At 65.0% G+C, this 99445-nt stretch carries 91 protein-coding genes (1 of these 91 only partly in view); 43 read left to right on the top strand and 48 right to left on the bottom strand.

Annotation, left to right across the window (positions count from 1 at the left end; all coding sequences use genetic code 11):
- Nucleotides 1-717 (top strand): homoserine O-acetyltransferase MetX (gene metX / locus ADADO0_RS07000; protein ID WP_511304401.1); only part of this gene is annotated, 717 nt, incomplete at its 5' end.
- Entirely contained in the window at nucleotides 714-1382 is a 669-nt protein-coding gene (gene metW, locus ADADO0_RS06995) for a methionine biosynthesis protein MetW (RefSeq protein WP_511304400.1), read from the top strand. The genes metX and metW, both read left to right, overlap by 4 nt.
- 22 nt (nucleotides 1383-1404) lie before the next feature.
- On the opposite strand, the gene ADADO0_RS06990 is transcribed toward metW, so the two are convergent.
- Nucleotides 1405-2133 carry a class I SAM-dependent methyltransferase gene (locus tag ADADO0_RS06990; RefSeq protein ID WP_511304399.1) on the bottom strand — a complete coding sequence of 243 codons (729 nt, stop codon included), beginning with the start codon at nucleotides 2131-2133 and terminating at the stop codon, nucleotides 1405-1407.
- 114 nt (nucleotides 2134-2247) lie between these two features.
- On the opposite strand from ADADO0_RS06990, the gene gloB reads away from it, so the two are divergent.
- Nucleotides 2248-3021 (top strand): hydroxyacylglutathione hydrolase, encoded by a 774-nt coding sequence (gloB, locus tag ADADO0_RS06985; protein WP_511304398.1) that lies wholly within the window; start codon nucleotides 2248-2250, stop codon nucleotides 3019-3021.
- A gap of 3 nt (nucleotides 3022-3024) precedes the next feature.
- Complete coding sequence (locus ADADO0_RS06980; RefSeq protein WP_511304397.1) at nucleotides 3025-3453, top strand: cupin domain-containing protein; 429 nt, start codon at nucleotides 3025-3027, stop codon at nucleotides 3451-3453.
- A 4-nt stretch (nucleotides 3454-3457) separates the two neighbouring features.
- Here the strand turns inward: ADADO0_RS06980 and ADADO0_RS06975 are convergent, their stop codons facing one another.
- Nucleotides 3458-3688: a hypothetical protein gene (locus ADADO0_RS06975; protein WP_511304396.1), complete on the bottom strand. Its 231-nt coding sequence runs from the start codon at nucleotides 3686-3688 to the stop codon at nucleotides 3458-3460.
- Between the two features lie 243 nt (nucleotides 3689-3931).
- Here ADADO0_RS06975 and ADADO0_RS06970 point away from each other — a divergent pair, with 243 nt between their 5' ends.
- Together ADADO0_RS06970 and ADADO0_RS06965 are read left to right on the top strand one after the other, a co-directional pair.
- Complete coding sequence (locus ADADO0_RS06970) at nucleotides 3932-4882, top strand: sulfotransferase domain-containing protein (RefSeq protein WP_511304395.1); 951 nt, start codon at nucleotides 3932-3934, stop codon at nucleotides 4880-4882.
- 905 nt (nucleotides 4883-5787) lie between these two features.
- Nucleotides 5788-6555 carry a hypothetical protein gene (locus tag ADADO0_RS06965; RefSeq protein ID WP_511304394.1) on the top strand — a complete coding sequence of 256 codons (768 nt, stop codon included), beginning with the start codon at nucleotides 5788-5790 and terminating at the stop codon, nucleotides 6553-6555.
- 56 nt (nucleotides 6556-6611) lie between these two features.
- On the opposite strand, the gene ADADO0_RS06960 is transcribed toward ADADO0_RS06965, so the two are convergent.
- Nucleotides 6612-7523, bottom strand: coding sequence for a LysR family transcriptional regulator (locus ADADO0_RS06960; protein WP_511304393.1), 912 nt, complete (start codon nucleotides 7521-7523; stop codon nucleotides 6612-6614).
- 127 nt (nucleotides 7524-7650) lie between these two features.
- Here ADADO0_RS06960 and ADADO0_RS06955 point away from each other — a divergent pair, with 127 nt between their 5' ends.
- Together ADADO0_RS06955 and ADADO0_RS06950 are read left to right on the top strand one after the other, a co-directional pair.
- Complete coding sequence (locus ADADO0_RS06955) at nucleotides 7651-8715, top strand: tartrate dehydrogenase (protein WP_511304391.1); 1065 nt, start codon at nucleotides 7651-7653, stop codon at nucleotides 8713-8715.
- A gap of 93 nt (nucleotides 8716-8808) precedes the next feature.
- A complete protein-coding gene (locus ADADO0_RS06950) occupies nucleotides 8809-9657 on the top strand; it encodes an alpha-1,2-fucosyltransferase (protein WP_511304390.1) in 849 nt (282 codons plus the stop codon).
- Here the strand turns inward: ADADO0_RS06950 and ADADO0_RS06945 are convergent.
- Both ADADO0_RS06945 and ADADO0_RS06940 read right to left on the bottom strand, forming a co-directional pair.
- The gene (locus tag ADADO0_RS06945) at nucleotides 9647-10627 is read right to left on the bottom strand and encodes a glycosyltransferase family 2 protein (protein WP_511304389.1); all 981 of its coding nucleotides are present in this window, start codon (nucleotides 10625-10627) and stop codon (nucleotides 9647-9649) included. The genes ADADO0_RS06950 and ADADO0_RS06945 overlap by 11 nt on opposite strands.
- On the bottom strand, nucleotides 10628-10951 hold the full coding sequence (locus tag ADADO0_RS06940) for a hypothetical protein (protein WP_511304387.1): 324 nt from the start codon (nucleotides 10949-10951) through the stop codon (nucleotides 10628-10630).
- Between the two features lie 198 nt (nucleotides 10952-11149).
- Between ADADO0_RS06940 and ADADO0_RS06935 the strand changes: the two genes are divergently transcribed.
- Nucleotides 11150-11575: a hypothetical protein gene (locus ADADO0_RS06935; RefSeq protein ID WP_511304386.1), complete on the top strand. Its 426-nt coding sequence runs from the start codon at nucleotides 11150-11152 to the stop codon at nucleotides 11573-11575.
- A gap of 6 nt (nucleotides 11576-11581) precedes the next feature.
- Here the strand turns inward: ADADO0_RS06935 and ADADO0_RS06930 are convergent, their stop codons facing one another.
- From ADADO0_RS06930 to ADADO0_RS06905, 6 genes are all read right to left on the bottom strand, one after another.
- Complete coding sequence (locus tag ADADO0_RS06930; RefSeq protein WP_511304385.1) at nucleotides 11582-12484, bottom strand: alpha/beta fold hydrolase; 903 nt, start codon at nucleotides 12482-12484, stop codon at nucleotides 11582-11584.
- 315 nt (nucleotides 12485-12799) lie between these two features.
- A complete protein-coding gene (locus tag ADADO0_RS06925) occupies nucleotides 12800-13780 on the bottom strand; it encodes a branched-chain amino acid ABC transporter permease (RefSeq protein ID WP_511304384.1) in 981 nt (326 codons plus the stop codon).
- Nucleotides 13781-13805: 25 nt separating this feature from the next.
- Nucleotides 13806-14687 carry a branched-chain amino acid ABC transporter permease gene (locus ADADO0_RS06920; protein WP_511304383.1) on the bottom strand — a complete coding sequence of 294 codons (882 nt, stop codon included), beginning with the start codon at nucleotides 14685-14687 and terminating at the stop codon, nucleotides 13806-13808.
- A 167-nt stretch (nucleotides 14688-14854) separates the two neighbouring features.
- Nucleotides 14855-16063, bottom strand: a complete 1209-nt coding sequence (locus ADADO0_RS06915; RefSeq protein ID WP_511304382.1) for an ABC transporter substrate-binding protein — start codon at nucleotides 16061-16063, stop codon at nucleotides 14855-14857.
- A gap of 51 nt (nucleotides 16064-16114) precedes the next feature.
- On the bottom strand, nucleotides 16115-16831 hold the full coding sequence (locus tag ADADO0_RS06910) for an ABC transporter ATP-binding protein (protein ID WP_511304381.1): 717 nt from the start codon (nucleotides 16829-16831) through the stop codon (nucleotides 16115-16117).
- A complete protein-coding gene (locus tag ADADO0_RS06905) occupies nucleotides 16824-17597 on the bottom strand; it encodes an ABC transporter ATP-binding protein (RefSeq protein WP_511304380.1) in 774 nt (257 codons plus the stop codon). Before ADADO0_RS06905 ends, ADADO0_RS06910 begins: the two co-directional genes overlap by 8 nt.
- A gap of 348 nt (nucleotides 17598-17945) precedes the next feature.
- Here ADADO0_RS06905 and ADADO0_RS06900 point away from each other — a divergent pair, with 348 nt between their 5' ends.
- Complete coding sequence (locus tag ADADO0_RS06900) at nucleotides 17946-18212, top strand: helix-turn-helix transcriptional regulator (RefSeq protein WP_511304379.1); 267 nt, start codon at nucleotides 17946-17948, stop codon at nucleotides 18210-18212.
- A gap of 11 nt (nucleotides 18213-18223) precedes the next feature.
- On the top strand, nucleotides 18224-19480 hold the full coding sequence (locus ADADO0_RS06895) for a type II toxin-antitoxin system HipA family toxin (protein ID WP_511304378.1): 1257 nt from the start codon (nucleotides 18224-18226) through the stop codon (nucleotides 19478-19480).
- On the opposite strand, the gene ADADO0_RS06890 is transcribed toward ADADO0_RS06895, so the two are convergent.
- Both ADADO0_RS06890 and ADADO0_RS06885 read right to left on the bottom strand, forming a co-directional pair.
- Nucleotides 19450-19584 (bottom strand): hypothetical protein, encoded by a 135-nt coding sequence (locus ADADO0_RS06890; protein WP_511304377.1) that lies wholly within the window; start codon nucleotides 19582-19584, stop codon nucleotides 19450-19452. The genes ADADO0_RS06895 and ADADO0_RS06890 overlap by 31 nt on opposite strands.
- Before the next feature lie 27 nt (nucleotides 19585-19611).
- Nucleotides 19612-20952, bottom strand: a complete 1341-nt coding sequence (locus tag ADADO0_RS06885; RefSeq protein ID WP_511304376.1) for an aminotransferase class I/II-fold pyridoxal phosphate-dependent enzyme — start codon at nucleotides 20950-20952, stop codon at nucleotides 19612-19614.
- 196 nt (nucleotides 20953-21148) lie between these two features.
- Here ADADO0_RS06885 and ADADO0_RS06880 point away from each other — a divergent pair, with 196 nt between their 5' ends.
- Entirely contained in the window at nucleotides 21149-22267 is a 1119-nt protein-coding gene (locus tag ADADO0_RS06880) for a helix-turn-helix transcriptional regulator (RefSeq protein WP_511304374.1), read from the top strand.
- A gap of 15 nt (nucleotides 22268-22282) precedes the next feature.
- Here ADADO0_RS06880 and ADADO0_RS06875 read toward each other — a convergent pair whose 3' ends face one another.
- Complete coding sequence (locus tag ADADO0_RS06875; protein ID WP_511304373.1) at nucleotides 22283-22927, bottom strand: peroxidase-related enzyme; 645 nt, start codon at nucleotides 22925-22927, stop codon at nucleotides 22283-22285.
- 126 nt (nucleotides 22928-23053) lie between these two features.
- On the opposite strand from ADADO0_RS06875, the gene ADADO0_RS06870 reads away from it, so the two are divergent.
- Complete coding sequence (locus ADADO0_RS06870; protein WP_511304372.1) at nucleotides 23054-27871, top strand: NAD-glutamate dehydrogenase; 4818 nt, start codon at nucleotides 23054-23056, stop codon at nucleotides 27869-27871.
- A 146-nt stretch (nucleotides 27872-28017) separates the two neighbouring features.
- Here ADADO0_RS06870 and pap read toward each other — a convergent pair whose 3' ends face one another.
- Nucleotides 28018-29505, bottom strand: a complete 1488-nt coding sequence (pap, locus tag ADADO0_RS06865) for a polyphosphate:AMP phosphotransferase (RefSeq protein WP_511304371.1) — start codon at nucleotides 29503-29505, stop codon at nucleotides 28018-28020.
- 139 nt (nucleotides 29506-29644) lie between these two features.
- Between pap and ADADO0_RS06860 the strand changes: the two genes are divergently transcribed.
- Nucleotides 29645-30706 (top strand): asparaginase, encoded by a 1062-nt coding sequence (locus tag ADADO0_RS06860; protein WP_511304370.1) that lies wholly within the window; start codon nucleotides 29645-29647, stop codon nucleotides 30704-30706.
- Nucleotides 30707-30766: 60 nt separating this feature from the next.
- Here ADADO0_RS06860 and ADADO0_RS06855 read toward each other — a convergent pair whose 3' ends face one another.
- The 6 genes from ADADO0_RS06855 to ADADO0_RS06830 all read right to left on the bottom strand — a co-directional run bounded on the left by ADADO0_RS06855 (nucleotide 30767) and on the right by ADADO0_RS06830 (nucleotide 38239).
- Entirely contained in the window at nucleotides 30767-31585 is an 819-nt protein-coding gene (locus tag ADADO0_RS06855; protein WP_511304369.1) for a hypothetical protein, read from the bottom strand.
- Nucleotides 31585-33861: a polysaccharide biosynthesis tyrosine autokinase gene (locus tag ADADO0_RS06850; RefSeq protein WP_511304368.1), complete on the bottom strand. Its 2277-nt coding sequence runs from the start codon at nucleotides 33859-33861 to the stop codon at nucleotides 31585-31587. Before ADADO0_RS06850 ends, ADADO0_RS06855 begins: the two co-directional genes overlap by 1 nt.
- A 41-nt stretch (nucleotides 33862-33902) precedes the next feature.
- Nucleotides 33903-35306, bottom strand: a complete 1404-nt coding sequence (locus tag ADADO0_RS06845; protein WP_511304367.1) for an O-antigen ligase family protein — start codon at nucleotides 35304-35306, stop codon at nucleotides 33903-33905.
- Nucleotides 35307-35405: 99 nt separating this feature from the next.
- Entirely contained in the window at nucleotides 35406-36839 is a 1434-nt protein-coding gene (locus ADADO0_RS06840) for an undecaprenyl-phosphate glucose phosphotransferase (protein ID WP_511304366.1), read from the bottom strand.
- An 84-nt stretch (nucleotides 36840-36923) separates the two neighbouring features.
- Complete coding sequence (locus tag ADADO0_RS06835; protein WP_511304365.1) at nucleotides 36924-37499, bottom strand: polysaccharide biosynthesis/export family protein; 576 nt, start codon at nucleotides 37497-37499, stop codon at nucleotides 36924-36926.
- A 272-nt stretch (nucleotides 37500-37771) separates the two neighbouring features.
- Nucleotides 37772-38239 carry a hypothetical protein gene (locus tag ADADO0_RS06830; RefSeq protein WP_511304364.1) on the bottom strand — a complete coding sequence of 156 codons (468 nt, stop codon included), beginning with the start codon at nucleotides 38237-38239 and terminating at the stop codon, nucleotides 37772-37774.
- Between the two features lie 376 nt (nucleotides 38240-38615).
- Between ADADO0_RS06830 and ADADO0_RS06825 the strand changes: the two genes are divergently transcribed.
- From ADADO0_RS06825 to ADADO0_RS06770, 12 genes are all read left to right on the top strand, one after another.
- A complete protein-coding gene (locus ADADO0_RS06825; protein ID WP_511304363.1) occupies nucleotides 38616-39620 on the top strand; it encodes an NAD-dependent epimerase/dehydratase family protein in 1005 nt (334 codons plus the stop codon).
- A gap of 32 nt (nucleotides 39621-39652) precedes the next feature.
- A complete protein-coding gene (locus ADADO0_RS06820; protein WP_511304362.1) occupies nucleotides 39653-40552 on the top strand; it encodes a glycosyltransferase in 900 nt (299 codons plus the stop codon).
- Nucleotides 40552-41526: a glycosyltransferase family 2 protein gene (locus tag ADADO0_RS06815; RefSeq protein WP_511304361.1), complete on the top strand. Its 975-nt coding sequence runs from the start codon at nucleotides 40552-40554 to the stop codon at nucleotides 41524-41526. Before ADADO0_RS06820 ends, ADADO0_RS06815 begins: the two co-directional genes overlap by 1 nt.
- Nucleotides 41527-41661: 135 nt before the next feature.
- Nucleotides 41662-42432, top strand: coding sequence for a glucose-1-phosphate cytidylyltransferase (rfbF, locus tag ADADO0_RS06810; protein WP_511304359.1), 771 nt, complete (start codon nucleotides 41662-41664; stop codon nucleotides 42430-42432).
- A complete protein-coding gene (rfbG, locus tag ADADO0_RS06805; RefSeq protein ID WP_511304358.1) occupies nucleotides 42417-43502 on the top strand; it encodes a CDP-glucose 4,6-dehydratase in 1086 nt (361 codons plus the stop codon). Before rfbF ends, rfbG begins: the two co-directional genes overlap by 16 nt.
- A 3-nt stretch (nucleotides 43503-43505) precedes the next feature.
- Complete coding sequence (locus ADADO0_RS06800) at nucleotides 43506-44069, top strand: dTDP-4-dehydrorhamnose 3,5-epimerase family protein (protein ID WP_511304357.1); 564 nt, start codon at nucleotides 43506-43508, stop codon at nucleotides 44067-44069.
- Nucleotides 44066-45301: a methyltransferase domain-containing protein gene (locus tag ADADO0_RS06795; RefSeq protein WP_511304356.1), complete on the top strand. Its 1236-nt coding sequence runs from the start codon at nucleotides 44066-44068 to the stop codon at nucleotides 45299-45301. The genes ADADO0_RS06800 and ADADO0_RS06795 overlap by 4 nt, the downstream gene beginning before the upstream one ends.
- Before the next feature lie 66 nt (nucleotides 45302-45367).
- On the top strand, nucleotides 45368-46195 hold the full coding sequence (locus tag ADADO0_RS06790) for an NAD-dependent epimerase/dehydratase family protein (protein ID WP_511304355.1): 828 nt from the start codon (nucleotides 45368-45370) through the stop codon (nucleotides 46193-46195).
- Nucleotides 46196-47266 (top strand): class I SAM-dependent methyltransferase, encoded by a 1071-nt coding sequence (locus tag ADADO0_RS06785; RefSeq protein ID WP_511304354.1) that lies wholly within the window; start codon nucleotides 46196-46198, stop codon nucleotides 47264-47266.
- Nucleotides 47263-48003 (top strand): cephalosporin hydroxylase family protein, encoded by a 741-nt coding sequence (locus tag ADADO0_RS06780; protein WP_511304353.1) that lies wholly within the window; start codon nucleotides 47263-47265, stop codon nucleotides 48001-48003. The genes ADADO0_RS06785 and ADADO0_RS06780 overlap by 4 nt, the downstream gene beginning before the upstream one ends.
- Before the next feature lie 53 nt (nucleotides 48004-48056).
- The gene (locus ADADO0_RS06775) at nucleotides 48057-49565 is read left to right on the top strand and encodes a lipopolysaccharide biosynthesis protein (RefSeq protein WP_511304352.1); all 1509 of its coding nucleotides are present in this window, start codon (nucleotides 48057-48059) and stop codon (nucleotides 49563-49565) included.
- 49 nt (nucleotides 49566-49614) lie between these two features.
- Nucleotides 49615-50454: a glycosyltransferase gene (locus tag ADADO0_RS06770; RefSeq protein ID WP_511304351.1), complete on the top strand. Its 840-nt coding sequence runs from the start codon at nucleotides 49615-49617 to the stop codon at nucleotides 50452-50454.
- A gap of 66 nt (nucleotides 50455-50520) precedes the next feature.
- Here ADADO0_RS06770 and ADADO0_RS06765 read toward each other — a convergent pair whose 3' ends face one another.
- The 3 genes from ADADO0_RS06765 to ADADO0_RS06755 all read right to left on the bottom strand — a co-directional run bounded on the left by ADADO0_RS06765 (nucleotide 50521) and on the right by ADADO0_RS06755 (nucleotide 53594).
- Nucleotides 50521-51444 carry a sugar kinase gene (locus ADADO0_RS06765; RefSeq protein ID WP_511304350.1) on the bottom strand — a complete coding sequence of 308 codons (924 nt, stop codon included), beginning with the start codon at nucleotides 51442-51444 and terminating at the stop codon, nucleotides 50521-50523.
- A 158-nt stretch (nucleotides 51445-51602) separates the two neighbouring features.
- Complete coding sequence (locus tag ADADO0_RS06760; protein WP_511304349.1) at nucleotides 51603-52787, bottom strand: pyridoxal phosphate-dependent aminotransferase; 1185 nt, start codon at nucleotides 52785-52787, stop codon at nucleotides 51603-51605.
- 96 nt (nucleotides 52788-52883) lie between these two features.
- A complete protein-coding gene (locus ADADO0_RS06755) occupies nucleotides 52884-53594 on the bottom strand; it encodes a GntR family transcriptional regulator (RefSeq protein ID WP_511304348.1) in 711 nt (236 codons plus the stop codon).
- 128 nt (nucleotides 53595-53722) lie between these two features.
- Between ADADO0_RS06755 and ADADO0_RS06750 the strand changes: the two genes are divergently transcribed.
- The 3 genes from ADADO0_RS06750 (at nucleotide 53723) to ADADO0_RS06740 (ending at nucleotide 57296) form a co-directional block, all read left to right on the top strand.
- On the top strand, nucleotides 53723-54691 hold the full coding sequence (locus ADADO0_RS06750; protein WP_511304347.1) for a Bug family tripartite tricarboxylate transporter substrate binding protein: 969 nt from the start codon (nucleotides 53723-53725) through the stop codon (nucleotides 54689-54691).
- Between the two features lie 79 nt (nucleotides 54692-54770).
- Nucleotides 54771-56510, top strand: coding sequence for an L-arabinonate dehydratase (gene araD / locus ADADO0_RS06745; protein WP_511304346.1), 1740 nt, complete (start codon nucleotides 54771-54773; stop codon nucleotides 56508-56510).
- An 18-nt stretch (nucleotides 56511-56528) separates the two neighbouring features.
- Entirely contained in the window at nucleotides 56529-57296 is a 768-nt protein-coding gene (locus ADADO0_RS06740) for an aldolase/citrate lyase family protein (RefSeq protein WP_511304345.1), read from the top strand.
- Between the two features lie 6 nt (nucleotides 57297-57302).
- Here ADADO0_RS06740 and ADADO0_RS06735 read toward each other — a convergent pair whose 3' ends face one another.
- Complete coding sequence (locus ADADO0_RS06735; RefSeq protein WP_511304344.1) at nucleotides 57303-58103, bottom strand: DUF1223 domain-containing protein; 801 nt, start codon at nucleotides 58101-58103, stop codon at nucleotides 57303-57305.
- Nucleotides 58104-58346: 243 nt separating this feature from the next.
- The gene (acnA, locus tag ADADO0_RS06730) at nucleotides 58347-61043 is read right to left on the bottom strand and encodes an aconitate hydratase AcnA (RefSeq protein ID WP_511304343.1); all 2697 of its coding nucleotides are present in this window, start codon (nucleotides 61041-61043) and stop codon (nucleotides 58347-58349) included.
- 143 nt (nucleotides 61044-61186) lie between these two features.
- Between acnA and ccmA the strand changes: the two genes are divergently transcribed.
- Both ccmA and ccmB read left to right on the top strand, forming a co-directional pair.
- Nucleotides 61187-61840 carry a heme ABC exporter ATP-binding protein CcmA gene (gene ccmA / locus ADADO0_RS06725; protein WP_511304342.1) on the top strand — a complete coding sequence of 218 codons (654 nt, stop codon included), beginning with the start codon at nucleotides 61187-61189 and terminating at the stop codon, nucleotides 61838-61840.
- The gene (gene ccmB, locus ADADO0_RS06720; RefSeq protein WP_511304407.1) at nucleotides 61840-62508 is read left to right on the top strand and encodes a heme exporter protein CcmB; all 669 of its coding nucleotides are present in this window, start codon (nucleotides 61840-61842) and stop codon (nucleotides 62506-62508) included. The genes ccmA and ccmB overlap by 1 nt, the downstream gene beginning before the upstream one ends.
- 81 nt (nucleotides 62509-62589) lie before the next feature.
- Here ccmB and rplI read toward each other — a convergent pair whose 3' ends face one another.
- From rplI to ADADO0_RS06695, 5 genes are all read right to left on the bottom strand, one after another.
- A complete protein-coding gene (rplI, locus tag ADADO0_RS06715; protein ID WP_511304341.1) occupies nucleotides 62590-63171 on the bottom strand; it encodes a 50S ribosomal protein L9 in 582 nt (193 codons plus the stop codon).
- A gap of 79 nt (nucleotides 63172-63250) precedes the next feature.
- A complete protein-coding gene (locus ADADO0_RS06710; RefSeq protein ID WP_511304340.1) occupies nucleotides 63251-64216 on the bottom strand; it encodes a DUF2232 domain-containing protein in 966 nt (321 codons plus the stop codon).
- Nucleotides 64217-64340: 124 nt separating this feature from the next.
- Entirely contained in the window at nucleotides 64341-64601 is a 261-nt protein-coding gene (gene rpsR, locus ADADO0_RS06705) for a 30S ribosomal protein S18 (protein ID WP_511304339.1), read from the bottom strand.
- A complete protein-coding gene (rpsF, locus tag ADADO0_RS06700) occupies nucleotides 64601-65074 on the bottom strand; it encodes a 30S ribosomal protein S6 (protein ID WP_511304338.1) in 474 nt (157 codons plus the stop codon). Before rpsF ends, rpsR begins: the two co-directional genes overlap by 1 nt.
- Before the next feature lie 251 nt (nucleotides 65075-65325).
- Nucleotides 65326-65697, bottom strand: a complete 372-nt coding sequence (locus ADADO0_RS06695; RefSeq protein WP_511304337.1) for a hypothetical protein — start codon at nucleotides 65695-65697, stop codon at nucleotides 65326-65328.
- Between the two features lie 236 nt (nucleotides 65698-65933).
- Between ADADO0_RS06695 and fabD the strand changes: the two genes are divergently transcribed.
- From fabD to gmk, 7 genes are all read left to right on the top strand, one after another.
- Nucleotides 65934-66890 (top strand): ACP S-malonyltransferase, encoded by a 957-nt coding sequence (gene fabD, locus ADADO0_RS06690; RefSeq protein ID WP_511304336.1) that lies wholly within the window; start codon nucleotides 65934-65936, stop codon nucleotides 66888-66890.
- Between the two features lie 40 nt (nucleotides 66891-66930).
- Entirely contained in the window at nucleotides 66931-67668 is a 738-nt protein-coding gene (gene fabG / locus ADADO0_RS06685; protein WP_511304335.1) for a 3-oxoacyl-[acyl-carrier-protein] reductase, read from the top strand.
- A 251-nt stretch (nucleotides 67669-67919) separates the two neighbouring features.
- Nucleotides 67920-68156: an acyl carrier protein gene (locus ADADO0_RS06680; protein ID WP_511304334.1), complete on the top strand. Its 237-nt coding sequence runs from the start codon at nucleotides 67920-67922 to the stop codon at nucleotides 68154-68156.
- A 76-nt stretch (nucleotides 68157-68232) separates the two neighbouring features.
- Nucleotides 68233-69495 carry a beta-ketoacyl-ACP synthase II gene (gene fabF, locus ADADO0_RS06675; RefSeq protein WP_511304333.1) on the top strand — a complete coding sequence of 421 codons (1263 nt, stop codon included), beginning with the start codon at nucleotides 68233-68235 and terminating at the stop codon, nucleotides 69493-69495.
- Between the two features lie 137 nt (nucleotides 69496-69632).
- Nucleotides 69633-70751, top strand: coding sequence for an endolytic transglycosylase MltG (gene mltG, locus ADADO0_RS06670; protein WP_511304332.1), 1119 nt, complete (start codon nucleotides 69633-69635; stop codon nucleotides 70749-70751).
- Between the two features lie 10 nt (nucleotides 70752-70761).
- Nucleotides 70762-71649, top strand: a complete 888-nt coding sequence (locus ADADO0_RS06665; RefSeq protein WP_511304331.1) for a YicC/YloC family endoribonuclease — start codon at nucleotides 70762-70764, stop codon at nucleotides 71647-71649.
- 11 nt (nucleotides 71650-71660) lie between these two features.
- Nucleotides 71661-72347 (top strand): guanylate kinase, encoded by a 687-nt coding sequence (gene gmk / locus ADADO0_RS06660; protein ID WP_511304329.1) that lies wholly within the window; start codon nucleotides 71661-71663, stop codon nucleotides 72345-72347.
- Nucleotides 72348-72355: 8 nt separating this feature from the next.
- Here the strand turns inward: gmk and ADADO0_RS06655 are convergent, their stop codons facing one another.
- The 15 genes from ADADO0_RS06655 to ADADO0_RS06585 all read right to left on the bottom strand — a co-directional run bounded on the left by ADADO0_RS06655 (nucleotide 72356) and on the right by ADADO0_RS06585 (nucleotide 88298).
- A complete protein-coding gene (locus ADADO0_RS06655; RefSeq protein ID WP_511304328.1) occupies nucleotides 72356-73618 on the bottom strand; it encodes a histidine-type phosphatase in 1263 nt (420 codons plus the stop codon).
- Complete coding sequence (gene rsmA / locus ADADO0_RS06650; protein ID WP_511304327.1) at nucleotides 73611-74474, bottom strand: 16S rRNA (adenine(1518)-N(6)/adenine(1519)-N(6))-dimethyltransferase RsmA; 864 nt, start codon at nucleotides 74472-74474, stop codon at nucleotides 73611-73613. Before rsmA ends, ADADO0_RS06655 begins: the two co-directional genes overlap by 8 nt.
- Nucleotides 74471-75502: a 4-hydroxythreonine-4-phosphate dehydrogenase PdxA gene (pdxA, locus tag ADADO0_RS06645; protein WP_511304326.1), complete on the bottom strand. Its 1032-nt coding sequence runs from the start codon at nucleotides 75500-75502 to the stop codon at nucleotides 74471-74473. Before pdxA ends, rsmA begins: the two co-directional genes overlap by 4 nt.
- On the bottom strand, nucleotides 75502-76410 hold the full coding sequence (locus ADADO0_RS06640) for a peptidylprolyl isomerase (protein ID WP_511304325.1): 909 nt from the start codon (nucleotides 76408-76410) through the stop codon (nucleotides 75502-75504). The genes pdxA and ADADO0_RS06640 overlap by 1 nt, the downstream gene beginning before the upstream one ends.
- Nucleotides 76411-76570: 160 nt before the next feature.
- The gene (locus ADADO0_RS06635) at nucleotides 76571-79090 is read right to left on the bottom strand and encodes an LPS-assembly protein LptD (protein ID WP_511304324.1); all 2520 of its coding nucleotides are present in this window, start codon (nucleotides 79088-79090) and stop codon (nucleotides 76571-76573) included.
- Nucleotides 79087-80184, bottom strand: a complete 1098-nt coding sequence (gene lptG / locus ADADO0_RS06630; RefSeq protein WP_511304323.1) for an LPS export ABC transporter permease LptG — start codon at nucleotides 80182-80184, stop codon at nucleotides 79087-79089. The genes ADADO0_RS06635 and lptG overlap by 4 nt, the downstream gene beginning before the upstream one ends.
- A 3-nt stretch (nucleotides 80185-80187) precedes the next feature.
- The gene (locus ADADO0_RS06625; RefSeq protein ID WP_511304322.1) at nucleotides 80188-81348 is read right to left on the bottom strand and encodes an LptF/LptG family permease; all 1161 of its coding nucleotides are present in this window, start codon (nucleotides 81346-81348) and stop codon (nucleotides 80188-80190) included.
- A 91-nt stretch (nucleotides 81349-81439) separates the two neighbouring features.
- Nucleotides 81440-82324 carry a penicillin-insensitive murein endopeptidase gene (mepA, locus tag ADADO0_RS06620; RefSeq protein ID WP_511304321.1) on the bottom strand — a complete coding sequence of 295 codons (885 nt, stop codon included), beginning with the start codon at nucleotides 82322-82324 and terminating at the stop codon, nucleotides 81440-81442.
- A 2-nt stretch (nucleotides 82325-82326) separates the two neighbouring features.
- Entirely contained in the window at nucleotides 82327-83697 is a 1371-nt protein-coding gene (gene der, locus ADADO0_RS06615; RefSeq protein ID WP_511304320.1) for a ribosome biogenesis GTPase Der, read from the bottom strand.
- A 31-nt stretch (nucleotides 83698-83728) separates the two neighbouring features.
- A complete protein-coding gene (locus ADADO0_RS06610; protein WP_511304319.1) occupies nucleotides 83729-83995 on the bottom strand; it encodes a hypothetical protein in 267 nt (88 codons plus the stop codon).
- An 8-nt stretch (nucleotides 83996-84003) separates the two neighbouring features.
- The gene (locus ADADO0_RS06605; RefSeq protein WP_511304318.1) at nucleotides 84004-84690 is read right to left on the bottom strand and encodes a tetratricopeptide repeat protein; all 687 of its coding nucleotides are present in this window, start codon (nucleotides 84688-84690) and stop codon (nucleotides 84004-84006) included.
- Nucleotides 84691-84752: 62 nt separating this feature from the next.
- Nucleotides 84753-85925 (bottom strand): benzoate/H(+) symporter BenE family transporter, encoded by a 1173-nt coding sequence (locus ADADO0_RS06600; protein WP_511304317.1) that lies wholly within the window; start codon nucleotides 85923-85925, stop codon nucleotides 84753-84755.
- A 5-nt stretch (nucleotides 85926-85930) separates the two neighbouring features.
- Nucleotides 85931-86839: a class D beta-lactamase gene (gene blaOXA / locus ADADO0_RS06595; protein WP_511304316.1), complete on the bottom strand. Its 909-nt coding sequence runs from the start codon at nucleotides 86837-86839 to the stop codon at nucleotides 85931-85933.
- Complete coding sequence (gene panB, locus ADADO0_RS06590; RefSeq protein WP_511304315.1) at nucleotides 86836-87666, bottom strand: 3-methyl-2-oxobutanoate hydroxymethyltransferase; 831 nt, start codon at nucleotides 87664-87666, stop codon at nucleotides 86836-86838. Before panB ends, blaOXA begins: the two co-directional genes overlap by 4 nt.
- A 65-nt stretch (nucleotides 87667-87731) precedes the next feature.
- Entirely contained in the window at nucleotides 87732-88298 is a 567-nt protein-coding gene (locus ADADO0_RS06585; protein ID WP_511304314.1) for an NnrU family protein, read from the bottom strand.
- A gap of 344 nt (nucleotides 88299-88642) precedes the next feature.
- Here ADADO0_RS06585 and guaB point away from each other — a divergent pair, with 344 nt between their 5' ends.
- The 5 genes from guaB to ADADO0_RS06560 all read left to right on the top strand — a co-directional run bounded on the left by guaB (nucleotide 88643) and on the right by ADADO0_RS06560 (nucleotide 95190).
- A complete protein-coding gene (gene guaB / locus ADADO0_RS06580) occupies nucleotides 88643-90163 on the top strand; it encodes an IMP dehydrogenase (protein WP_511304313.1) in 1521 nt (506 codons plus the stop codon).
- A gap of 189 nt (nucleotides 90164-90352) precedes the next feature.
- A complete protein-coding gene (locus ADADO0_RS06575; protein WP_511304312.1) occupies nucleotides 90353-92020 on the top strand; it encodes a PAS domain-containing hybrid sensor histidine kinase/response regulator family protein in 1668 nt (555 codons plus the stop codon).
- Between the two features lie 151 nt (nucleotides 92021-92171).
- Nucleotides 92172-93161 carry a Bug family tripartite tricarboxylate transporter substrate binding protein gene (locus tag ADADO0_RS06570; protein ID WP_511304311.1) on the top strand — a complete coding sequence of 330 codons (990 nt, stop codon included), beginning with the start codon at nucleotides 92172-92174 and terminating at the stop codon, nucleotides 93159-93161.
- Between the two features lie 52 nt (nucleotides 93162-93213).
- Entirely contained in the window at nucleotides 93214-93681 is a 468-nt protein-coding gene (locus tag ADADO0_RS06565; protein WP_511304310.1) for a tripartite tricarboxylate transporter TctB family protein, read from the top strand.
- Nucleotides 93682-93690: 9 nt separating this feature from the next.
- Nucleotides 93691-95190 (top strand): tripartite tricarboxylate transporter permease, encoded by a 1500-nt coding sequence (locus ADADO0_RS06560; protein ID WP_511304309.1) that lies wholly within the window; start codon nucleotides 93691-93693, stop codon nucleotides 95188-95190.
- A gap of 266 nt (nucleotides 95191-95456) precedes the next feature.
- On the opposite strand, the gene ADADO0_RS06555 is transcribed toward ADADO0_RS06560, so the two are convergent.
- Together ADADO0_RS06555 and metH are read right to left on the bottom strand one after the other, a co-directional pair.
- Complete coding sequence (locus ADADO0_RS06555) at nucleotides 95457-96707, bottom strand: lipase family protein (RefSeq protein ID WP_511304308.1); 1251 nt, start codon at nucleotides 96705-96707, stop codon at nucleotides 95457-95459.
- A gap of 33 nt (nucleotides 96708-96740) precedes the next feature.
- A protein-coding gene (gene metH / locus ADADO0_RS06550) for a methionine synthase (protein ID WP_511304307.1) crosses the window boundary here: on the bottom strand, nucleotides 96741-99445 show its 3' portion. 1027 nt of this gene lie beyond the right edge of the window; only the last 2705 of its 3732 coding nucleotides appear in the window; its start codon lies off the right edge, out of view; its stop codon occupies nucleotides 96741-96743.

The raw sequence follows: 99445 nt of genomic DNA, 5'->3' as shown, positions 1-99445 counted from the left end.
TGCGTCGCCGGCGGCTCGATGGGCGGCATGCAGGTGCTGCAATGGGCGGCCAGCTACCCGGAGCGGGTGATCTCGGCCCTGCCGATCGCCACCGCCGCGCGCCATTCCGCGCAGAACATCGCGTTCCACGAAGTCGGCCGGCAGGCGGTCATGGCCGATCCCGACTGGCACGGCGGGCATTATCTTCAGCATGGGGTGACGCCCCATCGCGGGCTCGCGGTGGCGCGCATGGCCGCGCACATCACCTATATGTCCGACCAGGCCTTGCACCGAAAATTCGGCCGCAAGTTGCAGAACCGCGCCCTGCCCACGTTCGGCTTCGACGCCGATTTCCAGGTGGAAAGCTATCTGCGCTATCAGGGCGAGTCGTTCGTGCAGCGGTTCGACCCCAATTCCTACCTCTATGTCACCCGCGCCATGGATTATTTCGATCTGGCGGCGGACTATGACGGCGTGCTCGCCAATGCCTTCCGAGGCAGCAAGACGCGGTTCTGCCTGGTCTCCTTCACCAGCGACTGGCTGTTCCCGACGCAGGATTCCCGCGCCATCGTCCATGCGCTCAACGCCTCCGGGGCCAGCGTCTCGTTCGCCGAGATCGAGAGCGACAAAGGGCACGACGCCTTCCTGCTGGAGGAGCCGGAACTGTTCGACATCACACGCGGCTTCCTCGACAGCGCCGCCAAGGTTGCCGGTCTGCCGGCGGCGCGGGGCCGATGAGCACGCTCAACGGCAGGCTGATGGCCAAACCCCTTGATGAAACCGCCGTGCGCTCCTCCGGCGGGCGCGTCGATCTCGTGGTGGTCGCCGAGATGGTGGCGCGCGGCGCGCGGGTGCTGGACGTCGGCGCCGGCGATGGCGAACTGCTCGCTTTGCTCAGCGAAACCCGCGAATGCGACGCCCGTGGCATCGAGCTTTCCCGCGAAGGGGTGAATGCCGGCATCGCGCGCGGCCTGGCGGTGGTGCAGGGCGATGCCGACGTGGACCTCGCCCATTATCCCGACAACGCGTTCGATTATGTCATCCTCTCCCAGACGCTCCAGGCGACGCGTCGACCGCGCTGGGTGATGGAGCAGATGCTGCGGATCGGCCGGTACGCGATCGTCTCCTTCCCCAATTTCGGCCATTGGCGCTCGCGGCTGGACCTCATGGTGCACGGGCGCATGCCGGTGACCGAGAACATGCCGATCGCGTGGTATGAGACGCCGAACATCCATTTCTGCACCATCCGCGACTTCGTGGATCTGGTGGAACTGATGGATGCCCGCATGGAGAAGGCGGTGGCCCTGAACTCCTCCGGGCACCGCGTGCGCTTCAACATGCCCTGGTGGGTGTGGAACCTGCTGGGCGAGCAGGCGGTGTTTCAGCTCACCCGCAAGGGCTGAGACCGACTGAGCCGACGACCCTTCAAGCAGCAGGCACCCCTTGCCCGAACACCGGCTCAAGTGTCGGCACCAGTACGGCGCGCCGAATGGGGGCAGGCCGGTAAAGCTGCTTGGTCGCCTCCACCACATGCACCCCGGCGAACGGCAAATGGAGGCCCCCGCCCGCGCGCTCCCATGCCATGGCGGTGCGGAGCATCCAGCGCGAGGACAGCGGCGGGAAATACAGCGCCTCGTCCCATCCCACCGGGGTGAACAGCGCCTCCCGCAACAGGCGCACCACCTGCCCGCGCGAGAACGGCCGCCCGTTGCCGAAGGGCGTGGAATCCAGCCGCGCCCACACGCCGCGCCGGTTGGGCACCACGGCCAGCAGCCGCCCGCCGGGGGCGAGCACCCGCCACACCTCACGCAGGGTACCGGCGGCGTCCGGGGTCATTTCCAGGAGATGGACCGCCACCACACGGTCGATGCTGGACGTGGGGAGCGGCAGAGCCCCCTCGTCCGCCAGCGCGGCCAGTGCCGGCGCGGCGGACGGCCAGCGCACCACGCCCTGGGCGGCGGGCATCATGGCGATGCACCGCTCGGCTTCCTCGCGGAACACGCCGAGATAGGGCGTGGCATAGCCGACGCCGAGCACCGAAAGATTGCGCACGTTCGGCATCCGCGCACGGATCGCGCGCGCCACCACGCGGCGCGTCATGATGCCGAGCGGCTGGGCGTAGAAACTGCGAAGGTCGACGACGTCGAGAAACATGGTCCGCCTTTCCCTCGCGGCCTTATAGCATGCCCTGCCCACGCAATGAGCTTGCTCCATCGGGCCGGCGTGCTACTCAAGGGGCCCTATCGCCACGGCAGGAGAGATGGACCGATGACCGTCGAAATTCGGATCATTCCGTGCCTGAGCGACAATTACGCCGTGCTGATCCACGATCCCGTGTCCCAGGCGACCGCCGTGGTTGACGTGCCCGAGGTTGCCCCCGTGCTGGCGGCGCTGGATCGCGAGGGCTGGACGCTCACGCACATCCTCGTGACCCACCACCACGCGGACCATGTGGACGGCGTTCCCGCGCTCAAGGCCCAGTTCGGGGCCACCGTCGTCGGCCCAAAGGCGGAAGCCGCGACCATACCCGGCATCGACGTGGAAGTGGTGGATGGCGACCCGGTGGCGGTCGGCTCCCTGATTGGCCGCGTGCTGGAGACCCCCGGCCACACCGCCGGTCATGTCGTCTATCTGTTCGAGGATGAGCGCCTGCTGTTCGCCGGCGACACCTTGTTCGTGCTCGGCTGCGGCCGGCCGATCGAGTGCGAGGCGCCGGTGCTGTGGAAGTCGCTGCTGCGCCTGCGCGCGCTGCCGGACGATCTCTCGGTGTTCGTCGGCCATGAATATACCCTCTCCAACGGCCGCTTTGCCGTCAGTGTCGATCCCGACAACGGCGCCCTGCGCGCCCGGCTGGGCGAAGCCGAGGCGGCGCGCCAGGACGACAAGCCGACCATTCCGACGCTGTTGGGCGACGAGAAGCTCACCAACCCCTTCCTGCGCGCCGACGACCCCGGCATGGCGGAGCGCCTTGGCCTCGGCACCTCCGACCCGTCCGTGGTGTTCACCGAACTGCGCGCCCGCAAGAATGTCTTCAAGGGCTGAGCCGTGAGCGTGCTTTCCGCAGGCGAGGTGATCGCGCTCCTCGGCCTTCAGCCGCATCCTGAGGGCGGACATTTCCGCGAAACCTTCCGCGAGGCCGCAGGCGACGGGGCGCGGGGCGCATCCACCGCGATCTATTTCCTGCTGGCCGCCGGGGAACGCTCGCACTGGCACCGGGTGGATGCCAGCGAGGCGTGGCATTGGTACGCCGGCGCGCCGCTGCGCCTGTCCATGGCCCATCCCGACGGCGCCAAAGTCGAACATCTCCTCGGTCCCGACCTGATGGCCGGAGAACGCCCGCAGGCTGTGGTGCCGCCCCAGTCCTGGCAGGCGGCGGAAACGCTCGGCGCCTGGACCTTGGTCGGCTGCACGGTCGCGCCGGCCTTCGATTTTGCCGGCTTCGAGCTAGCGGCGCCGGGTTGGGAGCCGGCTTAGGATCTCAATTGCGCTGGAAATGACCCGGCGTATAGGTCCACACCGTCAGGCCCGAGATCTTCCAATTGCCGACCACCCATTTCGGATTGAGCGGCGCCGGCTGGACGGCGTCCGCCGTCTTGGCCGGCTTTTTGACGGCCTCGGCTTTCACCGCAGAATTGACCGGCTGATCGGCCACCGCGGGCGAAAGCCCCAAGGCAAGGGCGCAGACAAGGCCGGAAATCATCGAACGCATCTCAACGTCTCCGGGCGGATTTTGCTTCGGGCGAGGTGCAGTTTATCCCGAGCGGGACTTGGAGGTTCAAAAAAATGCCCCAAGCGCACGATCGTGATCGATATCCGCGCAAAAATCGCCATTTCCCTTCCCCCGCGTGATCTACCCCGCCCCCACCGACAGGTTTAAGGTTGCGCCTGCAACCCATCGTGGCCCAGGCGCGCGGTGGGCGGGGTTATCGGGGCTGGCGGCCGGGGGGTCGCGATGGTGAGTTTGGCACGAAAGGCGCACCGCGCCTGGGACGTCCTGCGCTGGCGTCACCTCTCGCTGCGGCGTCCGCCGCCGCAGGAAGCGCATTTTGTCGGGCCGATCGCCCGGTGCGACGACAAGGGACTGAGACGGGCGATCCAGGTGCATTCGCATCGCCGCTCCGGCACCCATTTCGTGATGGACACCCTGCGCGCGAACTTCGACGTGGACCGGGACTGGTTTCACCTCGAAGAGGATTTCTATGCCCGCCTCACCCACAAGCCGGTGGTCCTCAAGAGCCACGAGCGCGCCTGGGGCGAGAAGATCCGCTCGCCGGACCACTGGCATTGCTACATGCACTGGGTCGCGGCCAGCGCCTGCTATTCCAGCGCATTCCACATCCACGTCATCCGCAACCCGCGCGACGTTATGCGCTCGCAATATTATTTCGACATGAAGGGTCATGAGGCCGCGTTCCGGATCGAACCGGAGACGCAGTTCCTGGCCTATCTCACCACTCCTTCGGTCCGCGACCCGCAGGGGCGGCTGACCCCGCTCGCCTATTGGTGCGCACACATGGCGGCATGGCTCGCCCAGCCCGACGTGCACATGGTGCGCTACGAGGATCTGCTGGCCGACCCGCAGGCCGAACTGGCCCGGCTGTCGCTGTTCCTCAACATGCCGGTCCAGGCCGCGCGCCGGGTGCAACAGTCCGCCATCGGCCGCCAGACCAGCATCCGTATGTCGAAGCTGTTTCAGGCCGATTGGGGCGCGCGCGAGGAGCAACATCTTCTGGACCAATGCCGGCGCTTCAACCTACCCGACCTCGGCTACGGCCTTGCCGCCGGCGCACCCCAGGAGGCCACCACCCTCCCCCGGCCCAAGCTGCTCGCAGCGTTATGCGCGGCAACTCCCTCTCTCGCTTGCGGTGAAGGGGGCGGGGGCGACAAGCGAAAAAGCGAATGATCCCCCTTCCTTCGCTCTCGCCCCGAGGGGACCGTTGCGTTATTCCCTCTCCCGCTTGTGGGGAGGGGTAGGGAGGGGGAATTGGTGAGATATGGCCGGGTGCAGAGCCTTTTCTTAAGGCTCCTGCCCCCTCCCCAGCCCTCCCCCGCAAGCGGGAGAGGGGGCGAGCGCGCCAAGCGAGACAGCGAATGCCCCCCTTCTTTCTCTCCCTCCCCCCTTGAGGGGGAGGGTTGGGGTGGGGGGTATGGCGCCGCCCAAACCACCCTCGCCGAACCGAGTGGAGAGATACCCCCCACCCTGCCCTCCCCCTCAAGGGGGGAGGGGAACCCCAAATGCCAACACCTTTAGCCCCGCCGTTTCCGGCGAGGGTGGAGGGATGCGGGAGTGGATGGCGCGTCGGCAGACGCGCGTCGGGTAAAGGGTTGATATCAGGGCCTTCGCCCCTCCACTCCCGCGCGGTGATTTATGGCTTCTCGCTGACGCCGAGTGGGTGATCAGTTCTCCCATTAGCACCGGACGAACCAGTCCCGGATCCATGCGTCACGCCCTTGGGCCTCCTCTAGCTAACGTTCCCGGGGACGTTAATCCCGTTCCCGTCGGACAACCGCCCCAAACACCGCACATCAGGCCGCTCCGGACGCGCCCCTCCTTGGTGCAAGGTGAAGGCACGCTAGCACAGGTTGGAAGGAAAAGGAATATATTCCTTAATATTTTTTCCCGTCATGTACGGTGCAGGAGCCGGTTTGTGACGTGGGTCGGACCCGACTGTGGCCACTACAAAATGCCGCCGCATTAGGCCATTCAAGACTCTGATCGGCCCCGTACTTCAATCTCCAATCTGTCAAATATTATACAAGAAGGAGTGCATTCTTCTGCTAGACTTCGAGCAATTTGGGAGGGGGCGCATGTGGTTATTTGGTTGGCCAAGGGATAGGAAATCTGATCCTGCGTTTTTGCAACTCCAAGACAATCTGGAAGAAGCTGAGATCAGGCATCTGGAAGTCCTTCGGCGAGAAGTCGCCAACTTAATCGTTGTGACTGATCCGGACCTAATGGTCCGCTGCTACGAACGGGCGTGGAAATGGGAGGATGAGACCGCCAAATCCCCTGAACGGCTTCGAGCCGACGAGGTGGCCTTAGTCACGAAGATCAAAGCGTTCGAAGACTTCGACCTCATCTGTACTCGGCACTTCATTCCCTATGTCAAATCTATCGAAATGATTTCGGATGAGGACATTGTTGAGCGCTACCTGGATATCGGACGCATGTTGGTCATCATGAAGAATCGATCAAAGATCGATGCGGTGCGCCGACGGCCACTGCACGACGAGCACGAGCACAAGGTCTTGCTCGATAACATGCGAGGGGAGAGAGACCGGCGATTCCGGGCTCGGATAAAGGACGCCTTGGAACGTTTTTATGCCTACCGACAGGGCTTTGGGGCAGGTAAAGACGATTACTTTGCGGGTCTGTATGAGACGTTCTCCGATGCTAATTTAGAGGTATTCAGAATACACCGCGACCTCTCGCCGGAGAACGAAACTGGGGTCGTATTCAAGAAGACAGATGAATACGGAATATATTCATCATTCACTCACGACGACGGTCATGTGACAGAAAGTTATTATCGGACGGATAAGCATTTCGGTAAAAGAGAGCACTTAATAAATTGATTGCGTATCTCGGATGTTCGTCCAGATCTTAATTGCCGAACTCATCTTCTTACCCCTCAATCCGCCCCACCCGCCCGCGCCGCGCGCCAAAAACCTTCCGCTGCCGGGCTCATGCGCGCCTTCGGGCGGAACAGGCGGATGTGCATGGGGATGTCCCATTCCGGGCCGCCGGCGCGCACCAGGCGGCCGCCGGGCTTCAGGTCTTCGGCGGCAAGGCTCAGTGGGGCGAAGGTCATGCCCCGGCCGTCGGCGGCGAGCGCCTTGAGGGCGGTGGAGAGGTGGGAGGTGAACACCGGCTTCAGCACCGCCGCCGGCCCATTCGCGGTGCGCGCCGCCTCGACGATCCGCCCCATGCCGGATTCCGCGCTGAAGGCGAGATAGGCGGCCGGTGCTGCGGCCGTTCCGGGCAGGGGATGCAGCGGCGCGCCGTCCGCCCCGCGCCCGCAGACCGGCACCAGGGTGTCGCTGCCAAGGGTCGTGGAGATGAAGGTGGATGCCTCCACCCGGCTCGGGGCGAGCGGATGATGGTGGCAGAGGAAGAACTGGCCCTTGCCTTCCAGCATCATGCGCTCGCACGCCTGCATATTGTCCGCCGCGAGGCGCACCGCGCTGTCGGCGACAGCCCCTTCCAGCGTGCGCAGCCACGCCGGGAAGAAGGTGAGGGAGAGCGCGTGGGTGGCGAGGAAGACAAGTTCGCTCGATGTGGCGCGCGCCGCGTCCGCCGCCGCAGCGCGGCCGCGCTGGAGCAGGTGCAGCGTCTCCTGCGCCACCGGATGAAAGGTCTCGCCCGCCGCCGTCAGGGCGAGGCGGTGGGTGTCGCGGTCGAACAGCGGCGCGCCGACCCAGGCTTCAAGCGCGCGGATGCGGCGGCTGAAGGCGGGCTGCGTCACGTTTCGCCGCTCCGCCGCGCGGGAGAAGTTCATGCATTCGGCGAGGGCGATGAAGTCCTCCAGCCACGCCGCTTCCATTCATGCCACCGCGCTATGGAACAAGGTGCATTCGGCATAAGGCATTTGCCCCGCCTCGCGATAGTGTCCGCCCGTCCCGCCCTGGGGACCCAAGCATATGCGGGCAACCCCGCGGGAGGAGCGAACAATGGCGCAGTATCGCATCGCCACCATTCCCGGCGACGGCATCGGCAATGAAGTGGTGCCCGAGGGCATCCGCGTGCTGGATGCGGCCGGCGCGCGCTTCGGTCTCTCGTTCCAGTGGGACCATTTCGACTGGAGCTGCGCCCATTATCAAAAGCACGGCGAGATGATGCCGAAGGACGGCCTCGACCGGATTAAGAACCACGATGCCATTTTCCTCGGCGCGGTGGGCTTTCCCGGCGTGCCGGACCACGTTTCGCTCTGGGGCCTGCTGATCCCGATCCGGCGCAATTTCCGCCAATATGTGGCGCTGCGCCCGGTGCGTCTGCTCCAGGGCATGACCTCGCCGCTGGCGGGGCGCACCGCCAAGGACATCGATTTCTACGTGGTGCGTGAGAACAACGAGGGCGAATATTCCGAGATCGGCGGCCGCATGTATCGCGGCACGCCGCAGGAATTCGCCTCGCAGCAGGCGGTGTTCACCCGCACCGGCACCGACGCCATCATGCGCTATGCCTTCGAGCTGGCGCGCACGCGGGCGAAGAAGCATGTGACCTCGGCCACCAAGTCCAACGGCATCGTCCACACCATGCCGTTCTGGGACGAGCGGTTCGCCGCCGTGAAGGCCGACTATCCCGACATCCGCACCGACCAGTATCATATCGACATTCTGGCGGCGCATTTCGTGATGAACCCGGACCGCTTCGACGTGGTGGTCGCCTCCAACCTGTTCGGCGACATCCTGTCCGATCTTGGGCCGGCGGTGGCCGGGTCGCTCGGCATCGCGCCGGGAGCCAACATCAATCCGGAGCGGGACTTCCCCTCCATGTTCGAGCCGGTGCATGGCTCGGCGCCCGACATCGCCGGGCAGGGCATCGCCAATCCCATCGGCCAGATCTGGTCCGGCGCCATGATGCTGGAGCATCTCGGCCACACGGATGCGGCGGACGCCGTGATCGCGGCGATCGAGACGGTTCTGGCCGATCCGGCGCTGCGCACCCGCGACCTTGGCGGCACCGCATCGACGGCGGACTGCGGCGCCGCCATCGCCGCCGCCGTAAAAGGCTGAGGGGGCGCACAGACCCTTTGACGGGACGATGATAAGGCGCGAGAAAGCTCACCCGGACGTCATCGGCGTACCGGTCAGCCATCCAGAGCGGTCATGATCGTCACCCATCTTGTCGGCGGCCTGGGCAACCAGATGTTCCAGTACGCCGCCGGCCGCGCCCTGGCGCTTCGGCGAGGGGCGGACCTGCGGCTGGACCGCAGCGCCTTCGGCACCACCGAGCGGCGCGCCTATGGCCTCGACGCCTTCGCGCTGAAAGCGGTCGAAGCCGGGCCGGGCGATCTGCCCTCCGCCCGCCGCTCGCTGCGCGATCGGCTGCTCGCCAAGCATCGCCCGCGCCGGCATCAGGAGGCGGGGCTGGGCTTCTGCGCCGACGTGCTCGATCTGCCGGATGGCAGCTATCTCGAGGGCTATTGGCAATCCGAGCGCTATTTCCGCGACCAGGACGCTGCGATCCGCGCCGATTTCACCCTGCGCGCGCCGCCACGCCATGAGAGCCTGCCGCTGCTGGCGCGGGCCGAGGCGCAGAACAGCGTCTCGCTGCATGTGCGGCGGGGCGATTATGCCTCCGACCCCACCGTGCAGGCGGTCCATGGCACCTGCCCGCCGGCTTATTATGCCGAGGCGGTTGCCCTGTTGAAGCCGCGCGTCGGGGGCGATCTCGTCGGCTTCATCTTTTCCGATGACCACGACTGGGTGCGGGCGAACCTCTCCCTTCCCATCGAGACCGTGCATGTGGAGCACAACGGGGCGGAACACGCCCACGAGGATCTGCGCCTGATGAGCGCGTGCCGCCACCACGTCATCGCCAACAGCACCTTCTCCTGGTGGGGCGCCTGGCTGGATGCGCGCGACGGCGGTTCGGTGGTCGCGCCCGCCCGCTGGTTCGCGGCCGATCATCTGGACGGCAGCGACATCGTCCCGGAGCGCTGGATCAGGATTTGAACAGGCTCTGGCGGATCGGCCGCCAAGCGTCCCGCAAGACTGTCGGCATCAAGTCGCCGAGCCGGCGGCGCCCGTCGCGGGGCGGGTGGGCGTAGAGCGCGCGGAAATAGGCGGCGATGGCCGGCGGGGTCGCGGCGAACCGCTCCATCTGCTTGGCGCTGCGCACCTTGTTGCGCTTCAGCAGGCGCCACCAGAACAGCGCCACGTCCGGGTCGTCGTGCAGCTGGTTGAACGCCTTCTCGAACATCAGCAGGGTTTCGCGCATCTTCAGCGCCTCGTCGCCCCGCACCGTCTCGGTGATCTGGTGCGCCGCCCCTGATGTGGTGACGATGAGCGGCTCGGGCAGGAACGCCACGCGCGGGTTGAGGCGCAGCGCGCGCATGTAGAAATCCACGTCCACCAGCCATTTCAGGCGCGGATCATAATGCAGCGCCGCCGAGCGACGGTGGATGGTGGCGCTGGGCGCGCCGATGACATTGCCGAGCAGCAGCCGTTCCGGCCGCAGCTTCATATCGGCGAGCTGGGCGGCATCGGCGGCATGCACCCAGCTTTCGCCGGTGGAGACGTCCTCGACCTGGCTAGCGCAGAAGCCGAGCAGGCAATCGGGGTTTTCGTCCATCAGCGCCACGAACCGCCCCAACGCGTCGCCATTCGCGAACCGGTCGTCGTGGTGCAGGATCTTCACCAACGGCGCGTGCGAGAGGCGGATCGCCTCGTCCCAATTGCGCGGCGAGCCGAGCGGATGGAGATTGCGGAAATAGCGCAGCCGGCCGCCGAAATCGTAGGAGCGGATCAGCTCCTCCACCTCCCCGTCGGGCGAATCATCGGTGATCACGACCTCGTAGTCGATGAACCGCTGGATCACCAGCGAATCGAGCGCCTGCTCCAGGTAGGACACCTGCCTGTAGGCGGGAATGCAGACGGAAACGGCGGTCAAAAGGCTTACATCCCGGTCAGCGTGGCGCGCCATTCAACCCGCCGCGCCGCGCGCGATCAAGCCGCTTGGTGAAACCCCCTTGCCCGGGGCGCCCGGGGCGGCATATTTGGGGGCCGGGGCCCGAAGATTTGGAGAGCAAAAAGCGTAATGACAGGCGGCCTCTTCCAGCGCCCCGAAGCCAATTATGTGGTGGATGACCACGTCATCGACGACATCCTGCGCGATCCCGCACAGCCGCTCGCCCGCATCGCCGCGCTCATCCCGGATGGCGCCCGCGTGCTGGATATCGGCGCCGGCAACGGCAATCTCGCCCGCGTTTCTGGCGCGGGCCGGCCGCACGCTCACCATGGACGGCATAGAACCCAACGTGTTCGCGGCGCACCTCGCGCGGCCCCATTACCGCACCATGCACACCGCGTTCGCGCAGGATCTGATCGCGGCGGGGGCGCTGGGCGAGCACGACTTCATCGTCCTCGCCGACGTGATCGAGCACACCTCCGACCCCTTCGCCTTTCCTGAGCGGCCTCGCGCCGCTGGTGACGGGAAAACACCAAGGTGCTGCTGTCGGTGCCGCATATCGGCTTCGGCGCGGCGCGCCTTGGCCTGCTCAACGGCGCGTTCGACTATGTGGATTCCGGGCTGCTGGAGCGCACGCATCTGCGCTTCTTCACCCTGAAGACCGCCCTGACGCTGTTTTCCGATCTGAACTGGGGTGTGGAAAAGGTGCTGCGCCTCCAGCGTAGCTTCACCCGCGTCGAATACGACCGGGCCTCGCTCCAGGCGCCGGCCAGCGTCCTGCGCCGGCTCGCGGCGGACGATGAGGCCCGCACCTACCAGTATCTCTATGTGCTGTCCGGCAATGCCGACGCCACGCCGGTGTTCGAGCGATATGGCGCCAGCGAGACGCAGGTGCTCTCCGACCTCGGGGTGGGCAAGACCATGGCGCGGCTGCGCCGGCTGGTGGCGGGCGGAAAACGCTGAGTCGCGCTACAGGAAGGCCAGCAGGTCCCGCAGCATTTCGTCCGGCCGCTCCTCCTGCACCAGATGGCCGCAATCGATTGGCCGTCCGCTGACGTCGCGGGCTTTTTCGCGCCAGGTGGCAAGCACGTCGTAGAGTTCGCCGACCACGCCGCGCGCGCCCCAGAGCGCCAGCAGCGGCGCTTCGATGCGGGCGTCGGCATCGGCCGCATCATGGATCAGGTCGATGCCGGCGGCGGCGCGATAATCCTCGCAGATGGCGTGGCGGGTGGCCGGGTCCATGTAGCAGCGCAGATATTCCGCGAACGCTTCCGCCTCGGTGGCGCCGGGGGTCTTGGTCTGCCCGGCGAGATGGTGGCGCAGGAAATATTCCGGGTCCGCTCCTATCATGCGCTCGGGCACCGGATAGGGCTGGATCAGGAAGAACCACCAGAAATAGCGGGTCGCGAACGCCTTGTCGGTCATGGCGTACATGGTCGCGGTCGGGGCGATATCGATGACGCACACCTTGGACACCGCGTGCGGATGATCCAGCGCCATGCGATGCGCCACCCGCCCGCCCCGGTCATGGCCCACCAGCGCAAACCGGTCGAACCCGAGCCGAGCCATCAGCCCCACCTGATCCCTCGCCATTTCGCGCTTGGAATAGGCGATGTGGTCCGGCCCGCCCTCCGGCTTGGAACTGTCGCCATAGCCGCGCAGGTCGGGAGCCACCACGGTAAAGCGCCGCGCCAGCGCCGGGGCGATCTTGCGCCAGGTGACGTGGGTCTGGGGATGACCGTGGAGCAGCAGCAGGGGTGGCCCCTCTCCGGCGACGGCAGCGCGGATCGAAATGCCGCCGACGTCCACGTCGAGCAGCCGGAAGCCCTCCATGAGGGGCGCGGGGCCGTGCTCGATCAGATCAGGGGCCATGGTCGTCTCCGCTCTTCTCGGCGCCCACAGTGGCACAGGAGCAGATCGGACGGTTATGCCATGGCGGCATGGTTCTATCGCGGGAGACGCGGGTTATACGCCGGCTTGTCCCGGACAAGCGAAGCCGAAGGCTGAGCGCCGATCCGGGACCCAGCGCACGACTGCGGCGAAGCCGTCACCCCGCGACCAGCGTAAAGAACATCTCCGCCGCGCGGCATCGGAGATGAGTCGAAGCGCCTTCGGCGGCTCTTTGCGCTGGGTCCCGGATCTACACTCCGGCTACGCCGTCGCTTGTCCGGGACAAATGCCTGCGGCTCAGGCGGCCTTGCGCTCCCGCCGTGCCTTCAGGAAGGCCTGCGCCTCCCCGACGATGCCGCGTCGGAACAGGGAGACGGCGAGGACGAAGATGACGCCCTGGATCACCAGAACCCATTCGCCGAGCGAGGCGAGATAGTTCTGCATGGTGACGATGATGGCGGCGCCGACGAACGGGCCGAGGATAGTGCCCATGCCGCCCACCAGGGTCATCAGAATCACCTCGCCCGACATCTGCCAGGCGACGTCGGTGAGCGAGGCGAGTTGGAACACGATCGCCTTGGTGGCGCCGGCAAGGCCGGCGAGGGCGGCGGACAGCACGAAGGCGAGCGTCTTGTAATGGTTCACCCGGTAGCCGAGCGAGATCGCGCGCGGCTCGTTCTCGCGGATCGCCCGCAGCACCTGCCCGAACGGCGAGTTGATGGTGCGGTAGATGATGGCGAAACCGATCAGGAAGATCGCCAGCACCACGTAATAGAGGTTGATGTCCTTGGTGATGTCGATGATGCCGAACACCGCGCGGCGCGGCACCGATTGCAGGCCGTCCTCGCCGCCGGTGAAGCGCGCCTGGAGGCAGAAGAAGAAGAACATCTGCGCCAGGGCGAGCGTGACCATGGCAAAATAAATGCCCTGCCGGCGGATCGCCAGCAGCGAGGCGATGAAGCCGAGCAGAGCGGCGGCGGCGGTGCCGGCGAGAATGCCAAGTTCCGGCGTGAACCCCATCTCCTTCACGCAATAGGCGCTGATGTAGGCCGCGCCGCCGAAGAACATGGCATGGCCGAACGAGAGCAGGCCGACATATCCCAGCAGCAGGTTGAAGGCGCAGGCGAACAGCGCGAAGCACAGCACCTTCATCAGGAACACGGGATAGATCACCAGCGGCGCTGCGATCAGCAATGCGATCGCGGCGATGGTGAAGGCGATGCGGGTCACGGCCTTGCCGTCCTTGCGGGCCGGAGCGGCCATGTGGGACGCAGTCATGGGGCGCTCTTTCTCGTTTCGCCGGTCATTTCGCCGTGCCGAACAGGCCGGAGGGCTTCAGCATCAGAACGATGGCCATGATGACGAAGATCACGGTGGAGGAGGCTTCGGGGTAGAACACCTTGGTCAGGCCTTCCACGAGCCCGAGGCCGAAGCCGGTGATGATGGCGCCAAGGATCGAGCCCATGCCGCCGATCACCACCACGGCAAACACCACGATGATGAGGTTGGAGCCCATGGTGGGGCTCACCTGATAGGCCGGCGCGGCGAGCACGCCGGCGAGCGCGGCGAGCCCGACGCCGAAGCCGTAGGTGAGCGTGATCATGCGCGGCACGTCGATGCCGAAGGCCTGCACCAGTTCCGGGCGCTCGGTGGCCGCGCGCAGATAGGAGCCGAGCTTGGTGCGCTCGATCACGAACCAGGTGGCAAAGCACACCACCAGCGAGGCGATCACCACGAAGCCGCGATAATTGGGCAGGAACATGAAGCCGAGATTGGTGCCGCCCGGCAGCGGATTGTCATAGGGCAGGCCGGATGCGCCGTATTGCCGGCGGAACAGGCCCTCGATGATGAGGGCGAGGCCGAAGGTCAGGAGCAGGCCGTAGAGATGGTCGAGCTGATAGAGCCGGCGCAAGAGCGTACGCTCGATGATCATGCCGATGATCGCGACGACGATGGGCGAGATGATCAGGGCGCCCCAGAACGGGATGCCGAAGTAGTTCAGCGCCATCCAGGCGCCGAACGCGCCCATCATATATTGCGCGCCGTGGGTGAAATTGATGACGTTCAGCAGCCCGAAAATCACCGCGAGCCCAAGGCTCAGCATGGCGTAGAACGAGCCATTGATCAGGCCCAGCAGAAGCTGGCCGAAGAGGGCCTGCGGCGCGATGCCGAGCAGTTCGAACATGGGGCGCGTGTCTCTGTGAGGGACCGTTGCGTCAGTCCCTCTCCCGCTTGCGGGGGAGGGTCAGGGTGGCGGCGCGTGAGCGCGTGAAGCAATCCGAGACCTTCCGAGCGCGCCCCTCCCCTTCCCCGCAAGCGGGAGAGGGGAAAGGTCGCGCCGGCAGTCTGGTATCAGGTCTTCTTGACGAGCGGGCAGTCGCCCTGGTCGAGCGGGCGGAACGCCTCGTTCGCCGGGACGGTGGCCTTGAGGTTGTAATAGTCGTAGGGGCCCTTGGACTCCGACGGCTTCTTCACCTCGAACAGATACATGGGATGGATCTGGCGGCCGTCCGCGCGGACCTCGCCCTTGCCGAACAGCTTGTCGTCGGTGGGCAGCTTCTTCATTTCAGCCACGACGGCGGCGCCGTCCTTGGCGGCCTTCAGGGCGGCGACCGACTTGAGATAGTGGGTCACGCCCGAATACACGCCGGCATGCACCATGGTCGGGTACTTGCCGCCGTTGCCGGCCGAGAACTCCTTGGCGAACGCGCGGTTGGCGTCCGTCATGTCCCAGTACCAGGCTTCGGTCATGGTCAGGCCCTGGGCGGTCTTCAGCCCGAGCGAGTGCACGTCGGAGATGAACACCAGCAGGCCGGCGAGCTTCTGGCCGCCGGACACGATGCCGTATTCCGCCGCCTGCTTGATCGAGTTGATGGTGTCGCCGCCGGCATTGGCGAGGCCGATGACCTTGGCCTTGGAGCCCTGCGCCTGGAGCAGGAAGGACGAGAAGTCGGCGTTGTTGATCGGCACGCGCACGTTGCCGAGCACCTTGCCGCCGTTCGCGGTGACGACCGCCGAGGTGTCGCGCTCCAGCGCCTGGCCGAAGGCATAGTCGGCGGTGATGAAGAACCAGCTGTCGCCGCCGTTCTTGGTGATCGCCTTGCCGGTCACGTTGGCCAGCGACCAGGTGTCGTAGGTCCAGTGCACCGTGTTGGGGGTGCAGGCCTTGCCCGTGAGGTCGGAGGAGCCGGCGCCGGAATTGACGAAGACCTTGTTCTTTTCCTTGGTGATCTGGCTCACCGCCAGAGCGACGCCGGAATTCGGGGTGTCGACGATCACGTCGACGCCGTCCACATCGTACCACTGGCGGGCGACGGACGCGCCGACGTCAGCCTTGTTCTGGTGGTCGGCGGAGACCACTTCCACCTGAAGGTCCTTGTTGGTGGCGTTGAAATCCTCGACAGCCTTCTTCGCCGCCCAAACCGAGCCGGGGCCCGAAAGGTCGGAATAGAGGCTGGACATGTCGGTCAGGACGCCGATCTTGACCTTGGTCTGGGCATCGGCGGCACTTGCCATCGCGAAGACGCTGGCAGCGGCCATCAGCATGGTTGCAAGACGCATGGGTTTCCTCCTGCCGGCTTGTGCCGGCCGCGTTATTACGAAATCCCCGGCTCAGACGCCGAGAAGGGTTTCAAGACGCGCCGCGTTTTCCGCGATCTTATCGTTTGGTACCATGTCCACGACCCGCCCATGCTCGACCACATAGTGCCGGTCGGCCACGGTCGAGGCGAAGTGGAAGTTCTGCTCCACCAGAAGCACGGTGAAGTCCCGCTTCTTCAGGGTGCGGATGATCTCGCCGATATGCTGGACGATCACCGGGGCAAGCCCCTCGGTCGGCTCGTCGAGCAGCAGCAGCTTGGCCCCGGTGCGCAGGATGCGGGCGATCGCCAGCATCTGCTGCTCGCCGCCCGAGAGCTTCGTGCCCTGGCTGTATTTGCGCTCTTCCAAGCGGGGGAAGAGTTCGTGGATTTCATCCACGGACATTCCGCCCGGCTTCACTATCGGCGGCAGCAGCAGGTTCTCGCGCACGTTGAGGCTGGAGAAGATGCCGCGCTCCTCCGGGCAATAGGCGATGCCGAGGCGCGCGATCTTGTTAGGCGCTAGGGCGACGGTCTCCTGGCCCTCATAGCGGATCGAGCCGGCGCGCTTGCGCAGCAGCCCCATGATGGCGCGCATGGTGGTGGTCTTGCCGGCGCCGTTGCGGCCCAGCAGCGTCACCACCTCGCCCTTGTGGATGTCGAAGGTCATGCCGTGCAGCACATGGCTTTCGCCATAGTGGCCGTGCAGATCGTTGACGCTGAGCAGCGGCGTCCCGGTCATCTCAGCCATGCCCGTGTCCCGTTCCCATATAGGCCTCGATCACCTGCGGGTTCTTGGACACCTCGGAATAGGGGCCTTCGGTGAGGATTTCGCCCCGCGCCAGCACGGTGATGGTGTCGGAGAGGTTCGCCACCACCGAGAGGTTATGCTCCACCATCAGCACGGTGCGGTTGGCGGAGACCCGGCGGATCAGGTCGGCGGTGCGGGTGATGTCCTCGCGGCCCATGCCGGAGGTCGGCTCGTCCAGCAGCAGCATCTCGGGGTCGAGCGCCAAAGTGGTGGCGATCTCCAGCGCGCGCTTGCGGCCATAGGGCAGTTCCACCGCCATGTGGTTGGCGTAGGAGGCAAGGCCCACCTCTTCCAGCAGGTCCATGGCACGGTCGTTCAGCGTGTCGAGCGAGCTGTCGGATTCCCAGAAATGGAACGAGGTGCCAAGCTTGCGCTGAAGCGCGACCCGCACATTCTCGCGCACGCTCATATTGCCGAAGGTCGCGGAGATCTGGAACGAGCGGATCATGCCGAGCCGGGCCACGTCCGCCGGCTTGGTGCGCGTGATATCGCGCCCGTTCAGGCTGATGGTGCCACGGGTGGGTTCAAGAAACTTGGTGATGAGGTTGAAGCACGTCGTCTTGCCGGCGCCATTCGGCCCGATGAGGGCGTGAATGGTGTGGCGGCGAATTCTCAGGTCGACGTTCTTAACCGCCGCGAACCCCTTGAATTCCTTGGTGAGACCACGCGCTTCAACGATGTAGGGCACGTCAGTGACAGTGTCCATGATCGCTCTCAGAGCCCTCGCTGTTCCGGCCGGACAAAGCGCATCCACGCTGCCGGCACACTCCCCGGATGCGCCTGACCCGGCGCTTTTGTCATTATGGGAACGGTATCACGGCAAGCGGCGCAGTCGTCAATATATCCGAAAGGCCAAATTTGAACGCTTGATCGATTCCGGGGCGGGAGGGGGCAGGTCGCGGCTCGAGCTTCCCGATCGGGACGATTAACCAGCCTTTCCATCATAACTTCCCGATCGGGAAGTTCTTGGCGGCGTGAGGGCTGGACTTCCCGATCGGGAAGTTTAAGGTGATGTCGGCTGATTTCTTCCCGATCGGGAAGTTGAAAGGATCCCATGATCGCGACCGCAGCGGCCCTTGGCGCCCTCATCCGGCAAAGGCGTGGAGCCCGTGGCTGGACGCAGGCCGAGCTTGCAGCGCGGTGCGGCACCGGCGAGCGGTTCATCGTCGATCTGGAGAACGGAAAGCCGTCCTGCCAACTTGGAAAGGCGCTGACCGTGGCGCGCGAAGTGGGCATTCGCCTCGTGGACGAGGCCGCGCTCCCCCCGGCCCCTGCGGACACGGCGACGGACGACGCGCTCGACCATATTCCGCATTTTTGAGCCCGAGCAGCATGCCCGAGACGATCTATTACGAAACGCTCCCGGTCTGCCGTCTCACGGGGAATGACGCGCGATTCCTGGTCTACGACGACGCCTGGGCCAATCGTTCGCGGGCGTTTCCGGTTTCGCTGTCCATGCCCCTTGCAACCGGCGGCGCGGACATCGCCAAGGCAATGCCGTGGTTTGCAAACCTGCTGCCAGAGGCTCAACTCTCCTACATCAGCCAGCAACTGAAAGTCTCACCCCAGGACGTTCTGGGCATCCTCGCCCATATCGGCCGCGACACAGCCGGCGCGCTCTCCATCGGAGCGCCACGCGGGCCCGGCACCAATCTCGTGGAAATTTCCGGGGAAAAGGCCCTGGAGAAGATCATCGACGAACTGCCTATTAAGCCCTTTCTCCTGGGCGAGGCGGGTGTGTCCATGTCGCTGGCCGGGGTGCAGGAGAAAATCGCCCTCGTGCAGACCGAGGGCAGATTCTACATCCCGGTGGACGGGACGCCCTCCACCCACATCCTCAAGCCGGACACCCGACGACTTGCGGGCAGCGTGCAGAACGAGGCGTTTTGCATGACGCTGTCGCGGCTATCGGGTCTGTCCACGGCCACCGTCACCACCGGGGTTGCGGGCCGGCGTAGCTATCTGCTGATGGAACGGTACGACCGCGTGACGACGCAGGATGGTTGGAGCCGCATCCACCAGGAGGATTTCTGCCAGCTCCTCGGCTACTTCCCCATCAGCAAATACGAGGGGGGCGGAGCGCTACGCCTCCCCGGCCCCGGCCTGCGCGCCATGTTCGAGGGTCTGAACACCTATGTGTCTCCAGGCGCCCGCCTTGATCTCCTTGATGGCGTCATCATGAACGTTCTGCTGTGTAACACCGATTCCCACGCCAAGAATTATTCGGTCCTAGTCGGCGCCGGAGGATCGGCCCGTTTTGCGCCGCTCTACGACCTCATGTGCGCAGCACCTTATCCAAGAGTTGATAAGGTGCTGCCACAGCAGATCAATGGCCGGTGGGACGGCGCCGTTCTCCACGGCTTTGATTGGATCGCCCTCGCCCAGCAGGCGGACCTCAGCCCGGCGCGAACGCTGGAGCGCGTGAAGGAACTGGCGGAATTGGTTGAGGCACATGCCGCCGAGGCCGCGCGTATCGTTGCGGCGATGCCGGCCGGGGGGCACGCTGTCCTGGAAAAGGTCGCTCATGAGGTGGTGAAACGCAGCCGCCGGCTCCGGCGTCAGGCATCCGTCACGCGGGGCGAGGCGTAAGGACTGGCGGCGATCGGCGTGGACGAGCACGCGTTGGCATCAGGCGTCTTGATCAGGGTGGTCGCGTTCACGATGGCACCGAGGTCGAACGCCGAAACCATCAAGCGGCCAGCTTGTCGGGTGGCAGGCTCTCATAGGCCGCCTCGGAAAATATGCTGCGACACCGACCGCGCCTGCGTGGCGATGCGACAGAACAGGTCGATGTCCGCGTCGCTGTGATCGGCCATGACCTGAAGGCGCCATCGCGCGCCGTTGCGGGCGACCGCGGGGTGTTCGACCAGGTTCACGATGGCGCCGAGGTCGAAGGCCGTGCGCGTCATCAGGCGCGAGAGCGGCCCGTCGCCCAGGACGGCGGGGACGATGGCGCTCGGCACGCCCAGCAGGGTGAAGCCCGAGGTCTCGAGGGTGGCCCTCAGCCTGAGAATATTGCTCATGAGCTTTTGGCGTCGCGCCGCGCCCTCCGGCCCGGAAATGATGTCCAGGGCCTTCAGCACCACAGCCGCCTGGAGCGGCGTCATGGCGTTGGTGAATGTCGAGGGGCCGCAGGCGGCACGAAGTCCGAACTTGAAGGCGGTGTTGTTGCAGGCCACGAAACCGCCGGTCGAGGCAAAGGTTTTCGAGAACGAGCCCATCAGCACGTCGACCTTTCCGACCATGCCTTGCGCCTCCAACATTCCGCGCCCGGTGGCGCCGAACGCCCCAAGGTCATGGGCGCAATCCACCAGCAGGGTGGCGCCGAAGCGCCGGCACAGCGCCTGCAAGGCGGCTATGTCGGGGACATCGCTGTCCATCGAGAACAAGGTCTCCGTGACCACGAGAATCCCCGCATCCCCGTCCGCGCGCCTGATGCGCTCCAATCGCCGCTCCACCGCCGCACTGGAAAGATGCGGGACGCGATGCACGTTTGGGGTGGCGTCCGTGGCGGCTTCCTGCAAGCAGGCGTGGGCCAGGGCATCGATGACCACATGGTCGTGCTTGCGCAGCAGGGTCTTCACCGCGCCATAGCCCGCTGCCCAGCCGATGGGAAACACCGTGCAATGCTGATAGCCGGTGAAGGCGGCGAGCCGTCGCTCCAGCTCGACCGACAGCGCCGTGTTGCCCATGAGCGCGGCCGATCCCGCACTGTGAACCCCCATCTCCCGCGCCGCCGCGCAGGCGGCCGCGATCAGCTGCGGGTGGGCGGACAAGGACAGATAGTCCTGGCTGGCGAAGTTCACGCCCGAAAATGGCGCGCCGTTGCGCTGGGTGCCGCTGGCTTTCGTGCCGATGCCCGTGTGGACCACGCGCTGGTAAGGATCGCAGCCGACAGCGCTGCGCGCTTCAAACCACTGCCCGACCTTGTCCCACCGGCTGAGAAGATCGGGGGCTGTATGATCGTAGAAATCGAAAAGATTGCCGGTTGCCCCTGCGCCCTCGCGGTCGAAGGGCGGCCAGCACGCCGCGTCCGGAAACGGCTTCATGTTCGTGCGCATTCGGGCAGCCCCCAGGCGGAGGAAACGAACGCCACACCCGCCATTCCGCCAAAATTGCTAGCGGCTCCCTGTCGCTACGCCATCCTCCAGTTGGAGTAGGGGAAGAATGTCGCAGGCGAACCTTCTGGGTGCGGCTTCGACTCGCCTAAAGGAAAGCGCGCCTTATGCTGTGCAACCTTAGGGAAGGTTGAGGCTGATGGCGGACCCCGACATCCTAGCGGTCATCGATACGCTCTATGCTGCGGCGTTGGAGCCGGAGCGCTGGGAGGAGGCGCTTGCGGCGGTGTCGCAGGCGGTGGGGGCCATCGGGACAACCATCATTCCCATGACCACCAGCGGGGCGATGCGATCCATCGCTTCGGCGAACCTCTCGGAGGCCAACGCCTCCTACCGGGAGACATGGTGGCGCCGCGACACGCCCACGGCCCGCTTGCTGACGCGCGGCATCAAGCCGGGCACGGTGGGCACCGATCGTGTGGTGATGGACGCGGACGAGGTGCGGCGGGATCCGTTCTACCAGGAATTCCTGCGGCAGTACGACATCGGGCAGTCGCTGGCCGCCGTCACCCCGCTCGGCTCGGGACGCCTTCACTCCATCGCGGCGCAGCGCAGCCTGAAGAAAGGGCTATACGAGCGCCAGGACGTGGAGACCATGGCGCTCCTGTCGCCGCACATTGGCCGGGCGGTCACAGTGGGGCTGGAATTGGCGGAAGCGCGCCGCATGGCGCTCGATCTCGCCAGCGCGGTCGAGCGGCTGGCCTGGGGTGTGGTGCTCCTCGACGCGGAGGGGCTGGCGCGTCACGTCAACCCTACCGCCCTGGCGCTGCTTGGTGACGGATTCACCATCGCCCATCAACGCCCCCGCGCGGCGCTGCGCAGCGACGATGCGCGGTTGCAGGCGGCGATCCGGGCGGCGTTGCCCGGCGGTGTGCTGCCGAAGGGGGGCGTCATCATCCGGCGGCCCAGCGGTCGAGGGCCCCTGTACGCCGAACTGGTCCCCATCCGCTCGCGTCCCGATACGCTCGAGGCGCTGGCCTTCGGCGCCGGCGGGGCCATGCTGCTGATCCGCAGCCTCGCGGCGGATGCCAAAAGCGTGGCCCAGCATCTGCTGAACATGGGACTGACGCCATCGGAGACCCGCATCGCCGAATTCATCGGCGTCGGCGGCACCCTGCGCGCCGCCGCCGATGCCAACCGCATCACCTACGAGACCGCCCGAACCCACCTGCGCGCCGTGTTCGCCAAGCTCGGCATCGGCCGGCAGTCGGACCTGGTCGCGCTCGTCACCCGGCTTGTCGCCAGCGCATCGTCCTGAGGTCTGCGGCACCGTTCACGCCGGGCTGCGCGCCTGCCCGTGATACTCCGCGTTGGGCCGCATGTCGGTGGCGGAGGCGATGCGGTTGGACATGTTGAAGAAGCCCGTGACCGCCGCCACGTCCCAGATATCGCGCTCGCTCAGGCCGACACGGCGCAGGGCCGCGCGGTCCGGCTCCTCGACGTCGTGGGGGCACTCGGTCAGCTTCACCGCGAAATCCAGGATCGCGCGCTGGCGTGGGTCGAGGCGGGCGGCGCGGTAGTTCATGACCATCTGCTCGCCCAGCACGGGATCGCCCGAGAGCTGGCGCACGGCCGCGCCATGGGCGGTGAGGCAGTAATAGCAGCGGTTCACGCTGGACACCGCGACCGCGATCATCTCCCGCTCCAGCTTGGAGAGGCCGGAGGGCGCCAGCATCAGGTCGTTGTACATGGCGCCGAACGCGCCGAGCTTGGCGAGATCGAACGCATAGGCCTGGAGCACGTTCGGCACGAAGCCGATCTTCTCCATGCATTTGGCGAAATAGGCCTCGGTGGGCGCATCGAGCGGGGCGGCAGGCAGGGGGAGTGCGATCACCGGGTCGTCGTCGCGGCGCGGCTTCACCGGAGCGGCCTTGACCGCCGCCTTCTTTGGCTTGCCTGTCTTCTTCTGCGAAGTCATGGTGTGGCCCTTCGTTAGGTGTTCGTCATCGTTTCATCGTGGCTCTGTGCGACATCGACAGAAGCAACAAAACGATAAGGGGCCTATATGGCGCTGATGCGCGTCGGGCCAATTGGGGGAAAGGCCATGAACGTTCACGGAGTGCAAGCTTCCGAATCGGATTTCGATGCGCGCGAGCGCATCACGGCGGCGATCGCGCTGCTGGGACAATCCGGCGTGCCCGACGCGTTCGCGTCGGCCCTGCTCCAGGGTGCGGCACCGGAAGATATCGAGACGCTGCTGCCGGAGACGCTGGCGCGGCTGACGCAGGACGCCTTCGCCCATGTCTCGGCTCGCAAGAGCGGGCGGCACGAGGTGCGGGTCTATAATCCCGAATGGCCCGGTGCGCCCGCCATCACGGTGGTCGAGGCCGCCAATGACGACATGGCCTTCCTGTTCGATTCGGTGGCGGGTGAACTCGCCGACCGCAACCTCGAATTGAAGCTGGTTTCCCACCCCATCCTCGCGGTGAAGCGCGATGCGGCGGGCGCGGTGGACGAGGTGGTTACCGACCTCCACAGCCCGGCCGCCCACGGCCTGCACCATGAAAGCCTGATCTACCTGCACCTCCAGGTGATCGAGAGCGCCGACGCGCGCGCCGCCCTGAAGGCGGCGCTCGACCAGACGCTTGAGGACGTGCGCGCCGCCAACACCGACTTCATCGCCATGCGCGATCAGGTCCGCGAGATGGCGACCGCCTGCCGGGTCGATGCCCTGCCGTATTCCCCGGCGGACCGCGAGGAGGCGGCCGATTTCATCGACTGGCTCAGCGCGAACAATTTCATCTTCACTGGCGTGCGCAAATACGCCCTCACGGCGGACGGCGCGCTCGCGGCCGAAAGCGGCCTCGGCATTCTGCGCGATCCCGGCGTCAAGGAATTGCGGCTGGGTGACGAGGTGGGCACGAGCCCGCTGCTGACCGGCTCCATGCCGCTGCTCATCACCAAGTCCAGCCTGTGGTCGCGGGTGCACCGCCGGGCCTATCTCGATTTCGTCGGGATGAAGCTCTACGGGGCGGACGGCAAGCAGGTGGGCGAGCTGCGCGTCGTCGGCCTGTTCACCTCCAACACCTACACCCACTCGCTGCGCCAGATTCCCTATCTGCGCCTCAAGGCCCAGGTGGTGGTCGAGCGCGCCGGGTTCGAGACGGACAGCCATTCCGGCAAGGCGCTGGCGACGGTGCTCGAGACCTATCCGCGCGACGACCTGTTCCAGATCGACACCGACATGCTGGTGCCCTACGCGCTGGACATTCTCTCGCTCTATGACCGCCCGCGCGTGCGCGTGCTGCCGCGCACCGACCTCTATGGCCGGTTTGCCTCGGTGCTGGTCTTCGTGCCGCGCGAACGTTTCGACAGCGGTCTGCGCGAGCGCATCGGCACCCGCCTCGCCACCGCCTTCGGCGGCCGGGTCGCCGCCTTCACGCCGTCGTTCCTGGCCGACGTGCCGCTGACCCGCGTGCATTACATCATCACCCGCCGCGACGGCGCCTTGTCGACGGTGGACCGGGCCGAACTGGAGCGCGCCGTCGCCGACGACGTGCTGTCCTGGAGCGACCGGCTGCGCAACGCGCTGCGCGACGTCAACACGGCCCATGAGGCCGGCGTCCTGTTTGAGCGTTACGGGCAGGCGTTCGACGGCGGCTATACCACCTCCTACGACGTGCAGACCGCGCTGGCCGATATCGAGCGGCTTGAGCGCATGTCGGCGGACCGCCCGATCGCGCTGGATTTCTATCGCCGCCCGGACGATGCCGCGAGCCGCATCTCCCTGCGCCTGCTCTCCTTCGGTCGCCCGCTGCCGCTCTCCGAGCGCGTGCCCATGCTGGAAAACATGGGGCTGAAGGCGATCAACGAGCGCACCTACCGCGTAACCCCGGTATTGCCGGACCGCACCCAGCAGCTCGCCTGGGTCCATGAAATGTCCCTGGAGCGCACCGACGGCGGCACCATCGAGGTGTCCGGCTCGGCCGAGCGCCTGGAAGATCTCCTGACCGCCGTGCTGCGCGGCGAGGCGGAAAACGACGGCTTCAACGCCCTCGTGCTCGACACCGGGCTCGCCTGGCGCGACGTGGCGCTGGCCCGCGCCTTGGCACGCTATCTCCGGCAGGCCGGCATCGCCTACAGCCAGGATTATCTCTGGACCACCCTGGTCGGCCATGCGGATGTCGCCGCGCGCATCGTCCAGCTGTTCCACACCCGCTTCGACCCGCGCCTCGACCCCGAGCCGGAGGCCCGCGCCCTGCGCGAGGAGCCGCTGCGCCGGGACATCGAGGCGGCGCTCGCCGAGGTGTCCTCGCTCGACGAGGACCGCATTCTGCGCCGCTTCGTCAATCTCGTGGATGCCGCGATCCGCACCACCTTCTACCAGTTGGAAGCGGACGGGCGGCCCAAGGGCGCCATCGCCATCAAGTATGTCAGCGCGAAGGTGGAGGGCCTGCCCCTGCCGCGTCCGCTGTTCGAGGTGTTCGTCTATTCGCCGCGTGTGGAGGGTGTGCACCTGCGCTTCGGCCATGTGGCGCGCGGCGGCCTGCGCTGGTCCGACCGGCCGCAGGATTTCCGCACCGAGGTGCTGGGCCTTGTGAAGGCGCAGCAGGTGAAGAACGCGGTGATCGTGCCGGTGGGCGCCAAGGGCGGCTTCGTGCCCAAGCGCCTCCCCGCCGGCGGCAGCCGCGACGCGGTCCAGGCCGAGGGCATAGCGGCCTACAAGATCTTCATTTCCAGCCTGCTCGACATCACCGACAACCTGAAGAACGGCGAGGTGGTCCACCCTCGCAACGTGGTCCGGTTCGACGGAGACGACCCCTATCTCGTGGTCGCCGCCGACAAGGGCACGGCCACCTTCTCCGACACCGCCAACGGCCTTTCCCAGGAGCACGGGTTCTGGCTGGACGACGCCTTCGCCTCGGGCGGGTCGGTCGGCTATGACCACAAGGCCATGGGCATCACCGCGCGCGGCGCGTGGGAAGCGGTGAAGCGCCACTTCCGCGAGATCGACGTGGATATCCAGACCACCTCGATCCAGGTGGTGGGCGTGGGCGATATGTCGGGCGACGTGTTCGGCAACGGCATGCTGCTCTCCACCGCCCTGAAGGTGGTGGCGGCGTTCGACCATCGCCACATCTTCCTCGATCCCAATCCCGATCCGGCGGCCTCTTTTGCGGAGCGCCAGCGCCTGTTCAACCTGCCGCGTTCGAGCTGGGCGGATTATGACGCGAGCCTGATCTCCCAGGGCGGCGGCGTGTTCCCGCGCACCGCCAAGAGCATCCCGCTCTCCCCTGAGGTCCGCGCTCTGCTCGGCCTCGAAAAGCTGGAGGCGGCGCCCAATGAGGTGATGACCGCCATCCTCAAGGCGCAGGTCGACCTGCTGTGGTTCGGCGGCATCGGCACCTATGTGCGCGCCTCCACCGAGACCGACGCCCAGGCCGGCGACCGGGCCAACGACGCCATCCGCATCGCCGCGCACGATCTGCGGGTGAAGGTGGTGGGCGAGGGCGCCAACCTCGGCATGACCCAGCGCAGCCGCATTGAGGCGGCGCGCCGTGGCGTGCGGCTCAACACCGACGCCATCGACAATTCCGCCGGGGTGAACACCTCGGACGTCGAGGTGAACATCAAGATCGCGCTGTCACTGCCGGTGGCCGAGGGCGTGCTCTCCGCTCCCGACCGCGCCGCGCTGCTGGGTGAGATGACGCAGGATGTGGGCGATCTCGTCCTGCGCAACAACTACCTCCAGACGCTTGCGCTCTCGCTGGCGCAACTGAGCGGCACGTCCGACGTGCCGTTCCAGCAGCGCCTCATGCAGATGCTGGAATTGCGCGGCGAACTGGATCGCGGGGTGGAATACCTGCCCAGCGACGGCGAGATCCAGGAGCGCCGCGCCCGCGGCGAGGCCCTGACCCGGCCGGAACTGGCGGTGCTGCTCGCCTATGCCAAGCTCTCGCTCTATGCCGAGCTGCTCACCACCAACGTGCCAGACGATGCCTATCTCGCCGATGAGCTGGTGGCGTATTTCCCGCCGGCGCTTGAGGCGCGTTTCCCCACGGCCATCGCCTCGCATCGGCTGCGGCGCGAGATCATCGCCACCGGCCTGTCGAACGCCATCATCAACCAGGGCGGACCCGCCACCATCGCCCGCATCGCCGACCAGACCGGGGCGGATGCAGCGGGCATCGTGCGGGCCTTCGCCGTGGTGCGCGACTGCTTCAGCCTGCCGGCGCTCAACGGCGCCATCGACGCCCTCGACAACAAGATCTCCGGCGCGGTGCAACTGAAGCTTTATGCCGAAGTGCAGCGCCTGATGCTCGACCGGTCGATCTGGTTCCTGCGCAACACCAACCTCAGCGCCAACATGGGCGCAGTGGTGAACCAGTATCGTGACGGCATCACCGCGCTCGCCGCCGTGATGGACGCGAGCCTGCCGGAGAATTGGGTCGCTTGGCGCGACCGACAGGCGGGTGAGTTGATCACGGCCGGCGTGCCGGAGGCCCTGGCGCGGCAGGTGGCCAGCCTGCGGCCGCTCGCGGCGGGCACGGACATCGCCCTGCTGTCGCAGACCACGGGACGCCCGGTGGCGGAGGCGGCAACCACCTTCTTCGCCGCGGGCCGATACTTCGCGGTGGATCAGGTGATCTCCGCCGCGGGCACGATCGTGGCGCCGGACTATTACGACCGGCTCGCCATGGACCGCGCCCTGGCGCAGATCGAGACCTTCGTGCGCTATGTCAGCGTCGAGATGCTCAACACCGGCGCCACCGGCGTCGATGCGGTGGAGAGCTGGGTGTCGGGCCGCCGCAAGGAAGTGGATCGCACCCGTGCGACCGTGCAGGATATCGTCGCCTCGGGCCTCAGCCTCTCCAAGCTGACGCTGGCGGCGAGCCTGCTGTCCGACCTCGCCCGCGCTTGAACGGCGGGCACCGTCTTCTGTGGCTGTCCCCGGCGAAAATCCGGGGACAGTGCCGGGACATCAAGGGCCACGGCTGCGCGTTATAACCTCTCCCCGCGAGGACCGTTGCGATAGAGCGGAGGGAGAGAGTTGAAAGAAGGAGCGAACTATCCGACCGCCTCCAGGCGATCGGCGATGGTTTTGAGCACTTTCACGCGGCACCAGCGTTTGTCCTGGGCCTCCACCAGCGTCCAGGGGGCGTAATAGGTGCTGGTGCGGTCCACCATGTCGGTCACGGCCGCATCATAGAGCGGCCATTTCTCGCGGTTGCGCCAATCCTCGGGCGTCAGCTTGAAGCGTTTGTAGGCGATGGTCTCGCGCTCCTGGAACCGCCGGGCCTGCTCGTCCTGGCTGATGGCGAGCCAGAACTTCACCACCGTGTAGCCGGCGTCGCACAGGCCGTGCTCGAAATCATTGATCTCGCCATAGGCCCGCTCCCAATCCGCCGTCGCAGCGAATTGCTCCACCCGCTCCACCAGCACGCGCCCATACCAGCTGCGGTCAAACACCGCGACATCGCCCCGCTGAGGGATCGAGCGCCAAAAGCGCCAAAGATAGGGCCGCGCCCGTTCCTCGTCGGTAGGCGCGCTGATCGGGTGGACACGGAAATGCCGGGGGTCCAACGCCTGGCGCAGGCGCATGATGGTGCTGCTCTTTCCCGCCGCATCGCTGCCCTCGAACACGCAGACGAGGCCGCGCTCGCGAAATTCCGGCGCCGAGGTCAGGTGGGTGATGCGGCGCTGTTGCGCCTCCAATTGGTGGTGATACTCCTCCTCGGGCAGCACCTTCGAGAAATCGAGGGTGGAGAGAATGCTCACCTTGGGCAGCGGAAGGGTCTGGGTGGGCGTGACCACCGGCTCTGGCGCTGGAGCAGAGGGTGCGGGCGCCGTGGCGCGGGCCAGGACCTCCATGAGGGCGTTGCCCACCATGGCATCGCGGTAATTCTCGTCCTCGGACTGAACAATCACCCAGGGCGCCTCCACCGTGGAGGTCAGGCGGAACGCCTCGGTGGCGGCTGCTTCCAGTTGGCTGCGCTGCTTCTTGCCCTTCACCGCCTCCCATTCGCGCACCACCGGGCGGTCGACCGGGTGGCCGCGCAGCGCCTTGAGGCGGGCGACGGCTTCCGGCGGGTCGAGATACAGCCAAAGCTTCAGCAGCAGCACGCCCTCGCGCCACAACATCTCCTCGAAGCGATTGATGGCATGGAGGCGCTGGGTGAACTGGGTTCCGTCCTCGCCATCGAGAATATGGCCGGCAAGCACGTCGTGATACCAGGACCCCAGCACGATGCCGATTTCCCCGGCGGCGGGCATATCACGCCAATAGCGCCACATATCGGGGCGGCTGACTTCCTCGCAGTTCGGCGCGTCATAGGTCATCGTGCGCAGCTTGCGGGCATCGAGCCAGCCATAGAGCCGGTTGAGCACAGCGCCCTTGCCGGCGCCGTCCGCGCCATTCAGCAGCACCAGGATGCTGCGCTTGCGCCCGGCGATCATGTCGGCCTGACGATCGAGCAGGTCCTCGCGCAGCTTGGGTTCCAGCGCCTTGAACGCGGCCTTGTCGAGATGTCTGTCGATCTTCATGGAATCAAACATGAAACACGCCTGCCGTTCGAGCGGCGCGCATGGTCCGGTGCCTGGAGGGAGGCGTCAAGGCGCCTCAACGCTGGCCTCACTCTTGCTTGAGCCCAGGGAATGTGCCGGCTAAGGGCCGCCGGTGACGGGGAGCGACTTGATGCGACTGGTTTCTTTGCTACATGCTTTCATCCTCGCCTGTTTCGCTTGCCTTGCCTCACCCGCCGGAGCCGCTCCCTTGCCACATATCGTTATCCTCGCGACCGGCGGCACGATCGCTGGCACGGCCGATGCGCGCTCCAAGCTCGGCTACAACGCCGGGCAGGTGACGGCCGAGCAACTGGTCGCGGCAGCGCCCGGCATCGACGCGATCTCGCGCATCACCACGGAGCAGATCGCCTCCATCGGCAGCCAGGACATGAACGAGGCCGTCTGGTTCAAGCTGGCGAACCGCGTCAACGAACTGGCCGCCCAAAGCGACGTGGACGCCATCGTCGTGACCCATGGCACCGACACCATGGAGGAGACCGCCCTGTTCCTCGATCTGGTGGTCGGCACCAACAAGCCGGTGGTGCTGGTGGGCGCCATGCGGCCCTCCACGGCGGTCAGCGCGGATGGTCCGCTCAACCTGCTGGAAGCGGTGATGGTGGCGGTGACGCCCGACGCCTATGGCCGGGGCGTGCTGGTGGTGCTCAACGACACGATCCACGGCGCGATGGACGTGACCAAGACCCACACGACGGAAGTGCAGACCTTCCAGTCGCTGAATTTCGGCGCGGTCGGGCATGCCAGCCCCAACGGGGTGCATTTCTTCCGCGCGCCGCAGAAGCGCCCGGTGATCTACAAGCTGCCGGCCGCCCCGCCCCTGCCCCGCGTCGCCATCGTCTACGCCTATGCCGGCATGGACGCAGCCGGCGTGAAGTCCGCCGTGGATGGCGGCGCCAAGGGCATCGTGCTGGCCGGCGTCGGTGACGGCAACGCCTCCAAGGACACCATCGCGGCGTTGGCCGACGCGGTGAAGGCGGGCGTCGTCGTGGTGCGCGCCAGCCGAACCGCCTCCGGCCCGGTGATGCGCAACATCGAGGTGACGGACGATGCCTATGACTTCGTCGCCTCCAGCTTCTACACCCCTGCCAAGGCGCGGGTGCTGTTGCAGGTGCTGCTCGCCAACGGCATCACCAAGGCCGATGCGGTCCAGACGGCGTTCAACTCGGCGCCCTGATCGCCTGATGTCACAGACGCGCCCGGCGTCCCGGCCCGTAGGCGCACTGCGCGCCGAAGTTCACCGCCGTTTCGCCGCACCCGCTGCCGGAGACGGTGGAGGGGGGGGCGCAGCGGTGGGAGGCGGAGGCGGCGCGGCGGCGGCAGGAGCCGGCGTAACGGCCGGCGGCGGCGGGGGCGGTATGAGTTGATCGGCTATGGCTTTGCCCAGGCGCGACAGCAGGGCGTCGCGCAACATGATCTGGTCCGCGACGGGGAGAAACTGAGCGGTGGCGCGCAGAAGACTTTGCTGGGTCGCGTCATAGGTGCGTGCGTTCGCCACCAGATCCTGGGTCACGAACTCGCGCAGCGTGGATGCCTGCTTTTCCGAAGCCGCCGCGAGAATGCCGGTCCAATTGCGCAGGACCAGGATGATGCGCACGAAACTCAACGCACTTTCCCGCGGTGCGGTCAGTTGCATCATCCCAAGCGCATCGAGGGCCTCAGTGAGCCGCACCGGCTCCATGAACTCCAGCCGCCCAAGCTCGAACCACAGCGCGCTCGCGGTCGGGCGCAAGGCCAGAACCGCCTTTACCGCTGCGACCTGCGCATCCCGCTGGGCGGCGGTCACAGGCTCGATGAGAATATCGCCGCGCGCCCTTGCTTCCGCCGCACGGCCGGAAAACCCCGCCATGGCCCAGGCGCCGGCGGCCGAATGCCAATGACCCGAAGCATCCGCGAGTTTTTGGCTTCGCTGGCTGGAAAACACCAGATCCGGCGTGATCTCAGCCTCCGCCGCGCTTTCCTGCGCGAAGGCGTAAAGCAGGACGATACCCAGGTAGATCCCCGCGAGCGATGACGCGACGATCAGGACCCGGACAAGAAGAACACCCGCCCGCATCATTTCCGGTAATAGGAATCGGCATAATGGCCGTAATAGCCGGCGCCGTAGCGATAGGAGCCGTACTTCGCCGCAGCGCGCTCATCCACCATCGTCAGCACCGCGCCGGCGATCTTCCGATGGTCACGAATGCCTTGCAGCGCCTCGCGAGAAAGCTGCCGCGGCGTGTGATTCCAGCGCACCACGAAGAACAGCTTGTCCACCAGATTGGCCAGAATGATCGGGTCGGCGAGCGGACCGAGCGGCGGGGAATCGATCAGGACGTAATCATATTCCTTCGCCAAGTCCTTGAGCAGCGTTTGCAACCGGGCAGAGGTGAGAAGATCCTGCGGCGTCTGGGTGTCCGCGCCGCCGGGAAGAATATGAAGCCCGGACGTCTCTTCCGAGAAGATACATTCGTTTAGGGGTGAGCTGCCAAGCAGGAAATCGACCAGCCCAGGGTGCTTGTCCAACCCGAACTGGACCGACGCGCTCTTCTTGCGAAGATCGCAATCCATCAGCAAGGTCTTGGCGCCGGACATGGCACACGACAGGGCAAGGCTTGAGATCGTCGTCGACTTGCCCTCGCCGGGAATGGCTGACGTGACCATGATGAGCTTAGGCGGACGATCCACGTCGCTCATGTGCAGGCCGGTCCGCAACGTCCGCACAGCCTCGCTGTAGTTCGACAGCGGGTTCTCGACGAGAAACTTCGCGATCGCCTGACTGTTTTCGCGCCGCTGCGCGAAGCGCCGGCGTCCCCACCCCTTATCGGCCTCGTCCTTCGACCGGACCGGGCCGTTGAGTTCCTGCACGACCGGAATCCGGGCGAGGATCGAAACGCCCAGCGTCTCTGTCACCTGGCTCGCCATGGTGAAGCCGGTGTTGAGCAGTTCCACGATGATCGCCGCAACCAGCCCGATCACCAGGCCCAGAACGACGGACAGAAGGATGCCCAACAGCTTCGGCGGATAGCTCGAGGAGGCGGGGGGCACGGCCATGCTGATGATGCGGCTTTCCGGCGCCTCGAATGTCACATATTCGCCCGTCAGCTTCGCCCGCGACAGGAAGTTCTCATAGAGCGACCGGTTGGCTTCGGATATTCGCTGCAATTCACGAAGCCGCACCGAGACCGCGCCGTCGACACCGGTCTGGCCGGTCAGCATGGCGATGTTCTGCTCGAGCGATGCCTGCTGAGCTTTCGCGACATCGTAGGAATGGCTGATGGTGTCGAGGATGCGCTGCGTCTCGGCCTTGATCGCCCCCTGGATGTCCGCTGCCTCGGCGCGGACATTGACCACCATGGGGTGGCGTCCCCCGTAGCGCGCGACAAGGTCGGCCTCCTTGCGCGTAACCTCGGCCTCTTGTCGCCGCAGGTCCGAGATCACCGAGGAACGCATCACGTCGGGCAAGGAGGCGGGATTGGCGCCCCGCTGACGCGCCGCCACCACCTGGTCATAGCGCGCAGCCGCAGCCGCCGTCTCTGCCCGTGCTGTCGCGAGCTTGACGTTTAGCTCGGAAAGCTGCTGCTCATTGATCGTACCCGAGTTGAGGGTGACGAGGTTGTGCTCTTTGCGGAACGCGGCAACCGCTGCCTCGGAGTCCCGCAACTGGTCGCTCAGAGTACTCAAGCGGTCGCTGAGCCAGACGGACGCGCGCTGGGCCGTCTCATAACGGGCTTCCAACTGATCCGAGGCATAGGCTTCCGCGACCGCGTTTGCGAGGCGCGCCGACTTGGAGGCACTCTTGGTTGTGACCGCAACCTCGATCACATACGTGGTCTTCACACGGGTCGCCTTGATCGCCCGGACGAGGCGTTGGGTCGCCAGAAGCTCCGCCTTTTGGGCCGCATTGTTGCCGTCAGTGCTGACGTCCGTCTCCGAAGACGAAAACAGCGACATGACCGTGCGCAGGATCGTCCCCATCAAGGAGGGGGAACTGGGCGCGCCGAAGTCCGGATCTTCCGCCAGCTTCTGCTTTATGACGACCCGTCGCAGAAGCGATGTCGAGGTGATCAGATTGATCTGGCTGTCGATGATCGAACTGTTGGGAATGATCTGGCTGAGAACGGAATCCGCGCCACTGCTCTTTGTGTCGGATTGGTTCAGCAATATCTGGGTGGTCGCGGTGTAATAGGGTGTCAGCGAGAACAGCACCACCAACGCAAAGACCACGGTTGCGGCCGTGTAGGCGAGGATCATCTTCCATCGGCGACCCAGGAACGACAGGCCGATATGGAAGGCAGCCGCGCCCGGCTGGACCTCCTCCTGCACTTGCGGTTCGACTTGCATCAGCATGGTTTGTTACGTTCCCGAAATCTCAAGCCACACGCGTTCGTTCAACGCGAACGGCGGGCATCATTGGGCCGCGCGCCACCCGGCTCGGACCGAGACCAAGACTGACTGACCCCTGCCCCCAAAATCGCCGCGAATGTCACTGCCAAACCCTGCATTTGCAAGCTGAAGTCCACAAGCGCATGCGCGCCCACCAAGGCACACACCGCGGCGGCCAACATGGGGACTTCCGCATCCTGCCTTCGGGTGAGCGCGCCGTGAACGCATCGCCACACTAGCATGCCTGCGGCAGCCATCACCACGAGAAACACCGGTAGCCCAAGCCCCAGCGCCGCCTCGATATATGTATTATGTGCCTTATCAATGACGCCTGCACCCCAAAGGCTCGCATCGCGGTAGATGCGAAACGCATCTTGAAAGGTTCCATATCCGAATCCGAGCCAGGGCTGATCGGTGATTGCCTGCAGAGAGAGGCGGAAGAGAGACCATCTGATCTCGTCCACCACGCCTTCGCCTTGCAAGCGAAGGCGCAATATGTCGTCAAAGCTTAGCAATACGCTGAGAATGGCGAGGCTCAATATAAAAAGCGCCACGATCAGGACGATGCGGAAGCCCGACCGAAGCATCTGAAGGAAATACCAACACACCAGACCGAAGAACGTCGACGCAATGCCGGCGCGGGACCCGGACAGCATGAGCGCAATACCATTGGCCGCGAGCGCGGCCAGCAGAGCGACGGGCAGCAAAGCCTGCCGCGTCAGCAGCAGCGTCACCCGCTGCTTCCAGTTGATCCCGATATAAGAGTTCGCCGAGAACAGGCTGAACAAAGCGGAGACGCTGGCGATGAGCCCAATGCCCGCGTAGGTGGCGTAATTGTTGCGATTAACAAACGTGGAGGTGGCCCAGTAGAGGTAATAGAGCCGCTCCATCCAGAGCAGCTTCGTCGGGAAGAAATAATAGGCGACGATGGCGTAGAGCGCATAAAGCCCGGTTATTCCCGCGACCGCCAAAACCAGGAGGTGGGCGCGTCGCCCGTCGCGGCACAGGTGAAGGGCGAGCCAGAAGGCGGCGATCGGAGGCAGCAGGGTCAGCAGCGCGAGCTTGGTGGTGTCGGGATCGATCGACACAGCGCCGGCCACGGGGGTCCGTAACGCCTCTCCGGCTGCTCCCCAGATCGGGTTCTGCATGAACGCGGGAACGCCTGGAATGCTCTGCACGAGCCCCCAGATCACCATCACGCAGAAGGCCGCCACGGGGAACGCCATGCGGGAAAGCGGGATGGGGTAAGATCTCCGCCCGACGCTCAGCATGCCCTCATAGGCAAGAAGCAGAACCGACCAACCGATGGAATTGATCATCCACGCCAGCGGCCGGTTGCCGCCGAGCCAGAACGGCGCCCAGGCGAGCAAGATCACAAATGCCAGGAAAATCGCGTCGCTTCCCGACATCGCCGGCTCGGATCGCCGGGACGACGCTGCGGTGCGCAGGCCGTCAGACGAGCTTTTTCCGCCGGTTCCGGCGGGGCGTGGCTTTGCACTCATGAGCGTTCAGAACGCATTTCGCAGGCGGCACACGACATAGACCGTCCGCAAGAGAATGCCGACGTCGCGCATCAGGCTCCAGGAGGAGACATATTCGATGTCGCGCTGGACCCGCGCCTCCATCTGGGACAGGTGGGGCGTTTCCCCCCGCAACCCGCTCACCTGAGCCAACCCGGTAATGCCAGGCTTCATGTGATGGCGGAACGCGTACTGCGCGACCAGCTTCTCATAATAATCATTGTGCGCGAGCGCATGGGGACGCGGGCCAACGAGGGACATATGCCCGGCTAAGACGTTCAGAAGTTGAGGCAATTCGTCAAAGCTGGAGGCCCGCAGGAGACCGCCGATCCGGGTGACGCGGCTGTCGCCACGGCTGGCCTGGACAACCACATCGCCGTCGTCCAGCACCCGCATGGTGCGGAATTTGTAGATCTGGAAGACCTGACCATCGAAGCCGCTTCGCCGCTGGCGAAACAAGACCGGCCCCCGGCTGTCCAGCTTGATGAGCACGGCCGCGATCAACATGAGCGGTGACAGCAGGACGAGCATGGAGCCGGCGACCACCAGATCCATGGTCCGCTTCAGCAATTGCTCCGTGGCGGTCAACGGTTCGCGCTGGAGTTCGTAAGCCGAGGAAAAACCCAGCTGGACTTCGGGCGCGCGGAGCAGGTCCGCGGTCATCGAATCCGGCAAAAGCTGAACCGGAAGCGGGATCGCGCGCAGCATGCCGCGAATGTCGGCAATCCGCTCCTTCTCGGCCCACGGGACCGCAAGGATAATGGCCTCGGCGCGCATGTAGCGCGCCGCGCTCATCGCGTTCGCGACCGTCGCCTTGTCGTTCTCACGCGAAGCTGAAAGGTGGAATGGGCCGACGAAATTGGCCCCGGCCTGGCCGATCTGCTCCGGCGAGGGCAGACGATCGACCTCCCCCTCCACTCCGATCACCACCAGATTGGTGGGCGCCAAATAGCCGTGGGCAATCAACCAGAGCGTCATGCGGCGACGGAACGTATTCGTCGCGACGAGGCACGGAAATACCAGGATCGAAAACAGAAGCGTCCAGACGCGGGAGATCTCGGCGCCCTGCTTAAACAAAAACAGGATGAGGAAAAGCAGAAACAGAGAGCCGACCCAACGCACAGCGATGAGCTTTATATTGGTTCCCTTCGACAGGAACGTGTGCATCCGATAATAATCGGAGCGCAGCATGATGAAGATGAAGATACCGCCGGAAAGCGTTGCCGTGCGGAGAAAGTTTCCAAGCTCCAGAGAGGAGCTGTCGAGGCCAAAATAAAGGGTGTAGGCGAATGCAGCGCACAGCGCGATCGCCAAGACATCCGATAAAACCGCCACCGTCGGCACGACGATGCGCGGGACCCATTTGGATGCGAAATGCGTCGCCCGTCTCCCCGAAGGCAGATCTGATTCGTTAGGCGCCATTTCCAAGGACATCCTGAACTCCGTGGAGCACTCCTTCAGGAACGCCCGACCAGGGCGTCGACACGCAGCATAAATACGCTGCCCTTAAAAGAACCGCTCGGGAACACGAATCAAGTCACCGGGATATATCATGACCGTCGGATTCAATGGGAATTTCTTGAAATCGCCCTTGCCGCCGCGCTGGATAAGGACTTCGTTCTGGCTGGCCCGATAGGTCGGGCCGCCCGCCACAGCCATGGCGCTCATGACATTCAGATTGCTGGTGTAATTATACTGACCCGGCTTCTCGACTTCGCCGAGAATGAAATACGGGCGGAAGCTCGCAATCTCGACCGTGATCTTGGGATTGGTGAGATAATCGCCGCGCAGCTTGGTGGCGAGAAGCTTCTCAAAATCCGCCCGCGTCATGCCGGCTGCCTTCACCGTGCCGGCGAGCGGCAGCGATACAAAGCCGTCATCGTCGAGTTGATAGGTGCCGGTGAGCGATGACTCGTTGAAGACCGTGATGCGAATGGTGTCGCCGGGTGACAAGGTCAGGGCAGATGACGGGAGGCTCGCCTCGCTCGGCTGCGCCATCGGGGCATTGTCGATGGCGGAGGTCGAGCAGCCCGCCAGCCATACGGCAAGCATAAGGCCCAAGGTCAGGCGAAGGACGCGCATTGCCAAATTCAATTGCTGCCTCACTCGCCGACCAGACCTCGGAAACACGCGACCAGAGGCGCGCGTAAGGCCATTCTCGGCAACCAACATATCACTTAAAGCCGAAGCCTAAGTTAATGCTGCAATCCAAGACGAGCCAAGACACCCCGACTGGTGCCCATTTCGACCCGCTCTCAAGACAATGAGGCAGCTTTGGAAAGCCGCCTCATCAAAACACCGAAAGCTTCGTCGCCGAGTATCACTTCAGCAGGTAGATCGCAACCAAGCGGCGATCACGTCGGGCTGAGCGAACCGCCACCGCCGCTCGGAGATGAACTCGACGCAAGGGCCGAACTCAGGTTGGAAAGGAACGACGCAGCGGTAGAGGAGGCGCCGGCATCACCGGCGGCAGCAGCCGTCAAAGCGCTGGGAATAGCCGCGACCACGGCGGTCTTCAGAGCACTCGTCGGCTGCGCGGCCACCGCGGAAGCGATGTCCGAGGAAAACGCAGGATTGGTCAGGGCGAGCACGGCGATCTGCTGAGCAAGCGCGCTCGCGATCTGTGCCTTCTGAGCTTCCGTCGCGCCCGGAGCGTTGAAAGCGGCGTTCGCGGAAGCGAACATGGAGGCAACCTGGGTCCGCGCCGCCGCTGCGGTCGCAACCCTAACGTTACCGGACTGCGCCGAAGCCGGGACCGAAGCCGCGCTCCAGAGGCCGATCGCAACGAGAGCGATCAAAATCGCACGAATCTTGGTGACCATGACGCGCCCCATTGGAATTAAGCTCTGCGGTGCAGAATGCCCTCACACCTATTAAGCGAAGCATACCGCGCAGGGATACTCAAAAAACCTACCGTCCGGCACAAAAATTTCAAGTGTGGCCCCGACGCACCAGACCTTTGCGCTCACAAGGGCCCCCGTTTCCGACAATAATAGGCAAACTGGCGCCCCATGCACAGCCTCAAGTTGGGCGACCGATGCCCTCTATGGACAGCGATTAAGACGTGACCTTTGCCCCTGGGTGAGCCTGGATATTTGCACTGGGCGGCAACGATTTACCTTTTCCCGCGCTAAGCCGGCTGGTAGCAGTTGGGCTAACTTCGAGATCCGCTTAGGTTGGAAAACGCAGAGTTTGGTTGTGAAATCGTCTGATCAGGTCGTCATCTTCGGTGGAAGCGGCTTTATCGGTCGCCATCTGGCCCGTCAGTTCATCGCCAACGGGCGACGCGTCCTCATCGCCGACATTGCGCCTCCAGGCTGGCAGCACGCGATGGCCGACTATATCTATTGCGATGTCCGCAAACCCATCACCCTGCCCGCAGGGGTTTCGACCTCGCCGGTGGTCAATCTGGCCGCGGTTCACCGCACCCCCGGCCACCCCGACCACGAATATTACGACACCAACCTGAGCGGCGCGGAGAATATCACCGCCTATTGCACCCGCATCGGCGCCGACACGCTCGTCTTCACCAGTTCCATCTCGGTCTACGGACCGACCGAGGATCTGGTGGACGAAGCCAGCGCCACGCACCCTGAATCCGCCTACGGCAAGTCCAAGCTTCAAGCGGAGGCGATCCATCTTGCCTGGCAGGGCGCGGCGCCGGGTCGGCGTCTGATAACGATCCGCCCCGCCGTGGTGTTCGGACCCTATGAGGGCGGCAATTTTACCCGTCTGGCGAAAAAGCTTCGGAGCCGGCTGTTCGTCTATCCCGGCCGCAAGGACACGATCAAGGCGTGCGGGTACGTGGGAGACCTGACCCGCGCCATCGACTTCGCCCTACAACTCCCCGATGAGCGGGTTCTGTTCAATTTCGCCTACCCGGATCGCTTTACCATCGAACAGATTTGCGAGGCGTTCCATCAGGCCGCGCACTTCCCCCGCCCGCCGTTTATGGTGCCCAAGCCGGCGATGATGGGCCTCGCCATGGTGTTCGAGGCCCTCGCGCGGGCCGGTCTGGAGACCGGCATCAACAGGGCGCGTGTGACAAAGCTGGTGAAATCGACGAACGTCTATCCCGGCTTCCTGGTCTCCCGAGGGTTCGGATACGCCTTCAGCCTGACGGAAGCCTTGAGGGACTGGTCGTTGAAGACCGATTTCCGCGAGCAAGTATCCAACACTCCAGCACCGGAACGTGCGACCTGAAACCATGCCGGGAGATCGGATGAGCGGCGCGAGTGAAGCTGGCATGGACCGCCGGCGCGATGGACGGATACGGATCGATGGCTGAGCCCCATGCTTCCGCACGGCCAGCACATGAGCCGCGCTTTGCCGTTCTCATTCCCGCTTATAACTGCCAGGAAAAGCTCGAGGCCACGCTCCGCAGCCTGCAAAGCCAAGAACTGGATGCGACGATCTATGTGGTGGACGACGGGTCCCATCCGCCGCTGGTTCTGCCGGATATCGATACCGCGTCGGTAAAGCTCGTTCGTCTGGAGAAGAACCAGGGGATCGTCGGCGCCCTGAACACCGGTATCGCGGCCATTACGCCCACCGGCGTCTCCTATATCGCCAGGCTGGATTGCGGCGATCTCTATGTCCCGGGCCGCTTTGCGGCGCAGGTGCATTTTCTGGAAGCCAATCCGGACCACGTCGTCGTGGGCACAGCGGCAGATTATATCGACCCGGCGGGCAAGCTGATCTTCAATCACCACCCACCCGAAGATCACGCCAAAATCTCACGTCAGATCCGGTACAATTCTCCCCATATTCATCCTTCCGTGATGCTGCGTGTCGAGGCCCTGAGCCAAGTGGGCGGCTATCGCGACAAGTTCATGCACGCGGAAGATTATGATCTGTTCTTCCGCCTATCTCAGGTTGGAAAATTAGCAAATCTGCCTCAGGCCTTCCTTAAATATGAAGTCTCGCCCGGTCAGCTTTCCCAGCGTTGGCGGGCCCGGCAGCAGATCAGCCGCATTCAAATTCAACTGCATTATTTTGATGCACTTAATCCCCATGCGTATTTCGGGATTGTAATTTCCAGCATTTTGACGCTGCTTCCCAAACGGTATGTCACGGCACTCAAAGCACTGAACTACCGGATGTCGAGCGCACGCAAAGGCGCGGGGGCACGGTGATGGGTACAGACGTTTCAGTTTTGATGACGGTTTATAATGGTGCGCGATTTGTTCAGGACGCGGTGAACAGTGTTCTCGCGGAGACCAGCCTTTCCCTGCAACTCGTCATTGTCGATGACGGCTCGACGGATGCGACGCCCGGAATTCTTCAGGCAGCGGCTCAAAAAGACCCCCGTGTCCAGATGCTTCGGCTGGAGCGGAATCTCGGCCTGCCCGCCGCGCCCAACCTCGGGCTGCCGCTGTGCACGGGAAAATATATCGCACGGCTGGATGCGGACGATCTGTCCTTGCCGGGACGCTTCCAAATTCAGCGCGACGCATTGGAAAACGGCCATCGCATCGGATTTGTCGGATCGAGCGCCCGGCGGATCAACGCCGAAGGCGTGGCTCTCGGAAAATACCACGCCGCGCCGCTCGAACATGACGCCATTGTCCAGCGCCTGCGATCCATGGAGCCGTTCTGCCCCCACTCATCCTTCTTTGCGCCCCGCACCGTGTTCGAGCGGTTGAAGGGATACAGTGCGCATCGAAGCCGCTCTCTCGACTATGATTTCATGCTTCGCCTGTCCGAATGTCCCGACCTGCGGTTCGCGTTTATTCCCGACCCCCTGATCGCGCTGCGCATGCACGCCTCCAGCATCAGCTACGAAAAGAGCAGTGGGAGGGATCAACTGATTCAGGCGGTTTCTGCCCTCGCCGAACATTTCATGCGCCTGAACGGCAGCAAGCCCCCCGCGTCAAGCGTGACACACGCCGAAGTGGAGCGCGTGCTCTCCGAAAAAGGCATACTCGCCGCTGCGGAGGCGCGCAGGCGCCTGATCGTGGCGCGGATGTCGATGCCGCACGCCCCGCTGCGGTCCATCGTCCGGGCGGGCGGTGAATTGGCAAATCGGCCGTTGCTGCTTTTCCAACTGCCGAAGCTGAACGCTTTGAAGACCGGCGTTGCGCGTACTGTCGCGGACACGCTGAAATGACTGCCGGATGACCTCTTTCGCTGTGTACCCGGCGCTCGCGCGTTTAATTGACAACCCAGCCCGGCCCGGTTAGTCCCGCCAATTGTTCCGTAGTGCCCTCAAACTACGCTCGAAGCCTTAAAGGACGTATTTCAAGTGAAAGCGATCATCCTGGCGGGCGGCTACGGCACGCGGATTTCGGAGGAATCAAACCTCCGGCCCAAGCCGATGATCGAGATCGGCGGGCGTCCTATTCTTTGGCATATCATGAAGATCTACTCCGCCCATGGCGTGAACGACTTCATCATCTGCTGCGGATATAAGGGCTATGTCATCAAAGAGTATTTCGCCAACTACTTCCTCCACATGTCGGACGTCACCTTCGACATGACGCACAATTCCATGGAGGTGCACCACCGCAAGGCGGAGCCCTGGCGGGTCACGCTGGTCGATACCGGCGAGGGCACCTTGACCGGCGGCCGCTTGAAGCGCGTGGCCGACTATGTGCGCGATGAAGAGTGCTTCTGCTTCACCTATGGCGACGGCGTGGCGGACGTGGATATCTCACGCGAGATCGCGTTCCATAGGGAGCACGGCAAGCGCGCCACCGTGACGGCGGTGCAGCCTCCGGGGCGCTACGGCGCGTTGAACATGAACGGCGCCAAGATTGAAGGCTTCATGGAGAAGCCGCGTGGCGACGGCGGGCTGATCAACGGCGGCTTCTTCGTTCTCTCACCCGCGTGCCTGGACCTCATCGAGGGGGACAACACCAGTTGGGAGCTTAGCCCCCTCGCCACGCTGGCCGAGCAGGGCGAACTGATGGCCTTCGAACACCACGGTTTCTGGCAGCCGATGGACACGCTGCGGGAAAAGAATCTGCTGGAACAGCTCTGGGAGCAGGGAAACGCGCCGTGGAAGGTCTGGTGAACCCCAGCCCCGCCACCTGGGCCGGGCGCTCCGTCTTTCTCACCGGCCACACCGGCTTCAAGGGCGGCTGGCTCGCCCTATGGCTGAAGCAGCTCGGGGCTCAGGTTCACGGCTACGCTTTTGATCCTGACACCGATCCGCACCTGTTCGGCGCAGCCGGCGTAGGCACGGCCCTGGCCTCCGACACCCGCGCCGATCTCATGGACCTTGAGGCATTGCAGCGGGCGCTGGCTGAGGCGAAGCCGGACGTGGTTCTCCATCTGGCGGCGCAGCCCCTGGTGCGGCGCAGCTACGCCGAGCCCATTCTCACGTTCGCCAGCAATGTGATGGGCACGGCTCATGTGCTGGAGGCGATGCGCTCCGTGCCCTCGGTGCGGGCGGCGGTGCTCATCACCACCGACAAGGTCTATGAAAATCGCGAGTGGCCCTACCCCTATCGCGAGGTGGACCCCCTCGGCGGGCATGATCCCTACAGCGCCAGCAAGGCGGCGGCGGAAATCGTGGCCGCAAGCTATCGGGCAAGCTTCTTTACCGCGCAGGACAAGGCACGGATTGCGACGGCCCGCGCGGGAAACGTCATCGGCGGCGGCGACTGGTCGGCGGATCGCCTGCTCCCGGATTGTCTCAACGCCTTTGCCCGCAACGAACCCGTCCAGCTGCGCTATCCTGGGGCGGTGCGCCCTTGGCAGCACGTCCTCGAACCTCTCGCGGGATATCTGATCCTGGCGGAGCGCCTGCTCTCGGCTGACGGCAACCGCTTCGCTGGCGCCTGGAACTTCGGCCCCGACGCCGGCGGCGACGCCCCCGTGGGCCGTGTCGCGCAAACCGCAGCCGCCCTCTGGGGCGAGGGCGCGCAGGTCGAGCTTGCGCCCTCGGGTGCCAACCCGCACGAGGCCGGTGCGCTCCGCCTCGACAGCACGCGCGCACGGCTGGATCTGGGATGGCGGCCGCGATGGTCCCTTGAGGCCGGCATCGGCCACACCGTGTCCTGGTACAAGGCGTGGCAGGCCGGGCAGGACATGGGCGAAGCCACGCTGCGACAGCTTCGGCAGTACGAGGCTGGCGCTTAGGTCATGGCCGCCCGGTTCGATCTCATCGACACGCCCCTGCGCGGCGTCACGCTGGTTCAGCGCAAGCCGCTCGGTGACAGCAGGGGGTATCTTGAGCGCGTGTTCTGTGCCGGCGAACTGGAGGCATTGTTCGCTCAGCGGCCGGTGGCGCAGATCAACCACACCCTCACGGCGCGGCAAGGCACGGTGCGGGGCTTGCATTTCCAGCACCCGCCCCACGCCGAGTGCAAATTCGTCTCGTGCATCAAGGGCGCGGTGTTCGATGTCGCGGTGGATCTGCGGCGCGGGTCGCCCTCATTCCTTGCCTGGCACGGGGAGTTTCTAAGCGCGGAGAACCACCGCAGTCTCTTTATTCCCGAGGGTTTCGCGCACGGTTTCCAGACTCTGGCGGACGATGTGGAGATGCTGTATCTCCACTCTGCGCCTTACAATGCCGGCGCCGAGGGGGCCGTGAATGCACGCGATCCGCGCCTGTCGGTGGCGTGGCCTGGCGACATCACCGAGCTTTCCGATCGAGACGCCGCGCATCCCTTTCTGAGTGAAGACTTCACGGGTCTCGACACATGAAATGTCGCCATTGTGGAGCGGGCCTGAAATTGCCGCTCATCGACCTCGGCAGCGCCCCGCCATCGAACGCCTTCCTCACCGAAACCGCGCTGCGCGCGCCGGAATTGTGGTTTCCGCTGCGTGTTCTGGTCTGCGAGTCCTGCTGGCTGGTGCAGACCGAGGATTTCGCGCGCGCCGACGAACTCTTCAGCGCCGATTACGCCTATTTCAGCGGCTTTTCATCAAGCTGGCTCGCCCATAGCGAGCAGTATGTGGCCGATATGGTGGCGCGCTTCAGCTTGACCAGCGACAGCCATGTGGTCGAGGTCGCCGCCAATGACGGCTATCTCCTGCAATATGTGAAGGCGCGCGGCATTCCCTGTACCGGCATCGAGCCGACCACCAGCACCGCCGATGCGGCGCGCGCGAAGGGCATCTCGATCGTCGAGGACTTTTTCGGCGTCGGCCTCGCCCGGCAACTCGCCGACAAGGGCCTTCAGGCGGACCTCACCGCCGCCAACAATGTGCTGGCCCATGTGCCCGACATCAACGACTTCGTCGCCGGCTTCGCCCATCTGCTGAAGCCGCAGGGTGTCGCCACCTTCGAGTTTCCGCACCTGCTGCGCCTCATGGACGAGACCCAGTTCGACACCATCTACCACGAGCATTTCTCCTATCTCTCGCTCACCGCCGTGGCCCGGATCTTCGCTGCCAACGGGCTTCAGGTGTTCGACGTGGAAGAACTGCCGACCCACGGCGGGAGCCTGCGGGTCTATGCCCAGCGCAGCGATGCGGGGCGTCAGCCGGAAACGCCGCGCGTGGCCGAGCTTCTGGCGCGCGAGGGCGCAGCGGGCATGACCCGCGCCGATTATTACAGCGGCTTCCAGGCCAAGGCCGACGGGATAAAGGACGCCTTCGTGGCCTTCCTGCTCGATGCCAAGCGGCGCGGAAAGTCCGTCGCCGCCTATGGCGCCGCCGCCAAGGGGAACACGCTGATCAATTACGCGGGCGTGCGGCCCGACCTGATCGGCTTCGTGGTGGACCGCAACCCCGCCAAGCAGGGACGCTATTTGCCGGGAAGCCGTATTCCCGTGGTGGATGAGGACCACCTGAAGGCCGCGCGGCCGGATTATGTGGTCATCCTGCCCTGGAATCTTGCGGCCGAGGTGCGCGCCCAGCTCTCTTATGTGGAATCCTGGGGCGGTGTCTGCGTCCGCTTCATCCCCGCTGTCGAGGAATTGCGTGCGCCATGAGCCCCACCTGCAACCCTACGTTGAATTTCTAAGTCCACGCCGAGGTCGCGAACGGAGAACCAAGCCGTGAATATCGCTGTGACAGGTGCGAGCGGTTTCATCGGCAGGCATGTCGTTGCGGAGCTGGAACGCCGTGGCCTGCACCCGGTGCTTGTCTCGCGGACACCCGCTAGCGAGGCTGGCGCCTCGGTCGCCCTCGACCTCGCGATTGCCGACGAAGACGCATTCGCCAAAATGGGATCGCCCGATCTGGTGATCCACCTCGCTTGGTCCGGCCTGCCAAACTACCGCTCGCTGCATCACATGGAGAGCGAGCTTCCCGCGCAATATCGCTTTCTCAGCGGACTGGTGCGAAGCGGCCTCAAGCATCTCGTGGTCGCCGGCACCTGCTTTGAATACGGCATGGCGTCCGGCCCTCTCTCAGAGGACATGCCGGCCCATCCGACCAATCCCTACGGCTTCGCGAAGGACACGCTGCGCACCCAGCTCGCGTTTCTTCAGAAGGCCACGCCCTTCTCGCTGACATGGGGACGTCTTTTCTACCTCTATGGAGAGGCGCAGGCCGCGACGTCCCTCTTCCCGCAGCTCAGGGCGGCGGTGCGGGCCGGGGAGAAGACCTTCAAGATGTCCCGCGGCGATCAGTTGCGCGATTTTCTCCCCGTCGAAGAGGCTGTCCGGCTCCTTGTCGCGCTTGCCCTTCGCGGGGCGAACGACGGCATCGTCAATATCTGCTCGGGCAAACCAACATCCGTGCGCGCTTTGGTTGAGAAATGGCTGGTCGATAATCAATGGAACATCGACCTCGAACTGGGATATTACCCTTATCCAGATTATGAACCGATGGCGTTCTGGGGCGACCGGAAGAAGCTCGATTCCATCTTGCAGGCCGTTTGAATGATGAAGAATGCGATTTATCGAGCGGACGGCTATCCGGTTTTCCAGAACCGGATGTACGACACGTATCAATCGGCGGTGGACTGCCCGAAAGGCGATATCTTTCTGGTCCAGGATGCGGACACCGGCCTGATCTACAATGCCGCCTTCGATCCCGACCTGATGGTTTATGATTCCAACTACCAGAACGAACAGGGTGTCAGCGGGTCATTCATTCGGCATCTGCATGATGTTCGCGGCAAGATCGGCCAGCATTTTTCGGGCCGCAAGATCGTCGAGGTCGGCTGCGGCAAAGCCCTCTTCATGGACATGCTGCTGGAAGAAGGCTTCGATGTCGTCGGCGTCGATCCGACCTACGAGGGGACCAGCCCTCTGGTTATCAAAGAGTATTTCAGCGCCGAGCTGAACCTCAAGGGCGAAGCCATCGTGCTTCGGCACGTTCTGGAGCATATTCGCGACCCGGTCAGTTTTCTCGACAACATTCGCGAGGCCAATGGCGGCGGGCTGATCTACATTGAAGTGCCCTGCTTCGATTGGATCATGGCAAACCGCTGTTGGTTCGATATCTTCTATGAACACGTAAACTATTTTCGCCTGCCCGACTTCCACCGGATGTTTGGGGACGTGCGCGAGGCGGGGCATACCTTCGGCGGGCAATATCTCTACGTCATCGCCGATCTCGCGACGCTTCGGCGACCGGCGCGGCCCGTCGACGATGTCGTGTCGCTCCCGGAAGGATTTTCGGCGTCAATCGACCGCTTTTCCGCAACGCTGCGAGACATTCAGGGTCGCCCGAATGGCGTGAGCGTGGTCTGGGGTGGCGCATCCAAGGGGGTCATCTTCAGCCTGCTCATGCAGAGGCAGAATGTGGCGCCCTCCTATGTGGTGGATATAAATCCCGCCAAACAGGGAAAATACCTTGCCGCCAGCGGGCTGAAGGTCGCGGTGCCCGACGATGTGGTTCCGCAGCTTCCTGACGGGACAACTGTATTCGTAATGAACGATAACTACCTATCAGAGGTAAAGGCGATGACCGACAACCGCTTTAACTATGTGTCCACGACGCCATGACAAATTTCAACGATGAAGTGAAACAGCGCGTTCAGGCGAACGGGACCAATCAGCCCCTGCTGAACGCCACGAAGGCGTTCAACGCGGAATCGATCGACGCACAATACTCCTATAATTTCTCATGGCTCGGCCGGCCCATTATCCAGTACCCGCAAGACATGCTGGCGATGCAGGAACTGATCTGGTCCATCCAGCCGGATCTCATCATCGAGACCGGCATCGCGCACGGTGGTTCGCTGATTTTCTCCGCCTCCATGCTTGAACTGAACGCAGCCTGCGGCGGCAACCCGGCTGGATTGGTGGTCGGCATCGATATCGACATTCGCGCGCACAATCGCGCCGCGATCGAAGCTCATCCCATGATGAAGCGGATCAGCATGATCGAGGGGTCGAGCACCGACCCAGAGGTCGTCGCAAAGGTCCGTGCCATCGCTGCGGGAAAATCCCGCATCCTGGTGTGCCTCGACAGCAACCACACCCACGATCATGTCCTCGCCGAACTTGAGGCCTACGCGCCGCTCACCAGCGTGGGCAGCTATTGCGTCGTGTTCGACACGATCGTTGAGGATCTCGCCCCCGAAAAATTCCCGGATCGCCCTTGGGCACCCGGCAACAATCCGAAAACGGCGGTCCACGCCTATCTCGCGTCGCACCCCGAATTCGAGATCGACGCGCAGATGGACAACAAGCTGCTCATCAGCGTCGCGCCGCAAGGGTATCTGCGACGCATTGCCTGAGCGGGTCCCGAGAGCGGGATCTGCGACCGGACCGGGAGCGAAACGAGCCGCGCATGACGCTTATCAAGCGCAACCTGCTCGCCAACTTCCTGGGTCAGGCCTGGGTGGCGGTGATGAACCTTGCGTTCATCCCGCTGATCATCGGCTATGTCGGCATCGAGGCCTACGGGCTGGTGGGGGTCTTCGCCATCCTCATGGCGGCCCTGCCCCTGGTGGATATGGGGATGACGCCGACGCTCGGGCGCGAAATGGCGCGCTTCACCGCCGGCGCCCACACACCCCAGTCGATCGGCGACCTGCTGCGCAGCCTCGAACTGATCTGCTTCTCCATCGCCTTCGTGCTGGCGGCTGGGGTTTGGGCCGCATCCGGCGTGATCGCGAGCGGATGGCTCCAGAGCCAGCAGCTTCCCCTCGACGCGGTGGCGCAGGCGCTTTCGATCATGGCCCTGGTGGTGGGCCTGCGGCTTTGCGAGGGGGTCTATCGCAGCGCGCTGCTGGGGCTGCAACGCCAGGTGCTCTTCAACAGCATCAACGCGGCCCTCGCCACGCTGCGCCATGGCGGTGCCGTCGTGGTCCTCGCCTTGGTGTCGCCCACCATCCAGGCGTTCTTCCTGTGGCAGGCGATCGCGTCGTTCGTCTCCATCATCGCCCTCGCCGTCACACTGCATCGGGTGCTGCCGACGCCGCCGGCCCGTCCTGAGTTTCGCTGGTCCGCCCTCAGCGAGGTCTGGCGCTTCGCCTCCGGTATGCTGGGCATAACCCTGCTCGCCACGCTGCTGACCCAGACCGACAAGCTGCTGTTGTCACGGCTGCTGACCCTCACCGATTTTGGCTATTACAGCCTGGCGGCGACGCTCGCGAGCAGCCTCAGCCTCATCATCACACCGGTAACGCAGGCGATCTATCCCCGCATGGTGGAACTTGCGAGCCTGAACGATGAGGCGCAGCTTGCGACGCTCTATCATCGAGGGTCGCAACTGGTGACGGTTCTGATCGCCCCGGCTGTCTCGCTTTTGAGCTTTTATGGGCAGGGCGTGATCTTTGTCTGGTCGGGGGATGCAACCCTCGCCGCCCACACCGGCCCGATCCTCTCCGTCATCGTCATCGGCACGTTTCTAAACGGGCTGATGTGGATGCCCTACCAGTGCCAGCTCGCCCATGGTTGGACGAGCCTTGCCCTGCGCAGCAATCTGGTGGCGGTGTGCGTTCTGGTGCCGGCCATCCTCTTCGTGGCGCCGCGTTATGGCGCAGTGGGCACGGCCTGGATATGGGTTTTGCTCAATGCCGGCTATGTCGCGATAAATGTCCAGATCATGCATCGACGCCTGCTGAAAGCCGAGAAGTGGCGCTGGTATGGGGCGGACGTGCTCCTGCCGACCCTGGGCGCGGTAGGGATCGCCATGGCGTCGCGATTGATCGCCCCGACGCCCCTTTCGGACCGCCTCCATTGGGCGGGCTTCGTGGTCGTGGTTGGCGTCCTGGCATTGCTGGGAAGTCTCTTGACCTCAGATCGGCTGCGCCACGCCGTACTCTCGCGCTATACCGTGTTGATGCGCAGATGAGCCACGGCCCGTCCCATTCGAATTTCCGGCATCATCGCTTGGAGCGCTTATGAATCCGACCCTGCCGCGTGTCACCGTCGCGATACCGCTCTTCAATGGAATGCCGCTCATCGAGCAGGCGCTCGCCTCGATTACCAAACAAACCTATACGAATATCCGGATTGTCATCTCGGACAATTGCTCAACCGACGGAACTTATGAATACTGCCTGCGGAAAGCAGAGGAAGACCCACGTATTGTTGTTCATCGCCATGAAACAAATATCGGAGTTTGGCCGAATTTCGAGTTCCTGACGAAATTTTCTGACACCGAATTCTTCATGTACTTTGCCCATGACGATGAGTGGGATCATACGTTCATAGCCCGCGCGGTTGAGATCTTCGACCGCGACCCGGATATCGGATGCGTCTTTTCGCATCTTAGAAGCTGGAACCACGCCACAAAAAGCTTGAGCGAGGTGAGACGGCCCATTCCATCGGGAGGGACAACACCGTTCCGGCGGCTGTGCGAGCAATTGATCAGCCCCACATCGAGCCTGTTCTACGGACTGGCCAGAAGCAGGTGTCTCATCCCGGCCATTCGGCAGGCGACGAAGAGATTCGACTATAGCGACCTCTTCATCATCCAATGCCTCTCCATGTCAGGCAATATTTCTATTATCCCGATCGACCTCTATCGCGCAGGCATTAAAACAAAAACCCGCGTCGCTCGCGCCATTAAGAAAAACAATATCTACATATATCCATATTTTATAGAAACGAGCAAAATTATATTCAGATCGTTTGGATTCACACAGTCTGTAATACTATTATGCCTTCTGTCATTTCTATCGTTACGCCTCTTCATTAAAAAACCCCGCGCACCTGCGGGGGGCTATGACGAGTTCTGACGTCCGGAGCAGGAGACGTGGCGGCGTTGAATACCCACCGTCACAAAGGCTCGCGTGCCCCATCCCTTAATGCGCGCTCATACCCTCGTGCGCAGCGCGCGGGATGATGGCGCCCCGGTGCATGATGACGGACCCGGCGAGGCGATGGCCGGCAAGGGCCGCATCCTCGGGCCCTTCGCCCTTCAGCCGCGCGGCGAGATAGGCGGCGTTGAAGCTGTCGCCGGCACCGGTGGTATCCACAGGGAGCACTTCGCGCTCGATCGGCACCTCGATCACTTTGCCCTCGGCATAGATGAGAGCGCCGGCCGGGCCGTTCTTGACCACCACTTCGCGCACCCCATACGTGGTGATCCGCTCGATGGTGGCCATGGGCGATGCATCCCCCCAGAGTGCCGCCTCATCCTCGAATGTGGGCAAGGCGATGGAGGCCCGCTTCAAGGCTTCCGCGAAGACGGTGCGCGCCCGCGCCGTGTCGCCGCCCCAGCCACGGGGGCGGAAATTACCGTCGAACACCCGCCACGCGCCATTCTCGCCCGCCATCTCCAGCGCCGCCAGGAAGCGGCCGAGACCGGCATTTGAATAGAGCGAGAGGGTGATCCCCGAGAAATAGACTGCGTGCGCGCCCACCAATTGCTCGGCGACAGACTGCCAGCCATCAAGCTCGAACAGGACGCGCGCGGGTGCGGTGTCGCGCCAGTAATGGAAGCTGCGCTCGCCCCTGTCGTCGGTGGTGATGAGATAAAGCCCCGGCACCCGCCCCTTCACCTGAAGGATGGTGTCGCGCCCGACCCCCTCCATGGCGGCAAGCTCGAGGATCTGGCTTGAAAACACATCATCGCCGAGCGCGGTGGCGTAGGAGGTCGCGATATCGGCCCGAGCGAGATAGACGGCCGTGTTGAACGTGTCGCCGCCGAACGCGAGGCCGAAGCGCCCGTCCGAGCCACGCGCCAGTTCCACCATTACCTCGCCCACGCAAACAACTTTAGACATGTCTTACCCTCAAACGCGGGCGCACCTTCCCCTACCCCCGCGCCGCACGCAAGTGATGGGACCAGGACACGACGCGATACCCGATGATGGCCCACCGCTGACACACCGCGCCCGTGGGTGGCGCGGTGGACAGATGGCGAAGGCCCAAATAGCCTTCCTCAGGCCGCTTGGCGGCGCCGCAGGAAGGCGTCCATGCGCTCCAGCGCGGCGCGGATGTTCTCGGCCGAATTGGCATAGGACAGGCGCATGTAGCCTTCCCCGAACACGCCGAAGTCCGGCCCGCCGATCACCGCAACGCCGGCATCCTCCAGCAGGGCGGAAGCCAGCGCCTTGGCGGAGGTCCAGCCGGTGCCGGAAACATTGGGGAATGCATAGAAGGCGCCCCTGGGCGTGGCGCAGGAGACGCCGGGCAGCGCGTTCAGCCCCGCAACCACCAGCGCGCGGCGGCGGTCGAACTCGGCGACCATGGCCGCCACGTCGTCATGCGGCCCGTCGAGGGCGGCGATGCCGGCATATTGGGTCGCGGCATTGACGCACGACCAGGCGTTCACCGAGAGCTTGCGCACCGCCTCGTAGAGCGATTTGGGCCACACCGAATAACCCAGCCGCCAGCCGGTCATGGCATAGGTCTTCGACCAGCCGTTCAGCAGGATCAGCCGGTCGCGGATTTCCGGGTAGGCCAGCAGGGTCTGGTGTTTCTCGCCGTCGAAAACGAAGTGGTCATAAATCTCGTCCGACATCAGGCAGACGTGGGGATGATCCGCGAGGCCCTTCACCAGCTTGTCGATCTCGGCCTTCGGGGTCACCCCACCGGTGGGGTTGGCGGGCGAGTTGATGATCAGCAGGCGGGTCTTCGGCGTGATGAGCGCCAGCGTCTCCTCAGCGGAGAAGGCGAAGCCGTTTTCCTCGCGGATCGGCACCGGGATCGGCGTCGCGCCGGTGTGCTCGATCATCGAGCGATAGATCGGGAAGCCGGGGTCGGGATAGAGGATCTCCGCGCCCGGCTCGCCGAACAGGCGGATGGCGGCATACATCGTCACCTTGCCGCCGGGCACGATCATCACCAGGCCGGGATCGACCTCGGCGCCGTAGCGGCGGTGGAGATCGCGCGCCACCGCCTCGCGCAGCGGCAGGATCCCCACCGAGGGGGTGTAGCCGTGGTGGCCGTCCTGGAGCGCCTTGATGGCGGCTTCGACGATATGCTGCGGGGTGCGGAAATCCGGCTGGCCGATGCCGAGATTGATGATGTCGCGGCCCTGGGCGGCCAGACTGGTGGCGCGGGCGAGAACCGCGAACGCGTTCTCCTCGCCGATGCGGTCGAAGGAATCGACGGTGGTGAGCATGGCTTCTCTCCCCGGCGGGCGGACCGCCTTTTTTGCTATTGCCTGTGGAGCAGATAGCAGAAAATTCGCCAGGGGGAGAACAGGCACCGCGCGGGGTCAGTCGCGAAAATAGTCCGGCCGGTCCCGCCGCATCCCGTCCGCTGAGGCGAGTGAGCGGGAGAGATGGTCGCGCACCGCGCGCTGTGCCTCTCCGCCATCCCCCGCCGCGATGCCGGCGACGATGGCCTCGTGATCGACGATGATCTGTGGCGCCTTGCCGGCGAGCGGCAGGTTCAGGCGGCGCAATCGATCGATATGGCCGGAGGAGCGGCGCACCAGGGCCCAAAGCTCCCCTGCTCCCACCAGATCGCACAAGGTTTCATGGAACGCCCGGTCCGCCGCGTCGAAGGCTTCGAGGTCGCCGGCGGCAAGCAGGGCTTGCTGCCGGGCGATGACGGCTTCAAGCGCAGAGATAGCGGCAGGCCGGTCCGCAGCCTCGGCCAACAGGCGCACCGCCTCTTGCTCGATGGAACGGCGCAGAAACTGGGTGCGCTTGGCTTGGCTAAGATCAATCGGGCTGACCTTGGTGGCGTGCTGGGGAAATACCTCCACCAGGCCCTCTTCCTCCAAGCGCATGAGAGCGTCGCGCACCGGAGTGGACGAAACGCCGAACAGGCCCTGAAGCGCCGCGCGCGGCAGTGTCGCGCCGGGCGGCAGCACCATTCCGACGATCTGCGCGCGCAGATAGTCGAACACCTGCGGCGCCGCCTGCCGGGAGCGGTCGCGCGCCGGGCGGGGGAGAAGCTGCGGATTGATCGCCTCGTTCATGCCCGCCCGTCATAGCATGAAATCCGATTGACCAACTAATGCATTAGTGTTTCAGTCTCTTTAGACCCGTATCAGACGGGCAAATCCGGGCCGAACGGCCGGGAGGAAAAGTCCTGGGAGGACGCCAGATGCCATCGCTCAAATTGATGTGCGCCGCTCTTTTGAGCGTCGCCGTCAGCACCTCATGTTTCGCCGCCGGTTATCCCGACCGGACGGTCACGGTGATCGTCCCGTTCCCCGCCGGCGGCGCCTCGGACAGCACCGCCCGCTTCCTCGCCCCCAAGATGGCGGAAGTGCTGGGCCAGAGCGTGGTGGTGGACAACAAGCCGGGCGCGAACGGCGGCCAGGGCGCCGCGCAAATGGCCCGCTCAGCGCCGGATGGATACACGCTGCTGGTCGGCTCCATCGGCGTCTTCGCCATAAACCCCGCGCTTTACCCCAACCTCGCCTACTCCCCGCAAAAGGATTTCGACCTTCTCACGGTCGCGGTGCGGACCCCGAACGTGCTGGTGACATCGCCCAACTTCCCGGCGAATTCGGTCAAGGAACTGGTCGAGTACATGAAGAAGAACCCGAACAAGGTGACATTCGCCTCGTCCGGCATCGGCTCATCCGACCATCTCACCGCAGCCATGTTCTGGCAGAAGACCGGCACCCAGGGGGTGCACGTCCCATACAAGGGCGGCGGCCCCGCCATTAACGATCTGATGGGCGGACATGCCGACGTCTCGTTCCAGAATCTGGCGTCCGTGGCGAACCAGATCCGCGCCGGCAAGCTGAAGCTGCTGGCGGTCACTGCCGCAGACCGGACCAGCGTGTTTCCCGACACCCCAACCATGGCGCAGGCCGGGGTGCCGCTGGAGGTCTACTCCTGGCAGGCAGCCGCCGGCCCCAAGGGGCTGCCCGCCGATGTGAAAGCCAAGATCGAGGCGTCCCTGATGGCCGCGCTGAGCGACCCGGAAACCAAGAAAAAGCTTAATGACATCGGATTTGAGGTGGTCGCCAATTCACCTGCCGCATTCGCCGCTTTCCAGGCCAAGGAGGAGGCCATGTGGAAGCAGGTGATTACGGAAGGCAAAATCACGCCAACGGAGTAGCAGGATATTGCCACTCTCTCTCCCGCTTGCGGGAGAGGGAGTCGACCGCGCTCGTGATAGAGGCTCAGCCTGATCTCCCATGACCAATCGCCCCAAGACCCCCGAGACGCTGCGCAGCGCGCGCTGGTTTGCGCAGGATGATCTGCGCGGCTTCGGCCATCGCTCGCGCGTGATGCAGATGGGCTATGCCCCGCAGGACTTCGTCGGCCGCCCAGCCATCGCCATCGTCAACACCTGGTCGGACATCAATCCCTGTCACGCACACTTCAAGGCGCGGGTGGAGGATGTGAAGCGCGGCGTGTTGCAGGCCGGGGGCTTTCCCATCGAACTGCCGGCGATTTCGCTGGCGGAGAATTTCGTCAAGCCGACCACCATGCTCTACCGCAACCTCCTGGCCATGGACACGGAGGAACTAATCCGCTCCCACCCGGTGGATGGCGTGGTGCTCATGGGGGGCTGCGACAAGACCACCCCGGCGCTGTTGATGGGCGCCACCAGCGCCGGCCTGCCTGCCATATTCGTTCCCGCCGGCCCGATGCTGCGGGGCAATTGGAAGGGTAAGATCCTGGGCTCCGGCTCGGACGCCTGGAAATATTGGGACGAGCGCCGCGCCGGTAACATATCGGACCAGGACTGGCTCGACATCGAGGGCGGCATCGCCCGCTCGTTCGGCCATTGCATGACCATGGGCACCGCCTCCACCATGACCGCCATCGCCGAAGCCATCGGCATGACGCTGCCGGGCGCCTCCTCCATCCCGGCGGCGGATTCCAACCACCAGCGCATGTGCGCGGCGGCCGGGCGGCGCATCGTCGATATGGTGTGGGAGGATCTGACGCCGGCTAAAATTCAGCAGCGCGGCAGCTTCGAGAACGCCATCGCGGTCGCCATGGCGATGGGCTGCTCCACCAACGCCATCATCCACGTCCTCGCCCAGTCGCGCCGTGCCGGCTGCCCGGTGACGCTGGATGATTTCGAGGCGGCGAGCCGCAAGGTGCCGACGCTGGCGAACGTGCGCCCCACCGGCGATACCTATCTGATGGAAGACTTCTTCTATGCCGGCGGCCTGCCGGCGCTGATGACCCGCATCCGCGATCACCTCGACCTCGACAGGCTCACTGTCTCCGGCCGCACCGTCGGCGAGAACATCGCCAACGCCACCATCTATAATGACGACGTCATCCGCCCGCTCGATCGGCCCGCCACGGACCAGAGCGCGCTCGCCGTTCTCAAGGGCAATCTCGCCCCGGAGGGATGCGTCATCAAGCCCGGCTGCTGCGAGCCGCACCTCTTGAAGCATTCCGGCCCCGCCATCGTGTTCGATGACTATCCCGCCATGAAGGCGGTGATCGACCGGGACGATTTCGACGTCACCCCCGATCATGTGCTGGTGCTGCGCAATGCCGGGCCCCAGGGCGGGCCAGGCATGCCGGAATGGGGCATGCTGCCCTTGCCGAAGAAGCTGGTGAAACAGGGGGTGCGGGACATGCTGCGCATTTCGGATGCGCGCATGAGCGGCACCAGCTATGGGGCCTGCGTGCTGCATGTCTCCCCCGAAGCCTATATCGGCGGCCCGCTGGCACTGGTGGAGACAGGCGACATTATTTCGGTGGACGTGGAGGCGCGGACCATTTCCCTTGAGGTCGCGGACGACGAGCTTGAACGGCGCCGTACCGCCTGGGTGGCGCCGCCGCCCCGCTTCGAGCGCGGATATGGCTGGATGTTCACCCGCCACATCGGCCAGGCACACGAGGGGTGTGACTTCGACTTCCTTGAGACATCCTTCGGCGCGCCCGTGGGCGAGCCGGCAATCTTCTGAAACTTCCGGGAGCAAAACGTGGACCTGCCCATCAACAGCTTCAAGCACGCGATTCACGCCGGGCGCCAGCAGATCGGCCTGTGGTGTTCGGTGCCCAGCAATTTCACCGCCGAAATCCTCGCCGGCTCCGGCTTCGACTGGCTGCTGCTGGACACCGAGCATTCGCCCAGCGAACTCCCTATCATCTACAGCCAGCTCCAGGCGGTGATGGAGGGGGCGGCGCAACCCATCGTGCGCATTCCCTGGAACGATTCGGTCGTCACGAAACGCTATCTGGACGCCGGGGTTCAGACCTTCCTCGTTCCCATGGTCCAAAATGCCGAGGAAGCCCGCGCGGCGGTCGCCGCCACGCGCTATCCCCCCAACGGCATCCGTGGCTTTGCCGCCGCCTCCCGCGCCTCGCGCTTCGGCCGGATCAAGGATTATTACGCCCGGTGCGAGGAGCAGATCTGCGTTCTGGTCCAGGTGGAGACGCAGGTGGCGCTCGACAATCTGGAGGAGATTTGCGCGGTCGAGGGCATTGATGGCGTCTTCATCGGGCCGGGCGACCTGTCGTCCAGCGTCGGCTATCTCGGCAAGCAGGGCGATCCCTATATCGTCGACATGATCGAGAAGACCATCCGCCGCATCACCGCCGCCGGAAATCGGGCGGGCATTCTGACCTCCGACGAGGCGCTGGCGAAACGCTACATGGCGGCGGGTACGGTGTTCACCGCGGTCGGCTCCGACAGCGGGCTGCTGGCGCGCTCGTCCGAGGCGTTGGCGCGACGCTTTAAGGACGCCTGATCGGCGTCAGTTCAGGGAAAGGCGGGCGGCACCGAGGATCGGACCCGGTGCCGTCTGCGTCCCTGACTGCACCATGACGACCACCGTATCCTCGCCATCTGGCGTGACTCGGGCGATCGGAACCGAATAGGTGGCCGCCTCGCCCTTCCAGGGGCCGAGCTTGACCCAGCCGCGCACGATATTGGTGTAGGTGATGGTCTTGCCGGCATTCTCGCCCCGGCTGATCGCCACCTCATGGGTGCGAATCACCGGGCAGACCCAGATATCGGCGACAAAGGCCGGGCTCTCCGCGTGCCGCGCGAGGGCTGCAACCTCCACCACCAGTTCATCGCCCTTGCGGGACAGCGTTACCGGAACGGAGAGCACTTGGGCGACATCCTTGGCGCGGACCATGGCCTTGATGACCGCTGCCTTGTCGCTCCCCTTGGCGGGGACGAAACCGTCGATCACCATCTGCGGCGTGTAGATCATGCGGTCGCCGCGCTGCTCCGCATACGCCCGCTGGCGCATCGAATGGCCATGCTTGGCGAGCGTATCCTTCCAGCCGATGTAATCCCAATAATCCACAGCGAGCGTGATCGCGATCACGTCGGGGTCCTTGGCGATTTCACCGAGGAGCGCATCTGCGGGCGGGCAGGAGGCGCAGCCCTGGCTGGTGAAAAGCTCCACCACCGCCTTCGGGGTGGATGAAGCAGCGGCCACCGGCTTCGGGGCCACCGGCGTCTGTGCCTGTGCCCGGCCGCCGGCCATCGCGCACAGCAATGCTGCGGCGAAAACGACTGCGGTGCGGTGCGAGGAACGGCTCATCGGCACATGCAACGGAATGGACCATCCAGAGGGAGAGTCACGCATAGGCGTGCGGTACGCCGGAGGCCAGTCAATTCGCGGTGAGAGATCGGCGGACGCGCCGTGCGCGCATCGCCAAACCGGAATGCCGGCCTCTTCGACATGAATATGGCCGGGTGTGACCCGGCCATATCAGGGCGTCACGCGCCCGGAGCGTTCCGGTTGCCCGGGCAAAGCCGGGACAACTGATGAAGCCTCAAAAAATCAGGCCGCCAGCGAGCGCAGGACATACGGCAGGATACCGCCGGACCGGAAGTACTCCAGTTCGTCCAGCGTATCGATCCGACAGATCAGCGGCACTTCCACCACCCGGCCGTCGGCATAAGCGACGATGGCGGTCATCGTCTGGCGCGGCTTGAGATCGCCCACGATACCGCGCAGCGTGACCAGTTCGTCGCCCTTCATGCCCAGGGTCTGCCAGGAGGTCCCCTCCTCGAACACCAGCGGCATGATGCCCATGCCCACCAGGTTCGAGCGGTGGATACGCTCGAAGGACTGCGCAACCACGGCGCGGATGCCGAGCAGCTTGGTGCCCTTTGCGGCCCAATCGCGCGAGGATCCGGTGCCGTATTCCTTGCCGGCGAGCACCACGAGCGGAACACCTTCCGCCTTGTAGCGCATCGCGACATCATAGATCGGCGCCTGCTCGCCGTCGGGGTAGTGCACCGAAATGCCGCCTTCGACGCCGGGGATCATCTGGTTCTTGATGCGGATATTGGCGAAGGTGCCGCGCATCATCACTTCGTGGTTGCCGCGACGCGTGCCGTACTGGTTGAAGTCCACCGGGCGCACCTGGTGCTCCACCAGATACTGGCCCGCAGGGCTCGACGCCTTGATCGAACCGGCGGGAGAGATGTGGTCGGTGGTGATCGAATCCAGGAACAGGCCGAGGACGCGGGCATCGATGATGTCGGCGACCGGGTCCGGGGTCTTGCTCATGCCCACGAAATACGGCGGGTTCTGCACGTATGTGGAGGAATCCTGCCAAGCGTAGGTCTGCCCGGTGGGGATGGCGATCTTCTGCCAGTGCTCATCGCCCTTGAAGACGTCGGAATATTTTTCCTTGAACATCTTCTTGGTGACGTTGTCGCGAATGCACTGGGCGATCTCCTTGTTGGAGGGCCAGATATCCTTGAGGTAAACGGGCTTGCCGTCGTCATCCATGCCCAGCGGCTCGGTGGTCAGGTCGACCTGGAGCGAGCCGGCAATTGCGTAGGCCACCACCAGCGGGGGCGAGGCGAGATAGTTCGCCTTCACGTCAGGGTTCACGCGGCCTTCAAAGTTGCGGTTGCCCGAGATCACCGCGCCAGCGACGATGTCGTTCTTGTTGATGGACTCGGAAATGGCCTCCGGCAGCGGGCCGGAATTGCCGATGCAGGTGGTGCAGCCGAAGCCCACCAGGTTGAAGCCGAGCGCGTCGAGATATTCTTGAAGGTCAGCGGCCTTCAGATAACCCTCGACCACCTGGGAGCCAGGCGCGAGCGAGGTCTTCACCCAGGGCTTCGACTTCAGGCCACGCTTGACCGCTGCCTTCGCGAGCAGGCCGGCGGCGATCAGCACCGAGGGGTTGGAGGTGTTGGTGCAGGAGGTGATGGCGGCGATCACCACGTCGCCATGGCCCAGGGTGTAATCGTGTTCCGCCACCGGGAAGCGGATGTCGGCTGCGCCGGGCTTCTTGAACTCGCCTTCGAGCGCACCGATGAAGCCGGCCTTCGAATCGGCCAGCAGCACGCGATCCTGGGGACGCTTGGGCCCCGCCATGGAGGGCAGCACCGTGTCGAGGTCGAGTTCAAGCGTGTCGGTGAAGACAGGATCGGGCGTGTCCTTCTTGCGCCACATGCCCTGCGCCTTGGAATAGGCTTCGACCAGCGCGACGCGGCTGTCCTTGCGTCCGGTCTCGTCGAGATAATCGATGGTCTCGCGGTCAACAGGGAAGAAGCCGCAGGTGGCGCCGTATTCAGGGGCCATGTTGCCGATGGTGGCGCGGTCCGCCAACGAGAGATAGTCGAGGCCGGAACCGTAGAATTCCACAAACTTACCCACCACGCCCTTCTTGCGGAGCATCTGGGTGACGGTCAGCACGAGGTCGGTTGCGGTGATGCCTTCCTTCATCCTGCCGGACAGCCGGAAGCCGATCACTTCCGGGATGAGCATGGAGATCGGCTGGCCGAGCATGGCGGCTTCCGCCTCGATGCCGCCGACGCCCCAGCCCAGCACGCCGAGGCCGTTCACCATCGTCGTGTGGCTGTCGGTGCCCACCAGCGTATCGGGATAGGCCACCGTGACGGTCTTGCCGTTCAGCTCTTCCTTGCGCGTCCAGACCGTCTGGGCGAGATATTCCAGGTTCACCTGGTGGCAGATGCCGGTGCCGGGAGGGACGACGCGGAAATTGTCGAACGCGCTCTGGCCCCACTTCAGGAAGCGATAGCGTTCCTGGTTCTGCTTGTATTCTTCCTCGACGTTTTTCTGGAAGGCGGTGGAATCGCCGAAATAGTTCACGATCACCGAATGGTCGATGACGAGGTCGACCGGCACCAGCGGGTTGATCTTCTCGGGGTCGCCACCCAGGTTCACCATGGCATCGCGCATCGCGGCAAGATCGACCACAGCGGGAACGCCGGTGAAGTCCTGCATCAGCACGCGCGCCGGCCGGTAGGCGATTTCCTTCTCGGCCTTGCCGCGCAGGGTCAGCCAATCGGCGACCGCGAGCACATCATCCTTGGTGACGCTGCGTCCGTCCTCGTAGCGCAGCATGTTTTCCAGCAGCACCTTCATCGAGTACGGCAGCCGGGCAATTCCCGTCAGACCGTTTTTCTCGGCAGCTTCAAGGCTGTAATAGACATATTCCTTGCCACCGACGGACAGGGAGGTGCGGCACTTGAAGCTGTCAAGGGAGGTCACGGCGCTTTGTCTCCGGTTCGATTATCGACCGACGCCAACAGTCCGAGGTTGTGGCAGCGCGAGGTGCCATCCCATCTTGGACGATGCGGTTCAGCCGCTTTATAGAGCCATTTTAAACCGCGGTCATGCGATAAGACGAACGAATGTGCCATGCACCAAATGCGACGCTCGGACCGCGATGGTCAGGGGTATTCCTTTCCGGCCACGCTTTGGCGTGCCGGCGTGGCACCCGCCTGCTGTTCGAAGGCCTGGATTTTATAATCAGTCCAAGTGAGGCACTCATCGTCACCGGTGCGAACGGGGTGGGAAAGTCATCCCTGTTGAGGATCGTGGCTGGGCTCATGACCGCGACATCGGGCCGCGTGCAATTGACGGGAATTGGCGAGGATGCGCGTCCCGCCGAGCAGATTCATTATCTCGGGCACGAGGACGGAGTGAAGGGCGCCCTCACCGTCACTGAGAATCTCAGGTTTTGGCGCAAGGTCCTCGGCATGCCGGGCCTGGACGTGGCGGACGCGCTGGAGGCCGTCGGCCTGGGGGGCCTCGGCCGCCTGCCCGCCCAGGTTCTTTCCGCCGGGCAGAAACGCCGCCTTGCGACCGCCCGGCTGCTGGTCTCGCATCGGCCCGTTTGGCTATTGGATGAGCCGACAACCGCTCTGGACGCGAGCGCCCAGGCGCAATTCGCGGCACTCGGGCGCGCCCATCTCGCGCAGGGCGGCCTCATCCTCGCCGCCACCCACGCCCCGTTGGATTTCGGCCCCGGCGCACGGGATCTGCGGCTCGGAGCCCGCGCATGATCGCCGCCTTTTTCGCCCTGGTGCGGCGCGATCTCGCCCTCGCCACCCGCTCGGGCGGAGGCGGGGGTCTCGGCGTGGTGTTTTTCCTTTCCGTGGTGGCGGTGGTGCCGTTCGCGGTGGGGCCAGACCTGGTGCTGCTGGCGCGTATCGGCCCCGCGATCCTCTGGATCGGCGCCATGCTGGCCAGCCTGATCGGCCTGGAACGCCTATTTGCCGCCGATGTGGAGGATGGCTCGCTCGACGCCCTCTCCGGGGCGATCCTGCCACTGGAACTGGTGGCCGCAGCCAAGGGGCTGGCCTATTGGATCGCCACCGGCCTGCCCCTGGTGCTGGCCGCGCCGTTCCTGGCTCTGATGCTCAATCTTGATCTGGCGGCGATCGGCGCGCTGGTGGCGACACTGCTGGTGGGCACCCCCGCCGTGACCGCCCTGGGCTTGATCGGCGCAGCTTTCGCCGGCGCGTTCCGACGCGGCGGGCTGCTGATCGCGGTTCTGGTGTTGCCACTCGCGATTCCTGTGCTGATCTTCGCCGTCTCCGCCACCGGGGCTGCCGTCACCGGGCCGGTGCCCTTCGGCACGCCATTCCGGGTGCTCATCGGTCTCGCCCTGTTCGCCCTGGTGCTCGGCCCGGTCGCGGCGGCGGCGGCTTTGCGGTCGGCGCGGGGATAGCGCTACGGCCGGCCCCGCCAAAAGAAAACGCCCGGCTTTCGCCGGGCGTCTATCATCTCAGGGAAGACGGCTGAGTTTTTCTCAGGCCTCTTCTTCACCTTCCTCGGCAAGAACCTCGACCAAATTCTCGTCGGTGTCGTCGGCGGCCACTTCGTCCTCATCGTCCTCGTCCACCGGCACCATCACGTTCTCGCCACGGGCAAGACGCTCGGCCTCTTCGGCGCTGCGGGCGACGTTGGCGGTGATGCTGACTTCGACTTCGGGATGCAGGGTGACGGGCACCTTGTGCAGACCGATGAGCTTGATCGGGTGGTTCAGCACGATCTGATGACGGCCGACGGTGAAGCCAGCGGCGGTCAGGGCATCGGCGAGATCGCGGGTGGAGACGGAGCCGTAGAGCTGGCCGCTCTCGCCGGCCTGGCGAACCAAGACCACGCTGGTGCCGTTGAGCTTGACGCCGACCGCATCGGCTTCCTTCTTCAGCTCGAGGTTGCGCGCCTCAAGCTGGGTCTTCATCTGGTCGAACTTGCTGCGGTTGTCCTTGGTGGCGCGCAGCGCCTTGCCCTGCGTCAGCAGGAAGTTCCGGGCATAACCGTCGCGCACACGCACCACTTCGCCCATCTGACCGAGCTTGGCGACTCGCTCGAGAAGAATAACGTCCATTTTGATCTCCTTCAGTTCCGTGTTCGATTGGTATTGGGTTCGATTGATATTGGATGATTTCGTCGTGAATTTAGACCGCTCAGCGGTCATTGGCGGCGGGGGGACCGCCGCCTGTTCCCAGGCGCGTTCGCAGGTCGAACATGGTGTCCACCAACCCGAGACCGGCGATAATCAGCGCCGGCCAGCCGAGTGTCGCGGTCGCGACCCATGCAGCGGTGAGAATAAGAGAGCGACCGCTGCGGCCGCGCGTCAGGAAATGCAGCACCGCAAAGCCGGCGATGGTGAAGCCTGTCACCAGCGTCGCCCCGGCGACAGAGGCGGACAGCCCCATCATGCCGGGCGCCACAGATGCGGCGATGATCACCGCCAGCACAAGCGAGGTCACCGGCGGCAGCCGGATCGCCGCGAGGTCCGGCCAGGGGCGGGCAAGCCGGCCGGAAAGCAGGGTCGCGCGGCCCGCGAGATAGAGGCAAATGAGCTGCGTGACCATGGAGAGGGTGCCGGCCATGGGCGGCAGAACCAGCGCCACCAGGGACGCCATATTCGCCGCATCCGCCGGCGCCATACCGCCCGTTCCGCCGCCATCCTTCTGGACCTGGACGAACGCCTCGAAGGCGGCGCCCACGGCGGTTCGATAGGCCTCGTAATTGGATGCGATGGTGAGGAGGCCGATGATCGTGCCGGCGCTCGCGACCACGGCGGCGACCAGAACGAGCCCGGTCACGGAAAACCACACCAGCCCGCCGCGTCCCGCAGGTTCCGAACGGGCCAGCAGCGCCGCGTAGGCAAGCGCCCAGGCCGGTCCGCCGATGCCGATGAGATAGGCGATGAGAAACGTGCCGCCAAACACAAATGTAAGGCCCGCGCCCGCAGCCGCGACCGCAATCAGGCCCGCCCAATGGGTAAACGAGAGGGCGGCCACCATGACGGGAAGGGGGGCGAGATAGAACAGGGGCACGGCAAGCACCGTTCCCGTAGCGACACCCGCCACGAGAAGTGCTGACGCCGCGCCGGCGGCGATGCCGATGAGTAAGATCTGTACCATTCTCTCGCTGTCCCGCCGGGGCGGTTAGAGACCGGTCGCAATGCCGGCCTCAACTGAAGATGCCGCGAGGAGCCGCGGCATCTTCTTATGTCTCAGGCGCTCCGAAAGGAGCGCCAAACCGCGATCAGCGGATCACGAAGGGCAGCAGACCCAGGAACCGCGCACGCTTGATGGCGGACGAGAGTTCGCGCTGCTTCTTGGCGGAGACCGCAGTGATGCGGCTCGGCACGATCTTGCCGCGCTCGGAAATGTAGCGCTGCAGGAGCCGCACGTCCTTGTAGTCGATCTTCGGCGCACTCGGGCCGGAGAACGGGCAGGTCTTGCGACGACGGAAGAACGGACGGCGCTGACCGCCGCCGGCGCCACCAGCTTGAGCGAATGCCATCAGACCGTCTCCTCGCCCGGAACTTCTTCACGATCACGGGGGCGGCGCGGACGGTCGTCGCGGTCGCGACCACCACCGAAGCCACGGTCGCCGCCGCCGAAGCCGCGATCCCCGCCAAAGCCACGCTCGCCGCGCTCGCGGTCGTCGCGGTCACGCTTCTGGAGCATGGCCGACTGGCCTTCCTCGTGCTCCTCGACGCGCAGGGTGAGGAAACGCAGAACGTCCTCATCGATGCGCATCTGGCGCTCCATCTCCGCCACCGCCGCCGCAGGGGCGTCGATGTTGACGAGCGTGAAGTGCGCCTTGCGGTTTTTGTTGATGCGATACGTCAGGGTCTTCACACCCCAATATTCGGTCTTGCCGACCGAACCGCCGTTCGCCTCGATAACACCCTTGAAGCGGGTGGTCAGTTCCTCGACTTGCTGCGCCGTGACGTCTTGGCGCGCGAGGAACACGTGCTCGTAAAGAGCCATGTGTCTCTTGCCTTTCCTGTTCGACCATCCCCCGGCGTCAAGCCCTTTCGAACCTTTTGGAAAGGCTCGTCAGCTCGGAAGGCGGGGACACGGGACGACGGGCACCTACCCTACCGGCTCTTTTCGCTTGCGCGACAAAAGCCAGCCGTCCGTTCAGCCCCCGACCGGGGCAACGGAAGCGGGGCGTATAGCAGATTTGGCCGCCGATGCAAGGTTTGGCTTTGCCGAGCACGATGGCGTCGAGCCAAAAATTAGTGAACCACTGCGCTCGTGCCGAGCTTCGCAAGGATGGAGCGCACCTCCCTAAAGGTCATCTCCACCGAACTCCAACTGCTGCCCATGAATCTGTCTTGAAAAATAGAATTATGGCTCTGACCATGAAAAACTTCGCGTTTCGCATACCCACGAAGCACAACTTCGTGCAAAATCTTGACGCTTCGTTCGCCGCATCCCTCCTGAATACAATAGTTAGGAAAGCGTCCGGTACCGGACACCCCAATCCTAATCACTGCATTTTCGCGATCAAATCCGTAGGTGGAAAAATTCTCAAGCAATCTAACAATAAATTTCCGTGAATCAAAAAGTGTATTTATAATATCTTCAATATGGGCGCTGGACTGCATCAACCCCTCCATACCTTCTGCAAAGAATATTGCTCAGGTTGTCGCTGAGCGGCGATTATCAAGACCTCACTTTCAAAAAGAGCGCCAAGGCAACCAATATGGCGACAAGTTCGGCTTTTTGGTGTGCTGCGCCTCCTCCACTTTTGCCCGCCAGCACGACCCTTGACACCCTCGACATCCCGGTGTCTCTCCCCTCCCCAATTTACCGGCCAGATAAAAGCTATAAGGGAACGCGCATGAGCACGGCCTTCATTTTCCCCGGACAGGGCAGCCAGGCGGTCGGAATGGGCAAAAGCCTCGCCGACGCTTTCCCAGCCGCACGCGCGGTGTTCGACGAGGTGGACGCGGCACTTTCGCAGTCCCTGTCTAAGCTCATGTGGGACGGCCCGGCGGAAGACCTGACCCTCACCGCCAATGCGCAGCCCGCCCTTATGGCGGTGTCGCTCGCCGCCATGCGTGTGCTGGAAGCCGAAGCCGGGCTCGACCTTGCGAAGGAAGCCGCCTTCGTCGCCGGCCATTCGCTGGGCGAATATTCCGCCCTCGCGGCCGCCGGCGCGCTGAGCATTTCCGATGCGGCCCGCCTGCTGCGCATCCGTGGCACGGCCATGCAGGACGCGGTGCCCGTGGGCCAGGGCGCCATGGCCGCGCTGCTTGGACTTAGCTATGAGGACGCGGTGGCAGTGGCGGCGGAAGCTGCCGGCAGCGAGGTCTGTCAGGCCGCCAACGACAATGCCGACGGCCAGGTGGTGGTCTCCGGCGCGACGCAGGCGGTCCACCGGGCGATCGAGATCGCCAAGGCCAAGGGTGCATCGCGCGCCATCCTCCTGCCCGTATCCGCCCCCTTCCATTGCCAACTCATGGCGCCGGCTGCGAAGATCATGGCCGAGGCGCTGGCATCCAGCGCCGTCAGGGCGCCGGTCGTCCCACTGGTTTCCAACGTGAAGGCCGGCCCGGTCACCGACCCGCAGGAGATCGTGCGCCTTCTTGTCGAGCAGGTGACCGGCACCGTGCGCTGGCGCGAAAGCGTGCTGTTCATGGCGGGCGCGGGCGTGACCCGCACAGTCGAGGTCGGCGCCGGCAAGGTGCTCTCCGGCCTCTCGCGCCGGATCACCAAGGACATCACCGCCTCCGCCATCGGCACACCCGATGATGTGGCCGCCTTCATCACCGCCCGGCGCGCACCCGCCGCCTGAGGCGCCTTCCCCCATTCATATCTATTGTCCGGAGCCTCCCATGTTCGACCTCAGCGGCAAGACCGCGCTCGTCACCGGCGCCACGGGCGGCATCGGCGGCGCCATCGCCAAGGCCCTCCACGCCCAGGGCGCGATTGTCGCGGTCTCGGGAACCCGTCGCGAGGCGCTGGATGCCATCGCGGCTGAGATGGGGGACCGGGTGCATGTCCTCCCCTGCAATCTCGGGGTGACGGAAGACGTGGAAAAGCTGATTCCCGACGCGGAAGCTGCCCTCGGCCAGGTGGACATCCTGGTCAACAATGCCGGCATCACCCGCGACAACATCTTCATGCGCCTCTCCGACGAGGCGTGGGATCAGGTGATCGCTGTGAACCTCACCGCCGCCTTCCGCCTGTCGCGCGCCGCCGTGCGCTCCATGATGCGCCGCCGTTCGGGCCGCATCATCTCCATCACCTCGATCGTCGGCGTGACCGGTAATGCGGGCCAGGGGAACTATGCCGCAGCGAAGGCCGGCATGATCGGCATGAGCAAGTCGCTGGCGCAGGAAGTGGCCAGCCGCGGCGTGACCGTGAACTGCGTCGCGCCCGGCTTCATCGCAACGCCGATGACCGACGCGCTGAACGAGAAGCAGCGCGAAGGCATTCTGAAGGCCGTGCCAGCGGCGCGCCTTGGCTCGCCGGACGATATCGCCTCCGCCTGTGTCTATCTGGCGTCCAACGAAGCGGCCTATGTCACCGGCCAGACGCTGCACGTAAACGGCGGCATGGCGATGATCTGAGCCTTATCCGGCAACCCAGACTGGACCTTGACGCCGGGATGGGCTTTGCTGGCATAGGCTGAGGAAGTGTGGTAACGACCCGCTCCATCCGACCGAGCTTTAGGAACGCCCGTTCGGATGTGGAATTTCTGTGCTTCACCCATACAGTGGGGTGTCAGCACGGTGGGGGCTGGGCACGGCGTGTGAAAGGCTTTATGCCGTCTCACAGTCGCCGTACGGCAAGACATAATTCAGACAACGAGGGTGCATCGATGAGTGACATCGCCGAGCGGGTGAAGAAGATCGTCGCGGAGCATCTGGGCGTCGAGCCCGACAAGGTCACGGAAAATGCCAGCTTCATCGACGATCTCGGCGCCGACAGCCTCGACACCGTCGAGCTCGTGATGGCCTTTGAAGAAGCGTTCAACACGGAAATTCCGGACGACGCAGCCGAGACCATCCTGACGGTTGGCGACGCGATCAAGTTCCTGGAAAAGAACGCAAGCTGAGCCTGATCTTTTCGACATAGACGGTCGCGGTGCGAATCGCCCGCGGCCGTTGTCGTAATTGTCCCGGAGTTCCCTCATGAGACGTGTTGTCGTCACTGGCCTCGGCATGGTGACGCCGCTCGCCTGCGGTGTCGAGCCGACGTGGCGGCGACTGCTTGCCGGTCAGAGCGGTGCCAGCTTGGTGGACCGCTTCGACGTGTCCGACTTGCCTTGCAAGATCGCCTGCATCATTCCGCGTGGCGACGGCTCGGACGACAGCTTCAATCCGGATCACTGGATGGAGGCGAAGGAACAGCGCAAGGTCGATGAGTTCATCGTCTTCGCCATGGCAGCCGCGAAACAGGCGCTGGACGATGCCGACTGGCATCCCAAGACCTATGAGGACCAGATCGCAACCGGCGTCCTGGTGGGCTCCGGCATCGGCGGCATCGAGGGCATTGCCGAGGCGGCGCACATCCTGAAGGATCGTGGCCCGCGCAGAATCTCGCCTTTCTTCATTCCCGGCCGCCTGATCAATCTCGCGGGCGGCTATATTTCGATCGCCCACGGCCTCAAGGGTCCCAACCACGCGGTTGTCACGGCCTGCTCCACGGGCGCGCACGCCATCGGCGATGCGGGCCGGCTGATCGGGCTGGGCGATGCCGACGTCATGCTGGCAGGCGGCACGGAATCCACCGTCAATCGTCTTGCCCTCGCTGGCTTTGCCGCCTGCAAGGCGCTCTGCACCAACTTCAACGACGACCCGACCCGTGGCTCCCGGCCCTATGACCGCGACCGTGACGGCTTCGTCATGGGTGAAGGCGCGGGCATCGTCGTGCTGGAGGAATACGAGCACGCCAAGGCGCGCGGCGCGAGAATCTATGCCGAGCTGACCGGCTACGGCCTGACGGGCGATGCCTTCCACATCACCGCCCCCTCCCCCGATGGCGACGGCGCCTTCCGCTGCATGAGCGCGGCGCTGAAGCGGGCGGGCGTGACGGCGGGCGATGTGGACTACATCAACGCCCACGGCACCTCGACCATGGCCGACGAAATCGAACTGATGGCGGTCGAGCGCCTGCTGGGCAATAACGCCGGCAACGTTTCCATGTCCTCCACCAAGTCGTCCATCGGTCACCTGCTGGGCGCGGCCGGTGCGGTGGAGGCAATCTTCTCGGTGCTGGCGATCCGCGATCAGATCGCCCCGGCCACGCTCAATCTCGATAATCCCTCGGTGGAGACCCCCATCGATCTGGTGCCGCTCAAGGCGCGGGAGCGCAAGATCGACGTCGCCCTGTCCAATTCGTTTGGCTTCGGCGGCACCAACGCCTCCCTCGTTTTCCGTCGCCTCGAAGCGTGAGTTCTGGGCCGTCGTGACCGGCGGTCCTATTTCCGTCCAGAAAAACGTTATCCCCTTTCCTGGCCGGCATGCGCGGCCCGCGTGAGGCAGGCCCGCGTGACTGGCGCCGCCGATGCGCAGAGTAATGGGAGACTTTCATGGCGACACCCGACCAGAAGGCGGCGGAAAAGGCCCGTAAGCGCCGCCCCTCGCGTGGCGCCAGCCATCCGGCAGTGGTGATCGGTAGCGCCATTTTCACCATTCTTCTGTTCGTTGCCGTGGGCGGCGGCATCCTCGCCTGGTACGGCGAGGGGCAGTACACCGCGCCCGGCCCGCTCGCCCAGCAGAAGACCGTGGTGATCCCACGCGGTTCGGGAACCCGCGACATCGCCGAACTGATGGAGCGGGAAGGCATCATCAGGAATTGGGCGCTGTTCGTCGCCAGCCAGCAGATCGCCCGGCGCGGAGAGCAGCTTCAGGCGGGCGAGTATGACTTTCCGCCTCGGGTTTCCCTGGCCAAGGTTCTCGACACGATCATCGAAGGCCATGTCGTCCCACACCAGATCACCATCCCCGAGGGCCTGACGACCCAGCAGATCATCGACCGCATCAATGCAAACGACCTTCTCACGGGTACCGCCCGCATGCCGCAGGAAGGCACGCTGATGCCGGAGACATATCGCGTCGTTCGCGGCATGAAGCGCGATGAGTTGATTGCCCGCATGAGCGCCGACCAGCAGAAGGTGGTGCGCGACCTCTGGGCCAAGCGCGACCCCACTCTGCCGTTGAAATCCCCGCAGGAAATGGTGGTTCTCGCCTCCATCGTCGAGGAGGAAACCGGCAAAGGCGACGAGCGCGCCAGGGTCGCGGCGGTGTTCATCAACCGGCTGAACCGGAAGATGAAACTCCAATCCGACCCGACCATCATCTACGGCATTGCCGGCGGAAAAGGCTCTCTCGGCCGGCCCATCACCCGCGCCGACATTTCGGCCGCAACGCCCTACAACACCTACACCATCGACGGCCTGCCGCCGGGGCCCATCTGCAACCCCGGCAAGGACGCGCTGGCGGCAGTCGCCAACCCAGCGAAGACCAAGGACCTGTTTTTCGTCGCCGACGGAACGGGGGGCCACGCTTTCGCCGAGACCCTGGACCAGCACAACAAGAATGTCGCCAAGTGGCGCGAGATCGAAGCCAGCCAGAAAGCCGGCGCCACCCCGACGGGCGCCGCCGGCGCCGGCGCCGCTGCGCCCGCCGCACCGGCGACGGCGAATTGAGGACCGGGATATGTCTCTCGCCAGCATGACGGGCTTCGCCCGCGCCCAAGGCATCACCGGCCAATGGCGCTGGAGCTGGGAATTGCGGTCCGTGAACGCCAAGGGACTGGATCTGCGATTCCGCGTTCCCGGCGGCTTTGATGCGCTGGATGCCGCCGTTCGCACGGCGGCCGGGAAGCCTTTGTCGCGGGGATCGGTCTCCGGCACCTTTACCGTAGCGCGCGAGGGCGAAGGGGTTTCGGTCACCATCAACCAGCCGGCTCTAGAAGCCCTGATTACGGCCTCACGCGAGGTGGGCGCGCGCTTCGGCCTTGCAGCGCCGAGCCTCGATGCTCTCCTGGGCGTGAAGGGCGTGCTCGACATTAAGGAAGCGGAGCAGACCGAGGCGGATGTCATCGCCATCACGCGCGATGCCGCCGCGGGCTTCCAGACGGCGCTTCTGGCGCTCTGCGACATGCGCCTCAGCGAAGGCGCCGCCCTGCGCACCGTGCTCATGGAACGCCTGTCGGCCATGTCTGGGCTCATCGCCGCCGCCGAAGCCCTGCCGGAGCGCCGGTTGGAAAATATCAAGGCGCGCCTACAGGATCAGGTTCGCGCCCTGCTCGATGCCGCCTCTCCGCTTGACCCGGACCGGCTGCATCAGGAGGCGGCCCTGCTCGCCGCCAAGGCGGATGTGCGGGAGGAACTCGACCGCCTCACCGCCCATGTGGCGGCTGCATACGACCTGCTCGAGAAGGGCGGGCCGGTGGGCCGCAAGCTGGACTTCCTCGCCCAGGAGTTCAACCGCGAGGCCAATACGCTCTGCTCGAAATCCAATGCGGTCGCGCTGACTCAGATCGGGCTTGACCTGAAGCTTCTGGTGGATCAGTTCCGCGAGCAGATTCAGAACATCGAGTGAGCCGGCGCCCCATGGTGACTTCCGCCCCTTCCCACTTCTCCTTGCCGGGCTGGAAACCGGGCTCCAAATCCGGCCTCGCCCGCCGGGGGATGATGCTGGTCCTGTCCTCGCCTTCGGGTGCGGGAAAGACCACGCTCTCACGCAAGCTGCTGGAATTGGACGACCGCATCACCATGTCGGTGTCGGTCACCACCCGCCCACCGCGTCCGAGTGAAGTGGAGGGGAAGGACTATTTCTTCGTCGATCCGGCGACCTTTGGCCGGCTGCGCGATGAAGGCGAATTGCTGGAGCACGCGACGGTCTTTGGAAACCTCTACGGTACGCCACGCAAAGCGGTGGAGGCGGCGCTTTCCGCGGGGCGCGACGTGCTGTTCGACATCGACTGGCAAGGCACGCAGCAGCTTGACCAGAGTGCGCAGCAGGACCTCGTGAAGGTCTTTCTTCTGCCGCCGTCCGCCGCAGACCTCGAAAAGCGGCTAAGCACCCGCGCCCAGGATTCCGAACAGGTGGTGCGCCAGCGCATGTCCAAGGCGTCGGACGAGATCAGCCACTTCACGGAATACGACTACATCCTGATCAATCAGGACATCGAGGACAGCCTCCTGAAGCTCACCGCGATCCTGAACGCCGAACGCCTGAAGCGCCGGCGCCTGACCGGTCTGGCAAGCTTCGTACAGGGCTTGCGCGACGCACTCTGAGCGCGCTGTTACGGCGCCGTCTGGCCGCAGCCTTCGGGGATTTCGGTGAGGATCTGTGCGCTGAGATCGATCAGCGGACATGCGCCATCACGCGCCGTCGGGCAGGCTAGGAACGGGATAAGCACGGAATGCGCAGCCGCCGGGTTCAGCGTGCGCATGCCTTCAAGGTCTAAGAACCAGACCCTGGCCTTTACCAAGGCGGTGCCCGTCCCATCGCGCCAGAGTTCGAGAGACAGGGCGGTGGCGGGCGCGGTCGCATCCGGCTGGCCGGGCAAGGCCCAGTCCAGCCCGAACACCCCGGCCATGTTGGACAGGTTGGTGTCATGCCCGGCAAGCGCCAGCACCTTCACGCTCGCGTCGACCTCCGGCGCCTCCACGCGAGGCTCCCCTGCCAGGGTCGCCAGCAGCAGGCGCGTCATCCCCGCACCTTGGCGATAGGCGACATATGGCAGGCTGCGCGTCAACATGGCGGAGCGACGGCGGGCGGCCAGGAGAGGCTCAAGCTGAGCGGGATCCGCAGCTTCGCCCCAGCCCACCTGCGCCACCGGCAAGTCCTGGGCATATTGGAGCAGGAATATCTCGGAGACCGACGCCGCCACGGCAAGCGGCCCGGTGAGCCGGATGCCACTCTTGTCAATCACAGCGGACGAGGCGTCACCCGCAAGGCTCCGTGCGCCCACCGGGCGGAGGATTTTATCGACGCTTTGGATTGCCGCGAGAGCGGAAGGGTCCGCCAGACTTGGCCCCTGGGGCGAGGCGATGGCGTTGTCCAGGCTCTTGCGCGCGGCAGCTTCATCGAGATTGCAGGCCGGTCCTGGAAAATGGAACACTGGGTCCCGCAGCTTTCGCGTCGCGGCCGCCATGCCTGGAACGAGATTGCAGCCGGGAGCGAGGCTCTCGGCAAGCACGCGTCCGCTTTCGCGGGTCCGCGGGTCTTCGCCGTCTGCCCAGACCACCAGCCCATCTCCGGGGCAATCGCCGGCCGGCAGCAGACCCGCCATGACGAAATCCTCGCGCATCGCTCGCGCGACCAGACCCACGACCTCCGCACCGTGCGGCGTCAACATGCCCCGTCCGACCGGCCAGGACGGCCACGCCCTGTCGGTCCATCCCGCAAGGGTCGCGGCGGATTGGGTGGGTGCGCGCACCCCATGGCGCTGCACCAGAACCACCCGCTCAAGTTTCAGATCAGCCGCCCATGCAGCGTCTGCGCCGCCGAGCGCCAAGAGACCCAGAAGCAGCGCGGACAGGCGAAACCGCACGCTAGACACGCGGCGTTCCGGCTTTCAATGCCGCGAAGACATTGGCGAGGTTGACGAAGCCCGCCACGTCGATCTCCTCGGCGCGCTGGGTCTCTGTCACGCCCGCCTGTTCCAGCAGGGCGAAGGTATCGACCCCGAGCGATTTAAGACTCTGGCGCAGCATCTTGCGGCGCTGGCCGAACGCGGCTTCGGTCACCCGCTCCAGGTTGCTAAGTGCGCAGGGCAGCGGCTCAGCGCGGGGCACCAGGTGCACCACCGAGGACGTCACCTTGGGCGCAGGCACGAAGGCGGAGGGTGCCACGTCGAAAAGGATTTTGGCGCTGGTGCGCCAACCGGCCAGAACGGCGAGCCGTCCATAGGCCTTTGAGCCGGGAGCGGCGACGATGCGCTCGGCCACCTCGCGCTGGAACATCAGCGTCAAGGAGGAATACCAGGGCGGCCAGGGATCGGCCGACAGCCAGCCGACGAGAAGCACCGTCGCGATATTATAGGGGAGGTTTGCCACCACGCGGGCAGGGCCTTCGCCCAGCAGCGGCCGCACGTCCACCTTCAGCGCATCGCCCTCGACCACTTCAAGTCGGCCGGGATAGGCCGCTGCCACCTCGGCGAGAGCGGCGATGCAGCGCCGATCGCGCTCCACCGCCACCACCTTCTCCGCGCCCAGCGCCAGCATCGCGCGGGTGAGGCCACCAGGGCCGGGGCCGACCTCCAATATGCGCGCGCCTTCGAGCGGGCCGGAGCCCCGGGCAATGCGGGCGGTGAGGTTGAGGTCCAGCAGGAAGTTCTGGCCAAGCGACTTTTGCGCCGACAATTCATGTCGGCGGATCACGTCGCGCAGCGGCGGAAGCTCGTCTATGGCGCTCATCCGGCAGCTCGGGCGGACATATGCGCACGATCGCCAGCCGCCAGCCGGGCCGCAAGCTTGATCGCCGCGATCAGGCTGGACGGGTCGGCCCGCCCGGTGCCAGCGATATCGAACGCCGTGCCATGGTCGGGCGAGGTGCGCACGAAGGGAAGGCCCAGCGTGGTGTTCACCCCGTCGTGGAACGCCAGGGTCTTGGCGGGGATTAGAACCTGATCGTGATACATGCCGATCGCAACGTCGTAGCCGGCACGCGCTGCGGGATGGAACATGGTGTCCGCTGGCAACGGACCGCGCGCGTCGATGCCCTCGCTCCTCAGGGCCTCCACCGCGGGGCGCACCACGTCCTCGTCCTCACGGCCGATCGTGCCGTCCTCCCCGGCGTGCGGGTTGAGGCCGGCGAAAGCCAGGCGGGGCGCGGCGATGCCGAAGCGCACCTGCAAATCGTGCGCGACGATGCGTGCGGTCTCCACCAGTAGCGCGACAGTGAGCAGCGCGGGAACATCCTTCACCGGCACATGGATGGTCGCAGGCACCACCGCCAGTTCGGGGGACCAGATCATCATGACCGGTCGCGGCGCTGGCCCATCGGCTGGGGCGCAGCGGGCCGCGAGATATTCGGTGTGGCCGGGGAAGGGAAAGCCCGCCGCGTACATGACCGACTTCGCCAGTGGCGCGGTCACGAGCGCCCGCGCGGCCCCCGCGCGCACCAGATCCACGGCCCGGTCAAGGCTTTCGACGACGGCGGGCGCGCTGGTGTGGTCGGGGCGACCCGGCGCCGCCGTTGCGCGCGAGCCGGCCGGATGCACCGGGAGTGCGCGATGAAAAACGGCGCCAGCCTCGTGTAGCCGGCAGACCTCGACAGCAACATCCAGCCCCAGCGAGCGGGCGCGGCGCTGCAGGAGATCCGGATCGCCGATCACGCAGAAGGAGGGCAGGCCGAGGGCGGCGCGATCCCGCCAGGCCATCAATGTGATCTCAGGGCCAATCCCGGCCGGTTCGCCGAGGGTCAGCGCCAGCGGCGCTTCCATTAGCGGTAGACGATCAGCGCGGACTTGCGCAGGTCCGCCAGCAGCTTCTTGGATTCCACCTGGAACTGGTTGGACGCAAGTTGATCCTTGATCTCGCGCTTCTTGGAGCTTTCGCCCTTCACAGTGGTCTTGCTGCAGACCGCGAAAATCTCCACCCCCGACTGGGTGACCTCCGGCGGCGTCAGCCGGCCCACTTCGGTCTTGTCGAGAACCTGCCGCAAGGCGGCGGGCATGTCGGACGACAGGCGCAGAACCGGCGAGCGCACAACCACCTCGCGCAGGCCCTTGGCGGTTTCAAGCCCGGCGTCGCAACCGCTGAACTTCGCCTTGAACGCATTCGCCTCGGCAAGCCGGCCGGCATAATTCTGCGCGCCGCGCGGCACCACGAAGATGATCGGGTATAGCTTGTATTCGGTGGATACTAGATTCGTGTCGCCATCGCGGTTCAGCGCGGCGAGCACATCGCTGTCGCGCACGTTGATGGTCGGCGCCTTGGCGCGCACATATTGCTGCCAGACATTGTCGGCGCGCAGCTTGTTCTTGAAGGTGCGGACATCCATGCCCTGCTGGCTCAGGCCGGCGGTCAGCTGGTCCGCGGTGCGCCCGCTGCGCTCCGCGACGCCGCTATAGATCTTGGCCAGTTCGTCATCGTCCACCGTGATGCCGATCCTGGCCGCGGTCTGGACCTTGATGCGCTCGTCGATCAGTTCCTCCAGCGTGTCCTTGGCGCCGGGGCTCTTGTTCTCGATCATCGTATGCAGCTTCTGGCGCTGCGCCACATCGTAGGATGTGATCGGCACGCCGTTGACCATCACCAGGATCTGCTGGGCCTGTGCCGCGCCTCCCAGGGCGCCAAGAAGCGCGATCGCAAGCCCAAGGATCGGCAGAAGTCGAGCACTGGTCAGCATGGCGTCATCCGGCGTGGCACTGTGTGGGCAACGACATTCCTTGGGCGAAGACGCTATCGGAACGGCGCGGGATCGGGAGCTTATAACGGAAGCGTATCTTGCCGGCTCCTGTGGCGGCAATACGGCCAACACTACGCCAGCACAATCCCTAGGCACGAATTCAGTTCGTGCCTGTAATGCCTGAACTGGAGCCGAGCGACGTGGAGACCTTGCTCTGACCCAGCGTACGTAGGCCGATGGTCAGCATCACGGCATTGTTCGGGGAGGTGTTGTAGGGCCCATCCAGCGCGTAGCTCGAGATATAGCTGAGCGCGAGGGTGAAGCAGTCGTCGGCATAGGTCACGCCGAATGTCGCGAGGTCGAAGCCCGACTGGGCGATGTTGTAGCGCACGCCGCCGGCGACGGTCCACACGTCGGTGAGCTTATAGGAGGCTGTGGTGTAGATGCCCTGGCGCTCTTCGTAATAGCCCAGCAGGGGCTGCGGCGAATAGAGGCCGTAAATCGTCGAGACCGACACCCGGTCCAAGACCGCGCGACCCTCAAGCTCGAACCGCTGCATCGAGAAATTGGCTTCGTCGAAGCGGAAGCGGGAGACGAATTCGAGATTGTTGGTGGGCGAATAGCTGAACCGCGCCACATAATCCGAGACATTGGTCTCAAGGCCGGATTCAAGGCCGGTATTGGCCATATCGCCCTGCGCGAACGAATTGATGCCGAACAGGTGGTAGGACTGACCGATCAACGCAGTGATGAGCCCGGCATTGTTCAGCGCGGCGGTATAGGTGATGCCGACATTCAGGCGCCCTCCGCCCTCGACCCGATCCCAGCCGGAATATTTGTTCACGTCGAAGATGTTGTTGTCGTCGAACACGAGGCTCTGCGCGTCCTCGTTCGGCAGCTTGCCGATGCCGGTCTCGTTGGGGCGGATCACCAACTGAGCGCGCGGCTCGATGGTCTGGGTGCCCCAGCGTTCCACAGAAATGAACGGGTAGCGATAATCCAGGCCGATGGTCGGCATGGCGCGGATCAGATCCTCTTCGCCCGACTGGAGCGGGTTCTGGCCGGGCAGGATGGCGCCGTTGCTATAGCTGGTCGGAAGCGCGGAGATGTCGGCATGAGCCACGTCCACACGCGCGCTCACGAACGGGGTCCAGACCTGACCGATCTGATCGGTCAGGGACTTCTTCCAATAAAGCTCGGCGCTCAAGCGCTGGTATTCACCCGGCGCGCCGCGCAGCAGGCATTGCTGGGGGTTCGGATTGGTAATGGCGCACGCGCCGGGCGAGATCGCCAGCCCGCCAATCGGGAAGGAATTGGCGGCGGAGGTGCCGATGAAATCGGCCTCGCTGCGTGACACGGAGTTGAAGTTCACCTTCACGCCCGCTTCGCCGCCCCAGATGGGGTTCCCGAACACGTAATTGTAGTTGAACGTGCCCACCACCGGGATCTGGTCCTGGTTGTCGGTCACGGAGAGGCCGAGGAAATAAAGCCCCCGCGCGTCGAAGAAGCTGCGGTCGCCCTGGCCGGTGACATAGACCTGCGAGATCACCTCGGTGGGCACGGCCGTCACGAGGCCCAGCCCGTCGACATAATTGCCGAGGTGGTAGTCGTTGATGAAGGTGCGGTCGGAGGCGAGCGTGCCGTCCCAGCCCCACTTCCACTGGTCGGTGATGGCGAATTCGCCCTTGCTCTGCACCACACCGCGATTGTCGCGGTAGCCGGGAAGGCCGGCGAACGCATCCTTATCCTGCTGCATGATGCCGGCGGCGCGGATGTCGTAGGAGCCGTTGATCAGCCGCTGGCGCCACTCGCCCTGCATCAGCAGGCCCTGCTGCGTGTAGTAGACCGGCGTCAGGGTCATGTCGCGGTCGGGCGCGATGTTCCAGAAGAACGGGATGCCGGTGCCGAACCCGAGCTGGCTGGAGCTGGCGAACACCGGCGTCAGGAAGCCGGTCTTGCGCTTCACTGAGGGGTCAGGGCTGGAGAAGTAGGGGAAATAGGCGATCGGCAGGCCGAAGAACTCCAAGGTGGCGTCCTTGTAGTAGATCATCTGCTCGTCTTGATTGTGGATGATCCGCTGCGCCTTGATCTGCCAGAGCACCGGCTTCTCTGGGTTGTCCTTACAGGGTTCGCAGGCGGTGTAGACGCCGTTCTGGAACACCGTGACGTTGCCGACGGTGCGGTCCGCGCGTACGGCGGCGAAATGGGCCTTGTCGGTGGTGTCGACCCGCAGGGACTGGATGAAGCCTTCCTTGAAGTCGTCCGAAAGCTGGAGGTTGTCCGCCGTGACGACCGTGCCGTCCTTCTGCTTCAGCCGGACATTGCCCTGCGCGATGACGAGGCTCTTGTTGCGGTCGAATATGACGCGCTGCGCCTCGAGGCTGGCGCCGTCGTAATAGAGCTGGACGTTGCCCACCGCGCCGACGGTGTTCTTCTCGTAGTCGTAGACCAGCTCATTGGCGGTCACGAGCATCTTCTTGTTCGGATCGGGCTTGCCCGCGGAACCCGACAGGTTCGCGATGCCGCCGATCGCCGGCTGCGCATGGGCCGGAACCAGGGCCACGAGGCAGGTCAAAAGCGCCAGGATGCCGGCCAAAGCACCGCTAATCCCGGCCCGGCGCATCGCGCGCCGCCAGGTCACAGCCGTCTGGCCTTCCGCGGGAGAAAACCCGACGGTCATCCGTCCTCCCGGTGCAACAGGACCAAAACCCCCAGAAAAATCCCCACTACCGCTGGAAACCATGCAGCAGCAATAGGATGGACCACCCCAGCTTCACCCAGATCCTCGGCAAGCTTGGTTCCAAGATAAAGCAGAAAGCCAGCCACGACGCCACCGAGAATCGTCTGGCCCACCCCCCCGAACCGGAACACCCGGAGCCCCACCACTGCGGCGATAAACACCATCGCCACCAGGAGAAACGGTCGCGCCAAAAGGCTCTGAAGCTGAAGCCGGTATCGCGCTGCACCAAAGCCGGCGTGCTCGGCACTCTGAATAGCCTCAGGAAGTTGCCAAAAGGACACGGTTTCGGCCGAGAGAAGGCTGTCCTGGATCTGCGCGGGATTGAGGTTGGTGGCGATGTTGAAGGTCTCGAATTTCTGCTGGTCGAAGCCCGGAATCAGCACTCGAACGTCGTTCAAGACCCAGTAACCATATTCAAGGGTCGCGGAGCGCGCCTCGACCCTTTCCGCAACGTGACCCTGCCTGTCGAACTCGAAAACCGTGACGTTCAGAAGCTCGCGCCCACCCTGCTGGGTGGCGGCGGCCTGGATGATCGACTGGCCATCGATGCTCTGCTGGCGGATCCAGAACGCGCCTTTCCCTGGGCTGAGCAATCCGCCCGAGGGCGAGGTGGCAAAGATCTCGCTCTCCATCCGATTCGCGCGTTCCTTAAAGTCCGCCGAGACCGGATTGAACACGCAGGTCGCGAACACCCCGATCAGGAACGCAACGGCCATCGCCGGGAACGTGAACTGCCAGGCGGAGAGGCCGACCGCCCGGGCCACCACCAGTTCCAGCCGGCGGGACAGCATCACGAAGGTTGCTATGCCGCCGAAAAGGACGGCGAAGGGCAGAAGCTGCTCGGTGAAAGCGGGCGCCCGATAGAGCGTGAGCAGCGCCACCATTCCCGTGGACACGGCATCCCGGTCCGCCGTCCGCCGGCTCATCTCGAGGAAATCCACGAGCATGATCAGCGAGACGCAGGAGAAAAAAATCATCACCACGGCCGAGAAGAAGCGGCGGGCGAAATAGAAGCCGAGGATGCGACCGATCATGCGTCAGTTCGCCGTCAGCCGTGACACGCTTTGGGAAATCCTGTCGGCGATCCGCACCAGAAACTGGGGCGGGGCCAGCTTGATCCACCCCTGCAAGGCAAGGCCGCAGATCACGATGCTCGCCAGCGGAAGCAGGTAGGCGAACGGCACCGCAGCTTCCGAGGTCCGCAACTGGCCGCCGACGACGAACGAAGAGATCTGCAATCCCACCATAACGGGGATGATCGCCGCGAGAGCTAGGTTCCGGCTCTGCCGCGTGGTGCGGGGCCGCGCCAAAGCCGCCGCTGCCACCGCAAAGAAGGCGAACGGGTAAAGCCCGGACGACAGGCGCTTGTGCACCTCTTCCCGGAAACGGCCAGCCTGATTGGTGAGCAGGTAGAGATCATCAGACGGCGGGTGCAGCACATAGTCAAACGACCGCTCGCTGGGACGAATGGCGGAGCCCTGCGCACCCGGTGTCAGGCCGTCCAGAGCGAACGCATACCTCTGGAACGCCACCACCGAGCCGATGCTGGTCGACCCAGGTGTGCGCCGATGCACGGAACCGTCTTCAAGCACCAGGAACATTCCGTTTGGGGTCTCAACGATCTGCCCACGCTCGGCGATATAGGTGGATATTTCCTTGTCACGCGCATCGTCGATGAAAATGCCGCGCATGACGCCGTTGTTGGCCCGCTCGCGCACATGAAACACAAGGCCGGGCGACAGGTTCACGAACCGGCCCGGCTGGGCGACGAACGACACCACGTCCGCCCTCACCCGCGAGACCTGATCGCGAAAGCCGCGAAGGCTGGCGGGAACGAGATCGATGGAGAGCGCGGCGCAGAGCAGCGACACCAGGATCGACAAGATGATCATCGAACGCAGGACCCGCCAATGGCTCATGCCGGCGGCCGCCATCACGACGATCTCGGAATCGCCGTTAAGCTTCAACAGGGTGTAGGCGGTGGCGATGAACAGCGCCGCAGGAGCGATCACCAGGATCAGCGTCGGCACGGTGAGGCTCGTGATGGCGAGGAAGGCCAGGATGGTCTGACCCTGGCTGGTGACCAGATCCAGCTGACGCAGCGCCTGGGTGGCCCAAATCATGGCCGTCAGAACGACGGTGACCCCAATGAAGGCTGTCGCGGCGGTGAAGAAGATATACCGGTCGAGACGGGACATGCACTCGCTTCCGATGTGCGCTCGCCGCCCCGGGCGCTTCCTTGGAACCGGTCTTGGATACCCGTTCCGGCCCGGCCGTGCAAACGGCGCGTCAGCGTGCTTCCAGGACAGCGGTGCAGGCGGCGGGGAGATCGGCCAGTGTCATGGGCGGCTTGGGCTTGGACGGTTCCTTCGAGGGCTTCGGGTGAAGCACGTCGTCGGTGAACCACCACGCGAGATCCGCGCCACAGCCGTCGCCGGAGGGAGGCGGCTCCTGGGGCCGGCAATCCGGACTGTCAGGCTGGCAATAGAGGCGGACATGCATGTGCGCGTCATGGCCCCAGTAGGGCCGCACCTTCGCAAGCCATCCCCGGTCATCACCGGACGCGCGGCAGAGCGCCTTCTTGATCGCGGCGTTGACGAAGATGCGCTCCACCTGCGGATCGGACGCGGCCGCACGGATCACAGCCACCTGATCGCGGGTGAACACCGCCGGGTCCACGTCCAGCCGGTCCGGCCGCACCATCATGACGGCGGACATGGTCTCACGGTCCGGACGGGAGATTTCTGCGCCGGGGCTCGGGGTGAGCCAGATGTCGGCGTCAAGCCCAACCTGATGGGAGGCATGGCCGGTCCGCATCGGACCGCCGCGCGGCTGCGACATGTCGCCCACCAGAATTCCGGTCCAGCCCGACACCTTGGGCACCTGGGCTGCGAATCGCTGGAGATAGGCGACCAGCGCCGGATGTCCCCAGTTGCGATTGCGGGACAGGCGCATGGCCTGCCAGAGCGGCCCGCGCGTGCCCGGCCCGCTCACCGGCAGCGCGACAGCACCGGCAATGCAACCCTTGGAATAGAAACCGACCGAGCGCACCGCGAGCGGCGCCGGCTCTCGGGCGGCGCCGAACAACTCCTTGGCGGGCGCGGTCGCGTTCTGCGCCGATGCCGTTCCGGCGAGAACCAGGCCAGCCAGTGCGGCGAGCAGAACCGCGCGCATGCTCAGTCCTTGCGCTTGTCGTAGGGGTTGTCCTTTTCCCGCAGCGTGAAGCGCAGCGGCACGCCGATCAGGCCGAACCCGTCCCGCAGGCCGTTGGCGAGATAGCGCAGATAGCTCTCCGGGATCGCCTCGGGGCGGGAGCAGAAGATCACGAAGCTGGGCGGCCGCGCCTTGGTCTGGGTCATGTAGCGGATCTTCACCCGCCGCCCGGACACGGCCGGCGGCGGATGGCTGTCGGTCGCTTCTTCCAGGAAGCGGTTGAGCGGATTGGTGGCGATACGGGTGTTCCAAACCTTATGGGTCGCCACCACCGCATCCATCAGCTTGTCGAGGCCACGCCCGATAAGGCCCGAGAGATGCACGATGGGCACGCCGCGCACCTGCGGAAGCCAATGGTCGGCCTCCTCGCGCAGCTTATTGAACACGTTCGGGTCGGTGACGAGGTCCGACTTGTTGTAGCCGAGCACGATGGCACGACCCTCGCGCACCACGAGGTCGGCGAGGCGCAGGTCCTGCTCCTCGAACGGACGCTCGGCATCCATCAGCAGGATGACCACTTCGGCGAACTTCATCGCGCGCAGCGCATCACCGGCGGAAAGCTTCTCCAGCTTGTCCTCGATGCGGGCGCGACGGCGCAGTCCGGCGGTGTCGTAGACTTCAAACTTGCGGCCGCGCCAGTCCAGATCCACCGAGATGGAATCGCGGGTGATGCCTGCCTCCGGGCCGGTGAGAAGCCGGTTTTCGCCGAGCAATTGGTTAATCAGCGTGGACTTGCCGGCATTGGGACGACCAAGCACCGCCACCTTGATCGGGCGCGCATCGCGCTCTTCGTCGGTTTCCTCGCTGTCGTCGTCGTCGAACGACTTGCGCTTGGTCTGCTCTGGCAGAGCCTCGCACAGGGCGTCGTAGAGATACCCCAGACCCTCGCCGTGCTCGGCGGAAACCGGAATGGGGGTGCCGAGTCCAAGCGCATAAGCCTCCATCGTGCCCGCTTCGCCGCCTTTCCCCTCGCTCTTGTTGGCGACGAGGATGGTCGGCTTTCCGGCGCGCCGCACCAGGCTGGCGAAGGCGCGATCGGTGGGGGTGAGGCCGACGCGGGCGTCGATCATGAACAGGATGGCGTCGGCATCGCCAATCGCCGCTTCCGTCTGCCCGCGCATGCGGCCTTCGAGGCTGGAGGGGTCTGCCTCTTCCAGTCCCGCCGTATCGACGATGTTGAACGAGAGATCGCCGAGATGCGCGTCGCCCTCCCGCCGATCGCGGGTCACGCCGGGTCGGTCGTCGACCAAAGCGAGCTTCTTGCCCACCAGTCTGTTGAAAAGCGTCGATTTGCCCACATTGGGGCGCCCGACGATGGCGAGCGTAAAGGACATGGCGGCTCCGCCCGGCGGGCGTTAAGGGACGTCAGTTGCCGGGCGTCGTTGCGGCGCCGGGCGGCGGAGTACCGGCATTCGCGCCGGGGGCGGCGGCAAGCGGCACGTTGGAATTGCTCGGCTGGGTCACGGGCCCAGAATAATTCACCCCCGGCACGCCCTGCGGGAACACCTGTTGGCGCTGGCCGGGCAGCGGGGTCTCTTTCTCGCTGAACGGATTGATCTTGTCGAAGGTCTCGCAGCCGGCGAGGCCGGTGGCGAGCGCCAGGACGAAGGCAAGACGCAGGGGCCGGAACATGGCGTGCCTCATTGGGTGGCTGCGCCCCCGGCGGGGGCGGAAGACGGCGGAGTTGTCGGGGCTGTCATGGTCTTCACGAGCTGAGCCTGGTTGCGCAGGCCGGCGGGAGCCTCCGGGTCATCCAGAATCAATTGCGCGGTCTTGCTGGCGGCGGCGGGATCACCCGCCTTCAACTGCGCCAGCGCAAGCACCTGCCGCGCCGAATTCCGCAGTGCGCCCGTGCCTTCAGCCAGTGCTTGCACGCGAGCGGCGATATCCGCCAGCGGCGCGCTGTCGACCAGCAGGAACGCAGCGCGGATACGGGCGATGTCACGGCCCAGCGTGCCGATGGACGTGTCGGCGGCCAGAGCGTCGAACGCAGCAGCCCCGGTCGAGACATTGGTGGTTGAGAGCGCACCTGCGGCGCGGAAGCGCGCCAGCACCCGGTAACCCGAGGTCCCGTCCTTTGCGAGGGCTGCGAACGCGGTCTCCGCCTCGTTCACATTTCCTTCGGCGAGGAACTGGTTCGCCACCTCGAAGCGCGCGCCCGAAGCCTCGGTCTGCTTGAGGCTCCAGTAGCGATAGCCGCTCCAGGCGGCAGCCGCCGCGATGATCGCCACGACGAGGAGAATGAAATAAATGCCGAAGCGGTCCCACAGACGGCGAAACCTGTCGCGCCGGAGGTCTTCTTCGATCTCATTGAAAATATCGGTCATGCCAGGTCCGAGAGAGCCGTCCGCCGGGCGACGCGGCCGCGCTCCCGGTGAGGGCGCGTAAACTAGCCATGCGGCTTCATCGTGGCAAATCGTGTCTTCAGGCGGTCGAGCGAGAGCAGCGCAAGACCCACCCCCAGCCCCCAGAACGGGGCACCCATGCCGAACACCGCCATGCCGGACGCCGTGGTCGCGAAGGTCGCAACCGCCGCCAGCCGGTCCTTCTCACCCTGCACCGCCGAGGCCAATGCGCCGGCCAACGGCGACAGCAGGGCCAGCCCCGCGACCGTGACGATGAAAGCGGGCGGAAGCACCGCGAACACCGCGACCAGCGAGGCGCCAAGCACCGCCAGCAGCACGTACCACAGGCCGTAGAACGGGCCGGCGAGGTAGCGTTTCGACGCATCTGGGTGTGCATCAGCGCCGGCACAGATTGCGGCGGTGATGGCCGCAAGGTTTATGCCGGTCGCGCCAAACGGGGCGAGAAGCACCGTCACGGCCCCGGTCACGCCCAGCGCGGGCGCCGTCGGTGGCGCGTATCCGGCCGCCCGCAGCACAGCGAGGCCCGGCAGATTCTGCGCCGCCATGGTGACGAGGAACAGCGGAACGCCGAGCCCGAGCATCACCGAGAGGTCGAACTTCGGCGTGATGAACACGACGTGCGGGGGCAGGAACTCCAACGGACCCGGGCTGGTAAAGCCAAGCGCGAACACCCCGCATGCCCCCGCCACCAGAACACACAGGACAGCGGCGGTGGGAGACCACAGGCGCACCAGGAAAAACAGGGCGAGCATGGGCAGCACGATGAGCGGCGACACCACGGCATTGTCCGCCAGCGCCATCACGAACCGCACCAGCACGCCAGCCAGCATCGCCGAGGCGACGCTCATGGGAATGCCTGACACCAGCGCGGCCAGCGGGCGGATGGCGGCGCAGGCGAGAACCAGCACCCCGGCCGTAATGAAGCCGCCGATCGCGCTCGCCATGCCGATCCCCCCACCGAAGGTGGCGATGACCGCTAGGCCGGGGGTGGACCACGCGGTCACGATGGGCATGCGATAGCGCAGCGAGAGAAACGCACTGGATGCCGCGACACCGACACACAGCACGGCAACGGTCGAGGACGCCTCAGCCGGCGTCGCGCCCACGGCGCTGGCGGCGGAAAGGACCAGCGCCAGCGTTCCGCCGAAGCCGACCAATGCCGCCACCAGGGACGCGACGATGACCGAGAAGCGCATGGGGTCTACCGGGTCTGAGCCTGAAGCACCGGCCCCAGCGACTGGATCGCCTGGCGGCGCGCCACGGGGCCGAGGTATTCCGGCGCGGCGAAATCCTGGGAAATGAAGCGCGCGAACACGAAGGTCCGGCCCTCGCGCTCGGCCCATCCCACGAACCAGCCGAACGGCCGGCTCCGGTCGAGCGTCCCGTCGTTCAGCCGCATGAACCCGGCCCCGGTCTTCCCGTAGAGCGTATAGCCCGCAGCTTCCTCGGGAAGATTGAGCAATTGGATGGTGCGGTCCACCGCTTCCCTGGACACCGGCAATTCGCCTTTGAGCATCTTGCGCAGGAAATCCACCTGTTCGCGCGGCGAGATGGCCAGCGAAGAGGAAAGCCAAGCGCTGGTGAGCCCATCATCCTTCCCTGCGAGGCCGGAGACGTTCTCGTTGCCGTAGGTGAGCGCCTTGGCATAGGCCGCGAAACGCTCCATCCCGAGCTTGCGGGTGAGCACCTGCGAATACCAGACCACGGAATTCTTCATCCAGCTCTGAGGGGTCTGGGGTCCAGCCCAGGCCTCGCGCAGGATGGCGGGCGCCTCCGCCAGACCGGGCTCGGTCTCGAACACCGGCTGGGTCGCATTCTTCAGGATGCCGCTGTCATAGCCCATGAGCGCCAGAGCGATCTTGAAGGTGGATGCGGGCGAGTGGCGTGACGCACAGAGTCCCTGCTTCGCCGCCACCCGCGCGGTTTTCAGCTCCGTGACAAGGAAGCAATCCTCGGCCGCGTGAGCGGAGGGAGAGACAAGCACGCAGAAGACGAGCATGGCGATGAGCGCCCGCAGACGCCCGGGGCCGACGCCCCCCTCCGCCTCCCTCCCCCGAAAGCGGGAGAGGGAGAGGGAGAGGGAGCAGACGGCACGGATGATCGAGATCACGAAGCTTTGGGCGCTTTGGGCGCGTAAGTGTGCTCGGGGCCTGGGAAGGTGCGGGCGCGCACCTCTTCGGCGTAGCGCGCCACGGCCTCCTCGATCGCCGGGCCAAGCTCGGCATACCGTTTCACGAACTTCGGCACGCGCGGCGCGAGACCCAGCATGTCTTCCAGCACCAAGACCTGGCCGTCGCAGGCCGGGCTGCCGCCGATGCCGATGGTGGGCGGGGCCACTTCCTCAGTGATGCGCCGCGCCAGCGGCTCGGCCACCGCCTCGATCACGATGGAGAAGGCACCCGCCTTGGCGATGGCGTGGGCGTCTTCCAGAATCTCGGCCGCTTCCGAATCGTCCCGCCCGCGTGCCTTGAACGAGCCGAGGGTGTTGATGGCCTGAGGGGTCAGGCCCACATGGCCCATCACCGGAATGCCGCGATCCACCAGGAAGCGCACCGTCTCCGCCATGCGGACGCCGCCTTCCAGCTTCACGGCGCCGGCGCCGGTCTCCTTGAGAACGCGCGTGGCGGTGTGGAACGCTTCGACGGGGCTCGCCTCATAGCTGCCGAACGGCAGGTCCACCACGATCAGCGCCCGCTTGGTGCCGCGCACCACAGCGCGACCGTGGACGATCATCATTTCCACGGTGACCGGCACCGTGGTCTCCAGCCCGTGCATCACCATGCCGAGGCTGTCGCCCACCAGGATCACGTCCATATGGCGGTCGAGAAGCTGGGCGGTGTGGGCGTGATAGGAGGTCAGGCTGACGATGGGCGCGCCGCCCTTGCGGGCGCGGATTTCCGGCGCCGTGATCCGGCGAGTGTCGGCTTGGATCGACATGAGGCTTCCTCGGCTGTTGTCTTTGCCGGCTCTTGCGGCCGTTCTTCAGGGTGAAGAGGCGCGGGTCACATGACCCGGACACCCACCACATAGGGATGGAATAGGAAGGCGAGGACCGCATAAAGCACGAGCCCGCCCACAACCGCCAGCACATCGCCGCCATAACCCTTGGGCGCAGCCGGCGGCACGACGCCACGGCGCTTCAGGGAGATGCGGTCATAAACCGCCCATGCCAGCACTGCGATGAAGAGGGTGATGGACGCGACGTCGCCATTGGCGAGCAGATGCGCGAGCGCCCAAATCTTCACCCCCACCAGCATCGGATGCTTCAGCTTGGTGCGGATATGGCTCGGTACGAAGGAGGCCACTATGGCGATGGAGGCGAACACCATCAGTAGCAGAGCGATGTGCCGCATCGCGACCGGCGGGTACCACAATTCAGTTGGCCCGGCGGCGCGCCACAGGGCGAAACCATAGGCGGTCAGCAGCAATCCACTGGTGGCAAGCAGGGAAAAGAAGCCCTTGTACCCGGACTCGCCGAGTTGCCCGACCAGCGATGCCCGAAGCGCCCTCCGGCTCGTCAACACATGGACGCCAAGGAAGATCAACAGGCCCAACAGCATCATGACCATGATTCGTCCTGCCTCTTCCATTCTGCGGCACCGCTTGCGGCGGCGGCGGGACTTTAGAGCATGTCCAGCAAAAGTCGATAAGCTTCTGCCGCAGAGCATTAGATATAAGACATTGATATTATTATCATTATTTCAAATAGCTGGAGAATATCCGCACGCTGGCCGCTTGACGCATCGAGCCTCTGCGCCCGGCGCATGGCGGAAAGCGTCGTGAGGTCTTCTAATCGTCGTCTGCCCATGGTATGCGCCACCGCCAACTCGAAACGCGTGCGGCGACAGGCGCCCTTGCGGATTCGACAGGGCCGACGGCGGGGATGCTCCCGGACCGCGGCGAGGAGTTGGCGATGCCCATCCACAACGTCTCCGGGTCGATCCATCCCATTTCCGGCTCCCCGTTCCGGGAAGCGCTGACCTTCGATGACGTGCTGCTTCTGCCGGGCCCATCGGAAGTCATGCCGGGTGGCGTTAGCCTCGTGACCCGTCTGACCAACACCATCACGCTCAACCTGCCGATCCTCTCGGCCGCCATGGACACGGTGACAGAAGCACGGCTCGCCATTGCCATGGCACAGGCCGGCGGCATCGGCGTCATTCACCGCAACCTCACGCCCGAGGCGCAGGCTGAGAATGTCCGGCAGGTAAAGAAGTTCGAATCCGGCATGGTGGTGAACCCCGTCACCATCTATCCCGACGAGACTTTGGCTGACGCGCTGGCGCTGATGAAGCGATACGGCATCTCCGGTATTCCGGTGGTCGAGCGCGGCGGCAATGGGCGCGGCGGCAAGCTGGTGGGAATTCTCACCAACCGCGACGTGCGCTTCGCGACCGAGCCCTCGACCCCGGTACGCGAGCTAATGACCAAAGAGCGGCTCATCACCGTGAACGAGAACGTCCAGCAAGACGAGGCCAAGCGCCTGCTCCATCATCACCGCATCGAGAAGCTGCTGGTGGTGGACGAGAACTATCGCTGCGTCGGCCTCATCACCGTGAAGGATATGGAAAAGGCCGTTACCCATCCCGACGCCGCCAAGGACGAGCAGGGACGGCTGCGCGTCGCCGCCGCAACCACGGTCGGCGAGGACGGCTTCGAGCGCACCGAGCGCTTGATCGACGCCGGTGTCGACCTGGTGGTGGTGGACACCGCCCACGGCCATTCCCGTAAGGTTCTGGATCAGGTGGAGCGCATCAAGCGCATGTCCAACAAGACCCAGATTCTGGCCGGAAACATCGCCACCGGCGATGGCGCCAAGGCGCTGATCGATGCCGGGGCGGACGCCATCAAGGTCGGCATCGGCCCCGGGTCCATCTGCACCACCCGCATCGTGGCCGGCGTCGGCGTGCCTCAGCTCACCGCCGTCATGGACGCGGTGGAGGCGGCGCAGGCCACCAACACCCCGATCATCGCCGACGGCGGCATCAAATTCTCCGGCGACCTCGCCAAGGCGCTGGCGGCCGGGGCCTCCTGCGCCATGATCGGCTCGCTGCTGGCCGGCACGGACGAGAGCCCCGGCGAGGTATTCCTCTACCAGGGCCGGTCCTACAAGGCCTATCGCGGAATGGGCTCGGTCGGCGCCATGGCGCGCGGCTCTGCGGATCGCTACTTCCAGGCCGAGGTGCGCGATACCCTGAAGTTGGTGCCGGAAGGCATCGAGGGGCAGGTCGCCTACAAGGGCCCGGTCTCGGCGGTGCTGCACCAGCTGGCCGGCGGACTGCGCGCCGCCATGGGCTATGTCGGCGGAAAGGATCTCACGGAATTCCGTGAGCGGGCGCGCTTCGTGCGGATCTCCTCGGCCGGCCTTCGGGAAAGCCATGTCCATGACGTGACCATCACCCGCGAAAGCCCGAACTACCCGACCAGCGTTTGACGTCGCGTCAAAGCGGGTAAATTCTGCTCCCTGCGGAACCGGGCTCGGTGAGCCCGCGTTCTGCGTATTGCCCAAGCTCTAGGTCAGGTTTGGGTCAGCGGGCGCGAGGGGCAGTCTGTGGCGGGCAAGGGCGAGAACGTTCCTCAAGAGACATATCTTCGGGCCGCTAACACCGCCCTGCAAGAGCCGTTGAGCGAAGGCAGCCGCGATCTGACAAACGCTGAGGCACGGGCGCTTCAGAGCGAGCGCGACCTCGAAGGCGCCAACGTCCGCCTTCTGGCGGAGACCGATGGACGAAACAGGGCGGAAGCTGCGGGCCGGGAGAGCGCCCAGCTTTTGCGCATGCTGATCCAGGGCGTCACCGACTACGCCATCTTCATGCTGGACAAGGACGGATGCGTGTCCACCTGGAACCCCGGTGCGGAGCGCATAAAGGGTTACAGCGCCGAGGAAATCATCGGGTCGCCCTACGCCCGGTTCTATACGCCGGAGGATGTTGAGGCAGGCGAGCCGGCGCTGGCGCTGGCGAGGGCTGCCCGCGAAGGGAAGTATGAGACGGAGGGCTGGCGGCTGCGCAAGGATGGCGAGCGGTTCTGGGCCTCCATCGTTCTTGATGCAGTCTATGACGACGACGGCGAACTCGCCGGCTATGCCAAGGTGACGCGGGACATCACTGAGCGGCGGCGGTCACAGATCGAGCTGCAGGAGACCCGCGAAGCCCTGTTTCAGGCGCAGAAAATGGAGGCGGTGGGCCAGCTCACTGCCGGAATTGCGCATGATTTCAATAACATGCTGGCGGGCATCATCGGATCCCTCGACCTCTTGCGCAACCGCGTCAAGGCGGGCCGTTTCGAGGATGTGAACCGTTATATCGACACCGCCATCGCCTCCTCCGAACGGGCGGCCGCGCTGACCGCGCGCCTGCTTGCTTTTGGGCGGCGACAACCGCTGGATCTGAAGCCGGTGGACCTCAATGCGGTCGTGCTCTCGATGCAGGATCTGCTGGAGCGCACCATGGGGGAACGTGTCGACATCGCACTCGACCTCCAGGCAGATCTCCCGTTCGTCGATACCGACACACACCAATTAGAGAACGCTATTCTCAACCTCGGAATCAACGCGCGTGACGCGATGGCGGAGGGGGGCACTCTCACCCTTGCCACCCGCATGACGGAGAAGGTGCCAGGTGCCTGGACCGGCGCGGCGAACGGGCCGTTCGTGACCCTGGAGGTGCGCGACACCGGACACGGGATGACGCCGGAAATTCTCACCAAGGCCTTCGACCCGTTCTTCACCACCAAGCCGCTGGGACAGGGGACCGGACTCGGCCTCTCCATGATCTACGGCTTCGTCAAACAGACCCGTGGCCATCTGCTGATCACGTCGGAGGTAGGCCAGGGAACCCGGGTCTCCATGCACCTGCCCCCGTCGCAGGGCTCACCGGCGCGCCAGACGTCCAAACCTGAGGCGAAGGGTCAGATGCTGGGGAGCGAGGGGGAAACGGTTCTGGTGGTCGAGGACGACGACAACATCCGAATGCTCGTGGTCGATGTCGTACGCGAGCTGGGCTACCAGGTGATCGATGCGGAGGATGCCATTTCGGCCCTCCCGCTGCTCAAGAGCGAGGCGCGCATCGACCTGCTGGTCAGCGACATCGGCCTGCCCAATGGGATGGACGGCCGCGAGCTTGCCGATTCCGCCCGCAAGCTGCGGCCGCAATTGCCGGTCCTGTTCATCACCGGCTACGCCGCCGAGGCGGCGCGCCAGGGATTTCTCGGACCAGGCATGGAGATGATGCTGAAACCGTTCTCCGTGAATGCGCTGGGACAAAAGATCCGTAGGCTGATGCCAATTTGATGCATTCCGTTACGTCATATCTTTCGGCCTATTTATTCTTCCCAATCATGGATTAGGATCGAACCTGCCCTTACGCCTCGGATGAAACCGGCGTCTTATGGGGCTGATAAAAAGACGGCTGAATCGCCGGCACGATAGGGAAGGATTGTCCATGTTGACGCAAATGCGGGCACGCGTCCGTCCGCTTCTCCTGTCCGCGATCGCCGGATGCGCGATTGCCGGAACCGGGATCGCCCTCACCGCCGCCGCTCAGGCGCAGGACCTCAAGATCATGGCCCCGGCAGCGCCCGGCGGTGGCTGGGACCAGACCGCCCGCGCGATGCAGCAGGCCCTGGTGCAATCCGGCGCGGCCCACAGCGTGCAGGTGTTCAACGTTCCTGGCGCCGGCGGCACCATCGGCATCGCCCAGTTCGTCAATTCCGCAAAGGGCGACCCCAACCAGCTCATGGCGAGCGGCTATGTGATGGTCGGCGCCATCCTCACCAACAACGCCCCCGTCACCATCGACAAGGTGACGCCGATCGCGCGCTTGACCCAGGAGCCGGACGCCATCGCCGTGCCGGCCAACTCGCCGCTGAAGACGGTGAAGGATCTGGCGGAACTGGTGAAAAAAGACCCGGCCCGAGTGACCTGGGCCGGCGGTTCGGCCGGTGGGCCGGACCATATCGCCGCCGCCCTGTTCACCCAGAAGGCCGGCGCCGACCCCACCAAACTCAACTATATTCCGTTCTCCGGCGGCGGCGAGGCACTCGCGGCGGTGCTCGGCGGCAAAGTCACGGCGGAAATGTCTGGGCTGGGCGAACTGGAAAGCCAGGTGAAGGCCGGCAAGCTGCGCCTGCTCGCCGTGACCGGTCCCGAGCGCGTGCCCGGCCTCGACGTGCCGACCCTTAGGGAATCTGGCATCGACGTGGCGCTCACCAACTGGCGCGCCATCATGGCTCCTCCCGGCCTGACGCCGGAGCAGGTGAAGACCCTTTCGGCGATTGTCGAGAAAATGGCCAAGTCCCCGGCCTGGGCCGAAATCCTGAAGCAGAAGGGCTGGGACGACGCCTATCTCACCGGCGACGCCTTCGCGACCTTCCTGAAGGACGAGAACACCCGCACCACCGAAATCCTCAAGTCGGTCGGCCTCGTCAAGTAACCACCCGCCAAACCATACGCTCGCTAAACCATCCGCTCTTGGGGGGCATGCCGTGCAGACCAAGTCGAGGCCGGACCTTGCCGGCATGCTGATCGCCCTGGGGCTGCTGGCGCTGGCCGGCATCATCTGGTGGGACATGACCGGCCTTGCCAAGCGCACAGTCTATGGCGTCGGGCCGGACGCCGCGCCCAAGGTGGTGGCGATCGGCCTCGCCATTCTGGCGGTGGCCAATTTCCTCCAGGCCCTGCGCGGTGCCTTGCCGCCGCGCGGGAAAGACGACTGGCGCCCTCTGGTGCTGATCGTCGGCGGCATGCTGGCGCTGATGGCGATCCTGTCCTTCGGCGGCGGATACATCCTCGCCACCGCTGTTCTGTTCACCGCCACCGCCGCCGCATTCGGGCGGCGGGCCTTCGTGGTGGATTTCGCCATCGGGCTGGCGGTCGGGATCATCACCTACCTGCTGTTCGCCAAACTTCTCACCCTGTCCCTGCCCATGGGACCGCTCGAATCCCTCATCTGAGGCGCCGCCATGGAAACGTTTGACGCGCTTCTCCAGGGGCTGACGGTCGCGGCCCAGCCCGGCAACCTGCTGTTCGCGCTGATCGGCGTGCTGCTCGGCACGGCGGTGGGCGTGCTGCCGGGCATCGGGCCGGCCCTCACCGTCGCCCTGCTGCTCCCGGTGACATACAAGCTCGACCCCGCCGGCTCGCTCATCATGTTCGCGGGCATCTATTACGGCGGCATGTATGGCGGCTCCACCACCGCCATTCTCATCAACACGCCGGGCGAGAGCGCGTCCATGGCGACCGCGCTCGAAGGCTACAAGATGGCCCGCGCCGGGCGCGGCGCGCAGGCGCTCGCCACCGCCGCCATCGGCTCCTTCGTCGCCGGCACCATCGCCACCATCGGCCTCACCTTCCTGGCGCCCTGGCTGGTGGACCTCGCGGTGCAGATGGGGCCGGAGGATTATTTCGCCCTCATGTGCGTGGCGTTCGTTACCGTGTCGGCCACCTTCGGCGACAGTCCGGTGCGGGGGCTCACCAGCCTGTTCGTCGGCCTCGCCATCGGCCTGATCGGCATCGACAAGCTCACCGGCCAATCGCGCCTTGCCTTCGGCATGCCGGAAATGCTCGACGGCATCGACGTGACCACGCTGGCGGTCGGCCTGTTCGCCATCGGCGAGGCGCTCTATGTGGCCTCCACCCGCGCCCATTCCAGCGACACGGTGGAGAGCGTGCGTGGCTCGCTATGGATGAACAAGCAGGATTGGGCCCGCTCCTGGAAGGCTTGGATACGCGGCGCCTTCATCGGCTTTCCCATCGGCGCCCTGCCGGCGGGCGGTGCCGAGATCCCGACCTTCCTGTCCTATTCCATCGAACGCAAACTCTCGAAGCATCCGGAAGAATTCGGCCACGGCGCCATCGAGGGTGTGGCCGGCCCCGAGGCCGCCAACAATGCCTCGGCGGCGGGAACCCTGGTTCCGCTGCTCACCCTCGGCCTGCCCACCTCGGCCACCGCCGCCATGATGCTCGCTGGCTTCCAGCAATATGGGCTCAACCCCGGCCCGCTGCTGTTCGCGGAGCAGCCGCAACTGGTGTGGGGGCTGATTGCCAGCCTCTACATCGCCAACGTCATGCTGCTGGTTTTGAACCTGCCGCTGGTGGGGGTTTGGGTGCGACTGCTCGCGATTCCCCAACCCTGGCTCTATGCCGGCATCCTGGTGTTCGCCACCATGGGCACCATCGTCGCCAAGGCCTCGGTGGTGGAACTGGGCATCCTCACCGTGTTCGGCCTCATGGGCTATCTCATGCGCCGCTTCGACTATCCCGTCGCGCCGGTTGTGGTGGGGCTGATCCTCGGCCCGATCGCGGAAACCCAGTTGCGCCGCGCGCTCGCCATCAGCCTGGGCGACCCCATGGTTCTCCTCACCAGCCCGGTCTCCGCCACCCTCCTCACCTTCGCCGCCATCGCCCTGGTGGCGCCGTTCGTGATGAAGGGCCTCGGGCGGTTCAAGGCGAGCGAGGATTGAGGGGAGCGCAGAGGGATTACGCTTGCCCCGGACAAGCGAAAGCGAAGCATGAACGCAGATCCGGGGTCCAGCGCAAAAGACCGCCGAAGGCGCTTCAACCCGCCATCGACGCCACGCGGCGATGGCGCAAACGCTCTGGTAGCGGCCAGTACGACTGTCTAGGCACGCTTGTCGCTGAGTGTCGGCTTCGCCGAAATCGTGCGCTGGCCCCCGGATCTGCGCTCCAGCTTCGCTGTCGCTTGTCCGGGGAAAGGTTGCTTTCCCTATTACCGCGCCCGCTCGCCCGCCCGCGGTAACGCACTGCAATTGCCGGGAGCAGGCTCACCCTTGAAGCGGGCGGCGATAAAGGCGTGCGCGTAGGCGGCGCCGGCGTCGAGGACGCTCTCGTGGGTCTTGCCGGGAAACACCTTGTAGGTGACGGCGACGCCGTTGGCGCAGAGGGCGCGCACCGTCTCATCGGTCCACCAGGGCAGAACCGTGTCGTCGTCGGTGCCCTGGGCGATGAAGGTCGGCACGGAAATGCGCAGGTTCGCCGGATCGTTTTGGGCGGCGATCTTCTCGACCGAAGCGAGATCCGCGTTCGGCAGGAACTGGTCCTTGGGGATGGCGGCCGCCCAATAGCTCTTGGTCACGGTTTCGGTGATGCAGAGTTGGCGGGTCACGGGCAGGTTCGCAATCGCCTGGGGCGTGAGGATTTTCGCGAGGTCGACCTCGGGATGGTTCGAGGCGAAGGATTCCAGCACATACATGGCATAGCCGAGCTGGAGCATCGGCGCGGTCGCTGTGCGCATATTTTTGACGGTAGCGGCGATATGGGAGGCCGGCGCGAACGCCGCATTGCCCACCAGTGTCAGTTCCGGCGCGTAGGTCGGCCCGATGGCGGCGGTGAAGAGGTCCGCCTGCCCGCCCTGGGAATGGCCCAGCACGGCATAGCGCGCACTAAGCGACGGCTCGATCTCGCGTGCGGCACGGATGATGTCGAGCGCGCCGCGGCCCTCGATGACACCTTGCAGGAAGGGGTGGAGACCCGGCCCGCCGAGCCCCTGGTAGTCGGTGGCGACCACCGCGTAGCCCTGCTTCACATAACCATCCAGCAGCGCCTGCTTCTGCGCCAGGAAGCCGTGCTCCGGGCTATCGGGCGTGTCGCGCGAGGGCGCGCAGGCCGCGACCATGCCGGTGGTGCCGTGGGTCCAGGTGATGATGGGCCATCCCCCCGCCGGCGGTTGGCCGGGCGGGATGGAGATGGTGCCGGAGACCGCAACGTCGGCATCCGCGAGATCCCTGGAATGGTAAAGCACAAGGACGTTGCGCGCGGCGCTCGCCAGGGCCGGCGGCCCGGTGAGCGGGCGCGTCCAGATCACCGCGCCATGGGCGGCCGGGGCAAGCGGGGACGGCGGGGTGTAGAAGGCGTCCCCCTCAGGCCCCTGCCCCACCTGCGCCGAGGCGCACCCGAGGGAGGCGGTGAGAATGCAGGCTGCGAAAAGCGCCCTGCTGAACGCCGTGATGGGCGCGGACATGACGCCTCCTCGTGTGAGGGAAAAAAGGGGGGGCTATTCCGCCGCCGCCCGCCGTGCCGGATCGTAATTGAGCGTGGGGGCGAGCCAGCGTTCGGCCAATTCCACGCTCCAGCCCTTGCGCCGGGCATAGTCCTCGACCTGGTCGCGCTCGATCCGGCCGACGCCGAAATAGGCGCTTTCCGGATGCGAGAAATACAGGCCCGAGACCGCCGCGCCCGGCCACATGGCATAGCTCTCGGTCAGTTCCAGGCCGATGCGCGCCTCGGCATCCAGCAGGGTGAAGATGGTGCCCTTCTCGGTGTGGTCGGGCTGGGCGGGATAGCCGGGCGCCGGGCGGATGCCGCGATACTTCTCGGCAATCAGGTCCGCGTTGGTCAGCCCCTCATCCGGGGCGTAGCCCCATAACTGGGTGCGCACCAGATGGTGCATGCGCTCGGCGAAGGCTTCCGCCAGGCGGTCCGCCAGGGCCTTCAGCAGGATGGCGGAATAATCGTCGTTCGCCGCCTTGAAGGCATCGGTGCGTACCTGCTCGCCAATGCCCGAGGTGACGGCGAAGCCGCCGACATAGTCCGCCACGCCGCTCGCCACCGGCGCCACAAAGTCCGACAGCGCGAGGTTGAAGCGTCCTTCACGCCGCGCAAGCTGCTGGCGCAAGGTGTGGAGCGTCGCCAGCGGCGTTTTGCGCGTGTCGTCGCGGAACAGGATGATGTCGTCGCCCTCGGCGTTCGCCGGCCAGAAGCCCACCACCGCGCGGGCGGTGATCCACTTCTCATCGACAATGCGCTTGAGCATGGCCTGAGCGTCCGCGAACAGCGAGCGGGCCGCCTCACCCACGGTGGGGTCCTCCAGGATCATGGGATAGCGGCCGACCAGCTCCCACGACTGGAAGAACGGCGTCCAGTCGATGAAGGGGACGAGGTCGGCGAGGTCGTAATTGTCGAACACGCGGGTGCCGAGGAAGGCAGGCTTGGGCGGCTGGTAGCCGGCGAAATCCAGCTTCAGGCGGTTGTCCCGCGCCTTCGCCAGCGGCACGCGCTGCTTGGCCTCGTCGGCGCGGGCGTGTGCGTCCGCGAGCTTCACGTATTCCGCCTTCACGTCCGCAGCATATTGCGCGCGGGTCGCCGGATTGAGCAGGTTCGAGACCACGCCCACCGCACGCGAGGCGTCGGTGACATAGACCGCCTGTCCGCGCTCATAGCGCGGGGCGATCTTCACCGCCGTGTGGACGCGCGAGGTGGTGGCGCCGCCGATCAGCAGCGGCACGCTGAAGCCCTCGCGCTCCATTTCGGAGGCGACGGACACCATCTCGTCAAGCGAGGGCGTGATGAGGCCGGAGAGGCCGATCACGTCGACATTCTCCTTGCGGGCGATATCGAGGATCTTCGCCGTGGGCACCATCACGCCCAGGTCGATGACCTCGTAATTGTTGCACTGGAGCACGACGCCGACGATGTTCTTGCCGATGTCGTGCACGTCGCCTTTCACGGTCGCCATGAGGATCTTGCCGGCGGCGGAGCGTTCGGTGCCGCCGTTGAGACGCTTCTCTTCCTCCATAAAGGGCATGAGATAGGCCACCGCCTGCTTCATCACGCGGGCGGACTTCACCACCTGCGGCAGGAACATCTTGCCCGAGCCGAACAGGTCGCCGACCACGTTCATGCCGGACATAAGCGGCCCCTCGATGACATGGAGCGGGCGCGCAACCTGGGCGCGGGCCTCCTCGGTATCCACCTCCACGAAGTCTGTGATGCCGTTCACCAGGGCGTGGGCGAGCCGCTTTTCCACGCTCCAGGTGCGCCAGGTGAGGTCGGCCTCGCGCTTTTCCTTGCCGGCGCCGCCCTTGAAGTTCTCGGCCAGGGTGAGCAGGCGCTCGGTGCCGTCGGCGCGGCGGTTGAGCACCACGTCCTCGCAGGCCTCGCGCAGCTCGGGCTTGATCTCATTGTACAGCGCCAACTGGCCGGCGTTGACGATGCCCATGTCCATCCCCGCCTTGATGGCGTGATAGAGGAACACCGCGTGCATCGCCTCGCGCACCGGCTCGTTGCCGCGGAACGAGAACGACAGGTTGGAGACGCCGCCGGAAATATGCGCGTAGGGCAGGTTCTCGCGAATCCAGCGGGTGGCCTCGATGAAGTAGACGCCATAGGGGGCGTGCTCCTCAATGCCGGTGGCCACCGCGAAGATGTTGGGGTCGAAGATGATGTCCTCGGCCGGGAAGCCGACCTCTTCGGTGAGGATCTTGTAGGCGCGGGCGCAGATCTGGGTCTTGCGCTCGAACGTGTCGGCCTGCCCCTCCTCGTCGAACGCCATCACCACCACGGCGGCACCATAGCGGCGCACCAGGCGGGCGTGATGGCGGAACGCCTCCTCCCCCTCCTTCATGGAAATGGAGTTCACGATGCCCTTGCCCTGGATGCACTTCAGGCCGGCCTCGATGATGTCCCACTTGGAACTGTCGACCATGACCGGCACCCTGGCGATGTCCGGCTCGGAGGCGACGAGGTTCAGGAACGAGACCATCGCCGCCTGCGAATCCAGCAGGCCCTCGTCCATGTTGATGTCGATGACCTGGGCGCCGCTCTCCACCTGGTCGCGGGCCACCGCCAGCGCGGCGGGGAAGTCGCCGTTGGTGATGAGCTTGCGGAATTTCGCTGAGCCCGTGACGTTGGTGCGCTCGCCCACGTTGACGAACGGGATCTCCGGCGTCAGCTCGAAACCTTCCAGGCCCGAGAGGCGCA

Source organism: Aquabacter sp. (assembly GCF_965279295.1).
GTDB lineage: Bacteria > Pseudomonadota > Alphaproteobacteria > Rhizobiales > Xanthobacteraceae > Aquabacter.
The sequence above is the reverse complement of the archived record's forward strand: the minus strand, read 5'-3'. Positions and strand labels throughout refer to the sequence as shown.

Excerpts from the sequence above, each read along its gene's own strand:
- ADADO0_RS06610 (WP_511304319.1), bottom strand. The coding sequence starts at position 83,995 with ATGTTCCGGCCCCTGCGTCTTGCCTTCGTCCTGGCGCTCGCCACCGGC.
- ADADO0_RS06785 (WP_511304354.1), top strand. The coding sequence starts at position 46,196 with ATGATGAAGAATGCGATTTATCGAGCGGACGGCTATCCGGTTTTCCAG.
- pap (WP_511304371.1), bottom strand. The coding sequence starts at position 29,505 with ATGTTTGATTCCATGAAGATCGACAGACATCTCGACAAGGCCGCGTTC.
- ADADO0_RS06570 (WP_511304311.1), top strand. The coding sequence starts at position 92,172 with ATGTTGACGCAAATGCGGGCACGCGTCCGTCCGCTTCTCCTGTCCGCG.
- ADADO0_RS06860 (WP_511304370.1), top strand. The coding sequence starts at position 29,645 with ATGCGACTGGTTTCTTTGCTACATGCTTTCATCCTCGCCTGTTTCGCT.
- mltG (WP_511304332.1), top strand. The coding sequence starts at position 69,633 with ATGGCGACACCCGACCAGAAGGCGGCGGAAAAGGCCCGTAAGCGCCGC.
- ADADO0_RS06665 (WP_511304331.1), top strand. The coding sequence starts at position 70,762 with ATGTCTCTCGCCAGCATGACGGGCTTCGCCCGCGCCCAAGGCATCACC.
- ADADO0_RS06955 (WP_511304391.1), top strand. The coding sequence starts at position 7,651 with ATGGCGCAGTATCGCATCGCCACCATTCCCGGCGACGGCATCGGCAAT.
- ADADO0_RS06840 (WP_511304366.1), bottom strand. The coding sequence starts at position 36,839 with ATGGCGCCTAACGAATCAGATCTGCCTTCGGGGAGACGGGCGACGCAT.
- ADADO0_RS06850 (WP_511304368.1), bottom strand. The coding sequence starts at position 33,861 with ATGCTGATGCAAGTCGAACCGCAAGTGCAGGAGGAGGTCCAGCCGGGC.
- ADADO0_RS06950 (WP_511304390.1), top strand. The coding sequence starts at position 8,809 with ATGATCGTCACCCATCTTGTCGGCGGCCTGGGCAACCAGATGTTCCAG.
- der (WP_511304320.1), bottom strand. The coding sequence starts at position 83,697 with ATGTCCTTTACGCTCGCCATCGTCGGGCGCCCCAATGTGGGCAAATCG.
- ADADO0_RS06900 (WP_511304379.1), top strand. The coding sequence starts at position 17,946 with ATGATCGCGACCGCAGCGGCCCTTGGCGCCCTCATCCGGCAAAGGCGT.
- ADADO0_RS06875 (WP_511304373.1), bottom strand. The coding sequence starts at position 22,927 with ATGACTTCGCAGAAGAAGACAGGCAAGCCAAAGAAGGCGGCGGTCAAG.
- ADADO0_RS06775 (WP_511304352.1), top strand. The coding sequence starts at position 48,057 with ATGACGCTTATCAAGCGCAACCTGCTCGCCAACTTCCTGGGTCAGGCC.
- rplI (WP_511304341.1), bottom strand. The coding sequence starts at position 63,171 with ATGGACGTTATTCTTCTCGAGCGAGTCGCCAAGCTCGGTCAGATGGGC.
- ADADO0_RS06835 (WP_511304365.1), bottom strand. The coding sequence starts at position 37,499 with ATGCGCGTCCTTCGCCTGACCTTGGGCCTTATGCTTGCCGTATGGCTG.
- ADADO0_RS06895 (WP_511304378.1), top strand. The coding sequence starts at position 18,224 with ATGCCCGAGACGATCTATTACGAAACGCTCCCGGTCTGCCGTCTCACG.
- ADADO0_RS06925 (WP_511304384.1), bottom strand. The coding sequence starts at position 13,780 with ATGACTGCGTCCCACATGGCCGCTCCGGCCCGCAAGGACGGCAAGGCC.
- ADADO0_RS06970 (WP_511304395.1), top strand. The coding sequence starts at position 3,932 with ATGGTGAGTTTGGCACGAAAGGCGCACCGCGCCTGGGACGTCCTGCGC.
- ADADO0_RS06815 (WP_511304361.1), top strand. The coding sequence starts at position 40,552 with ATGGGTACAGACGTTTCAGTTTTGATGACGGTTTATAATGGTGCGCGA.
- fabG (WP_511304335.1), top strand. The coding sequence starts at position 66,931 with ATGTTCGACCTCAGCGGCAAGACCGCGCTCGTCACCGGCGCCACGGGC.
- ccmA (WP_511304342.1), top strand. The coding sequence starts at position 61,187 with ATGTGCCATGCACCAAATGCGACGCTCGGACCGCGATGGTCAGGGGTA.
- ADADO0_RS06965 (WP_511304394.1), top strand. The coding sequence starts at position 5,788 with ATGTGGTTATTTGGTTGGCCAAGGGATAGGAAATCTGATCCTGCGTTT.
- ADADO0_RS06945 (WP_511304389.1), bottom strand. The coding sequence starts at position 10,627 with ATGGCGCGCCACGCTGACCGGGATGTAAGCCTTTTGACCGCCGTTTCC.
- fabD (WP_511304336.1), top strand. The coding sequence starts at position 65,934 with ATGAGCACGGCCTTCATTTTCCCCGGACAGGGCAGCCAGGCGGTCGGA.
- mepA (WP_511304321.1), bottom strand. The coding sequence starts at position 82,324 with ATGCGCGCGGTTCTGCTCGCCGCACTGGCTGGCCTGGTTCTCGCCGGA.
- ADADO0_RS06635 (WP_511304324.1), bottom strand. The coding sequence starts at position 79,090 with ATGACCGTCGGGTTTTCTCCCGCGGAAGGCCAGACGGCTGTGACCTGG.
- ADADO0_RS06975 (WP_511304396.1), bottom strand. The coding sequence starts at position 3,688 with ATGCGTTCGATGATTTCCGGCCTTGTCTGCGCCCTTGCCTTGGGGCTT.
- fabF (WP_511304333.1), top strand. The coding sequence starts at position 68,233 with ATGAGACGTGTTGTCGTCACTGGCCTCGGCATGGTGACGCCGCTCGCC.
- guaB (WP_511304313.1), top strand. The coding sequence starts at position 88,643 with ATGCCCATCCACAACGTCTCCGGGTCGATCCATCCCATTTCCGGCTCC.
- pdxA (WP_511304326.1), bottom strand. The coding sequence starts at position 75,502 with ATGGAAGCGCCGCTGGCGCTGACCCTCGGCGAACCGGCCGGGATTGGC.
- panB (WP_511304315.1), bottom strand. The coding sequence starts at position 87,666 with ATGTCGATCCAAGCCGACACTCGCCGGATCACGGCGCCGGAAATCCGC.
- ADADO0_RS06870 (WP_511304372.1), top strand. The coding sequence starts at position 23,054 with ATGAACGTTCACGGAGTGCAAGCTTCCGAATCGGATTTCGATGCGCGC.
- rsmA (WP_511304327.1), bottom strand. The coding sequence starts at position 74,474 with ATGAGCGCCATAGACGAGCTTCCGCCGCTGCGCGACGTGATCCGCCGA.
- ADADO0_RS06910 (WP_511304381.1), bottom strand. The coding sequence starts at position 16,831 with ATGGCTGAGATGACCGGGACGCCGCTGCTCAGCGTCAACGATCTGCAC.
- rpsR (WP_511304339.1), bottom strand. The coding sequence starts at position 64,601 with ATGGCATTCGCTCAAGCTGGTGGCGCCGGCGGCGGTCAGCGCCGTCCG.
- ADADO0_RS06605 (WP_511304318.1), bottom strand. The coding sequence starts at position 84,690 with ATGACCGATATTTTCAATGAGATCGAAGAAGACCTCCGGCGCGACAGG.
- ADADO0_RS06770 (WP_511304351.1), top strand. The coding sequence starts at position 49,615 with ATGAATCCGACCCTGCCGCGTGTCACCGTCGCGATACCGCTCTTCAAT.
- ADADO0_RS06885 (WP_511304376.1), bottom strand. The coding sequence starts at position 20,952 with ATGCGCACGAACATGAAGCCGTTTCCGGACGCGGCGTGCTGGCCGCCC.
- ADADO0_RS06795 (WP_511304356.1), top strand. The coding sequence starts at position 44,066 with ATGAAATGTCGCCATTGTGGAGCGGGCCTGAAATTGCCGCTCATCGAC.
- ADADO0_RS06555 (WP_511304308.1), bottom strand. The coding sequence starts at position 96,707 with ATGTCCGCGCCCATCACGGCGTTCAGCAGGGCGCTTTTCGCAGCCTGC.
- araD (WP_511304346.1), top strand. The coding sequence starts at position 54,771 with ATGACCAATCGCCCCAAGACCCCCGAGACGCTGCGCAGCGCGCGCTGG.
- ADADO0_RS06780 (WP_511304353.1), top strand. The coding sequence starts at position 47,263 with ATGACAAATTTCAACGATGAAGTGAAACAGCGCGTTCAGGCGAACGGG.
- gmk (WP_511304329.1), top strand. The coding sequence starts at position 71,661 with ATGGTGACTTCCGCCCCTTCCCACTTCTCCTTGCCGGGCTGGAAACCG.
- ADADO0_RS06680 (WP_511304334.1), top strand. The coding sequence starts at position 67,920 with ATGAGTGACATCGCCGAGCGGGTGAAGAAGATCGTCGCGGAGCATCTG.
- ADADO0_RS06930 (WP_511304385.1), bottom strand. The coding sequence starts at position 12,484 with ATGGCCCCTGATCTGATCGAGCACGGCCCCGCGCCCCTCATGGAGGGC.
- ADADO0_RS06755 (WP_511304348.1), bottom strand. The coding sequence starts at position 53,594 with ATGAACGAGGCGATCAATCCGCAGCTTCTCCCCCGCCCGGCGCGCGAC.
- ADADO0_RS06845 (WP_511304367.1), bottom strand. The coding sequence starts at position 35,306 with ATGTCGGGAAGCGACGCGATTTTCCTGGCATTTGTGATCTTGCTCGCC.
- ADADO0_RS06800 (WP_511304357.1), top strand. The coding sequence starts at position 43,506 with ATGGCCGCCCGGTTCGATCTCATCGACACGCCCCTGCGCGGCGTCACG.
- ADADO0_RS06880 (WP_511304374.1), top strand. The coding sequence starts at position 21,149 with ATGGCGGACCCCGACATCCTAGCGGTCATCGATACGCTCTATGCTGCG.
- ADADO0_RS06990 (WP_511304399.1), bottom strand. The coding sequence starts at position 2,133 with ATGTTTCTCGACGTCGTCGACCTTCGCAGTTTCTACGCCCAGCCGCTC.
- ADADO0_RS06920 (WP_511304383.1), bottom strand. The coding sequence starts at position 14,687 with ATGTTCGAACTGCTCGGCATCGCGCCGCAGGCCCTCTTCGGCCAGCTT.
- ADADO0_RS06750 (WP_511304347.1), top strand. The coding sequence starts at position 53,723 with ATGCCATCGCTCAAATTGATGTGCGCCGCTCTTTTGAGCGTCGCCGTC.
- ADADO0_RS06760 (WP_511304349.1), bottom strand. The coding sequence starts at position 52,787 with ATGCTCACCACCGTCGATTCCTTCGACCGCATCGGCGAGGAGAACGCG.
- ADADO0_RS06625 (WP_511304322.1), bottom strand. The coding sequence starts at position 81,348 with ATGTCCCGTCTCGACCGGTATATCTTCTTCACCGCCGCGACAGCCTTC.
- ADADO0_RS06695 (WP_511304337.1), bottom strand. The coding sequence starts at position 65,697 with ATGCAGTCCAGCGCCCATATTGAAGATATTATAAATACACTTTTTGAT.
- ADADO0_RS06830 (WP_511304364.1), bottom strand. The coding sequence starts at position 38,239 with ATGGTCACCAAGATTCGTGCGATTTTGATCGCTCTCGTTGCGATCGGC.
- ADADO0_RS06585 (WP_511304314.1), bottom strand. The coding sequence starts at position 88,298 with ATGGTCATGATGCTGTTGGGCCTGTTGATCTTCCTTGGCGTCCATGTG.
- ADADO0_RS06915 (WP_511304382.1), bottom strand. The coding sequence starts at position 16,063 with ATGCGTCTTGCAACCATGCTGATGGCCGCTGCCAGCGTCTTCGCGATG.
- ADADO0_RS06735 (WP_511304344.1), bottom strand. The coding sequence starts at position 58,103 with ATGAGCCGTTCCTCGCACCGCACCGCAGTCGTTTTCGCCGCAGCATTG.
- ADADO0_RS06710 (WP_511304340.1), bottom strand. The coding sequence starts at position 64,216 with ATGGTACAGATCTTACTCATCGGCATCGCCGCCGGCGCGGCGTCAGCA.
- metW (WP_511304400.1), top strand. The coding sequence starts at position 714 with ATGAGCACGCTCAACGGCAGGCTGATGGCCAAACCCCTTGATGAAACC.
- gloB (WP_511304398.1), top strand. The coding sequence starts at position 2,248 with ATGACCGTCGAAATTCGGATCATTCCGTGCCTGAGCGACAATTACGCC.
- ADADO0_RS06940 (WP_511304387.1), bottom strand. The coding sequence starts at position 10,951 with ATGCCGTCCATGGTGAGCGTGCGGCCGGCCCGCGCCAGAAACGCGGGC.
- ADADO0_RS06905 (WP_511304380.1), bottom strand. The coding sequence starts at position 17,597 with ATGGACACTGTCACTGACGTGCCCTACATCGTTGAAGCGCGTGGTCTC.
- ADADO0_RS06640 (WP_511304325.1), bottom strand. The coding sequence starts at position 76,410 with ATGCTGACCAGTGCTCGACTTCTGCCGATCCTTGGGCTTGCGATCGCG.
- lptG (WP_511304323.1), bottom strand. The coding sequence starts at position 80,184 with ATGATCGGTCGCATCCTCGGCTTCTATTTCGCCCGCCGCTTCTTCTCG.
- ADADO0_RS06560 (WP_511304309.1), top strand. The coding sequence starts at position 93,691 with ATGGAAACGTTTGACGCGCTTCTCCAGGGGCTGACGGTCGCGGCCCAG.
- ADADO0_RS06960 (WP_511304393.1), bottom strand. The coding sequence starts at position 7,523 with ATGGAAGCGGCGTGGCTGGAGGACTTCATCGCCCTCGCCGAATGCATG.
- ADADO0_RS06855 (WP_511304369.1), bottom strand. The coding sequence starts at position 31,585 with ATGCGGGCGGGTGTTCTTCTTGTCCGGGTCCTGATCGTCGCGTCATCG.
- ADADO0_RS06765 (WP_511304350.1), bottom strand. The coding sequence starts at position 51,444 with ATGTCTAAAGTTGTTTGCGTGGGCGAGGTAATGGTGGAACTGGCGCGT.
- ADADO0_RS06600 (WP_511304317.1), bottom strand. The coding sequence starts at position 85,925 with ATGCGCTTCTCGGTCATCGTCGCGTCCCTGGTGGCGGCATTGGTCGGC.
- rpsF (WP_511304338.1), bottom strand. The coding sequence starts at position 65,074 with ATGGCTCTTTACGAGCACGTGTTCCTCGCGCGCCAAGACGTCACGGCG.